Raw genomic sequence first — 115,343 nt, 5'->3', positions numbered from 1 at the left:
GGAAGCAATGGCCAGATACGCTTCCCGCACCAGCTTGCCTTCGGCATCGAGGATGTCGTCGAACCATGGCCGCGGCGGTGTTGCCGGTGCTGCCGGTGCTGCCGGTGCTGCCGGTGCTGGCGGTGCGGGCGGCGGTCGTTCGGCGGGCACCTGCGCGGGCGCCGGCTTGGTCGCTGCCGCCACCGATGCCGTGCCCGACGGCACCGGCGCCGTGGCGCGGCGATCCGCTTCCCGTTCGCAGCCGGCCAGCGCCAGCACGACGGCGCAGGCGGCCAACGTCAGTTTCACGGCACGACGCATGGCAAGGTGAGGCGATGGCAGGCGTTTCCCGGGCATGAGTCTCTATGCGGCGCAAAGGAAAATCTTTGGGGGCGCAAACATCCGCCAGGTGGACTTTGGCAGTTTTCCGGACCCTGCTTAGTACGCCAGCACATATTTCTGGTGCATTTCCTGGCGCGGCTGCGGTCCATGTCTGCATTGTCATCGGTAATCGCCCCAATCGACGTTCCGGCGCGCTTGCATACGGCGCTGGCGGCTCCGGCACGCTGCTTGCTTTTTGCCACAAAACGTCATAGGTTTCCTCATGCATATCGGTTGGGCCCATCCGTTCACCGACTGCATCAGGGGTCGAGAAACCACCCGGCAAAGCGCGGCACCAGAACGCGCGGTCGGAGCGGTTTCGATAAATCGAACTGGGAGGAATCGATTTGTCGTGGCGGCGTCGGCTTTCCCGCCAGCGCCGCTTCGGTGTTGCGTCGGCGGCCTTGCAGTCGGCACGCCTGCCTGAGTACGACCGGCTTCCCTGGGCCCCCGCGATGATCCATCTGCCCCCGCGCGTGCAAAGCATGACGATCCGCATGAAAACGGTCGCCCTGTCGGCGGCCTTCATGCTGGTGGTCTTCCTGTTGGTGACCTGGATGGTTTCGTACCAGATGGTCAGCCATTCCCGCCAGGACCGCAAACAGGTCCAGGCCGTCTACGTGGCCAGCAAGGAAAAGGAGTTGCGCCACTACGTCGAACTCGGTCACGCGACGCTGGCTCGCATCGCGCAGGGCAGCGGCGAGGAAGCCGCGCTGCAGCAACAGGTGCTCGCCGCGCTCTCGCGCATGCATTTCGGCAATGACGGCTACTTCTTTGTCTACGACCGCTTCGGCAACGTGCTGCTGAACCCCGGCAGCATGGGCATCGACGGGGTGGATTTCTGCGACCCGGCCGACAGCGGCAGCGACCAGGCCCGGATGCTGATCAACCAGGCGCACGCCGGCGGCGGCATTGTCCGATACAACTGGATCAAGCCGTCCTCGCGTGCCGAGGCGCCCAAGATGTCGTATGTCAGGACCGCCGACCAATGGGGATGGGTCATCGGCGCCGGCCTCTACATGGACGACATCGAGCGCGAACTGGCCGCGTTCGATGCCAACGCCGCCCGCACGCTGCGCGATACGCAAATCCGGCTCACTGCCTTCGCGATCGGCTCGGTGATGCTGATCAGCCTGGCCGGGCTGGCCTGGAACCTGCGCAACTCGCGCATCTCCGGCGAGAAACTGCGGCGCCTGGCGCGGCGCGTGGTCAGTTCGCAGGAAGAGGAGCGGGCCCGCGTGGCACGCGAGCTGCATGATGGCGTGGTACAGGTGCTGGTGTCGTCCAAGTACCTGCTGGAGACCGCTCAGGTTCATCTGGAACAGGACCCCGCAACAGATGCTGACAAGGACCGCCAGTCATCGCGCCGCCACGTGCCGCAGGCACTGCTGGCGCAGGGCCTGGGCCGCCTGCAGGAAGCCCTGGTCGAGATCCGGCGCGTCTCGCACGGTCTCCATCCGGCCTTGCTGACCGACCTGGGACTGGCCGCCGCGCTGCGCATGCTGGTCGAGCAGATGCGCCCGCAGCGCACCGTCGAACTGCGCTTCACGGAGCAGGGCGTCATCCCGCCGCTGTCGCAGTCCCAGCGCACCGCGCTGTTCCGGGTCGCACAGGAAGCCCTGAACAATGCCCTGACGCACGCGCACGCCGGCTGGGTCCAGGTCACGCTGGCCGGCAGCGGCCATCACGTCGCGCTGACGGTCGAGGACAACGGCCATGGCTTCGACCTGAACAAGGTCCGCGCCGATGGCAAGGGCGGCATCGGCCTGCGCAATATGCGCGAGCGCATCGAAAGCCTGGAAGGCAGCGACTTTGCCGTGCACACCGGGCCCGACGGCACGCGTGTCGAGGCAAGGCTGCGGCTACCGCCTCCAGAGCCCGAAGCACACATCAGGACCCGGCCCAAACGTCGCCTGGGCCATCATTCCCCTGCAAGGAGACCTGCCGCATGACCGCCAACCTTCGTGTGCTGCTGGTCGATGACCATCCGTTTGTGCTGGACGGCGTCCGCCTGCGCCTGGAGGCCACCGGCGAAATGACCGTGGTGGGCCAGGCGGCGAGCGTGGAGGAAGCCATCATGCTGGCCGGGCGGCATGGTCCGGACCTGGTGGTCTCGGACATCCACATGCCCGATGCCAACGGGCTGCAGCTTGCCGCGCGCTTTGCCGAACGCTTCCCCTCGGTGCGCGTGATCGCGCTGTCGATGCACAAGGATCCGGAGTACGTGCGGCGCGCCTTTGCCCTCGGCGTCGCCGCCTATGTCCTCAAGGAAGCGCCCGCACACGAACTGGTGACTGCGATCCGCACCGTCGCGGCCGGCGGCACTTACCTCAACGCCGAACTGCAGGCCTTCCTGCAGACCGACGAGCCGCCGCCGTCGTCGCGCCGCGCGCTGACGCCGAAGGAAGCCACAGTGCTGAAGCTGCTGGCCGAGGGGCGCTCCAACAAGGAGATCGCCGCGCGGCTCGGCACCTCGGTGCGCACCGTCGAAACGCACCGGCTGCACCTGCGCCGCAAGCTCCAGGTTGGCGGCCGCGCCGAGCTGGTCAAGTACGCGGTGCACTTCTCCGACCTGCACGCGATCCAGCTGGCTGACGCGGCACTGGCCGCGGACTGCTGACTGCCCTTTACCTGTGCGATGTGTCCCTGCCTGGTGCGGTTGCACCGCGGCAGGGCGATGGCGCGCACCATCGTTGGCGCGCAGAACGCGCTCTCTGTATTACTGCGTAGGGGAAAGTCGTGCTGCTGTCGCCGCCGTTGTTTGCGTAGACTTTTTTCCAGAACAGGCGCCAGGCATGCAAGCACGCAAACGCACCGCTGCGCCGAACGTGGGACACAACGGGAGAGCACCATGGACGAGCTGAAGCAAAAGCAGAGAGCGGCTGTCACAACGCCACCGCATCCGGAAGAGCTGGCGACGTGGACACCCAAGCGGCGCGAATTCCTGCGCATGCTGGCCTACGGTGCCGGCTCGCTGGCGCTGGCGCCGCTGATCAGCGCCTGCTCGGACGACGCCTCGGCGGCATCGTCTGACCTGCGTTCGCAACTGGCGCAGGACGAAGCCTTCTGGAACGAGGTGCAGGGCATGTTCGTGCTCAAGCCCGAGAAGGTCTACATGAACATCGGCACCGGCGGCTCGATGCCCAAGGTGGTGCTCGATGTCTTCAGCCAGGAAAACCTGGCCAAGGCCGCGGATTCCTCCAGCGGCTACGGCAACCTGGCCGACCTGCGCGCCGCCGTGGCCAAGGGCTTCGGCGTCGATGGCGACGAGGTCGCGTTCTCCGGCAATACCTCGTCGGGCATGTGCCATGCGATCCTCGGCATCAAGTGGGAGCCGGGCGATGTGGTGGTCACCACCAACCACGAACACGGCGGCGGCCTGACCCCGCTCAACATCGCGGTGGACCGCTACGGCATCGAGGTCTCGACCATTGCGCTGCCGGTCGGCAACAACCAGACCGCCAGCACCTATGTCCAGCTGTTCGACGAGCGCATCCGCGCGCTGAAGGGGCAGGGCAAGCGGGTACGCGCGATGATGTGGTCGTCGCCCACGTACAAGACCGGCACCATGCTGCCGATCGCCGACCTGATGCAAGTGGTGAAGACCCACAGCCTGATCAGCATCGTCGACGGTGCCCATCTGCCGGGCATGATGGCGTACGACTACGGCGCGCTGGGCATGGACTTCATGTCCGGCGCCGGCCACAAGTGGCAGTGCGGCCCCGGTTCCACCGGCATCCTGGTGATCCGCAACAAGATGCGCCCGTCCAATCCACTGCCGCTACCGGAGTGGTATCCGATCCATACCAGCTCTTACGTCAGGCAGGCGCGCGGCGCCTATGACATCGCCGCCACCGTGACCTCCTGCGGCAGCCTGCACGTGCCGATGTTCCGCGCACTGGCGCGCGCCTGCGAGATGTGGGACACCATCGGCAGAAAGAAGATCGAGACCTACGACCTGACGCTGTCGTCCTACCTGAAGGAGAAGATCGTCGAGCGCTGGGGCGTCGAGGCGCTGTACTCGCCCAAGGACGATCCGAAGCTGCTGTCCGCGCTGACCTGCTTCAATCCGTTCCGCAATCGCGACGATGTCATGAACCAGCAGAAGGCCACCTTGTTCGTCAACCGCATGCTGAGCGACTTCGCGCCGGGCTTCGTGATCCGCTCGGTGAACTTCGAGGTCATCGGCGCGCCGGCCCAGCACTATGGCATCCGCATTTCCACGCACCTGTGGCACGACGCGAACGACATCGACCGGCTGGTGGATTCGATGTGGACCCTGTCCGGCGCCATGGCCTGACAAGGGCTAAGCGGCCCCGTTTCAACACGACAAGAGTCAAGCCCATGAAACGCTCTATCGCTCTGATTGCCGCGGCGCTGTGCGGCGTGGCATCGCTCTCGGCCTGCGCCCAGCACGGTGGCACGCTGCGCGCCGTCGCTTCGGCCGACGCCCCCAAGGCCATCGGCCCATACTCCCAGGCGGTCCGCGCCGGCAACGTGCTGTACCTCGCCGGCCAGATACCCATCCATCCGAAGACCGGCGAGTTGCTCAAGGATGCGCCGATCGAAGCCCAGACCCGGCTGGTGCTCGACAACCTCAAGGCCGTGCTGGCGGCCGACGGCATGACCATGGCCGACGTCGTATCCACCACCGTCTACATGAAGGACCTGAACGACTTCGCCAAGATGAACGAGGTCTACGGGACCTACTTCACCGGCGTCACGCCGGCGCGGGCAACGGTGCAGGTCGCGCGCCTGCCGCGCGACGTTGCCGTGGAGATCGGGGCGATCGCGGTCAAGCCCTGAGGTTTTCTTGGGGGAAGAGGGCAGCGGGGTACGGTTTCGGCCGTCCCCCGCTGTTGGCATTGGGATTGCATCGCGATGGGAAGGGCGCGCGCGGATCCAGGATGTGCTTCACCTTTACAATGTCGCAAGCCGCATCCATTGCCTTGCGAGAACACCAGCAGGCGTGGATGCGCCCGCACGAATGGCGATGGCGCCAGGAGACCTTCAGATTGGAGTAAGGATGCAGCCGGGTATCGAAACACCAGACCGCGCTGCGGCATCGGCATCGGCTTCGGACAAGCCAGGCCGGAGCGCCGCCTTCACGGCCGGCATAGCGATCGGGATGATCGTTGGCATCGCGACCATCATGGTGATCGCCCTGGGCGAAGTCGACCCGTATCCGTTGGGTGCAAACCAGAGCCTGCGCTGGTGGTTGCTGCGATTTCCGCTGGTTTTTGCCGGGCTGTTCATCTTCGTCGCGGCTCAGATGCTTTTGGCCGCGATGATCCGCCCCATCGGCACACAGATCAGCGAGCTTGGCAGCGGCCTCTTGTACTTCCTGTTTCCCTGTGCCGTGGTCCTGGTGGCATTCGAGGGAGCAACCGTCATGAATCTCTACAACGCCGCGTACGGCACGCCATTGGCAGTGGATGCGCAGCGTTGGACCACCATCATTCAGCCGTCTGCGCATCGGACGCCTGCCAGGACCTACGTTCAATACAAGGTCCTGACGGGGCCGATGAAGGACGAAGTTTTTTCTGTCGGCTGGGATGGAACGGTTGGCCACGGGAGTTATGGGGATAATGGCAAGCCGGCCATCCTCTACCTGAGAAAAAGCTGGATGGGCACGTCCATCGTGAGCGTGAAAGAGTAGGGCGCACTCGTGGCGATTCCTGGACGCCGGCGTCTTCGGTCCGCGACAGTCGCAGAACGACCCAAGGCAGACATCCGGCAAGGGCGCTGCCGACGCTTGAATGCCGAACTGGTGATAGCTCCGTTCTGGAGCTAGTGGCGGCTAGCGACGGCGGCGTTGATTCGCGCTGCCCCGGCGCGCGCGTCGGGCACTCCGATCACCAGGCGGGCCCAGTCATTTCGAGCGAGCTCGATCACGATGGTTTGCAGCTTGCGCGAGGTGTAGACGAACTGCTTGTCGCCGCCTTTGATAAAGGTGCCTGCGGCGATCAGGCCCGGGAAATAGGTGCCTGGGAGGCGCAGACCTAGCGCTCTGCCATCGAAGCCATTGTCTTCGGTAGCGCCGCGAACCTGCGCAAGCGGCACGCGAAAGCTGCGGCGCAGCGACCAGATCGACTCCCACGGTGTCAGGTGGACAACGAGTTCGCGGTCAGTTAATTCGAGTCGAGGCATCGCTACTCCTTGTTGGGGGCGTGAGTAGGCAGGTGATCGAGCAGACGCGCGCCGAGCAGTTCGGCAGCGTCTTCTCCATAGGCCTGCAAGGCGTCGCGGCAACGGGCAGCGATCGGCAGATCTGTGGGCGCGAGTTCGCGCAAGGCGGTGATGAGGAGGTCGAGCACGGCCGCATCCCGGTACCATTCGCCCACAAGGACTCGGTCCAGCACCTTTTCGAACAGACCGCGCTTGGAACCGAATGCCTTGTACAGACTGCCTCGATGCAACGCCGTTGCCTCCACCAGGTCATCGACCGAGCAGGCGTTGTAGCCGATACGACCGAACACCTCCGCCGCGCGGGCAATGACATCGTCTTCGTCGAAGCTCCTCGGCCTAGCCACGCGACACCATTCACCAGTTATGGAACGATTGTTCAATAACACCGAGTGTGCAGGTTTTTGAACGCGTAGTCAACAATGCTCCGAGCGGGTCATGCGCCACGCCAGGGTGCAATACGGGCAAATGCTGGCCTATGAACGAGTCGGCAATCACCGAGGCTCGCGACCCGCGTCCGGCCGAATCAAGCTGACCAACTCCGGCAGCCGCTTGGCAATCGCCCGTTGTGCATCGTTCTCGATTTCTCTGTAGATCTTGAGGACATGCTCGCCCGTTGGCGTTAGCTTTGCGCCCCCGCCAGACGCCCCACCGCGTTGCTTCGTTACCAGTGGTTCCACGAAATCGGCATTCATGTCCGCCACGAGCGACCAGATTTTTTGGTAACTCATGCCCAAGCGTCGCCCGGTCTCGGCGATCGACCCCGTTTCTGCGATGCCCTCCAGGACATCGGCCTTGCCCGGTCCGATCGCTACGGCGTGCTTGATTTCGACGCGGAAACGGGTCTTGTCATCCCGCGACGAGGTGGTGAGTGTCGGTTTCATGAAAGCGATTATCACCCAAGCGCCCACACAACAATACGCCGCAGCCACTGTCAGCCGTCGTTGGCGGCGCCATGGTGGGGACGCTAGCGGGCTGCGTGAACGCGCAGCCACGCCCTGGCGGATTTCACGAATGCCGAAGGTGGCAGCGCTGTTCCCGTCTCGCCATATCGCGCTTCGAGCCAGCCCTGGCCAGGACGAATTCAGCGAAACTGTCCATGTCTGGCACCGCCGTACGCTGCTAGTCTTTTTCAAGACGACAAGGCCTGTTGCGCAAGGAGAATCGGAACATGAAGACCATTGGCCTGATCGGCGGCATGAGCTGGGAATCCTCGGCCGAATACTACCGACTGATCAACCAGGAAATGAAAGCACGGCTGGGTGGCCACAACAACGCCCGCAGCCTGATGGCCACCGTCTGCTTCGAAGAGATCAAGTCCTTGCAGCACGCCGGGCAATGGGACGAGCTTGGGCGGCTGATGCAGCAAGCCGCACGGCAGGTCCAGGCCGGCGGCGCCGATTTTGTGCTGCTCTGTACCAACACCATGCACCGGGTCGCGCCGGCGATCGAAGCGGTGCTTACGGTTCCCTTTCTCCATATCGTCGACCCGACCGCGCACGCGTTGCAACAGGCCGGCATCGGGCGCGTAGGCTTGCTCGGCACCCGCTTCACCATGGAGGAGGACTTCTACCGCGGGCGGATGCGCGACATGCACGGCATCGACGTCGTCGTGCCGGACCTGGCCGGGCGCGAACGGGTTCACGCCATCATCTACGAAGAACTCTGCCACGGCATCGTGCGCGACGCGGCCCGCGCCGACTACCAGCGCATCATTGCCGGGCTCGCGGCGCAAGGCGCCGAAGGCGTGATCCTTGGCTGCACGGAAATCACGCTGCTGATCGGGCAGGGGGATGTAGCGCTACCCGTGTTCGATACCACGGCGCTCCATGCGCAGGCCGGGGTGACGCTGGCGCTCGGTTGAGCGAACCGATCTCCGTCTTCCAACGGGGCATCTTGTCGTACTGAATCGGCCTGCGATGAATTCGGGCATGAAGGCGTTGGCAGCTTCCATCGTGCTGATGCCGCGCGGACCCTTCACAATAACTTAACACGTCTTAATCGCCGTCACCTTTCGTCTCCATCGGGCCTTGCATACAGTCGAGCCCACAAGGAGATTCCCCATGAAAGATGTGCTGGTGATCGGCGGCGGCAATGCCGCGCTGTGCGCCGCCTTGATGGCGCGCGAGGCGGGTGCCTCGGTGCTGCTGCTGGAGGGCTCGCCGCGCGAATGGCGCGGGGGCAATTCGCAGCACACCCGCAATTTGCGCTGCATGCACGAGGCCCCGCAGGATGTGCTGGTCGACGCCTACCCGGAAGAGGAGTACTGGCAGGACCTGCTGAAGGTGACGGGTGGCATCACCAACGAACGGCTGGCGCGCATGACGATCCGCGCGTCGTCGCGCTGCCGCGGCTGGATGCGCCGGCACGGCGTGCATTTCCAGCCGCCGCTGTCGGGCGCGCTGCATGTGGCGCGCACCAATGCCTTTTTCATGGGCGGCGGCAAGGCGCTCGTCAACGCCTATTTCCGCAGCGCCGAGGCCCTCGGTGTCGGGATCCGCTACGACACCCAGGTGGTTGCCATCGAGCGCGACGGCGATCGTTTCGTCGCGGCCGTGACCGCCGCCGGCGAACGCATCGAGGCCAGATCCTGCGTGCTGGCCGCCGGCGGGTTCGAGTCGAACCGTGACTGGCTGCGCGAAGCCTGGGGCCAGAACGAACGCGGCGAATGGCCGTCGGACAACTTCCTGATCCGGGGCACGCGCTTCAACCAAGGCGTGCTGCTGCGCCATATGATCGACGCAGGCGCCGATGCGATCGGCGATCCGACCCAGGCGCATATGGTGGCGATCGACGCACGCGCGCCGCTTTATGACGGGGGCATCTGCACGCGCATCGACTGTGTTTCGCTCGGCGTGGTCGTCAATCGCGACGGCGAGCGCTTCTACGACGAGGGCGAGGACTTCTGGCCCAAGCGCTACGCCATCTGGGGAAGGCTGGTCGCGCAACAGCCAGGCCAGATCGGCTACTCGATCATCGACCAGAAGGCCATCGGCCGCTTCATGCCGCCGGTGTTCCCGGGCACCAGCGCCAATACGCTCGGCGAACTGGCGCGCAAGCTCGGTGTGCCGGAAGCCAGCTTCGTGCGGACCGTCGAAGCCTTCAACGCCGCCTGCCGGCCCGGTACCTTCGACCACACGGTGCTGGACGACTGCGCCACCGGCGGCATCGCCCCGGCCAAGACGCACTGGGCGCGGCCGCTCGACACGCCGCCCTATGTCGGCTACGCGCTGCGTCCCGGCGTGACCTTCACCTACCTGGGCCTCAAGGTCAACGAGAACGCTCAGGTCCACTTCCATGGCAGGCCCAGCCCGAACCTGTTCGTCGCCGGCGAGATGATGGCCGGCAACGTGCTGGGCAAGGGCTATACCGCCGGCGTCGGCATGGCGATCGGCACGGCCTTTGGCCGCATCGCCGGCGTGGGCGCCGCGCGCGCGTGCGGCTTCCGACATCCCGATTTCGAAATGGAGCAGTCCAATGCCATCGCTGGCTGAACTGGTAGACCAGGCTAGTGCCAACGCCCAAGGCCTGGGCGGCACTGACCGGCGCGTGATTCCGATCCACCCCGTCTTGCCGCTGACGGCTGCCGAAGGCGAAGTCGCGCGCATCCTGCAGATCTGCAATGCCTGCCGCTATTGCGAAGGCTTCTGCGCGGTGTTCCCCGCGATGACGCGGCGGCTCGAGTTCGGCCGCGCCGACGTGCACTATATGGCCAACCTGTGCCACAACTGCGGCGCCTGCCTGCATGCCTGCCAGTACGCGCCGCCGCATGAGTTCGGCGTCAACATCCCGGTGGCGATGGCGGAAGTCCGTGGCCAGACCTACCAGGACTATGCCTGGCCGCCAGTGCTGGGAAAGCTGTACCGGCGCAATGGCCTGACCGTTTCGCTGGCCCTGGCGCTGGCGCTGACCCTGTTCCTGCTGCTGGCCGTGGCGCTCAACGGTACGTTGTGGGGCGGTCCTGTCCGCGGCAATTTCTACGCGCTGTTCCCGCACAACCTGGTGGTGTCGATGTTTGCACCGGTGTTCGGCTTCGTCGTGCTTGCGCTGGCGATGGGCGTGCGCAGGTTCTGGCGCGAAGTCACCCCGGCGACGAGCGGCGCGCCTGTGAGCGCGCCAGCGGCGGCCGAGGCGGGGGCCGCCGTGCTGCGGCTGAAATACCTCGACGGCGGCCACGGTGCCGGCTGCAACAATGCCGACGACGCCTTCACGCTGTCGCGCCGGCGTTTCCATCATCTGACATTCTATGGCTTCGCGCTGTGCTTTGCCGCCACCGCCGTGGCGACGATCTATCACTATGCCTTCGGCTGGCACGCGCCATACGAACTGCCGAGCTTGCCCAAGGTGCTCGGCGCCCTCGGCGGCGTCAGTCTCGCGATCGGCACGGCGGGGCTCGGCTGGCTCAACCTGCAACGCCACCGCCTGCATCTCGCTCACGGCCAGCGGCCGATGGACCTGGGCTTCATCGCCTTGCTGTTCCTGACTGCTACCAGCGGCCTGGCGCTGTGGATGGGCCGCGGCTCGCCGGCAATGGCGATCCTCTTATGCCTGCACCTGGGTGCGGTGATGGCGCTGTTCACCACCATGCCCTACGGCAAGTTTGCCCACGGTGTGTTCCGCAGTGCCGCGCTGCTGCGCCATGCAGTGGAAAAGCGCCGGCCGAACCCGGTCGGGCTCGGGTCGGACTGACCAGCCGACGCCCGGCCACCCCCTGGGCCTTTCGCCAACAACTCTTTCCAGAACGACAATACGGAGACCGATTCCATGGACCGTCGACTGATCCTGCGCGCCACCTTGCTGACCGCGCTCTGCTTTTCCTTCTCATCGGGTTCTGCGCAGGCGCAACCCATCGCCGGCGGCAAGCCGGTCACGCTGGTGGTGGGCTTTGCCGCCGGCGGTGCAGCCGATGCGGCCGCGCGGCTGATTGCCAAAAAACTTGCGGACAACCTCGGCCAGCCGGTTGTGGTCGACAACCGTGGTGGTGCCGGCGGCAATATCGCCCACCAGCTGGTGGCGCGCGGTCCGGCGGACGGCAGCATGCTGCTGTTCGGCTCGATCGGGCCGCTGACCATTGCGCCACACCTGATGAAGCTGCCCTACGATCCGTTCAAGGACCTGGCTCCGGTCTCGGGCGGCGTGAACTTTCCCAATATGCTGGTGGTGCACAAGGGCGCCGGCGTGAACAACCTGGCCGAGCTGGTCGCGCTGGCGAAGAAGAAGCCAGGGACTGTGGACTACGCGTCCACCGGCGCCGGCTCCGCCTCGCATCTTGCCGGCGAACTGTTCAACCAGCGCGCCGGCATCGAGATGGTTCATATCCCCTACAAGGGCGGGGCACCGGCACTGCAGGATTTGCTTGGCCAGCGCGTGACCTCATATTTTTCCGCACCGCCGACCGCGATGCCGCAGGTCGAGGCCGGCAAGCTCTTGCCGCTCGCCACCACCGGGCCGGTGCGGCCGGCGTACCTGCCCAATGTGCCCACCGTGGCGGAATCCGGCTACCCCGGCTTCGAGGCGCTGAACTGGTATGCCTTCGTGGCTCCGGGCAAGACGCCGGTTCCGGTCCTCGATCGCTGGAACCAGGAGATCGTCAAGGTGCTGAACGACGCCGGCGTGAAGGATGCCCTGAATAAGCATGGCCTGACCCCGCAGCCGACCACGCGGCCGGAACTGCTCGCCTTCATGAAGAAAGAAAGCGCAAAGTGGGGCGCGATCGTCAGGGAGCGGAAGATCACGGTCGATTGAGGCCGGCAATCGGGTCGGGACGGCAGCGCCGCCGTGCCGGCCTCAATCCTTGTGCAGCGTCGCGCCGAACCAAGCGCCGTCGCGCACCAGGCTGCGCGCGGTATCGGCCAGCACGACCCGCGCCGCCAGTGCCGCCGGCGACAGCTCATCATCGGAAAGGCTGGCCAGCAGGTTGTGCCGCCCGACCTGGGCGTCGGCCACCGGCGCGCGGATCAGCGTCGGATCATTGAGGCGCGCGAGCGCCGCGCCCGGCTGGATGGTGGCGCCAAAGCCCGCGCGCACCGCATCCATCAGCAGCGACAGGCCGTCGATCTCCGCCACCACGTTCGGCGTCACGCGCACCCGCGCAAAGGCCGCATCGAGCAGGGCGCGCAAGCCGTGGCTCGCGCTCGGCAAGATCAGCGGCAGTTCCCCCAACTGCGCGAGCCGGGCGCGCTGGCCCTTCGGCAGGCCTGGCAAGCCCGGAGCCCCAAGCACATAAAGCTTCTCGTCGAGCAGCGGCGTCACGCTCCAGCGGCGCGCGGTCTCGGTGCGGAATACGATGGCCAGGTCCAGCCGCCGCGCATTGAGCATCTCGCTCAGATGCCCGGACAGCGCCTCGACCACGTGGACCCGCACGTCGGGATAGCGCGCCGCCATGGCACGCAGCAGCGGCACGCCCAGCACCGCGGCGGTGGTCGAAGCCAGCCCGATGCTGACATGGCCGGACAGCCGCGCCTGCTGCGCGGCCCGTACCGCATCGTCGGCGTGGCGCAGCGTCAGCTGGGCCTGCCGCAGGAAGGCCAGTCCGGCATCGGTCGGCACCACGCCCGTGGATTGGCGCTGCAGCAGGCGCGTGGACAATTCGCGCTCGAGCCGGCTGATCTGCTGGCTGAGCGCGGAGGTGGCGAGCTCCAGTTCGAGCGCTGCCTTGCCGAAGCTGCCTAGTTCGCAGACCTTGGCGAAATAGCGGAGTTGACGCAGTTCCATGGAGTATTCGGTGGCATCGCACTATGCGAGCGCCGCGGCGACGGAGCATTGGCTGGCACGTCGTTGCGTGCGGCATGCCGCCGAATGGTAGCACCTGGCAGGATAGGGGCGCGCATGGGAGCAGGGCACAGAACTGTCCGGGCGGGTTTTGAAGCAGGGTACCCGCCCGGGCGGGCCTTTGACTGCTTCCTTGCGGAGCAAATCATGACGGACTTGCGGGCGGGGTCGGTGCAGGGGTAGCGCCGGCCGGCTGTGTAATTACTCACAGCCGCCCCCGGCCTATTACTATCTTCATCGTAGGGCCGGAGGCTCGAATCCTCTACCGCGATCGCAACGTTCATCGCGATGCAGCGAGCTTTCGACCCTCTATTTTCATTTCTATCTCCCGCAGCAGAGATTCCAGCACATGCCGAACGGTATCGTCCACGACGCCGGTCATCGTCATCTCCCCCAGGAAGCCCCGCAATAGCGCATGAATCTCGCACCAGCACGCCGTCATGGCATCGTCATTGCCCGGTGGGAGACGATGCTGCGCGGGGTGTGCACGCTGCGCTTCACTGGCGACTTCCACGAGTCTTGACAGCGACTGAACTCCTGCTGCAACAGCGAGGTCGGCCAGCGCCACCCGGAACCGCAGCACGAGGTTGCGATAATGACGATCAATCACCGCCGCGAACAAGGCCTCCTTACACGGATAATATTGGTAGAGCGAGCCTATGCTCACGCCGGCCGCGTCGGCAATATGATTCGTGCTCGCCCTGGCCTGGCCGTCACTGGCCAAAATGCGCGAGGTCGCTTCTATCAAGGCGTCGACCGTCGCGCGCGCCCGCGCCTGCGAGGCGAATTTTCTGGGCCTGGTCGCGACAGGTGTAGTACGGGTCGACCGCATACCGGCACTGCGCTAGATCCGCAGCCCGAGCATGCCTGCACTGATCAAGGTGGCGACTGTTATAGCACCAGCGATCAGGCCCCAGGTGATCCGTGCAAGCCTTGCCTCCGCCATGCCGTGGGCGCGCAATACAATGCGCAGCCCGCAGGCCAGATGGACCAAGAGGGCCAGCACCGCAAGACTATAGTGCGGCACCAGGCGAATGTCCCAGCTATCCATCAGCAATCCCCTGGGGACCGAGGTAGCCCAGGCATAATCTGTCTCGATGCCGAAATGGCGGGCCAGGGTGAACACCGAATTCATATGGGTCAGGATGTACACCGTCAAGTAGAGGCCTGATGCGCGTTGCAGGGAATCGAGCAGCCCGCGCCCTGGGCGCCCGGCAGTGCGCAGCAGCACGAGGCCACTCAGCACTTGGAACAGAAAGCCGGCGACGATAACCGGCTCCACCAGGTCGTGGCGATACGCTGAACGAAGTACAAGCATCACTTCCCTGTGCAGCCCGGCGCCCAGGATGCCCAGGGAATGGTTGAAGAGATGGGGGCCAAGGAACAGGCAGAGAAGCGCGAGCGCGACGATGCCGTGTGCTGTGCGCAGCCGCATGTGCCGCTTGGGCGCCGTCATTCCTGCCCGGTCATCGCGTCTGACGTAGGCCAGCAGAACAGCGAGGCAGGTCGCGGCTGCGCACAGACCCAGCCAGACGACCTGGTCGGATATCGTGATCTTCGCAAGGTAGAGCACTACGCCCACCAAGGTATAGGCAGGAGGGACGACCACCGCCCAGCTCGCGATCCGGGCAAGGCCTTCGTTGCTCCCTTCGTCCGACTGCCGGAGAAAGTACGCGACTCCCAAGCCGGACAGCGGCGCAAGGAATGCAAGCAGCAGCCAGGCGCTGCCGATCGCCAGATCGCCGCCGACGAACGCCGCATGCGCCGCGCTAAGAAGGGACGGATAGATCAGCATGGCACCAAGCGGGAGCAACATGGCGCGTACCGCGACATTTTGCGCCGCATGTGCGAAGGCGGATTTGAACAATAAAGCCACGACAAGCCTCCTGTAGAAAACGTAGGCATAATTGCGCAGCTCAAATTTCTTGAACAGCTGGCGGAAGGGAAACGCCGCGGTGACAGGAAGTTGACGGTTTCGAGGACGAGTTTGATGAATAATCTTTCTGCCATCGTGGCCTTCGTCAAGGTCGCAACTGTGTTGAATTTCGCCACGGCGGCGCGCGAACTCGGCTTGTCACGGGCAGCTGTCAGCAAGAGCATACAAAGGCTCGAGACCTCGCTCGACGTACGCCTGTTTCATCGTGACACCCGCAGTGTCAGTCTGACCGATGAAGGCAAGGTGTATCTGGACAAGATCCGCCCGCTGATGGAAGGGATCAATGCGGCGGCTGACGAACTGGACAAGTACCGCACTGGGCCTTACGGAACGGTCAAAGTGAGCGCCACAGTCGGATTCGGACGGCATGTCATACTTCCCGTGATTTCAGACTTCCTCCATGCCTATCCCGACATCAAGATCGACCTGATCCTGGAAGACAGGCATGCGGACCTGGTCTCCGAACAGATCGATATCGCCATCCGTAACGGCGCGTTGGGCGATCAGGACATCATCTCCAGGAAGCTGGCGAACATGCAGATCCTGGTGTGCGGATCTCCAGCCTATTTCGCGCGCCGTGGCGTGCCGACCTCGCCGGACGATCTTGCCGGACATGATTGCATCGGATTTCGATCCACCACCACGGGTCGCCTATTCGGCTGGGAATTCGAGAAAGCGGGCGAGATGCTCATTCGCCCGATCGAGAGCCGCGTCACCGTGAACGACGTGGCATCCGCAATTGAACTGGCCATCGCAGGGCAAGGCCTGGTGCAGGTAGGGGCCTACCAGCTGAAGGAACACATCCGGGCCGGCCGCTTGCGACCCGTGCTTACCGACTATCTTGCATCGCACCGGGGACACCACGCATGCTACGCAAGCCGTCGGCAACTGCCCGTGCGAGTGAGGACTTTCCTGGATTTCTTGCGCGCCAAGGTAAGCGACGCAGATACCTGCATGGACCGCGAGGAGCTAGCCCAGTTTCGCGCCCTGCCTTAGAACGGTGACGGAATATATGGCTTCTTGAACATGACCGCCATGATTGAGACATACAGGGCAAGGAAGGCGACGCGCCCCAGAAGTGCGCGCTTGTCGCGCGATAGCGCGGCCACTCCCTCGCCAGCCCCTATGGCGCCCTCAAGCGCCAGCATCCAAGGCCTGACCCAGGTACGCGCCACCATGGCCCACAACCCGATGAGGGCGAGCGACAATAGCAGCCAAGGGGTTAGCAGCGGCCATGGCCCGGTAATGACCAATGCCAAGCCGGCAAACAAGCCGACGCCGGCAAGCATGTGGCTGGTCCGATTCGCGACCAGGACTACCCTGGCCAGGGCACTGCGGTCCGTGCGCACGCCTGCGATCAAGACTTCGGCGGCAAGCAGGGCGGCAAGCGAGGCGAACAGAAGCGATGCATGTATCCGCACTAAGGCTGTGTAATCCATGTGGGGTCCTTTCATCAGCAGGGCTAAATGGTTGCGAACATGGTACTGCGCTGAGCTTTTACCTGACTACTCGCATTCCACCGCCTGCACCAGATGACCAAACCATCGACGACGGCGCACTGAACCTGCAACTCACGCGGCCAAACGGAGACGTAGAGTCAGAGCCTTGGAACAAGCACAGCCATGCTTCGGCCGAGGTAGCTACACGGCGCTATAACTAATGCGCCAGCGACTGCCGCCAGCATGCCAGCCTGGGCAAGGGGGTACGACAATTCTATTTGGCTCAAATGCGACATTACTATTTGGGTCTAACAAATCATGTCCAGGCGGTTTTGAAAGGTCGCCCCTTCACGCCATCGGCTTGCCATGGCGCTCGACATAGGCGCACGTGGCGGTGAAATACGCTAGGGTCGATTCCGTTGGCGCGAACAGCAGCTGCATCAGCCGCCCGGTCGCGTCATCGACATAGACCAGCAGCGTGCACGCCGGCGCCCGGTCCTCGAACCAGGCGTGGTCGCTGCCATCGATCTGCACCAGCTCGCCCAGGCAGGCGCGGCGGTTGCGCGGCTGGTGCACCTTGGGTGGGCGCAGCTTCCTCGGGACCCAGAAACCGGCGTCGATCATGATCCGGCGTACGCACGCCGGTGAAATCTCGATGCCATGGCGCTCGCGCAGCTTCTCGGTAGCCAGGGTCGGGCCGAAGTCGGCATAGCTGTCACGGATCAGGCCGCGCACGCGGGATTCCAGCCCTGGCGGCAATTGCCGGTTGCTGGGACGACCGCGCTTGCGCGAAACCAGTCCGCTCGGCCCATCCTCCAAGAGTCGCAAAACAAGCCGTCTAACGTGCCGGGCGCTGATGCCTAGACGCTCGGCGGCGTGCCAGCGCGCCAAGTGCCCATCGGCGACAGCCTGAATCACCTTCATGCGGTCAACTTCGCGCATGCTCATGGTCACCAATCCCTGTTCGTGCATGGCTGCCTCCCGTAGCGCCCGACGAACTTCGGAGCTTACGGAGGGACAGCCCTAGGTGACATCTCTAATGATCCCAAAGGTGACATTACTAATAACGGCTAACAACTACGTTGCGCATAATAAGTGTTATGTCAAATTTATAACGCCATCGACTTCGTGCACTTGAGCCACGTAGCGACGGCCGTCCACTTCGACATCGATTTCCATTTTCCTTACTTTAGGAGCCGCATTCCGGCGACCTTGGCTGCTTTCGTGTCAAACGTCATCGTGTACTCGCACTGCGCATCGTGACACATCCGTTCGATGAGGCAGTCGGCGAAATCCGCCGACGAGCTGCCATACAGGCGCAACGCCTTCCACACTGTCTCTGCCGCTTCGACTACCAGCTCCTTCGTTCGTAGCAGCGTCTCGACCACCTGCGTGATTTCATCGCGGTCGGCACCATACGCCCGCGCTAGCACCCACACGACTTCGACCAGCGCTACTTGGGTGACATAACCCGGCGAGTCTGCGGTCAGCGACTCAATAAGTTCTGTAGCTCGCTTAGCCTGTGCAGGATCATCCTGCGCGAAATACCGGATCAGCACATTTGTGTCGAGACCGATCATCGGGCCGCGGCTCCCTGTTCTGCTATAGCGGCATTCATGTCGTCAATCGAGACCGGCTTAGCGGGCTTGCGGATAATGCCTTTGAGAGCGGTTACCGAGCGAGTGGCAGGGACCACTTCATAGCCTCCCGTTTGTTCATTAAGCACGAACTCGATCCGGTCCCCGGTAGATAGGCCTAAATGGGTCCGCACATCCACAGGAATCGTCACCTGTCCTTTTGATGTCAAGGTTGCAGAAGCCATAGCCCCTCCTTATATCCAAATCCTTACTTTAAGGTAAGGAATAAGGAAGTGCAAGGGGATAGCCCTTCTCGAATTTAGTCAGTAAAAGTGGCCTACGCGGCATACTTGCACCGGTTTTCAGAGGCTGTCCCCGACATCCGCCATGGCCTCCATTCGCTCCTGACCGGTGCCAGCGGCGGCAGCTTGCATAGCGCCTCGATGGCCTAGTCTGCTGCCTGCCCTCCCCGCCCGTTCGGCCGCGGAAATTTCAAACAGCGCAGCGAGGTCCTCGCACTCGCGGCTGAGGAGGCTGCAAGCCGGCGACGAATGCGCCCGAGGATGCGGCGCGACGACCGCCTGCGCCGCGCCATGCGAAAATCGCGCACTGAACAACGCCCGAGCCCTCCGAGACGCTGATCGATGACCTCACCCCCCTACGCCCGCCGACCTCTGCAAGACATTCGCCGCCGGCACTGGTCTGGCGAGCCTCTCTGCCATGCAAGCTGGCTGCTGGCCGGTAGTCCTCACGGCCTGTCGTCATCATCATTTGCCGGTGCCACCGGAATTCTGGATTGCCTCCCTTCATCCCGATGCTGACGAGGCGGCTGCGGCTTAGGGTCGAGTGTGTGCTTGGATTCTGATTCATCCCAACATGGACCAGCCCACGCAGCCCCCACACCCCTTGCTCGACGCGACGCTGCGCGCCGTTCCGCGCCGCTATCGCCTGCCGGACCTCGACCATGCCTGCGAGCCGGCCCTGGATGCCAGTCCGGCGACGACGCTCGCGCTCGTGATCGAACAGGCCCGCGCTACGCTGGCGCGGAGCGAACAGCCGGATGCGGCGTTGAAAGACCGCTTCACCGGCGCGCTCGCGCGCATGGTGCGCGAAGCGATGCGTGCGGATCGCGGGGATCCTGTGTTCCAGGCCATGGTCCTGCGGCATCGGGCCGCGCCTGTGCGCGAGTATGCGTCGCTGGCCGCGCGCGCGGACCAGGACCGTCGACTCATCCGCGCCGCCGTCAATGCGCTTGCCCATCCCGGCAAGCAGCAACGCTTCGGCCCCGGCCCGCAACGCGAGGCGATGGCGCGGCTGCATGCATGCGCCGGCACCGGCGCCTGGAACGAACTCCATGATGCCGCGCAGCAACTGCTGGAGATGTCGCAGACGCCTGCATCGGCGGGCGAACTAGCGGCAGCGCGCGGCCTGGCCCAGCTGCTGGAACACCCGGCGCTGGCACGTCTGGGGCGCCTGGATGCGCTGGCGTCGGACCCGCTCGTGGTGGCATACCGGGCGCTGTGGGAGCGGTACGGTCCGCGTTCGGGCAGCGCCTCCGCCGTCGCGCAGGGACTGTCGTCACGGCAGCGTGGCGAAGCCGCCGAGGCGCTGGCTGCGCGGGCGCTGCAGGCGTTGGCGCAGCGGCTTAACGCGGCGGAGGGCGCATCGGCACCCTACCGCGTGGTGACGTCGATGCACGTACCGGCAGCGATCCCGGCGGCGCATCAACACGCCAAGAGCGAATGGGATGCGGTGCTGCTCAGGCAATCTGCCGCAATGGGCGAAACCGTCGGCGGCACTCCGGCCTGGGACGTGTGCCTGCTGGTCGAGGTCAAGGCCTCCGTCGACGCCGCCGCCACGGACTTTCCGCGGCTGCTGCGCGGCTTGCGCCTGCTCGCGCAGGCGGACGAGGATACCGTCTATCCGTTTGCGACGCGCGAAGGCACGGTGCCGCTGCGGGGCGCCGCGCTGTGCGCCCTGCCCACGGCATCCACGTCTCTGTCCCGCACGGTGCTCTATTGCTGCGACGCGCCTGCCGAGCCGGCGCCGCGCCTGCTCAGCGCCGCCAGCCGGATGCAGTTGCTGTCGGCTGCGCCGACGCTGGACTTCGCCGCCACCCTGATGGCGACACCACCTGCCGACGCGGGCGCGCTCGAGCCGGTCTGGCTTGCGTTGCTGGAAGCGCCCGGCTGGCGTGCCGTGCTCAACCAGTACGAGATGCTGCGGCAGGTCCGTGAACTGATGGTGCACACGGACGACTTGCTGGCCGCGGCGTAGCCAGCGGATGGACGCGTCAAGACGCGCGCCACGCTGGTCGACCTACGATCTGCCACCAGAACGCGGCGCCAGCAGGTCTTCGAAGAAGAATGCCGCCAACTGGTGACGTCCGTTGACCTTGGCTTTGGCATAAAGGTTGGCGGCGTGCTGCCGCACGGTCTTCGCTCCGGTCTCGCGTACGCCGGCGATTTCTTCCAGCGACAGGCCCTTGACCAGTAGCAATGCGACGTCCCTTTCGGCCGGGGTCAGGCCCCAGCGCTCGAACTGCTCCTGCATCGATTGCAGGAAGTCGCGCGTGGACCGTTGTGCGGCAGCGTCGCGTTCCGCCGCCGCGCGCACTGCGGCATCAGCCGAATGCTTGAGCGTTTCGAATGCCTGCAAGGCGCGTCGGCGTTCGCGGATCACGATGCCGAGGATCACCAGGAACGCTAGCGTCGCCGCGGTTTCGGCATAGAAGTGGAACGACGGCCCGCTGCTGACAAGCTGGTACAGGTCCCATGCCTGATAAAGCGGGAAGACGGCAAGCATAAGCAAGAACTTTGGGGGCATAGGCGTTCGGTCCCGGGCCAACCCTGACAAGCGGCTGGGGAAAAACGTGCATCACGGCGGACGCGTAATGTAACTGATTCTCAATAACTGGCCAAGACCCGACGCGGCGAATCAACCCGCAGAAGTGAATCACTTAGCACAATCCGCCATATCGGACATGTGTCCCGGGTCCGTTGATGTGCAGCGAATGGCACCTTCATACGGGACAAAGGGCCCGAGTCGGCGCGGCAAATGCCGCTTACCGCCATTGACCGCTTTGAGCATGCGAATGAGTCGCATTAGCATGATTCGACCGTTTCGTATCCACGCATTGCTCACTGCGCTCCCCCGACATCCATCTGAGGCCCGACTCATGCAAGAGATCTTCGTACTCGCCCACGTACCGACCCCCGCCGTCAACGAAGGATTCCTGCCCGCGGCGCGCGCGCTCGGACGCTCCGTCGTCTTATTGACGGATTGTGCCGATGCCCATCGCGCCCACTTTGCCGGCACCGGCCTGCCCGCCTACCCGGCTGACATCGTCCCGTGCGATGTCTTCAACCCGCTGGCGGTGATCGATGCCATCACGCGCCGCGGTGGCAAGCCCGCGGCAGTCTTCTCGAATAGCGATCACCTGCAGGCGGCCACGGCGATCGCCGCCGCGTACTTTGGCCTGCCGGGCAAGGACTGGCGCACCGCGTACGCCGCCAAGAACAAGGCAGAGATGCGGCGGCGCCTGGCAGCGTCGGGCATCGACACGCTGTGGCACGCGGTCGTTTGCGACAGCGCCGGCCTGGCCGCGCTTGCCGACGTGCCCATGCCGTGCATCGTCAAGCCGCGCGAAGGCGTCGCCAGCCAGCAGGTCAGCCTGGCGCGCAGCCACGCCGAGCTGGCCGAGCATTGCGGCGCGATCTGGGCCCGGCACCCGGGCCAGGCATTGCTGCTGGAGGAATACCTGGAGGGCCCGCTGTACACGCTGGAAACGCTGGGCGATGGCAAGACACTGCGCGCGCTGGGCGGCTTCCGCGTGACGCTGTCGCCGCCGCCGTACTTCGTTGAGCTGGAAGCGGTATGGGGCACCGGCCTGCCCGCCGCGGTCGAAGCCGAAGTGCTGGACACCATCCGCCGCTTCGGCATCGGCTTCGGCGCCTGCCATACCGAATACGTGTTGACTGCGCAAGGCCCGCGGCTTATCGAGATCAACTACCGCAGTATCGGCGACTACCGCGAGTTCCTGCTCTCCGACACCTTGCAGTTCCCACTGTTCGAGCAGGTCTTGCGCCTGCACCTGGGCGAGGCCCTGCCGACGCTCGAGGTGCCGAGGCGGGCGGCCTGGATCCGCTATTTCACCGCGCAGGCGGAAGGCACGCTGCGACACGCACCGGCCCACAGCCAGCATGAGGGCGACGGCGTACGGCTGACCTACCAGCCCCTGCGCAAGATCGGCGACGCCATCCAGCTGACCAACTCCAACAAGGATTACCTGGGCGTGCTGCGCGGCAGCGGCCCCGACAGCGCGGGTCTTGCCGCTGCGGTCGAACTGGCCAGCAGCAAGCTCGCGTGGGAGATCGCGCAATGAGCGCCCGCTTGCCCGATCAACCGTCCCTGCCCGCGGCTGCCGACGCGGCCGATACGCGCTACATCTGTGTTCGCGTCGTCGATACCCTGCTGCGCGAGGACGTGCGCGCCTGTGTCAGCCGTGGCGAGTTGCACGGCGGTGACGCGGTACCCGGCGCCGCGCATGGATTCGATGCCGGCCAGCAGTGGCTGCGCGTCCCGCACCTTGGCGCCGGCAAGCTGTGGATCCCGGTAACGCCCACGCGCTATATGCAGGAATGGCGCCTGACCCGCCTGCCGGTGCTGCACGAAGCGGACGGCGCGTTCTCCGCGCTGCATGAGATCGACACCATCCTGGCCGCGTTCGCGCACGGCCTGCCCGAGGCAGATGCGCGCCTGTTCATCGCCTACGGCGACGAATGCCGGGCCGCGGCCGAGCATCGCACCGTCGCGATGGCCGAGCGCGCACGCTGGTTCGCGCAGGCCGACAGCGCTGACGGCCACGCGCTGCCCGCCTGGGACCAGCGCATGCTGCACTACGATCGCGTCGCGGGCTTCCTTGACCACCCCTACTACCCCACCGCGCGCGCCAAGGTGGGCTTTGCCGCCGCCGACCTGGCCCGCTATGCGCCCGAGTTCCAGCCGGCATTCGCGCTGAACTGGCTGGCGGTCCCGCGCGCGCGCCATCATGCCCGCGGCGACGCGCTGCCACCCAACTGGCCGGATTTCGCCGAGGTCGGCCTCGATCCCGCGCTGGCGCGCTCGCATGCGCTGGTGCCGGTGCATCCGTTCGTGTGGCAGCATCATCTCGATGGCTTCCTGAGCGACGCCGGCTTGGACGGGCAGGTCATCCGCGCACCGCGCGCCTGCCTGCGCGTGTCGCCGACCTTGTCGGTGCGCTCGCTGGTCGTGCTCGACGCCCCGGCCTGGCATATCAAGCTGCCGCTGACGATCCGCACCCTGGGCGCCAAGAACATCCGCACCATCAAGCCCAGCACCATCGGCGACGGCCATCGCATCCAGACCTTGCTGGGCGACATTGTCCGCCGGGAACCCGGCCTGCACGGGCAGGTGCTGCTGACCGACGAAGCCAACGGCGCCCATGTCGACCAGCGCCCGTTCCTGGGCTATATCCTGCGCCGCTATCCCGAGCCGCAACTGGCGGACAAGACGGTGGTCCCGGTGGCGGGCCTGCTGGCTGAAACCGCCAGCGGCCTGTGCGTGGCCGATGAACTTGCCGGCCGCTATCACCGCGGCGATCTCGACGCCTGGTTTGACGCCTACCTGGCGCTGACGCTGCAGTTGCACCTGACGCTGTGGCTGCGCTATGGCGTGGCGCTGGAATCCAACCAGCAGAACTCGATGCTGGTCTACGGCGAAGACGGCCTGCGCCTGATGCTCAAGGACAACGATGCCGCGCGCATCGACCGCGCCCTGCTCGCGCGCCGCTGGCCGGCCTTGGCGGCCCGCCTGGAAGGCTTGGAAGACCCGCGCATCGGCGTCGACGCGGCACTGCCGCTGGCGCAGATGTTCGTCACCATCACGCTGCAGCTGAATATCGCCGCGCTGGTGGAAGGCCTGGCGCAGCGTCGCGGCACCGACCCCGCCGCCGGCTACGCACGCGTGCGGCGCCACGTGGAAGCCGTCCTGGCCGACCTGGCCGCCGCCGGTGAAGACACCGCCTGCGCGCGCCAGGTGCTGCTCGACGACGAACGGCTGCACCTCAAGTACCTGCTGACCGCTGCATCGCTGGCGGAAAAGGCGCAAACCGGCGCGACCGACGTCAACAAGTTCTACGGCAAGCGTGCCCCCAATTTCCTCAGGGTGGCCGCATGAGCGCCGGCACGCGGCAGGTTGTCGCGGTGGTGATGCTGTGCCATTTCATCGCCGCGTTTGCAGCGCTGGGCATGCCGCCGTTCTTCGCCCTGATCCTGCAGCGCTCGCTGCACAACGACGTGCCGTGGCTCGCTGGCGCGTTCTACGTGGTGCCAACGCTGCTGGCGGCGATCTCGGCGCCATGGTGGGGCCGGCTCGCGGACCGCTTCGGCAAGAAGCCGCTGCTGATGCGCGCGCAACTGGGGCTGGCGGCGAGCTTCCTGCTCGCCAGCTACGCGACCAGCTCGCTTGCATTCCTGGCGGCGCTGGTGCTGCAGGGCGTGCTGGGCGGGACGTTCTCGGCCTCCAACGCCTACCTGGCCACGGTCGTCAGCGGCCCCGCCCTCACCCGCAGCCTGACGGCGATGCAGTGGTCGGCACGCGCCGCGCTGGTGGCGGCGCCGGCCTGCCTCGGCCTGTGGATGGGGGCCGAAGCGCCGATCGTGCTGTACCGCTGGCTGGCCCTGCTGCCGCTGGTCGCCGCCGCGCTGATCGCCTGCCTGCCCGCGGCCGACGCCAGCGGCGCGGCGCGGCGACCTGCCACGCGCGCTGGCGGCGCCGGTGACGCCGGCACGGTGGCACCGGCCACGCCGCGCCAGATCTATGTGCTGCAGTTCGCGTTCGTGTTTGCCACCGTGGCGACGTTCCCCTATTTCATCCCGGACCTGCAGCAGCGCCTGCCCGCCATCTCCACGGCCACGGCCGGGCTGCTGTTCGGACTGCCCCACCTGGTGTACCTGGGCGCGGCACCGCTGCTGTCGCGGCGGCTGGGGCTGGCGCCGTCGCTGACGCTGCTTGCTGCCGCCTACGGCACGCTGGCCGTCGCGCTGCTGGCGCAGGCGGCGCCGCTGCAGCTGCCCGCGCTGGTGGCATGGCGGGTGCTGATGGGCGTCGCCATGACGGTCGGCTTTATCGCGCTGCATGCGCTGGTCGCCAGCGTGGTGCATGCCGGCAACGCCGGCCGCACCTTCGGCTGGTTCGAAAGCAGTTCGAAATGGGGTGGCGTCGCGGCCGGGCTTGGCGCCGGCGCCGCCGTCAGCGTGGCCGGCCAGCCCGCCCCCTACCTGCTGGGCGCAGCGCTGCTGGTGCCGGCCGTTGCCTACCTTCTTACCGCCCGACAGCGGATGAGCCCGCTCTGATCCCTCACGAGAACGAGGTCACAAGACAATGCAAACGCAAAGCAAGATGGAACATGCCGGCACGCGCCGCCCCTTGGCTGAAATGGCGGAACTGGCCGGACTGGCCGCCGCGCGGCGCTGCCAGGAAACGCTGCTGAACTGCTACTGCCGCGAAGTCGCGGCCCCCGCCGGCCAGTTGCGCGTCGGTCCGCCCAACGGGCAGAACGACTGGCCCGCGACCATCGCCATGACCCTGCAGCGCGAGCCGGCCCAGGTGCTGGAAGTGCAGCTGCCGCAGATCCACGACCGCTTGCTGGTCGTGGTCGGCGGTGCCTGGCTGACCGGCAACTACCGCTACCTGTCGCCGGTCTTCCACAAGGCCGAGAACAAACCGTGGGCGCTGCTCGACTGGGAAGCGCTGGCCGCGCTGCTGCTGCGCGAAATGGCGCAACAGCACGAGCTGCAGCCCAACACCGAGCTGATGGAGCAAATCCGCAACAGCGTCGCCGTCAGCACAGAAGTACTGTCCGTGCCGGTAGCCGCAACCATCCCGGCCGACCCGGTCGACGCCTATATCGATTCCGAACAATCGCTGACCTTCGGCCACCCCTTCCATCCCACGCCGAAAAGCCGGCAGGGCTTCTCCGACGAGGACCTGCTGCGCTACTCGCCGGAACTGCGCACGCGCTTCGCGCTGGCGTGGTTCGCGGTGCCGCGCGATGACATTGCGCAGCAGTCGCTGCTCGACACCGGTTGCGACCAGCTGATCGCCGCGCACGCCCCGGCCGTATCCGCCGACCGCGTCGCGGTGCCGGTCCATCCGTGGCAGGCCGGCTACCTGCGCGGGCATCCGCTGGTGCGCGATGCGCTGGCAAGCGGACGCCTGCAGGACCTGGGTACGCACGGCGCGGACTTCTTTCCCACGTCGTCGATCCGGACCCTGTACCAGCCTGGCAATCCGTACTTCTACAAGCTGTCGCTGAATATCCGCATTACCAACTGCGTGCGCAAGAATGCATGGTATGAGCTGGAGAGCGCCATGCACGTCAACCGCGTGCTGCGTCCGCTGCTGCCCGAGCTGGCGCGGGCTTTCCCGGGGCTGGCGCTGATGGAGGAGCCGGCGTTCCTGTCGGTCGACCTCAGGCACGCCGACATCGAGCAGAACCGCCAGATCATCGAAGGCTTCGGCCTGATCCTGCGCCAGAGCGTGGATACCCTGCGCGCGCCCGACTGCGTGCCGCTGCTGGCCGGCTCGCTGTTCGGCAACCACTACTACGGCGATGCGCGCATGCAGCGCCTGCTCACGGTGCTTGCCGCGCGGGCCGGGATCACGGTGGATGCGATGACCGAGCGCTGGTTCTCCGCCTATGTGGAGCAGTTGGTTTACCCGGTCTTCCACCTGTTCTTCGCGCATGGCGTCATCTTCGAGCCGCACCTGCAGAACGTGGTGCTGGGCCTGCGCCAGGACATGCCCGCCCAGCTGTTCCTGCGCGATTTCGAGGGGGTCAAGCTGACGCCTTCGCGCCATCCCGCGTCGTCCATGCCCGGCCTCAGCGAGCGCGCCCGGTCGTCGCTGTGGTATGACGAGGAGCAGGGCTGGAACCGCGTCGCCTATTGCCTGTTCGTCAACAACCTGTGCGAAGTGATCGCGCAACTCGGTGCCGGCAGGCAGGCCCTGAGCGCGCGGCTGTGGTCGGTGGTGCGCCATCACCTGCATGCCTACCAGCATCGCCACGGCAATGCGGCGTCGGCGCAGCGCATCAACGGCCTGCTGGCCGGCCGCCCCTTCCCGGCCAAGACCAACTTCAGCAACCGCTTCTTCCAGCGCGCCGACCGCGCTTCCACCTACGTGCCCGTCGCCAATCCGATCCCCTTCGCCGGCCTGGAGGCGGCATCGCAATGACCGCCCCCGCACTGCGCTGGCCGCACGTCGCCAACCACCTGCACCACGCGCTCGCCGACGCCGGCGCTCCGCTCAGCGCCTACGTCTACGACCTCGAGGCGCTGCGCGCGCACGCCGCCACCATCGCGGGCAGCCTGCCGCCGGGTTTCGAGCTGTTCTACGCGATCAAGGCCAACTCCGACCTGCCGATCCTGCAGACCCTGGCACCGCTGGCGCATGGCTTCGAGATTTCCTCTGGCGGCGAGCTGGCCTGGGTGCGCGAGCACTTTGCCGAGGTGCCGCTGATCTTCAGCGGACCCGGCAAGACCGATGCGGAACTGGCCGGCGCGCTGGAACTGGGGGTCGAGGCGCTGCACGTGGAAAGCCTGCATGAACTGGAACGCCTGGCCTGGCTCGCGCGCGAGCGCGGCGTCACCGCGCCGGTTCTGCTGCGGGTCAACCTGGCCGTCGAGGGGCTGCAGGCCACCACGCTGATGATGGGCGGCAAGCCCACGCCGTTCGGCATCGCCGGCGACCAGCTGCCCGCGTGCCTGGCATGGCTGCGTGCCCACCCGGAAATCCGGCTGCGCGGCTTCCATTTCCACCTGATGTCCCACCAGCTCGACGCCGCTGCCCACCTGCGCCTGCTCGATGCCTACCTGCAGCAGGTCAGGCGCTGGCGCGCGCAATACGGGCTCGACACGCTGGACCAGGTCAACGTCGGCGGCGGCATCGGCGTCAATTACCGCGAGCCCGAACGGCAGTTCGACTGGCGCCGCTTTGCCGAAGGCCTGCCGGCGTTGTCGGCGCAGCGCGACGGGCTGACCGTGCGCTTCGAATGCGGACGCTATATCACCGCGTTCTGCGGCTACTACGCCATGGAGGTGATCGACGTCAAGCACGCCTTCGACCGTGCCTTCGCCGTGGCCTGCGGCGGCACGCACCACTTCCGCACGCCCTACGCGCAGGGGCACAGCCACCCGTTCCGGGTGCTGCCGGTGTCGTCATGGCGCTATCCGTTCGCCCGCCCCGGCGTGCGCCAGGCGCGCGTCAGCGTGGTCGGCCAGCTCTGCACGCCCAAGGACATCCTCGCGCAGGATGCGTACGTCGACAGCGTGCGCGCCGGCGACCTGGTGGTGTTCCCGTATGCCGGCGCCTATGCCTGGCATATCTCGCACCACGACTTCCTGCGCCACCCGCACCCGCGGCACTGCTACCTGCCGGTCGAGGACGCCCATGCTGCAGCCTAACCAGCTCAGGGCCGCGCTCGCGGCCGGGCGCGAGGTGTTCGGGCTGATCAACTCGCTGCCGTTGCCGCTGATGACAGAGATGATCGGCTACGCCGGCTTCGACTTCGTGATCCTGGATCTCGAGCATGTCGGCGTGAACCCGCAGACGCTCGAAAACATGATCCGCGCCGCGGAATGCGCTGGTACCACGGCACTGGTTCGGGTGCCGTGGGCAGCGCCGGACGTCATCCTGCGGGTACTGGATGCCGGCGCGCAGGGCATCGTGGTGCCGCACGTATGCAGCCGCGCGAGCGCCGAACTGGCGGTCCACAGCGCGCGCTACCACCCGCTCGGCAAGCGCGGCATCGCCGGCGGCCGCACCACCGGCTTCGGTACCCTGTCGTTGCCCGAGTACATGGAGCGGGCCAACCGCGAACTGATGGTAGTGGCTATGATCGAGGACCGGGAAGGCGTCGACGCGATCGAAGAGATCGTTGCCGTACCAGGCATCGACATGGTGCTGGAGGGCGCGATCGACCTGTCGCAAAGCCTGGGCGTTCCCGCCGACGCCCAGCATCCTGCCGTGCAGGCTGCGATCCGCCGCATCGCCCAGGCCTGCCAGGCGCGGGGCGTGCCGTTCTGCGCCATTCCGCGTGCGGCCGGACAGTGCGAGCAGTGGCGCGAGCAAGGCGTGCACGCCTTCCTGCTGGGAGACGATCGCGCCACGGCCTTCCGCGCCATGAAGCAGCTGGTGGCGGGCTACCGGCGTGAGTGCGCAAGCTGATTCCGCGACCACGCGCGCACGGCGATTGCCGCTACGCGTTACCCCGCCGCCGGGGGTTCTCCCTCTCCCGCTTGCGGGAGAGGGCCGGGGTGAGGGCCGGCGCGTCAACGAAGTGGGTGTGTCGGCATAGCCACGGCCTGCCCTCACCCCCTGCCCCTCTCCCGCACGCGGGAGAGGGGAGCAAACCATCAGTGGCAACCATCGCGTCGCCCCCTTAATACCCCCGCTCTGGCATCATGCAAGCCGGTACAACGCGACAGGAGCCTGCATGAACGATCCGCACGCAGCCGCGCCCGGCACCTCCGGCCCGCCCCCCGCGCGCCCGCGCACCACGCTCAAGCCCCAGGTAGTCGTCCCCGCATTGCTGGTCGTGGGCCTGCTGCTGGTGTTCTGCACGGCGTATCCGCGCCAGGCCGATGCCATGTTCTCGCAGGCGCAGGCCTGGGTCACGAGCCATTTCGACTGGTTCTACACCATTACCGTCACCATCTTCCTGCTGTTCCTGGTGCTGGTGGCGGCCAGCCGTTTCGGCGATATCCGGCTGGGGCCGGACGATGCGCGGCCCGAGTTCAGTTTTGTCTCGTGGACTGCGATGCTGTTCGCCGCGGGCATGGGGATCGGGCTGATGTACTTCGGCGTGGGCGAGCCGATGCAGCACTACCTGAAGCCGCCGACCGTCGCCGGCGGCACGCCCGGGGCCGCGCGCGAGGCCATGCTGATGACGTTCTTCCACTGGGGCTTCCATGCCTGGGCGGTGTATGGCGTGATGGGGCTGGTGCTGGCGTACTTCGGCTTTCGCTATAACCTGCCACTGACCATGCGCTCGGGGCTCTATCCGGTGCTGCATCAGCGCATCAACGGCGTTGCCGGCCATGCCGTCGATGCGTTCGCGCTGGTCGGCACCATCGCCGGCATTGCCACCACGCTCGGCTACGGCGTGCTGCAGCTGAGCGCGGGGCTGGAGCAGGTGGTCGGCTGGGATACCGGCGGCGCGGGTTTCCGCGTGGGGCTGGTGGCGGCCGTGGTGGCGCTGGCCGGCATCTCGGCGGCGACGGGTCTGGACAAGGGCGTGCGCCGCCTGTCCGAGCTGAACCTTACGCTCGCCTTCGTATTGCTGGCTTTCATCATTGTCGAGGGGCCGACCGTGACGCTGTTGCGCGCGCTCAGCGACAACATCGGCAACTACCTGTCCGGCGTGGCGGGCCTGTCGCTGCGGACCTATGCCTATGCCCCCACGCGCGATGCCGGCTGGTTCGGCGACTGGACCATCCTGTACTGGGCCTGGTGGATTTCGTGGTCGCCGTTCGTCGGCATGTTTATCGCGCGCATCTCGCGCGGGCGGACCATTCGCCAGTTCGTGATCGGCGTGCTGCTGGTGCCGACCGCGTTCAACCTGGTGTGGATGACGGCCTTCGGCAATACCGCGATCTGGCTCGACATGCATGCCGCCGCGGGCGCGCTGGGGCAGGCGGCCGGCAATGTCGACGCGCTGCTGTTCCGCTTCTTCGGCTATTTCCCGTTCAGCACGGTGCTGTCGTGGCTCGCGATCGTGCTGATCGCGGTGTTCTTCGTGACCTCGGCGGATTCCGGCGCCTTCGTCATCGACACCATTGCCTCGCAGGGCGCGAGCGGCTCGCCGGTGTGGCAGCGGCTGTTCTGGGCCGCGGTGCTGGGCGCCACTGCCGCCATCCTGATGGTGGCCGGCGGCCTCAAGGCATTGCAGGCCATGACCCTGGTGGCGGCGCTGCCGGTGGCGCTGGTAATGCTGGCGCTGTGCTACGGGCTATGGCAGGGGCTGCAGGCGGATCTCGCGCATTCGTCGCAGGAGCTGGCGCCGGCCACCAGCTTCTGGAGCGGCCAGCACTGGCGCCGCCGGCTGGCGCAGATTGTCCACCAGCCCAGCGAGGCCGATGTGCGGCAGTTCATCGAAGGCGCAGTGGTGCCGGCGATGCGCGACGTATCGGCCGAGCTGGCGCGGCGCGGCGTCGACAGCTCGGTGCGGCTGCACACGGACGATACAGAACCGGGCGAGCCGGGCGGCCCGGGTGCGCGCCTGACCATCCCGGTGGCGGACATGCGCGATTTCGTCTACGGCGTGCATTGCCGGCGCCAGCCGTTGCCTTCGTTCCTGGTGCGCGAGGCGGCCGAGCCGGAGGCGCGGCGCCAGCACGCCTATGCGCCGGTGACGTTCTTCGAGGATGGCCGCGAGGGCTACGACATCCAGTACCTGCGGCAGGAAGAGATCATCGCCGACATCCTGCGCCACTATGAGCGCTACCTGTCGCTGGCCGCCGACCGGCGCACGCAGTTGCTGCGGCGTGCGCCCGGGCATTCGTCGCTGACCGGTGAAGCGGAATGAGGCGGGCAGCGGGGTAGCTTCCCTGCCCTCTTCCTGGCCACTGCAAGGACAGCCGATCCCCGCCACCCCCGCCGTGTGGCGGCATCGGCACGCCGCGGTTCCAACGGTATCCGATGTTCCCGACCTGTTCTTCCAGCCCTGCGCGTAATTTCTGCACCGCTGGCGCCACGCTTGCTGCCGCGGGAGTCGGCGCCGCGCCGGGCCTCTGGAACGGGATTTGCACCGGTTCGCCCGCCTTTTGAAAAAAGGAGGTGCTATGTCAACCATCGAAGAGTCGATTGACGTCCGGGTGCCGGTGCAGGTCGCGTATCAGCAATGGTGCCGGTTCGAGGAATTTCCGCGGTTCATGGAGGGGGTCGAAGAGGTGAGGCAGCTCGATGACCGCCGCCTGCACTGGCGCGCCGAGGTCGGCGGGAAGCACAAGGAGTGGGATGCCGAGATAACGCAGAACGTCGCCGACCAGTGCATCGCGTGGCGCAGCGTCGCCGGCGCGGAGAACTCGGGCCAGGTGAATTTTGAACCGCTGGATGCGGGCGCGACCCGGGTATCGGTGCGGATGAACTATGAAACCGAGGGCGTGGTCGAGGCGGTCGGCGATGCCGCCGGCGTGCTGAAACGCAAGGTCGAGGGCGACCTGAAGCGCTTCAAGGAGTTCATCGAGGCCCGGGCATGACGGCTTCGGTGTGACCAGCGCGGTCGCGGCCTGGCCGGGCAGGCCGCGGCATGACCCGGATTTCCCCCGGCCCTGCCCCATCGGGCCGCGGCGGCCGCCGCGGCCCCCTTCCCGCCTAAATATTCCCGTTCCGCCTTCGTCGAACAGGGTGATGCGCCAGATGGCGCCACACACTTTGCACTGAACGGGAGCCCGCCATGAGTTTCGACCGCGACGACGCCACTTTCCTGGTCCTCGTCAACCACGAAGAACAGTATTCGCTCTGGCCGGACTACAAGGCCGTGCCCGGCGGCTGGCGTGCGGCGGGGTTCAGCGGCAGCCGCCAGGCCTGCCTCGACTATATCGAGCGCACCTGGGTGGACATGCGTCCGCTCAGCCTGCGCCGCTTCATGGAGGCGCAAGCGCAGACGGGCGCCTGATCATGGCGCCATTGCAGCTGTTCTGCCTGCCGTACGCGGGGGCCAGCGCCACGGCGTACCTGCGCTGGCGGCGCCTGTTGCCCGCCGCGATCGGTCTGGTCCCGCTGGAGCCGCCGGGCCGCGGTGCCCGGCTCGACGAGCCGTTGCTGCGCGATTTCGAGGCGCTGGCGGGAGAAATGGCCGACGTCCTGTGCCGCCATCTCGAGCGCCAGGCGGTGCCTTATGCGCTGTTCGGGCACAGCATGGGCGGGCTGCTGGCCTGGCGCCTGTGCCACCTGCTGCGCGAACGCGGCCACGCCCTGCCGCAGCGGCTGCTGGTGTCCGGCTGCGCCGCCCCCACCTGTCGCGATCCGGACCGGCTGGCGGCACTGCGTGGCGATGCCGCGCTGAGCGCCGACCTGCGCCAGCACGGCGGCACGCCCGAGGCGGTGTTTGCCGATGCCGAGCTGCTGCGCCTGACGCTCGATGTGCTCGACGCCGACTATCGCGTCTGCGAGAGCTTCCGCTGCGGCGAGGTGCCGCCGCTGCCCTTGCCCATACACGTGTTTGCCGGCCTTGACGACCCGATTGCAGCGGCCGACCTGCACGCCTGGGCCATCGAGACCCGCGCCGGGCACACCCTCGACTGGTTCGCCGGCGGCCACTTCTTCCTGCACGACAGCCAGGCCGAGGTGGTCGGCCGGCTCATTGCCTGCCTGAACGCAGCGCCGGCCGCCGGCGCCGGGGCGCCCCTGCCCTCGCCCGCGGCATCCGCCTCGCTGCTGCCCGCCTGACCTGCCGCGCCACGCACGACCCAACGCCAACCGTCTTCCCGAAGAGCCGATCCAAGCATGCAGTCCGATCCGAATCTACCGGCCACGCTGGTGGCCCATCTCAGCTTCCTGGCCGCGCAGCGCGGTGCCGACACGGCGCTGGTCATCGTCGATGCCGCCGGCGAAACCCGCTACAGCTACGCCGCACTGGACACGCGCGTGCGGGCGCTGGCGGCGCACCTCGCCGCGCAGGCCGAACCGGGCGCGCGTGCGCTCTTGCTGATGGACAGCGGCATCGACTATGTCACCGCGTTCTTCGCCTGCCTGTACGCCGGGCTGGTCGCGGTGCCGGCGTTCGAGCCGGGCGCCGTGCGCTCCGCGCAGGTGGCGCGGCTGCGCGCGATTGCCGCCGACGCGGAACCGGCGCTGGTGCTGACCACCGGCGCGCAGGCCCGCGACCACGCCGAGGCGCTGGCCGAGATTGCGCCCGGCGCGGCGGTGGTGGCTACGGATGCCGCGCTGCCCGCCGCGGCGCCAGCCTGGCAGCCCTACCCCGCCGGTGCCGAAACGCTGGCGTTCCTGCAGTACACCTCGGGCTCCACGGCCGCGCCGAAGGGCGTCATGGTCAGCCATGGCCATGTCATGGCGAACGAGGTGGCGATTGCCGAAGGCATGCGCGTGGGGCCCGGCGACGTGATGGTCAGCTGGCTGCCGCTCTATCACGACATGGGCCTGATCGGCGGGCTGCTGCAGCCCATCCACAGCGGCATCCCGGTGGTGCTGATGTCGCCGCAGTTCTTCCTGGAGCGCCCGGTGCGCTGGCTGCAGGCGATCAGCCAGCATCGCGGCACCCTGTCCGGCGGGCCGGACTTTGCTTTCCGGCTGTGCGTCGAACGCGTGCGCGACAGCCATCTGGCCGGGCTCGACCTGTCGAGCTGGGCGGTGGCCTACTCCGGTGCCGAACCGGTGCGGGCCGACACGCTGCGCGCCTTTGTCGAGCGCTTTGCCGCGGCCGGCTTCCGCCAGCAGGCGCTGTATCCGTGCTACGGCCTGGCCGAGGCCACGCTGTTCGCCACCGGCTCCGAGCGTGGCGCCGGCATGGTCAGCACGCGCTTCGATGCAGCCGCGCTGGCGCGCGGCCACGCGGAACCGGCGCAGGACGGCATGGAACTGGTCGGATGCGGCTTCCCGCGCGCGGGCCATGCCATCCGCATCGCCGGCGCCGGCGGGCAAGCGCTGCCCGACGGGCAGATCGGCGAGATCGAGATCGCGGGCCCGAGCCTGTGCGGCGGTTACTGGCGCAACGCCGAAGCCAGTGCCGCGGCCTATGGCGACGATGCCGGCGCAGAACGCTGGCTGCGCACCGGCGACCTCGGCCTGCGGCATGGCGGGCAGCTCTATATCGCCGGACGCCGCAAGGACCTGATCATCGTGCGCGGCCAGAACCTCTATCCGCAGGACATCGAGCGCGCGGTCGAAGACCAGGTGCCAGCCGCGCGCCGCGGCCGGGTGGCGGCTTTTGCGGTGGATGGCCCCGACGGCGAGGGCATCGGCATCGCCGTCGAAATTGCGCGTCCGGAGCAGAAGCGCGTGGGCCACGTGGCCCTGGTGCAGGCGCTGGCGCAGGCGGTCGGCAACGCCTGCGGCGAACCGCTCGCCGTCGCGCTGCTGCTCAATCCCGGCGGCCTGCCCAAGACCACCAGCGGCAAGCTGCAGCGCAGCGCGTGCCGCAGCGGCTGGCTGGACGACAGCCTGGACGCGTGCGCAGTCTGGGCGCACGGCAGTTTTACGCGCGGCGCCACGGCAGCCGCGGGCACGGCACCCGCCCAGGCCGATACCCCGCGCGGCGCGACCGAGCACGCGCTGGCCGCGCTGTGGACGCAACTGCTGGGCAGCGCGCCGGCCGGCCGCGACGCGCACTTCTTTGCCAGCGGCGGCAACTCGCTGACCGCGGCGCGGCTGGTGGCGCGGCTGCGCGAGCAATATGGCGCCGCGGTGCCGATGCGCCTGCTGTTCGAGCATCCGACGCTGCAAGCCTGCGCCGCGGCGCTCGACCAGTTGCAGGGCGATGCCGTCGAAGCGCCGCTCGTCCCCGTGCCGCGCCTGCCGCAGATGCCGCAGATGCCGCTGGCGCCGGCGCAGCAGCGGCTCTGGCTGACCGACCGCATCGCCGCCGACGGCGATCGCTGGATCTACAACATGGCCGGCGGGCTGCGCCTCACCGGCGCACTGGACACCACGGCGCTGCACGCCGCGCTGAACGCGCTGGTCGCGCGCCACGAAATCTTGCGCACCAGCTACCCCGCCGATGCGCACGGCACGCCGTATGCGCGGATCGAAGCCGAACTGATGCTCGACCTGCCCGTCAGCGACCTTTCAGCGCTAAGCCCCGCGCAACGCGATGCCGCGCTGCAGGAACTGGCCGAGGGCCAGGCGCGCGACCCGTTCGACCTGGCGCAGGCGCCATTGCTGCGCGCCCGCCTGGTGCGGCTCGCCGCCGATGACCATGCGCTGCTGCTGACGCTGCACCATATCGTCGGCGATGGCTGGTCAGTCGCCATCCTGCTCGATACGCTCGCCGCCGCCTACAACGCGGCACGCGCCGGTGTCCCGCTCGACTGGCAACCGCTGCCGATCCAGTATGCCGACTACGCGGCGCACCAGCGCGCGGCCGAAGCCGGCCCGCAACCCCAGGCCGAGGCCGACGTCGACTACTGGCGCGACGCCCTGCGGGACGCGCCGAAACAGCCGACCTTGCCTACCCCGAACCGGCGCCCGCCCGTGGCGTCCAGCCACGGTGCCGCGTGCCATACCGTGCTGCCGGCCACGCTGCTGGCGCAGGCCGACGCGCTCGCGCAGGCCCATGGCGCCTCGCGCTACATGGTGCTGCTGGCCGCCTTCCACGCCCTGCTGCACCGGCTCAGCGGCGCCGCGGACCAGCTCGTCGGCATCGACGTGGCCGGACGCCCGCGGCGCGAGCTGGAGGACCTGGTGGGCTTCTTCGTCAACGTGCTGCCGCTGCGCGCGCAATGCCACGCCGGCATGCGCTTTGCCGACCTGCTGGCGCAGGTGCGCACGCGCACGCTGGTTGCCTTCGACCACCAGTCGCTGCCGTTCGAGCGCATCGTCGAGGCCGCCGGGGTGCCGCGCGAACGCGCCTGGCATCCGCTGGTGCAGGTGTTGTTCGTGCTGCAGAACACGCCCGGCCAGGCCCGGCAGTTCGACGGCCTGCATGCGGCGCGCTTGCCAACGCCGGTGCACGCGGCCAAGTTCGACCTGGCCGTTTTCCTTGAGCCAGGCGACGACGGCGTGCGCGCCGAATGGGTCTATGCCACCGCGCTGTTCCCGCGCGCCACCATGCAGCGCATTGCCGACGCCTACGGCACCGTGCTGGCGCAGGCCGTGGCCGATCCTGCCCGTCTGCTGGCCGGCCTCGAGGTGCCGGCCGGCCATTGCGAACCCGTTCCAGACCAGCCCGCCATGACTGCCACCGCCGCGCCGCGCCCCAGCAAGCTCGACAAACTCGGCAAGCTCGCCAGCCTGCCCCGCCGCGCCGGCCATGGAACGCCCGCCGCGCCGCTGGTGCGGACGTCGTTCCTGGCGCCGGGCCAGACCTTCCCGATCGTGATGGAGCCCGCCTCGCCCGATCTCGATCCGGTGGCCTGGGCATTGGCGCAGCGCGAGCAGATCGAGGCCACGCTGTGCCGCCACGGCGGCATCCTGCTGCGCGGCTTCGGCCTGCGCACGCCGCAGGAGTTCGAGCAGTTCGCCGAAGCCATCGAGCCGGGCCTGTACGGTGCCTACGGTGACTTGCCGAAAAAAGAAGGCGGCCGCAACACCTACCGCTCGACGCCGTACCCCGAGCGCGAAATGATCCTGTTCCATAACGAAAGCGCGCACCTGCCGCGCTGGCCGCGCAAGCAGTGGTTCTTCTGCGAGCTGCCGTCGCCGGTGGGCGGCGCCACGCCGATCGTCGACTGCCGCGAGCTGTACCGCCGGCTGCCGCGCGCGCTGGCCGACCGCTTCGAGCGCAAGGGGCTGCGCTATGTGCGCACCTTCAACGACAAGCTCGACGTGAGCTGGCGCGACTTCTTCAAGACCGATTCGCGCGAGGAGGTCGAAGCGCGGCTGCGCGCTTCGGGCACCGACTTCGCGTGGCTGGACGCCGACACGCTGCAGACGCGCGAGCATTGCCCGGCCGTGATCGCGCACCCCGTCACCGGCGAGCGCAGCTTCTTCAACCAGGTGCAGCTGCACCACACCGCCTGCCTGGACCCGGAAGTGCGGCGCGACCTGCTGGAAATCGTCGGCCCGCAGCGGATGCCGCGGCAGGTGACGTTCGGCGACGGCAGCCCGATCGGCGACGATGTCATGGCGCTGATCGGCGAGCTGTATGAGGCTTGCGCGGTGCGCTTCGCCTGGCGCCAGGGCGACGTGGTGATGCTCGACAACATGCTGGCCGCCCACGCGCGCGACCCGTACCAGGGCCCGCGCAAGATCGTGGTGGCGATGGGCGACATGTTCGAGCGCAAGGACCTGCCGACGCTGGCGGCGCGCGCCGCGGCGCAGGATGCCGCCGTGGCGGCCGACACCGTGCTGGAGGGCTGAGCCGATGGACGCCATCACCCAGGAGTTTGCGCGGCACGCCCGCGCGCTCGGCCGCGAACAGCGCGCACTGGCGGCGCATGCGGCCACGCCGGTCACGCTGTCGGCAACGATCGAGGGGCCGCTGGACGCGCCGCGCCTGCAGCGGGCGCTGTGCCGGGTCGCCGGGCGCCATCCGGCCACCGGCCTGGCGTTCGGCCAGGTCGACGGGCTGCGCGGCTTGCGCCAGCATTTTGCCGGGGCCTTGCCGGCGTGGTCGCCGGCGGGCGCGGCCAGCGGCATGCCACAAACCGGCTCGCATCCTGCCTTGCATGCCGCGTTGCAGGTCATCGACGGCGGCCGCGCGCAACTGACCCTGGCCAGCCACCCGCTGGCGGCCGACGGCCCCAGCCTGGTCACCCTGCTCCACGAACTGGCACAAGCCTACGCCGACGAAACCGCCCCGGCGGACGAAGCGCCCCTGCCCTATGCGGACTACCTCGACTGGACCGACGGGCTGGCGCAGGAGAACACCGAAGCGGGCGCGGCCTACTGGCAAAGTGTGCGCGAGCGGCTGGCCGCCCTCGATGCACCGCGGCTGCCCTGGCAACGCGCCGCAGACGCAAGCGCACCGCTGGCGCTTCACTGTGCCGAACTTGACGCCGCGGAAGCCACTGCCGTGGCCGAATGGGCCGCCGCGCTGGGCCAGCCGTTGCCGCACGCGCTGCAGGCGGCATGGTGGCTGCTGCTGGCACGCCTCGATCCGGCCGCGGCGTTCTGCGCCGGCTGGCAGCACGATTGCCGCGAGGACTTCGATGTGCTGGCCGGCGCGGTGGGCCGTTATGAAGCGCTGCTGCCGGTCGCGGTGCAGCCCGACATGGCCGCGCCGTTTGCCGACTGGCTTGCCGCATTCGGTGCGCAGTTGCAGCAGCACCTCGACTGGCGCGAGCATTGCCCGGCGGACGCCTGCGCGGGCGCACCCGCGCGCGTCGGCTTCCGCTGCAGCGGCCCTGCCAGCCTGCAGTGGCAGCTTGGCGAGCTGCACTGGCGCGCCCGGGCACCGCAGGCGTTGCTGCCGGGTTTGAACCTGGCGTTGCAGGTACACCTGGAACAAGGCATGCCCGGCCAGCTGGTGTTGCACTATGCCGACCGCGTCCATGCCGACGACGCGATGGCGTGCCTGCTGCACCAGTACCGCACGCTGCTGCAAACGCTGCGCGCGGCCCCGGACACCGCCGTCGGCGCCTTGCCGCTGGCCACCGCCGCCGAGACTGCGCGCGCCGACGCCATGCATGCGCCGGCGCTGCATGTCGGCACACAGATGCTGCCGCAGCGGCTGGCCCACTGGGCAAACGCACGCCCGCACGCGCCGGCGTTGTCGGCGCCGGGCCTGCAACTCAGCTATGCCGCCCTTGCCAGCACCGTGGACGCGGTGGCGCGGCGGCTGCCAGCACTGGGCCTGCGCGCGGGCCAGCCGGTGGGCCTGCTGTTGCCGCGCTCCGGCGAGCTGGTGGTGGCATTGCTTGCCGTGATGCGCGCCGGCGCACCGTACCTGCCGCTCGATCCCGCCTGGCCGCCGCAGCGGCGCGCGCAAATCCTCGCCGACGCCGGCGCCACGCTGGTGCTGACCGACGCGGCCCATGCGTCGCTGGCCGGGCCGCTGCCGCATGCCGAGATCGAGGCGTTGATGGGGGCGTCGGTGGCGGCGTCGGTGGCGGCGGACAGCCTGGCCGACACCGCCCGCGCGCTGCCGGCAACGGATGCCGCGCAGCCTGCCTACGTGCTCTACACCTCCGGCTCGACCGGCGCGCCCAAGGGCGTCGCCATCACCCATGCCCAGTTGCTGAACTACGCGGCAGCATCCGGGCAGGCGCTGCGTCTCGACCGCTGCCAACGCTTCGGGCTGACCTCCACCGTCGCCGCCGACCTCGGCAATACCACCTTGTTCGGCGCGCTGTGGCACGGCGCCTGCCTGTGCGTTGCCAGCGAAGCCGACATGCAGCAAGCCGCCGCCTTCGCCGCGTTCCTGGCGCGCGAGCATGTCGACTGCCTGAAGATCGTGCCCTCGCATCTCGATGCCTTGCTCGACGGCGACACCGCGCCGCTGCCGCTGCCCCCGCATGCCACCATCGTGCTGGGGGGCGAAGCCGCATCGCCGGCGCTGCTGGAGCGGCTGCGCGCGCGCATGCCGCAGGCCCGCCTCTGCAACCACTACGGCCCGACCGAAACCACGGTTGGCATCCTGGTCCATGACGCGGGCCGCGCGGCGCAGGTGAACGCGGCGCCGCTGCCGCTGACGCAGGTGCTGGCCAACTGCGAGGCCTATGTCCGCACCGCTGCCGGCCACCTGGCCGCGGCGGGAGAAACCGGCGAACTGTATCTGGGCGGCGCGCAACTGTGCGCCGGCTACCTGTCGGACGCCGCCGGCACGGCGGCGTTCGTGCCGCACCCGCAGCGCCCGGGCCAGCGCCTGTACCGCAGCGGCGACCTGGCGCGCTACCTGCCGCAGGGCGGGATCGAACTGATCGGGCGTGCCGACCACCAGGTCAAGGTGCGCGGCCTCCGCATCGAATGCGGCGAGGTCGAACAGGCGCTGGCGGCGCTGCCCGGCGTACGGCAAGCCGTGGTGATGCTGGCCGCGCCGGCCGGTGGCGCGGCCCAGCTGGCGGCATGGATCGTTGCCGACGACGCCGCGGCCACCACGGACATGGCAGGCGCCGCCGCCCTGCGCAATGCGCTGCGCCACGCGCTGGCCGAGCGCCTGCCCGAGGCCATGATCCCCGCGCTGTGGTTCGCCGTGCCGGCGCTGCCCAGGCTGCCGAACGGCAAGGTGGACCGCCGTGCGCTGGCGCAGTCCGCCGCCGCGGGTCCGGCACCCGCCGCGTCTGCCGGACCCGCGCGCGAACCCGCAAGCGCGCTGGAAGCGCTGCTGCTGGACCAGCTGCGCGACCTGCTCGGCGCGCCCGGCCTGGCGGTGCATGACGACCTGTTCGAGGCCGGCGGCCACTCGCTGCTGGTGATCAAGCTGGTGGCGCGCATCCGCAAGCTGCTCAAGCTGGAGATCGCACCGGCCGTGGTCTTCGACGCCCCGAATGCCGCCGCCCTGGCAAGGGCACTGTGCATGGCCAGCCCCGATGCCGACGGCCTGGAAACGCTGGCCGGCCTGCAGCGCCAGCTGGCCGCGATGTCGCCCGAAGCGCGCGCCGCCCTGCGGGCCACCGCCACCGCCAACGCCTAACGTCTTCTCCCTGGAACGCATTCATGACGCAATCCTCGACCCCTGCACAGCAGGCGGCGCTGCTGGCGCTGCTGCTGGAGCAGGAGGCGGAGCCGGCCGCCGCGCCAGCCGCGCCCGTCCCCGCCGCTGCCCCGCTGTCGTTCTCGCAGCAGCGCCTGTGGTTCCTGCTGCAATATGAGCCGGGCAGCACGGCTTACAACCAGACCCGCGCGTTCGTGCTGCAGGGCGCGCTCGACCGCCGCGCGCTGCAGGCCGCGCTGCGCGCCGTGGTTGCCCGCCATCCGGCACTGCGCACCCGTTTCGTCGCCGACGACGGCGCGCCCGGCACGCTGCCCCGGCAGGTGGTCGAGCCCGCGCCGGCCTTTGCGCTGGCCGAAGCACCGCTCGCCGCCGGCCCCGAAGCGCTGCAGGCGTGCATCGACGCCGAAGCCGCGCGGCCGTTCGACCTCGGCCAGGCGCCGCTGCTGCGCGCCACGCTGCTCACCCGCACCCACGACGACCACGTGCTGCTGCTGTCGCTGCACCATATCGTCTCCGACGCGGTCTCCAACGCCGTGATCGCGCGCGACCTGGGCACGGCCTATGCGCAGGCGCTCTCGGACGACGGCGGGATCGCGCTGCCCGCACCTGCCACGACCTTCGCCGCCCATGCCAGCCGCCAGCGCGAACGGCTCGCCAACGGTGACCTGGACGCCCAGCGCGCATGGTGGCAGCGCCAGCTGGGCAACCACGTGCCGGCGCTCCAGTTGCCGACCGACCGCCCGCACGGCAACCCGGCCATGCGCGTTGCCCGGCGCATCGATGCGGCACTGGACCTGCCGCTGCTTGGGGCATTGCGCCGCTTCTGCGCGTCGCAGCGCTGCACGCCGTTCGTCGCGCTGCTGGCCGCATGGCAGGCGCTGCTGAGCCGCTATGCGGGCCAGGACGACTTCGCGGTCGGCGTGCCGCACGCGGGCCGCGACGGCGACGGGCTGGACGATGTGGTCGGCTTCTTCGCCAACACCCATGTCTACCGCTCGCGCACCGCACCCGGCATCAGCGGCCGCGCGCTGTGCGAGCAGCTGCGCGCCGACGCGCTGGGCGCGCTGAGCCATGCCGAGCTGCCGTTCGAGGTGCTGCTCGACGGCATGCAGGTGCCGCGCGACGCCGGCCGCAGCCCGCTGTTCCAGGTCATGTTCAACCTGCGCACGGCCACGGCACCGGCCGCACTGGCGCTGCCCGGCCTGCAGGTGCAGGCCGTGGAGGCGCGCCAGACCGGCGCCAAGTTCGACCTGATCCTCGACGCGGAGGACCGCGGCGACAGCCTGGCGCTGAGCCTGGAGTACGATTGCGCGCTGTTCGATGCCGCCACGGCGCAACGCCTGCTGCGCCACTACCTGACCCAGCTGGCGGGGCTGCTGCGCCAGCCCGAACTGCCGCTGGCGGCAACACCGCTGCTCGGCGAAGCCGATGCCGCCACGCTGGCGCGCCAGCACGCGGCCGGCCAGCCGGCGCTGCGGGTTGCCGCCGAGCTTGCCCATCGCCGGATCCAGCGGCATGCCGAACAACAGCCGCAGGCAATCGCCTTGCGCTATGGCGACACCACACTGACCTACGGCGAGCTGGAGCGGCGCGCGAACCGGCTCGCACACCAACTGATCGCACTCGGCGTGGGCCCCGAGGTGCGCGTCGGCATCGCCATGGAGCGCTCGCCCGAGATGATCGTCGGGCTGCTGGCGATCCTGAAGGCCGGCGGGGCCTACGTGCCGTTCGATCCGGCCTATCCCGCCGAGCGCCTGGCCTACCTGTTCCAGGACAGCGGCATTGCCGCCTTGCTGACCCAGCCCGCGCTGCGCGCGCTGCTGCCGCAGCGTGACGGGTTGCCGGTGCTGGTGCTCGATGCACGGGACGACGTCGGCGCCTGGCCCGAGCACGCGCCCGCGGTCGAGGTCCGTCCCGAACACCTCGCCTACGTGATCTATACCTCGGGCTCCACCGGCCGGCCCAAGGGCGCCCAGCTGCAGCACGGCAACCTGTCGCGCCTGCTGGCCGCCACGCAGCACTGGTTCGGCTTCGGTCCCGACGATGTCTGGACGCTGTTCCACTCGTACGCGTTCGACTTCTCGGTCTGGGAGATCTTTGGCGCGTTATGCCATGGCGGGCAACTGGTGATCGTGCCGTTCCACGTCAGCCGCGCGCCGCAGGAGTTCATCGCGCTGCTGCAGCGCGAACGCGTGACGGTGCTGAACCAGACTCCGTCGGCATTCCGCGCGCTACTGGCCCAGCCCGAGCTGTACGGCGCGCCGCTGGCGCTGCGCTATGTGGTCTTCGGCGGCGAGGCGCTCGAGCCGCAGGCGCTGCGCCCCTGGATCGACCACTTCGGCGATGCATCGCCGCAACTGGTCAATATGTACGGCATCACCGAGACCACCGTGCATGTGACCTACCGTCCGATCACACGTATCGACCTCGACCCGGCCAGCCGCGCGCGCAGCCCGATCGGCGAGCGCATTCCGGACCTCGGCGTGCGCGTGCTAGACCCGGGCCTGAATCCGGTCGCACCTGGCGTGGCCGGTGAACTCTACATTGCGGGCGAGGGTCTTGCGCGCGGCTACCTGAATCGTCCGGGCCTGACCGCCGAGCGCTTCGTGCCCGATCCGTTTGCCGGCGACGGCACGCGCCTCTACCGCACCGGCGACCTGGCGCGCTGGCTGCCCGACGGCGAGCTCGAATACCTGGGCCGCATCGACCAGCAACTGAAGATCCGCGGCTTCCGCATCGAGCCGGGCGAGATCGAGGCGCGCATCCTGGCGCAGCCCGGCGTCGCCAACGCCGCGGTAATCGCCGCCGAAGGGCCGTCCGGTGCGCGCCTGGTGGCGTACGTGGTGCCCGCTGCCGGCAAAACCGTCGATGGCGCGACACTGCGCACCGCGCTCGCCACCGAACTGCCCGACTACATGGTGCCGGCCGCCTTCGTCGTGCTCGACACCCTGCCACTGACCCCCAACGGCAAGCTCGACCGCCGCGCGCTGCCGGCGCCGGCCTTCGACAGCGCGCAGGACTTCGTTGCCCCCGAGGGCGACGCCGAAACTGCGCTCGCCGCCATCTGGGCGGAAGTGCTTGGCCTGCCGCGCGTCGGCCGCGCCGACAACTTCTTCGAACTCGGCGGCGACTCGATCCTGAGCCTGCAGATCGTCGCCCGCGCGCGCGCCGCCGGCTGGGTGCTGACGCCACGGCAACTGTTCGAGCGCCAGACGCTGGCCGAGCTGGCGGCGGTTGCCGCACCGGTCGCGCACGACGCGATCGATGGCAACGCCGTGCCGGCAGGCGCGGTGCTGCTGCTGCCGATCCAGGCCGACTTTTTCGACACGCCGATGGCCCGGCGCCAGCACTGGAACCAGTCGGTGCTGCTCGATTGCCGCGAGGCGCCGGATACGACAGCACTGGCCGCGGCGCTTGCCGACCTGGTGGCGCATCACGATGCGCTGCGCCTGCGCTTCGTCCAGCGCGATGGCGTGTGGCAGCAGGCGTATGCCGACAGCGAAGCCTGCCCGGACTTGCTGTGGGTGCGCCATGCCACATCCGAAGCCGAGCGGCTGGCGCACTGCGAAGCCGCCCACCGCAGTCTCGATCTGGCCGAAGGGCCGCTGCTGCGCGCCGTCGCACTGCAAGCAGGCGAGCGCTGGCAGTTGCTGCTGGTGATCCACCACCTGGTGGTCGACGGCGTGTCGTGGCGCGTGCTGGTCGAAGATTTGCGCGACGCGTACGCACAACGCCGACAAGGCCAGCCTGCCGCGCTGCCGGCACGCACCGCGTCGTACCAGCGCTGGTCGCAGGCGCTGCGCGCCCACGCCGAAGCGCGCGGTGTGGAGCTGCCGCACTGGCAGGCGCTGGCGCAAGTCGATGCCAGCCTGCCTTGCGACGATCCGCACGGCGCCATGTCCATCGCCGAACGCGATGCCATCACGCTGACGCTGCCGGCCGAGCTGACCCAGGCGCTGCTGCAGCGCGCCCCGGCGGCGTACCGCACGCGCGTCAACGACCTGCTGCTGACGGCGCTGGCCCGCGCGCTGGCCGCATGGAGCGGCCGCTCGCCGGTGATGGTCGATCTCGAAAGCCATGGCCGTGTCGCCGGCGTCGACGACACGCTGGACCTCAGCCGCACCGTCGGCTGGTTCACCACGCTGTTCCCGGTCACGCTCGATGGCGGCGGCGCGCTCGATGGCGCGATCAAGGCGGTCAAGGAGCAATTGCGCGCGGTGCCTGGCGACGGCATCGGCTTCGGCCTGCTGCGCCGCTTCGGCACGCCCGCGCAACAGGCTGCGCTGGCCGCCGTGCCCAGGCCCGAGGTGGTGTTCAACTATCTGGGCCAACTCGACGCCAGCTTTGCCGACGACAGCCCGTGGCGGCTCTCCGCAGACAGCGCCGGCGTCAACCAGGATCCCGCAGCGCCGCTGTCGCATCCGTTGTCGGTCAACGGACAGGTGCTGGATGGCGAACTGCGGCTGACGCTGGCCTTCAGCCGGGCACGGCATCAGCCGGAGACCGTCCGCCGACTCGCCGAGGCCTTGCGCAAGGAACTGGAAGCGCTGATTGCCCACTGCAATTCGGGCGCCGCAGGCCTGACCCCCAGCGATTTCCCGCTGGCGCGGCTGACGCAAGCCGGACTCGATGCCCTGAAGCTCGACCCGGCGCAGGTGCAGGACCTCTACCCGCTGTCGCCGATGCAGGCCGGCATGCTGTTCCACAGCGTGCTGGCGCCGGAGGGCAGTGCCTATACCAACCAGCTGCGCGTCGATATCGATGGCCTCGACCCGGCGCGCTTTATCGCAGCCTGGCATGCCGCGCTCGCGCGCCACGACAGCCTGCGCAGCGGCTTCCTGCATCGTGGCGAACAGCCGCTGCAGTGGGTGGCCCGCTCGGTGCGGCTGCCCGTGACCATCGAAGACTGGAGCGGCCGCGACGCCGCCGAGCTGGACCGCTTTGCCGCCGCCGAACTGGGCCAGCGTTTCGACCTCGAGCGCCCGCCGCTGATGCGCGTGGCGCTGCTGCGCACCGGCGCCCAGCGCCACCACCTGGTCTGGACCGTGCACCACCTGCTGCTCGACGGCTGGAGCACCGCGCAGCTGCTGGGCGAAGTGCTGCGCCACTATGCCGGCGAGGCACTGCCCGCCAGCGGCGGCCGCTTTGCCGACTATATCGGCTGGCTGCAGTCGCGCGACGCCGCTGCCGGCGAGGCCTTCTGGAAAGCGCAGCTGGTACCGCTCGACGAACCGACCCGCCTACTTGCCGCGCTGCCGGCGCCGCAGGACGGCCAGGGCCAGGGCGAGCATCACCACGAACTCGACCCCGCCGAGACCGCCGCGCTGGCCGGCTTTGCCCGCGCGCAGAAGGTCACGCTGAATACCTTGGTGCAGGCCGCCTGGCTGTTGCTGCTGCAGCGCTGCACCGGCCAGCGGTGCGTGGCCTTCGGCGCCACCGTGGCGGGACGCCCTGCAGAGTTGCCGGCCGCGCAGCAGATGCTGGGGCTCTTCATCAATACGCTGCCGGTGATCGCCGCGCCGCGTCCGCAGCAAGCGGTGGGCGACTGGCTGCGCGAAGTGCAGGCGCTGAACCTGGCACTGCGCGAGCACGAACACACGCCGCTCTACGACATCCAGCGCTGGGCCGGCCAGGGCGGCCAGGCGCTGTTCGATTCGATCGTCGTGTTCGAGAACTACCCGGTCGATGCCGCGCTGCGCCGCGCGCCGGCCGGCCTGGCATTCTCGGGTATCGGCAACCGCGCCGAAACCAACTATCCGCTGGCGCTGGTGTTCGCGCACAACGACACGCTGCGCCTGACCTGCCGTTTCGATCGCGCCGTGCTGGGCGAACCGCAGGCGCGATTGCTGGCACACGGCCTGTTTGCGGTGCTGCGCCAGATGGCCGCAGACGCCGCGCGGGCCCTGGGCGAAATCTCCCTGGCCATGGCTGACGATCCCTGGGCAATCTCCGCCACCGTGGCCCAACTGGCGCACCATCGCTTCGAGGCCCATGCGGCCTCGACGCCGGATGCCGTGGCGCTGGCGGCGGATGGCACGCAACTGAGCTATCGCGAACTCAACCGGCGGGCCAATGCCCTTGCGCATCGACTGATCGCGCAAGGGGCAGGCCCGGATGTGCCGGTCGGCGTGCTGGCCGAGCGCTCGGTCGAGATGGTCGTCGCCCTGCTCGCCATCCTCAAGGCCGGTGGCGCCTACGTGCCGTTCGATCCGGACTATCCCGCCGACCGCCTGGCCTACATGATCGAGGACAGCGGCGTGGCGATGCTGCTGGCGCAGCGGCCCGACGCCATCGCGCCGCTGCCTGCGGCCGTGCCGGTGATCGACCTGAGCGCGCCATCCCTGTATCACGGCGAGCATGCCAATCCGTCACCAACGCTGCATCCGGACCACCTTGCCTACGTGATCTACACCTCCGGCTCCACCGGACGGCCGAAAGGCGTGGGCATCTCGCACCGGGCGCTGGCCCATTATCTTCAGGGCGTGCTGTCGCAACTGGCACTGCCGCCGGCGCCGCGCATGGCCATGGTGTCGACGCCGGCGGCCGATCTCGGCCATACCGTGCTGTTCGGCGCGCTGGCGAGCGGCGGCGCACTGCACCTGCCGGAGCGGCGCTGCGTATTCGATGCCGCGGCCTTTGCGCGCTACATGGCGCAGCACCGCGTCGAAGTGCTCAAGATCGTGCCCGGACACCTGCGTGCCCTGCTGGACGGCGCGCAGGCGGCAGGCGTCGACCCGGCCGAGGTGCTGCCCGGACACACCCTGGTGCTGGGTGGCGAAGCCACCGATGCCGCGCTGCGCGCCCGCCTGCACGCGGCCCGGCCCGCCTGCCGGCTGGTGAATCACTACGGCCCGACCGAGACCACCGTGGGCGTGCTCGTGCATGGGGCCGGCACCACACCACAGCCAGGCGCCGGACTGCCGCTGGGCCGCCCGCTCGACGGCACCGCCGCGCACGTGCTGGACGCGGGCCTGTGCCCGCTGCCCGATGGCATCGCCGGCGAACTCTATCTGGGCGGGCCGGCGCTCGCGCGCGGCTATCTCGGCCGTGCCGCGCTGACGGCGGACCGGTTCGTACCCGACCCGTTCTGCCGCGAGGGCGGCCGCCTCTACCGCACCGGTGACCGCGTGCGGCGCCGCGCCGACGGCGTGTTCGAGTATCTCGGCCGCATCGACGACCAGGTCAAGATCCGCGGCTTCCGCGTCGAGCCCGGTGAAGTGGCGGCGCAGCTGGGCGCGCTGCCGCAGGTGCGCCAGGCCGCGGTGGTCGCGGTGGCTGCCGCCGGCGGCATGCAGCTGGTCGGCTACGCGGTGCCGCATGCGGATGCCCGGCCCGACCCCGCAGCGCTGTGCCGCGCGCTGGCCGCCACGCTGCCGCCGCATATGGTGCCGGCAGCGATCGTGCTGCTCGACGCGCTGCCGCTCACCGCCAACGGCAAGCTCGACCGCCGTGCGCTGCCAGCGCCGGACGCCGCCACGCCAGCCGCGGCCGCGACGCGGGAAGCGCCGCAAGGCGACCTCGAGACGCGCCTCGCCGAGATCTGGCAAGCCCTGCTGCAGGTGCCCGCCGTGGGCCGCCACGACAACTTCTTCGCACTGGGCGGCCATTCGCTGCTGGCCGTTCAGCTCCTGTCCCGGATCCAGGGCGAACTCGGCATCGAGGTGCCGCTGTCGCTGCTGTTCGGCGCCGCCACGCTGGCCGAGCTGGCCGCGGCGCTGCCGGCCCAGCAACGTCATGCCGATGAAGCCGCCCTGCTGGAACTGGAAGCGTTCGCCAATACCCTGGAGTCAGTCTGAATGATCGAAGCCAACACCGCGGCCCGGCTCGCCGCGCGCTTTGCCACGCTGGCGCCGGCCCAGCGCCGCGCCTTCCTCGACAAGATGGCCGAGCAAGGCATCGCCTTCTCGCAACTGCCGATCCCCGCGCTGCCGCGGCCCGATACCGCGGCCGGCTACGATGCGCCGCTGTCCTACGCGCAGCAGCGCCAGTGGTTCCTGCACCGCTTCGAGCCGGACAGCGCCGCCTACCATATCAGCAGCCGCGTGGAACTGCGCGGCGAACTCGACGCCGGCGCGCTGCAGGCGGCCTTTGCCACGCTGGTGCAGCGCCACGAAGCGCTGCGCACGGTATTCGTGGCGGACGCCGACGGCAAGGTGTGCCAGCACGTGCGCCCCGCGGCCAGCATCGATCTGCCGCTGACTGACCTGTCGGCCGAGCCCGGCAGCGCCGATGCGCACGCTGCGGCGATCGCCGAGGCGCCGTTCGACCTCGGCAGCGCGCCGTTGCTGCGCGTGCACCTGCTGCGCCTGGGCGCACGGCACCACCGGTTGGTGCTGGCGATGCACCACATCGTCTCGGACGGCTGGTCGATGCAATTGCTGGTCGACGAACTGGCGGCGGCTTACCGCGCGCAACGGCTCGGCCAGCCCTTGCCTGATGCCGCCCACGCGATCGGCTACACCGACTATGCGGTGTGGCAGCGCAACTGGCTCGAAGCCGGCGAGCAGGCACGGCAACTCGCCTGGTGGCGCCAGGCGCTGGACGGCGCGCCCGGCGTGCTGGCGCTGCCGGCCGACCGTCCGCGCCCCGCGGTGGCGGCCTACCGCGCGCAGCGCTGCGAAATCGACATTCCGGACCCGCTCGTCCGCGCGCTGCGCCAGCGCGCGCAAGCCGGCGGCGGTACGTTGTTCATGGCATTGCTGGCCGGTTTCCAGGCGCTGCTGTACCGCTATACCGGCTGCCGCGATCTGTGCGTCGGGGTGCCGGTAGCCGGCCGCAACCGCGTGGAAACCGAGCGCGTGGTTGGCCTGTTCGTCAACACGCAGGTCGTGCGCGCGCAGCTTGACGGCAGCCAGCCGCTGTCGGTGCTGCTCGGCAAGACCCGGGAGGCCGTGCTGGGCGCGCAGGCGCACCAGGACCTGCCGTTCGAGCAACTGGTGGAAGCGCTGCAGCCCGAGCGCAGCGTCAGCTACCACCCGCTGTTCCAGGTGGTGCACAACCACCGCCGCGGCGACCGCGCCGCGCGCGTTGCGCTGCCTGGCCTGGAACTGGAAAGCGCGCCGGTGGGCGAGCGCACCACGGCGCTGGAGCTGACGCTCGATACGCGCGAGGACAGCGACGGCCATGTCCATGCCTGCTTCCACTATGCCGCGGAACTGTTCGACGCCGGCACGGCGGAGCGGCTCGCGCGCCATTACGTGCGCCTGCTGGGCCGGCTGGCCGACGCGCCGGACCAGGCGCTCGATGCGGTGGACCTGCTCGACGAAGGCGAACACAGCAGCCTGCTGGCGTTGGGCCAGGGCGAGCCGCCCGCGGGCGAGCACCTGCCCGTGCATGCGCACATCGCCCGCCACGCGGCGGCCCGGCCCGACGCCGTCGCCGTGATCTGCGGCGAGCAGGTGCTGCGCTATGGGGAGCTGCTGGCTCGCGCGGACCGCCTCGCCGCCGTGCTGCACGCACGCGGCATCGGCGCCGAGCACCGCGTCGGCATCGCCCTGTCGCGCTCGCCCGACCTCATCGTCGCGCTGCTCGCCGTGATGCGCTGCGGTGCCGCCTACGTGCCGTTCGATCCCGCCTATCCGAAGGACCGCCTGGCCTACCTGTTCGACGACAGCGCGATCCGGCTGCTGGTCACCGAGCCGGCCTTGCTCGATGCGCTGCCCGCACCGGCCACACTGCCGGTGCTGACGCTGGACAAGGTAGGCGCCGATGTCGCCCCGCTGCCTGAACAGCCCGTCCATCCGGACCAGCTCGCCTACGTGATCTACACCTCCGGCTCCACCGGCCGGCCCAAGGGCGTCTGCGTCGCGCACGGACCGCTCGCCATGCATGTGGCCGCGACCATCGACGCCTACGAGATGAGCCCCGCTTCGCGCGAGCTGCACTTCCTCTCGTTCGCCTTTGATGGTGCCCACGAGCGCTGGCTGTGCGCGCTCGCCTGCGGCGGCTCGCTGCTGCTGCGCGACGATGCGCTGTGGACCCCCGAGCAGACCGCAGAAGCCATGACCCGCCACGGCGTCACCAACGCCGGCTTCCCGCCGGCCTACCTGCGCCAGCTGGCCGAGCATTGCGAACAGAGCGGCCAGCGCCCTCCGGTGGCGCTCTACTCCTTCGGCGGCGAGGCCATGCCGCGCGCCGCCTTCGCCCAGGCGCGCCGCGCGCTGGCGCCGCGCACCTTCATCAACGGCTATGGCCCGACCGAAACCGTGGTCACGCCGATGGTCTGGAAGGTGCGCGCCGATGCGCTCGAAGCCGGGTTCGCCGGCACCTATGCGCCGATCGGGCGTCCGGTGGGCGCGCGCCGCTGCTACCTGCTCGATGCCGAACTGAACCTGGTGCCGCCGGGCGTGGCCGGCGAGCTGTATATCGGTGGCGAGGGCCTCGCACGCGGCTACCTGAATCGTCCGGGCCTGACCGCGGAGCGCTTCGTGCCCGATCCGTTTGCCGGCGACGGCGCGCGCCTCTACCGCACCGGCGACCTGGCGCGCTGGCTGCCCGATGGCGAGCTCGAATACCTCGGCCGCATCGACCAGCAACTGAAGATCCGCGGCTTCCGCATCGAACCGGGCGAGATCGAGGCGCGCATCCTGGCGCAGACCGGCGTCGCCAACGCGGCGGTGATCGCCGTCGAAGGACCGTCCGGCGCGCGGCTGGTGGCGTATGTGGTGCCCGCTGCGGACGCGACCGTCGATGGCGCGACACTGCGCTCCGCACTCGGCGCCGAACTGCCCGACTACATGGTGCCGGCCGCCTTCGTCGTGCTCGACACCCTGCCGCTGATGCCCAACGGCAAGCTCGACCGCCGCGCGCTGCCGGCGCCGGGCGCGGAAACCTCCGACCAGCACGTGGCGCCGCGAACCGAAGCGCAGCGCTGGCTCGCGCAGGTGTGGCAGGACGTGCTCGGCGTGCCGCGCGTGGGCCTGGACGACAACTTCTTCGCGCTCGGCGGCGATTCACTGCTGAGCCTGAAGGTGATCTCGCGCGTCCGCGCCAACCGCGCGCTGGGGCTGGACCTGAAGCTGCGCGACCTGATGCGCACGCCCACCATCGGGCAGTTGCTGCCGGACGGCGAACCGGCCGCGCCCATGCCCCACGCCACGCCGGCCGCCGCGCTGCGCGTGCTCGCGCCCGGCCCGGCCAATGCCACGCTGCCGCCGGTGGCCTGCATCCATGCGGCGCTGGGCACGCTGTTCGACTACGACGCCATCGTCGCGCAGCTGGGCGCGCAGCGCACGGTCTACGGCTTCCAGTCGCGTGCGCTGGCCGATCCGGCATGGCGCGACGCCTCGCTGGCGTCGATCGCGGCCGACTATGTGCGCGAATGGCGCGCCGCGCAGCCGCACGGGCCTTACCTGCTGCTGGGCTGGTCGCTCGGCGCCGCGCTGGCCACGCTGATGGCGCGCGAGCTGGAAGCGCAGGGGCAGGCGGTCCAATGGCTGGGCCTGGTCGACCCGTTCGTTCCCGAGCCTCCCTCGCAGGCCAGCACGGCGCCCACCTGGCCCGCCGCCCTGGCGGCCTTTGCCGGGCGCCTGCTGCCCGGTGCGGAACCGCTCGTGCTGCCGCGCGATGCCGCGCCCGAGCCCGACGCCGACACCGTGCGTGCCCTGCTTGCGCCGCGCCTGGCCGCCTGCGCGGCGCCGCAGGCAGCGCTGGGTGCCGACGAGCTGGCGCACATGTTCCTGGCCGCGCATCGGCTCGGCGGGCTGGCCGCGGCCCAGCGCACGCTGCCCGTGGTGCAGGCACCACGCGCGGTCTGGTGGCGCGCGGGCCGTGACGCCGCTGCCGCGCGCCTTGCCGGCTGGCTCGGAGCACCGCGCGAAGAGACCGTGCTGGAGGGCGTGGACCACCACGCCATCGTCCGCGACCCGCGCTTGCTGGCCCAGCTGCATCGCAGCGTCGAGGCACGCCTGGCCTCGGATGCCGAAGCCCGGCACCCGGCGGCCGGCACGGCCACCCTCCCGACGTAGGAGCCCGCGCATGAAATCTTTTAACGCTAATAGAAATGATTTGCATTTACAATACGGCCGAAATCAAGAAAGCCGAAATCCAGGAGGAATATGCACAGGGGTAAAACGGGCGGCTCGAGCCAGGGCCGGCAAAGCCATCAACCATTTGCGCTGACGGCGCTGGCGCTGGCGGTGTCGATGCAGTGCGCGCACGCGCAGGAGGCCGGCACGGCGCGGGCGGGCGCGGCAGCGGAAGTCCAGCTGCCGACCGTGAGCGTGCGCGCCGACAGCGTGGAGAACTATGGTCCGGCGAACAAGAAGTCGGTGTCCGCCACCAAATCCGATGTGCCGATCGCCGACACGCCGCAGTCGATCAGCGTCATCACCGCCGACCAGATGCGCGCGCAGGGCGCGCAGCGGGTCGAAGAGGCGCTGCGCTACAGCGCCGGCGTGCGCACCGAGCCGATCGTCGATACGCGGCGCAGCACCTACATGATCCGCGGCTTCACCGTGTCCCAGAACAGCCAGTACTGGGACGGCCTGAAACTGCCGGCCTCGGGCGGCTACGGCGGCTGGGAGCTGGAGCCCTACAGCCTGGAGCGCGTCGATGTGGTGCGCGGTCCGTCGTCGGTGCTGTATGGCCAGACCTCCCCTGGCGGCCTGATCAACCAGATCAGCAAGCGGCCGCAGGCGGAGACCGCCAACGAGATCAACCTCAGCTTTGGCAACTATGACCGCAAGGAGGTCTCCGGCGACTTCACCGGCGCGCTCGACAAGGACGGCAAGGTGCTGTACCGCCTGACCGCGCTGGCGCGCGACAGCGGCACGCAGACCGACATGGCCGGCGACGACCGCTTCTTCATCGCGCCGCAGATCACGTGGCGGCCCACCGATGCCACCAGCTTCACGGCGTACGCGCAGATCTACCACGACAACGCCGGCAACAGCGCCAACTTCCTGCCGGCGCTGGGCACGGTCAGGCCGCTGGCCAACGGCTCGAAGATCCCGACCGACCTGTTCACCGGCGAGCCGGGCTTCGACCGCTTCAAGCGCGAACAGTACCTGGCCGGCTATGAGTTCTCGCATCGCCTGAACGATACGGTGACGCTGCGCCAGAACCTGCGCTACGGCCATATGTACGTGAGCTACGAGAACATCGGCGGCAACGGCGGGCTGGTGGCGAATCCGCCCAACGGCCCGTACCTGCTGCGGCGCATCGGCTTGCGCTCGAACGAGTCGTTCGACCTGTTCACGGTCGACAACCAGGCGCAGATCAAGGTCAGGCACGGCATCTTCGACCACACCATCCTGACCGGCATCGACTATTCGCGCTCGACCTTCAACCGCCTGCGCGGGCTGACCGGCAATACGCCGGCCGCCCAGCCGCCGCTGAACATCTTCAACCCGGTCTACGGCAATTTCGTCGCGCCCAACTACCAGACCGACGAGGACACCACGCGCAGCCAGATCGGCTTCTACCTGCAGGACATGGTGCGGATCTCGGACCGCTTCATGCTGCAGCTGGCCGGGCGCTATGACAAGGCCAAGGTCAGCACCGACACGCGCACGCTCTCGACCAACGCCTTGGCGCGCACCGGCAGCGACGATGGCAAGTTCACCGGCCGTGCCGGCCTGCTGTGGGAAGGGCCGTACGGCCTCTCGCCCTACGTCAGCTATTCCACCTCGTTCGAGCCGGCCACGGCGGTGCCGCTGTTCGGCGGCGGCACGCCGCAGCCCACCACCGGCAAGCAGTACGAGGCCGGCCTGAAGTGGCAGCCGGCGGGCAGCCGCAGCTTCGCCCAGCTGTCGCTGTTCGACCTGACCCAGGCCAACGTGCTGACCACGTCGCCGGTCAGCGGCTTCTCGTCGCAGCTGGGTGAAGTGCGCTCGCGCGGCGTGGAACTGGAAGGCACGTGGTCGGTCACGCCGAACTTCAACATCCTGGCGTCGTATACGTACACCGACGCCGAGGTCACGAAGGCCGGCCCGAACGCGCCCAACGCCGGCAAGACGCCGCAATACGTGCCGCGCCACATGGCCTCGCTGTGGGCGGATTACCGCCTCTCCAGCGGCTTCCTCGCGGGCGTCTGGGTGGGTGGCGGCGTGCGCTACGTCAGCAAGACCTACGACCAGACCAACGTGACCGAGGTGCCGGGCTTCACGCTGGTGGACCTGGCCGCGAGCTATTCGTTTGCGCGGCACTACACGCTGCGGCTGAACCTCAACAACCTGTTCGACAAGACCTACGTCGCCGCATGCGACAGCGCCACCAACTGCTACTACGGGCGCCGCCGCACCATCATCGGCACGGTGACGTACCGCTGGTAAGCCGGGCATGGCCCGGCATGCCAACCCCTGGTAGCAGGCACGGCCCCGCACCCGCAACATGGGTGCGGGGCCGCGGCCTTGCAGGAGTCCCATTACATGAAAGCCCCCACGCTACGCTTCTGGTACGCGATCCACCGCTGGACCAGCCTGCTCTGCACCGTGAACCTGCTGGTGCTTTGCATCACCGGCCTGCTGCTGATCTTCCACGAGGATATCGACGCGCTGGCCGGCCAGGAACACCACGGCCTGGTGTCGGCCGAGCGCACCCTGCCGGTGCCCGCGCAGCGCCCGCCGCTGCAGGGCATGGTCGACGCGGCGCGCGCCGCGCATCCGGGGCAGGCGCCCAGGTCGATCGCCTTTGCCGAGGATGACGCCGATGCCGTCGGCGTGCGCGTGGGCCCGCCCGGCGAGCCCAGGCTGCGCCACGGCACCACGGTCCAGTTCGATGCCGCCACCGGCGCCACGCGCAAGCCCGGGCCGGCCGGCGAGACCGTCAGCGGTTTTATCCTCAAGCTGCACCTGAACCTGTTCCTGGGCCTGCCCGGGCAGTTCTTCATCGGCTTTATCGGCGTGCTGTTCGCGTTGAGCCTGATCAGCGGCCTGGTGCTGTACGGCCCCTTCATGCGCAAGCTGGCCTTCGGGCTGGTCCGCTTCGGCAAGCCGGTGCGCGTGGTGCAGGCGGACCTGCACAACCTGTTCGGCATCGTGGTGATGGTGTGGGCGCTGGTGGTCGGGCTGACCGGCACCTTCCTGTCGTTTTCGCCGCTGATCATCGGGCTGTGGCAGAAGACCGAGCTCCAGCACCTGATCGCCACGCTGCCGGGCCCGACGCCGCCGGCGCTGGTGCCGGTCGACCGCGCGCTGGATGCGGCCCACCAGGCCATGCCGGGCAAGGATCCGGCCTTCGTGTTCTACCCGGGCACCGAATTCTCCACTGGCCGCCACTACGGCGTGGTGCTGCGCGGCCATACCGAACTGCAGAAGCGCGTCTATGCGATCGTGCTGGTCGATGCCGGCGACGGCAGCGTCGCCGCGGTGCGCGGCATGCCGTGGTACCTGCAGGTGCTGCTGCTGTCGGCCCCGTTCCACTTTGGCGACTACGCCGGCAGGCCGCTGCAGATCCTGTGGGCGCTGCTGACCGTGATCACGGCGGGGGCCACCGTGACCGGGCTGATCTTCTGGCTCAAGCGGCCGCGGCGCAGCCGCGACGAGGCGCGCGCACCGCTGCCGCCGCAACTGTCGGGAGACCAGGCATGAAGCTGATCGATGCTACCTGGCCGATGCCGGTGCTGCTTGGCGCGCTGTCGCTGGGCGGGCTCGCGGCCGGCATTTTTGGCGACGGCGCGTGGGATGCGCTGTGCTGGGTCGGGCTGGGCGTGCCGGTGGCGGTCACCGCGGCCTGGCTATGGCGGCAGTGGCGCGAACGGGGGCAAGCTCCGCAGCGCTGAGCGGCGCGCGTGCCCGCACATCGGCCACAAGCGGGCACGTGCCGCAGTATCCCTCGCCGGGCAGGCGGTGGTTCAGGCAGCAGATGCGCCGCACCGGCGCCACGCCGGGCCGCCCTGGCTCGGCGCCCGGCCGGAAGGCGCCGTGGAACGGATTGCCGAAGCCGTCGGCGGACACGGCGCTGCCGATCCATGCCAGCACTTGCGCCCGCTGCGCCTCGGCAAGCGCGGGATGTGCGGCCAGTTGCCGCGCCACGCCTGCGGCGGCGACACCACCGGTACACCAGAGCAGCCGCGGCGATACGCGCGCGGCGGCGGCAAACGCTGCCACCACCTGCGGCAAGTGCCGCCCCATCAAGGGCGACAGCAAACGCGGCAGCGTCGCCGCGGCCGGCGTGCCGTCGTCTGGCAGCACCAGGCTGGCGAGACGCCCGTCCGCCGCGCCTTGCCATCTGACGTCCGGATGATCGAACGGCAGGCTGCGTCGATGCAGCGTTGCCGCCACCAGCGGGCCGGGCAGCACAGCCAGCGTGTAGTCTCGGAACCATGCCGCCGCCAGCGCGCGCCGGTCGTCACAACCCAGCGCCTGCGCCAACTTGGCAAGGCAGCCATGCGCCCAGCTGCGCTCCAGTGCCGCGGCGCTGACTGAGGGCTGCGCGGCCTGCTCGGCAATGGACAGGCGCTCGCCGAACGGGCGCAGTGGTCCGTCAAAAAATGGCGCAAGGAAGGGGATCATCGGGTTTCTGGTGCGCACGCCCGCGCCATATGCGGGCCTGACTGACGGATGACGGATGGCCCGGCCGGGAAATTACCGGCGCGCCGGGCACGGAGTGCCTCGCTGCGCTCGCACGGGTTGTCGCGGGCCAGCCCAGGGCTTTTCTCTCCCGCTTGTGTGCTCCCCTCTCCCGCTTGCGGGAGAGGGGTTGGGGGTGAGGGCCGGCGCATCCGCGAAGTCAACCGCATCCAGCCGTCCGCACGCACATCATCCCCGGCATTCCGCGCCAATCCTAATTTTCCCGCCCGCCCGCACGTCATCCGCTCAGTAACGACCCTCCCACCAAAGCCCGCATGACGCTATTTGCCTCCCTGCCGCGCTCGCTGCGCCTTACCATCGTCCTGGCCGCCGCGGCCAGCCTGGCCGCCGGCCTGTGCGCGGTCAGCATGGTGGCGCTGATCAACCGCGTGCTGGCCACGCAGGGCGCCGAAGCGCCGCGGCTGGCGCTGCCGTTCGCGGCGCTGGCGATTGCCGTGCTGGCGTGCCGTACGCTGGCGTCGACGCTGTTCGTGCGCGTCAGCCAGAGTGCGCTGGCGCGCATTCGCGCGCAGATCTGCGAACGCTTTATCGGCGCTCCCTATGCGCATATCGAGCAGACCGGCAATGCGCGCGTGCAGGCGGCGCTGGCGGACGACAGCACCCATGTTGCCAACGGCCTGTCGGTGATTCCCGTGGTGCTGACCAACGCCATGGTGGTGCTGGGCTGCCTGGGCTACCTGGCCTGGCTGTCCTTGCCGACGTTCGCCATTGCCTGCGCGATCCTTGGCGTCGGCTCGTGGATCTACCACCTGAACCACCGCCGCGCGCTGGTGCACCTGAAGCAGGCCGGCATCGCCCAGGACGCGCTGCACGGCCAGTTCAAGGCGCTGGTGTCCGGCGCGCGCGAGCTCAAGCTCAACCATGACAAGCAGCGCAGCTTTCTGCGCGACAGCCTGGGCGCCACGCTGGAAGCCGTGCGCGCGGCGCGCACGCGCGGCCTGTCGATTTTTTTCGTGGCGCTGGGCTTCGGCAGCTTCCTGTTTTTCGCGGTCATCGGCGGCGTGCTGTTCGCGCCGCGCGCGACGCCGCTTGACCCCGCGGTGATGACGGGCTTCACCATCATGTTCCTGTACATCATGTCGCCGCTGGAATCGCTGCTGAATGCGCTGCCGGCGCTGAGCATGGGCCGCGTGGCCTACGCGCGCATCGAAGCGCTCGGCGCCGATGCGGACCCCGAAGCGCCGCCGGGCACGGCGCCCGCCGCGCCGTTTTCATCGGTCGCGCTCGACGGGGCCAGCCACCGCTATTTCCATGAGGGCGAGAACAGCCTCTTCGCGCTGGGTCCCGTCGACCTGGTGCTGCGCGCCGGCGAGATCGTGTTCCTGGTGGGCGGCAATGGCAGCGGCAAGACCACGCTGGCCAAGCTGGTCGCGGGCCTGTACCCGCCGCTGTCGGGGCGCCTGCTCCATAACGGCAAGGCGGCGGACCCGGCGCGGCTGGCGGACTACCGGGCGCTGTTCTCCGCGGTGTTCTCGGATTTCCACCTGTTCGACACGCTGCTCGCGCACGATCCGCAGGATGAGGCGCTGGCCAACCGGCTGATCGAGCGCTTCCAGCTCGGCCACAAGGTCAGCGTGCGCGCGGGCCGCTTCACTACCCAGGCGCTGTCGCAAGGCCAGCGCAAGCGGCTGGCGCTGATCGTCGCCTGCCTGGAACGCCGGCCGGTGCTGATCCTCGACGAATGGGCCGCCGACCAGGATCCGCTGTTCAAGGACATCTTTTATCGCGAGGTGCTGCCGGAACTGCGCGCGCAGGGCAAGGCGGTGCTGGTGATCTCGCACGACGACCGCTATTTCGGCCTGGCCGACCGCGTGGTCAGGATCGAGAACGGGCAGATTGCCGGGGACCCCGCGCCGGCCCATGCCACGCCGGTGCCTGAAGCCTCCGCCGCCTGACGCGCCGCCAGCCGCTGCCCTTCCTCTCCTCCGAACCGATCATGGCACTGCATCCCGATCTCGAAGCGCTGCTCGACATGGTGGAAATCGCCACCGCGACCGGCAAGCGCCCGGTCATCCACCAGCTCACGCCGGCCCAGGCGCGGCGCGAATTCGACGCCGCCTCGGCCGCGCTGGACCTGCCGCCCGAGCCGCTGGCGCGCGTGGAAGCGCTGCTGCTCCCCACCCGCGACCGCGCACAACTCGATGCCCGGCTCTATGCGCCGCGCGCGCACGGCGACGGGCCGGCGCAGCCGGTGCTGCTGCATTTCCATAGCGGCGGCTTCACCGTCGGCAGCCTGGACTCGCACGCCGCGCTGTGCAGCGCGCTGGCGCAGCGCACGCCTTGCGCGGTGCTGTCGGTGGCCTACCGGTTGGCGCCGGAGCATCGCTTCCCCACCGCGGCCCACGATGCCATCGACGCGCTGGCGTGGCTGGGCGCGCACGCCGACACGCTGGGACTGGACCCGGCCCGGATTGCGGTGGGCGGCGACAGCGCGGGCGGCACGCTCAGCGCCGTGCTGGCACTGGCCGCACGCGACAACCCTGAATTGCCGCAGCCTTGCCTGCAGGTGCTGTGCTACGCGGGACTGGGCGGGCACACCGACACCGATTCGCACCGGCGCTACGGCCAGGGCTACCTGCTCGATACGGAGACCATCGAATGGTTCTATCGCCAGTACCTGCGCGATGCCGACGACCGTGGCGACTGGCGCTTCGCGCCGCTGCTGGCGCCCGATCATCGCGGCGTGGCGCCGGCCTTGCTGGTGCTGGCCGAGTGCGATCCGCTGCGCGACGAGGGCCACGCCTATGCGCGCAAGCTGGCCGATGCCGGCGTGCCGGTGACGGTGCGCGAGTATGCGGGCATGGTCCACGAGTTCCTGCGCATGGGCAATATCGTTGCCGATGCCGCGCAGGCGCAGGAAGACATCGCCGAGGCACTGGCGCAGGCATTCGGTGCCCTGCCGGGCCGACCGCACGCGCTCGCGGCAAATCTAAATCCGGCGTCCGCTGCCTCGTCTCGATAGGCATGACCGGCAGCACCACGCGCGCCTTCCGCCACCATCGCTTCGCCTGCACAGGACCTCGATGCCGACTACGCTCTCTCCCTTCCCCCGCCACCTTTCCTTCGCCGCGGACCCCGCGCTGCGCTGCGAAAGCCGGTTCGACGGCGCCAGCCTGACCGTCACCCAAGCGGCGGCCGCGCCGGTCCGCTTTGCGCTGGATCGCGATGCCCTGCGGCTGCTAGATACCGAGGCCGATGCCGCCGCGCTGGCGCATGCGGCGATGGCGGCACTGGACGCCGCGTTCGCGCACGGCGCGCCGCGCACCCTGCGCGTGCAGCTGGAGTCGCGCGAGGCCGAGCAACGGCTGCATGCGCTCGGCGTGCTGGTGCGCGACCCGTCCGGCGTGCGCGGCAGCGTGGCCCATGCCGAGCTGCTGTGGCAGCGTCCGGAGCTGTACCTCGCGCCAGCGGCCGGCCCGTATCCGCTGCGCTACACGCTCACCGACGGCAAGCGCCATCCGCAGCGCGCGCCCAAGCCGCACGGCGTGGTCTACGCGCGCCATATCCCGTGGCTGGACCAGACCCTGACGCTGCGCGCCGCCGAGCTCGGGCGCGACCTGCCGCTGCTGCACCGCTGGATGAACGATCCCGACGTGGCGTACTTCTGGAACGAGGAAGGCGACGAGGCCAGACACCGCGCCTACCTGCAGGGGCTGATCGACGACCCGCACATGATCCCGCTGGTCGCCGCGCTTGAGGACGTGCCGTTCGGCTACTTCGAGGTGTACTGGGCCAAGGAGAACCGCATCGCCCCGTTCTACGACGCGCACGACCACGACCGTGGCTGGCATGTGCTGATCGGCGAGCCGGCATTTCGCGGCAAGGCGTTCCTGACCGCGTGGTTCCCGGCGATCCAGCACTACCAGTTTCTCGACGATCCGCGCACCCAGCGCATCGTGGGCGAGCCGCGCGCCGACCATGTGCGCCAGATCGCCAACCTCGACAAGGCCGGCTTTGCCAAGGTCAAGGAATTCGACTTCCCGCACAAGCGCGCCATGCTGGTGATGCTGCTGCGCGAGCGCTTCTTTGGCGAACACCTGCTGCTCCCCTCCCCGGCCACCTCTTCGACTGCCCAGCAAGGACCGAACCCATGACGCTACGCGAGATTTCCCCGGCCACCCATGACCTGATCGGCATCGGCTTCGGCCCGTCCAACCTGGCCCTGGCGATCGCGCTGCAGGAGCAGGCCGCGGCCGGCCGCCCGCTCGACGCGCACTTCATCGAGAAACAACAGGACTACCACTGGCATGGCAATACCCTGGTGGCCCAGAGCGAGATGCAGATCTCGTTCCTGAAGGACCTGGTATCGATGCGCAATCCGACCAGTCCCTACAGCTTCATCAACTACCTGCACCGCCACGGACGCCTGGTCGATTTCATCAACCTGCGCACGTTCTACCCAAGCCGCATGGAGTACAACGACTACCTGCGCTGGGCCGCCAGCCACTTTGCCGCGCAATGCAGCCACGGCGAAGACGTGGCGCGGATCGAGCCGGAAAGCCAGGGCGGACGCATCGGGCGCGTGCGCGTGGTGTCGGTCGATCCGCAGGGCCGCGAGCGCACGCGGCTGGCGCGCGCCATCGTCTTGTCGACCGGCGGCACGCCGCGGATCCCGGAGGCGTTTGCCGGCCTGCGCGGCGATCCGCGCCTGACCCACCACAGCGGCTACCTGAGCTGGATCGGCACGCAGCCTTGCGCCAGCGGCAAGCCGATGCGCATCGCCGTGATCGGCGCCGGCCAGAGCGCCGCCGAGGCCTTTATCGACCTGCACGACAACTATCCTTCGGTGAAGGTGGACTGGATCATCCGCGGCGCGGCGCTGAAGCCGGCCGACGACAGCCCCTTCGTCAACGAGATCTTCGCGCCGGCCTACACCGATGTCGTGTTCGAGCAGGCGCAAGCGGGCCGCGACCGGCTGATCGAGGAGTACCTGAACACCAACTACTCGGTGATCGACGCCAACCTGATCGACCAGATCTACGCCATGCTGTACCGGCAGAAGGTGTGCGGGCAGTTCCGCGTCAACCTGCTGACCTGCAAGGCGGTGCAGGCCGCGCAATGCAGCGCCGGCGGCATCGAGCTGGCCATCGCCGCCACCGCGCCGGGCGCGCCGCCCGACACCGACACGCGCCGCTACGACGCCGTGGTGCTGGCCACCGGCTATGAGCGCGAAAGCCATCGCCGGCTGCTGGCGCCGCTGGCGCGCTACCTGGGCGACTTCAGCGTGGACCGCAACTATCGCGTGCAGGCGGCGCCGGAGCTGGCGGTGCCGGTGTACCTGCAGGGCTTCTGCCAGAGCAGCCACGGCCTCAGCGACACGCTGCTGTCGGTGCTGCCCGCGCGCGCCGAGGAGATCGCCAGCGACCTCCACGACGCGCTCGGCGGCGAGCGCCGCTGGATGGCGCAGCCGGCTCAGGCGGGCGGCACCCAGGCCATCGCCGCCGCGTAGCCGTCCGGAGCGGCCAGCCGGTACAACCGCATCCGCGCCAGCGCCGCCGCATGCCCGGCGAGCTGGCCGGATTCAGGCACCACGGCGAGGCGGCACGCGCCGCCCAACCCATCTCCCGGCCCCTCCGCCACCACCGACACATGCTGCAGGTGGTCGGCGATGCCCAGGCCCAGCGCCTTCAGCAGTGCCTCCTTGGCGGTCCATAGCAGGAAGAACGCACGCGGCCAGGCGTCTGCCGGCAGCGGCGCCAGCCATGCGCGCTCGCGCGGCGTCAGGCAGTGCGCTGCGATCTCGCGCATGGCCGCCAGGCCCAACTCCGGATCCACCCGCTCGATATCGACGCCGACCTCTCCGCCCGCCTCCGCCAGCGCGATCCACGCATGGTCGCCCGCATGCGCCACGTTGAACGCCGGTGCCGCGGGCCCGTCGAGATAAGGCTTGCCATGGCTGCCGGGGCGGAATCGCAGCGCGGACGGCGCGCAACCCAGCCGCTGCGCCAGCACGGTCCGCAACGCCACGCGCGCGCCGGCGAAGCGCCGCCGGTCAGCGGGCTGGCGCAGGCTGGCGCAGTGCGCCTGCTCGGCGGGGCAAAGACAGTCGGCCGCGGCGATTGCTGCCGCGTGCGCCGGATCGAGCAAATCCACCTGCCACAGCGACAGGTGCGGCAGCGGCGCCGGGATGCGGCGCGGAAATGCGGGACGGGAAAGATCTCGACATGCCATTCGACTGCAGACGAATGGCGGCCACGTGGATTTAGGCGATCCGGCGTCCCACGGAAAAACCTGATCCCCCTCCGTGGTTCGCCACCTAGACGAAGTCGCACAAGAGAAATTTAATTTCTCTCACATGCCGAAATGCCAACATTAATTTCAATTTCGGTAACATCTGGGTTATCTTTTCCTTTATTGCGAATCATTCGCATTCGTATTACCGTACACCTCCGCACTGCAGCAATCCAGGAGCCGCCCCCATGATGACCCTGACCGATCCAGGCCTACGCCCCTCCCCCGTCCTGGCAGGCGACTCGCTGCTAGGATTGTTCGTAGCCAACCGGCGCGCGCTGGTCGGTGCCGCGGCGCGCATCGTCGGCACGCGCGACCAGGCCGAGGACGTGGTCCAGGACGCCTTCCTGCGCCTGCGCGGCATGGCCGACGAGCCATCGATCCGCTGCCGGCTCAGCTACCTGTTCCAGGTGGTGCGCAACCTTGCCATCGATACCTACCGCCGGCAGACGCTGGAGCAGAAATGGATGGCGCCCGAAGACGAAGGCATCAACGCACCGTCGCCGACGACCACGCCCGACATCATCGCGATGGACCGCCAGGCGCTGTGCGCGCTGGCCGGCGCGCTGGCGGAGCTGCCCGAGCGCACCCAGCGCGCGTTCGAGATGTGCCGGCTGCAAGGCATGACGCAGAAGGAAATCGCGTCGGAACTGGGGGTCTCGCCGACGCTGGTGAATTTCATGGTGCGCGACGCCTGCATCCATTGCCGCGCGCGGCTGACCCGGCAACAGGCGATCTGAGCGCCCTACGCCGGCGTGCCGGTCGCGGCCAGCGCGAAGCGCTCCGCCAGGAACGCCGCGCATGCCGCCCACGAACGCCGGTCCGCCGCGGCATCATAGGCAATGCCGCGCTCCGGAAAGTCGGCGCCTTCGAACGTGAACGCATGGCGCGCATGGCCATAGGCATGCAGCTGCCAGTCGGCGCCGGCCTGCGTCAGTTCGGTGGCGATGCCGAGCACATCCGCGGGCGGAGCAATCGGATCTTCCCAGCCATGCAGCAACAGGACACTGGCGTCGATCGGCCCCTGCGGGCCGAGCCGCGGTGGCTGCAGCACGCCGTGGAAGCTGACCGCCGCCACCAGGCCGGGCGCGGCCGCGCGTGCCAGATCCAGCGCGCACAGGCCGCCGAAGCAGTACCCCACCGCGGCCATCCGCTGTGGGTCCGCACCGGGCAAACGCTGCGCCGCCTCGAACCCGGCCAGCAGCCGCTGCCGCAGCAAGCGGCGGTCCGCCATCAACGGATCCATCAGGTGCGCATTGTCGCCGCGCTCGTCGCCGCGCACGCCCTTGCCGTACACGTCGGCGGCAAAGCACAGATAGCCCAGCGCCGCGAAGCGGTCGGCGCAGCGGCGCATCGCCGCGTTAAGCCCGCTCCATTCATGGGCCAGCAGCACGCACGGCATGCGCGATGCCGGCCCGGCAGGCCTGGCGACATAGCCTTCGAAGACCGTGGTGCCGTCGGTGTAGTTGACGAAGCCGCGCTCCGGCGGCAGCTGTCCAGCGTTCATGGTTCCCTCCGTTCAGGCCGCCAGCATGCCGCCGCGCGGGCACGCGGTATTGAACGTTTGGGACGTCCTGGTCCGCGCCGCGGGCGCGCCGGTCAGAGGTAGAAGGCAGGCGCGCCGGCCGGACGCTGCGCGAACGACGCAGCCAGCTGCGATTGCCCGTCGCGCGCATAGGCGCCCGGGGTCTGCGCCACGCGCCGGCGCCACGCGCGGATCTGGTGGGCCTGGTCGCTGTAGCCGTCGAGCGCGTCGCCCGCGCCGCGCTGGACCGCCTGGATGCTGTGCTGCAGGCGCTCCAGGTCCATCAGCTGCTTCGGCCCCAGCCCCAGCTGCTGCTCGAACCAGCGGTTCACCTGCCGCCGGCTGACCGCCATCAGGCTGGCGACTTCCTGCACCTGCCGCCCCTGGCGCAACAGCGCGTGGGCCGCGCGCATCGACGACAGCGCCGCCGGCGCCCGCAGCACAGACAGCCGCCGCAGCAACCATGCCTCCAGCCTGGCGACGACCTTCGCCGGCATCCAGGCGGCACTCAGGTCGGCGCTGAGCGCATGGGCGGCCCGGTCTCCCAGGTATCCGGCCAGATCCAGCAACTGGTCCCTGCAGTCAGGCCCGATGCCGGGAAACAGCCGCGCCAGGCCGGCGCCGCTCAGCATCGCCATGACGAAATACGTGTCCTGCCACGAGCGCCAGCGCCGGCTGGCCGACTGGAAGCCAAGCAGCGACACCGTTGGCACGGTGGGCCCGCCCACCATCGCGTTCGGACGGCCGAAGTTGACCGACAGCACCGCGCCCGGATACGGGCAGGTGGTGATATCGCTGCCGGCGTAGGCGCCTGCCAGGTCCTGCACGAACCAGTAGCCGTCGACATAGGGCGACAGCGATGGGCTGGGAGCATGCACCTGGAACATGGCGGGTTCGCGCACGGGGCGGGATGGGTTGGCACAGGCGTACGTTTATCACAGGGCGCCCCGACAAAAAAAGCGGGCTTCCGAAGAAGCCCGCCCGTTCCGTGGCGAGACGCCTGGGTGCCTGGCGTATGCGCCGTGTTTGCTCCACTCAGGCCGGTACTTGCGTGCCAGCTGCCGCGGTCTCCTTGGAGTACAGGCTCCTGGCCGTCGCAACGTGGCTCTTCAGCACCGGACGCAGCACCATGACTGCCAGGAAGGCTGCGGTCAGGTCCATCGCTGCCACGGTGTAGAGCACGGTGGACCAGGTGCCGGTCGCTTCCATCATCAGGTTGCCGATCGGCACGAACAGTGCGCCGATGCCCTTGGCGGTGTAGAGCACGCCGTAGATCTTGCCGATGTGCTTGGTGCCGAAGGCGTCGCCGGCAAGGGCCGAGAACAGCGAGTAGACCTCGCCCCAGGCCAGGAACACCACCCCCGACAGGATCAGGAAGGCGTACGGGTTGCTGCCGAAGTAGCCCAGCGCGATGATGCCCAGCCCTTCCAGCGTGAAGGCGATGACCATGGTCTTTTCGCGGCCGATGTTGTCCGAGATCCAGCCGAACAGCGGGCGCGAGATCCCGTTCATGATCCGGTCCAGCATCAGCGCCAGCGGCAGCGCGGCCATCACGAAGAAGTGCAGGTCGACCTGGAACTCCTTCACGCCGAGGTCCTTGGCGATCACGCCCAGCTGGGCCACCGCCATCATGCCGCCGGTGACGACCAGCACGAACATGACCAGCATCAGCCAGAACAGCTTGGTGCACAGCGCTTCCTTGAGCGTGTAGTCGCGCGTGGCCTGGACCAGCTTCTTCGACGCCTTCACTTCATGCGCCTTGGGCGAACGCAGGAACCACGCCGCCACGAACGCGAGCGAACCCTGCAGCAGGCCGAAGAACAGGAAGGTGTGCTGGAAGCCCTGCGACTCGATCATCGCCGCGATCGGCAGGATGGTCGCCGCCGAGCCCGCGCCATAGCCGCCGGCGGTCAGGCCCACGGCCAGCCCGCGGCGGTCCGGGAACCACTTGAGCGCGTTGTTGATGCAGGTGGCGTAGATCGAGCCCACGCCCAGCCCGCCGACCGCCGCGCCGACGTAGAAACCCATCAGCGTGGTCGCCTGCGAATTGATGCACCAGGCCGCGCCGATGAACACCGCGCCGAACGCCACCATCATGCGTGGCCCGAACTTGTCGATGAAGTAGCCTTCGATCGGTGCCAGCCAGGTCTGCACCAGCACAAAGACGGTAAACGCGACCTGGATGCTGGCGCGCGACCAGCCGTAGGTGTCCTGGATTTCCGGGACGAACAGGGTCCACGCGTACTGGATGTTGGCGGTGGCGATCATGCAGACCACCCCGACGATCAACTGGAACCAGCGTGTGCCTTCCGGGACCTGATTTACGCCAAGCCCCATTGCCGATGGATTACTCATTGCGCGCTCCTTGAAACGATTGGCCATTAACTTGCGACAGGGCAGTGGAATATGCGGTCGCGCTGCGCCTCAGCTTAGGGGTGGCTGCTGGCATTTCATGTCTCCTATGTCATTGGCATTTACTTGCCTCTTATTACGACGCGACCTGAGGTCTCCGCCCTCACCTCTCTCTCGAACTTAGGAGCGGCGATGGGATACACAGTATGTGATATATCAAGTAAGTCAAGACCAAGCCGGGGCAGGGTTTTCACTGAATTAATGCGGGCCCGGGATGGGCGTCCGGCATTCACGACAAAATGGAATCGGAAGCTGTATGCAAAATCGGTCGCGCGGGCCGGCAGCTGGCCGCTATCCCTTTGTGGAAGCCAAACCCCGGGGTGCACGGTGCCATAGATGAGTATTTCTCCTGAATCGATCCCGGCCACAACGGCGCATAATCATTACAATATTGTCATGATGACAAGGCTGTCATGATTACAGAATTGTCATGATAATCACCGCCCTGCTTTACAAGATTTCGGATAAATGCCCATTATTAATCCCGCGCCGGCATAAAAAAATGCCCGCAGGCGAACCTGGCGGGCTGAGGCATGGTGCGTGACATCGGCCGCAACATGTAGTTGCAGTTATAGGCGATGATTGGAGCCGGTCAAATACCGGAAATGGTTTTTACGCCGATTAATGGGCAAACTCAGAGAAAACCCTGAGCAAATCATTCGGGCATGCGCCTCATTATCGGAAAACGCGGCGTGAATATGACAGGACTGTCATTTTAAGCGGCGCTGCCGGCAGGCTGGGCGCGCACGCGGCGCCGGCCACATGTAGACAGAAATGTCATCGCTGGCGCCAGGAATAGATGAATCCGCAAGCCGAGTAGAGCGCCACGTAAAGCCGGTTCGACGGCTGGCCCTGCCGCCGCGCCGCCCGTACGGCGTCATAGATGGAATTGATGAAATTCGAGCTGGAGTAGATGTTTTGGTAAGTCCTGTAGAAGCTATGGTAAGCTCCGCGGGCATCGGCCTCCCCTTCCATCGACGTCCGTATGGCGCATGCACCACTAGGCTACGACGCCCTCATCCGCAAGTTCGGCCTGCGCGTCCCGCCGCTGCGGTGCACCTCCGCGCTGGCCGACAAGACCGGCGTGCTCAGCACGCACACCGGGCCGGACGGCACCACGCGCACGGTCTACCCCCGCAACCGCTACCGCGGCGGCGACACCACCGTGGACCACCTCACCTTTGCGCTGAAGAAAGAACAGCTGGACCTGACCGTGCTGGCGGCGCTGTTCGAGCAGCCGCAGGCGGTGCAGGACGTGCGCGCGTGGCTGGCGGCCACGCCAACCTCGCGCTATGCCCGGCTCAGCGCCTTCTACGCCAAATGGCTGGCGGGGGCGCAGTTCGACTACAAGCTGCCGGCCGGCGCACCCCGGGTGCTGGCGCTGGACGAGGCGGAATACGTGACCGGCCCGTCGACGCCAGACCTGCAGTTTGGCATCCAGAACAATCACCTCGGGCCGGCGGCATTCTGCCCGCTGGTGCGCCGGACCGAGAAGCTGGCGCGCTGGATTGCCGCCGACCTGCCGGGCCGTGTGGGCAGTGCCATCCGGCGCCTGGAGCCGGAGCTGCTGGCACGCGCGGTCGATTATCTCTACCTCGCCGAAACCCGCTCGACGTATTCGATCGAGCATGAGATTCCCGATAACCAGCGCGTCGCCAAGTTCCGGCGGCTGCTGGAATATGCCGGCCAGCCCGGGCCGCTGACCGAAGCCCAGCTGTGCGAATGGCAGAACGAGATCATCTCGGGCCTGCGCGCCGAATACCGTTTCCGCGACCAGCAGAACTGGCTGTCGCGCGGCGGGCGGCTGCGCAATATCGCGGACTATATCCCCCCGCCGCCGGCGCAGCTGGGCGCGATGATGGACGGCATCGCCGCGGTGGCGGGACTGGTCGAGGCCCAGGCGGCAAACCCGATCGTGGTGGCGGCCTGCGTGTCGTTCGGCTTTGTCTTTGCCCACCCGTTCTATGACGGCAACGGCCGTCTGCATCGCTTCCTGATCCACCATCTGCTGCGCCAGGCCGGCGTGACGCCCGCCGGCGTGGTGCTGCCGGTGTCGGCGCGCATGCTCAAGCAGATCGACGTCTACGCCGGCCTGCTCAAGGCCTATTCGGCGCCGCGCACGGCGCTGCTCAATTACGCGCTGGATGCGGACAGCGACACCATCCTGATCAAGTCGCCGCAGCCCTACTGGCTCTATGCCTCGTTCGACGCCACCGCGCTGTGCGAATTCGTGTTCGAGTGCATCGAGCAATGCGTCGAGCAGGACCTGGCGCAGGAAATCCAGTACCTGCGCGCGTACGATGCCAGCGTGACCCGGCTCGAAAGCTGGCTGGACCTGCGCCAGTCACGGCTGTCGAACCTGATCGACCTGATCGTGCAGAACCACGGCGAACTGTCGCGGCGCAAGCGCAAGCTGTTCGAGGACCTCACCGACGCCGAGCTGGCGCGCATCGAAGCGGTGGTGCGCGACGAGTTCGCGGAATACCTGGAGCGCCACGGCAGCCGCTGAAGCCCGCGGCGCTCCAGTTCCCTATCGCGTCACGTCCAGCTCCCAACCGGGTTCCAGGTGATCCGGGTTGTCGGCCAGGCGATAGCGCGGGTTCAGGTTGATCAGCTCGCGCAGCGCGAAGTTGGCCACCTGCTGGTCCGGCGTCATCGCCTGCGCCTGTGCCTCGGCCTTCTGGCCGTCGGACAGCAGCGTGTCGAGATGCGCGCCGGCGATGCCCCATAGCGTGGAACTGGCGACGTTGTCCGGGCTGTAGGGCTGCACGCGTACCGATCCGGATGCGGGGCGCTCCTTCGGGGTCTCCCTGGGTGGTTCGCTGGGGGGCTCCTGCGGCGGCGTGGTTCCCCCTGGATCGGCGGTTGGCGGGGTCGACGGGCCGCCGCTGGGAGTCGGCGCCGGGCGCGGCACGCCCTTGTCCTCGTCCTTGAGCAGCTCCACCAGGATCTTGGCGCCAAAGTTGACGATCACGCCGCCGCCCAGCAGCACCAGCCCCTTGGGCATGGCGCGGCCGAAGAAATCCCACTTCTGCGCCAGCCATGGCGTGACCGGCTTGTCGACGGCATCGGGATCGGCTGCCTTGGCCAGCCGGTTTTTCTCGGCGTTGATCAGCTTCTGCTCGTTGCGCGACTGCAGGTGCGCGCCGATGCCGAACACCGCCAGGCTGCCCGCTTCGATGGCGCCGACCACGCCGCCGGTATGCATCATGTCGGCCGCAGCCAGCGGCACCGCGCCGACCGAATACGCGTTCATCACGAACTTGCGCAGCCGCGCACCCAGCAGCGCGGGCTGGGCCAGCCCGGTGTGATAACCCGCGCGGGCCGCGAAATTGACCGTGCTCAGCACCGAATTGGCGGCCAGGAACACCGCGCTGCTGTAGGTCAGCGGCTCGCCGATCTGGGTCACGCCGTGCTCGCCGAACCACAGCATGGTGTTGCCGTTGTTGATTGCCAGCGTGGTCAGCTGCAGCGCGTCGTTGACCTGCCCGGCGCGCGTATCGGGCGTCAGCAGCGCGGCGCCGACGGTGCCGAGCACCGCCTGCGCCTCGCGGATCTTGTCCGGGGCCTCGGGCAGGTCCTTCTTGTCGGCGTGGTGGGCGTAGGCCTCCAGCTGGTCCAGCGCCCTGGCAAACTTCTGCTGGTTCTTGTCGTTGATGCCCCACACCGCGGTACCGGGCTTCTCGGTCAGCGTGCGGCGCAGCCAGGCGATATCGGCGGGCGTGTGCGTGCCGGCGCGCCGGATCACCTTGTTGGCATGCACCGTGCGCCCCATCGCCACGCTGCCGCGGTAGATGAAGCAGCCGGCGCTGGTCAGCACCAGGTTGGCACCGGTCTGCGCCGAGATGGCCGCGGCGCCGGAGGCGGCGGCGAACGTGCCCGCCGCCGACACGGCCAGCGCGGTGCGCACCTTCCACGGCCGCGGGCCATTGCTGCCGGGTGGTGGTGCGTTGCCGGCCGGGCCATGCGAGATGGTGGCGCGCATCACTCCGCCCTCGCCGCCCCGGGTGCCGTCGTCACTCCGGCCGCGCCCTGCCTGCTGCATCCGGTCCAGCATGCGGTACACCGCGCTCCCTTGCGACGCATCCGAGCCGGTCTCGACATGGGTCAGGTCGGCCACCTTGACCGCGCCGTCCGGGAACAGCGCGAACTCCACGTCGCCCAGGTGCAACTTGCGCGTCGTCATGGTGTCGACCAGTGCGGCGATATCGCGCGCCGACCGGTCATTGAGCAAGGCGGCATGCTCTGGCCGCAACTGGCCGGCGGCGTCGAACAGGTCCTTGGTGCTGGCCGCGTAGCGTTCGTAGCCAATCGCCGGGCGCCCGAACGCCTCGAACGACGCCGGCCCGTAGCTGCGCACGGTATCCAGCCCGTGCGTGCCGGCGGCCTCGGCCATGGCGGCGCGCTCGCCGTGGACCATGTCGCCCAGCCACGCTTCGTTGGCAATGCCGACCGCCAGGTCCTTGCCCAGCGCGAACACGGTCTTGGCGCCGCCGCTGCCCAGCCGCGGGCCCAGGTAGGTCTCGAGCCGCACCCGTTCGCGGGTGCCATCGGGCCGTCGCAGGAATACGTTGCCGTGATGGTCGATCTTGAAGCTGTGGCCGGCGTAGGGATCCGGCTGCGGCGACAGGCGGCGCCAGCGCCCGGGCTGCGCCAGGTCGATCTGGCTCTTGGCCGGATCCTGCGCATAGGCGCCGCGGCGCAGCGCAAATTCGGGCACCAGCACCTCGGTGCGCATCACGTCAGCCACCTGCTGCGCCAGCATGCGGCCTTGCGGCGCATGGGCGCCGTCCAGCGCCAGCACGATGGGCTGTCCGGGCTCCCAGTCATGCGCCAGCTGGAAGGCGAGCTCGTGGGCGCCGATGCCCTCGCCTCCCTCGCCGCGCAGCCCGCCCTCGGGGCGCACGGCGCCGACCACCACCAGGTGGTCCCGGGGCGCGTTGACGCGCACCGCCGGCTCGCCCAGCGCCAGTTCGGCCCAGCGGTCCGGCGTCTGCCGCCAGCTGGCCGGCACCGGATCGCCCGCGGCGCGCGCGCCATGCTGGCGCACCGGCTTGCCGCCGCTGGTGACGGCCACCACCGGCAGCGCCGGCATGGCGCCGTGGAAGCGGCCGCCGTCCTGGACGTGAACCGGCGCGCCCGAGGCGGCCATGGTGGCGGGATCGGCGGCCACGCGCAGGCGCGCGCCATAGGCCAGGTCGCTGCCCGGCGCGCGGAACGCGTCCACGTCCAGCCGGCCGTCGGCGCCGTAGACGCGCGCGTTCAGCCCGGTGGCCAGTTGCTGCACCAGCGACACCGCCCCGTCCTGCCCGTAGCAGCCGTACAGCACCACCGGCATGCCTTGCTGGTAGTCCGGATGCGCGCGGATGCGGTCAATCACCGCCGTGGCATCGATCAACGAGGACGGCCCCTCGTCAGCCCGCATCGCGATGCCGCCGAACAATCCCTCGGCGCGCACGGTGAAATGCCCGGGAATCTGCGGTACCGACACCGCCACCGCCTCATCGCCAAAGGTCTTCTGCCCGGCCTGCTGCGCCAGGTCCAGGTCCGCGCGCCCGCGCGGAAACTGCTCCAGCTGGGCCAGCACGTCGATGCGGCGGCCGTCCTGCTGGCGCACCAGCGGCAGGCCGACGCGGAAGTCGTCGGGCAAGGCGGCGCGGATCTCGCCGTGGTAGTCCGGATTGAGCGCAAAGCCGTCCGCGTGCGGCTTGTGCCCGCGCAGCGACAGCGGCACGGTGCCGATCACGCTGCGCGCGTCGACCGCGCCGTGCCGCGCTGCCTCGCGCTGCGACACGATGGCGATGCGGAAGTTGCTGCCCGCCTGCAGCGCCGGGCCGAGGTCGCGCAGGGCCTGCTGCAGCGAGGTGAACGACGCCTCCGGCAAGCCCGCGCGCAGCGGCACCGACAGCCCATCGCCATGGGTCACCACGTAGTGCACGCCGGCCAGGCGCCCGCCGGACGCATGGATGCCGTCGACGGTGGTCTCGATGGCTTGGCGGCTCGGGGCGCCGTCGCGCACCGACCAGCTGCCGTCGCGGATCGCCGGCCGCGCCGCGGGCATGGCCGCCGGGTCGCCACCGGCGTCGTCGGCACGGCTTGCGGAAGCCGCTTCGCGCGGCAGCTGCCCGCCGTGCGCGACCACCGCTTCGGCGGCCTCGGCCAGCGGCGTGCGCGCCAGCGCCGGCCCGCCCGGCAGCGGCGCGCGCGCCGCCCCGGGGCCACGCGGCTGGCCGCCGGCGGCGGCGCGTCCGTACAGCGTGATCACGGCCTGGTGCACCGCGGTCGAGAAGCCGTCCACCGTCGCCACCCGCTCGCGCGAGACGCCGTCGACCGCGCCGGCGTCGGCCGCGGCCTGCAGCACGCGGCCCAGCTCCTCGGGGCTCTGGAAGCGCTCCGGCATATTGCCCCGGCGCAGCAGCAGCGCCGAGACCGCGTACGCGCCCCAATTCGACACGCTGGCGGTGACCACATGGTCGACCGGCACCACCGCGGCGATATCGCTGCCGTCGAGCGCGCGCGGGATCAGCCCGCCCACGCCGCCCATGCCGGCCTCGTTGCCGCCGTCGCCGACGCCCAGCGTCTCGATGCCGTCGATGGCATTGGCTTCCAGCACGATCTGGTCCAGCGCCGGGTTGAAGCCGTCGATACCGATGCCGCGCATATTGTGCTTGGTGCCGCGCGCGCTGCGCGACGGCAGCTCGATCGCCATCACCCGGTCGGGGCCGACCTCGCGCAACAGCGCACGGGCCGGTTCGGCGGCGCTGTCGATCGGTGCATCGAACACGCGGATATTGTCCAGCGGCTCGCCCATCTCGCGCAGGATGCCTTCCAGGATCGGCCGGTTCGCCGAATCCACCACGTAAGTCACCTGCTTGCCGCGCAGCCGCAGCGCGCGCCCCAGTTCCGCGGTGCCCGGGGGGCCGTCGGTTTCCGGCATGTCCTTGGCCACCGAGAAGCCGGTCACCAGCATCACGTTGCTGGCGTCTTCCAGCGACGCCGCCGCGCGCTCGGCGCCGCCCGGCATGTAGAACTCGCGCAGGCCGCGGCCGATGTAGTTGAAGCTGATGCGGTCGACCGGCGACAGGTGGCGCCCGCCATCGATCAGCGCCAGCGCCGGCGACACGTCGGCGGCCTCGCCGAAGGCGGTCTTGAACACGCGGATATCCGGGCGCCGTCCCATCGCGTGCGCCAGGCCGGACACCCGCGACGGCTGGCCGGTGGTGAAGACGATGGTCGGCAGGGTCTTGTCGTCGGGCACCGCCGACGGGTCCAGCGGCTGCTCCAGCAGCGCGCCGCGGTCGATCAGGCCCTGGTCGACCAGCATCTCCACGCCCTTGCGCGCCTGGTACTGCATCGGGTCGATCAGCCTGACGTCGCTGCGGCCGATGGCATCGAGCTGCTGGCGCACCAGCGTTTCCAGCGCCGGGTAGTGGGTGCAGCAGAACCACAGCGAGGTCGCGTCGGCCGGGATCTGCTCGGCGTTGATGTACTTGGCCACCAGCCCCTTGAGCTGCTCCAGCTGCGGGCCGTCGGCCAGGTGCATCAGGTTGTTGACCGCATCGGCCCACTCGGTCGCGCCGATCTCCTTGACCGTGAGGCTGCCGCCGCTGGCTTCGGCCACCGCCTGCAGGTAGGCATGCAGCTTCACCGTGCCGGGCGTGGCCACCACCACCGGCCGCGCGCCGCCTTCGGTGACGATCTTGGGCGCGGTCTGCATGATCAGGTTGACCACCTTGGCCTGGTGGGTGCCGGCCAGCGCCTCCGGGAACGCGGTGCAGGCGGTGTTGCAGGCGAACAGGTCGACCGCGCCCTTCGCCTTCTGCGCCGCCACCACGCCGGCGTGGACCAGGTTCACCAGGTCGCCGCGCTCGCGCCCGCCGTAGGTGCCGGCGGCATGGTCGGTAAAGGCCACCACCTGCACCGCCTTGCCGGTCATGGCATAGGTGTGGCGCGCGATGTTCTGCGCGGCCAGCAGGCCACCGTTGCTGGAATCGAAGGCGGTGATGACGATGGCATCGTCCTGCACGCGGATGCCGAAGTCGGCAGGGTCGATCCCTTCGGGCAGGAAGCGCCGCTGGATGCCCTCGAACAGCTGCGCCATGTCGAGGCCCGCGGGCAGGCGCTCGGCCGCCTTCTGCAGCAGCTCGTAGACGCCCTTCTGCACGGTCTTGTCGTAGCCGCGCACGCTGGTGGCGCCGACCTCCAGCGTGACGCCGTCGCGCGCCTTGTGACGCGCCATGGTGTCGAGCAGCGCGCCCACCGTTTCCGCGCTCGGCATGCCGCTGTCGCGGCCCAGCGCGCGCTGCACGCCGAAGCCGATCGCCTGCGCCGCGAGGTTGGAGTTCATGCCCGTCACCAGGTGGTCGGCGCCGACGTCGGACCAGCTGTCGGCCAGCTGGTGTTCGACCGCCAGGTCGCGCAGCAAGCGGTCGCGCGCGGCGCGCATGCCGGCCTCGTTGCCGTGGTCGCCCACGGCAATGGTGACCATGTCGGCGATATCGTTGGCGTCGATCAGCAACTGGTCGAGCATGGCATTGCCGCGCACCCGCTCGCCGTTCTGCAGCCGGTATTCGTTGTTGGTGTTGCGACCGGCCACTTCCACCGCCACCACCGCCTGCGGCTTGTGCATCGCCAGCAGCGCGCGCGACTGGCGCCCGGCGCTGGCAAAGTCCCTGGCCGAGAAGGTCTCGACGCGCGCATTGGGCTGGTTCAGGTCCTGGCGCAGCATCTGGCGCAGCGTGCGCGCATGGGCGCGGTCGGTGACATAGACCACGTCCTTGCCCAGTGAGGCCAGGTAGGCGCCGAGCGAGGCCGCCCCGACCGGGCCGTTGGTCTCGGCGCGGCCATGCGCGGTCAGCGGGCCGGTGACGATCATCACCGAGTCCAGGTCCACCAGCGCGCGCGCGGCCATCTCGGCGCCGTAGGGCACGCCGATGTTTTCCATGCTGCCGTCGATCCACAGCACATTGTCGAGCGGCGAGATTGCGTTCTGCCGCAGCGACATGCGCGCGGGCGCATCGGGCGCATCGGCATGCGCCGCCAGCGCGGGGCCGTGGCTCACCGTGCGGCGCTGCACGCCGGCCTCGCCATCCCCCGCCGGGTGGCGCGGCGCGCGCGCCAGTGCCGGCGTGCCGGTGGCGGTGCGGCGGCGCGAGGCCGGCACGGGCGCGTCGGCGCGGCCGCTGCGCTCGCCCGAGGGGTTGCGCGCGGCGGACTCGGTCAGATAGCGCGCCATGGCCCGGCTCATGGCGCGGTCCATCATGCCGTGGATCACCCGTTCCTGCAGGATCGCGCCGCGCGTGACCGCCATGTCGAAGGCCGCGGCGGTGCTGAGCCGGGTCGATTGCCAGGGCGTGAGCCGCTGCGGCGTGCGCAGGTCGCGCGCCGGGGTGGCGACGCCGTCGGGCGCCGGGCGGTTGCCGCCGGCGCGCCCCGGGGTCGCGGGCCGGACTACGCCGGGGGCCGGCTCGCCGTCGGCCTGCTTGCCGGAGCGGCCCGATTGGCCGTCGGCATCGGTGCGCGCGGGCGGCTGTCCGTCGGCATCGCGGCCAGGCACGCCGCGGCGCGCGGTGGGCCGCGTGGCGGCTGGCACAGGCGCGCCATCGCCATCGCGGAAGGCGCCCAGCGCTGCGGGACCAAGGCCCCGACCCGGACTGTTGCTGCCGGCCAGGTCGCCCGCGCCGGTGTGCCCGCGCATGGCCTGGTAGCCGTCGCGCACCGACTCGCCGATGCGCTTCTGGATTGCCATCGGCAGCATCTGCGTGGCGCCCATCAGCAGCATGGCGCCGTTCTGCAGTTTCTCCGCAACGCTCATCTCGCTGCCATGCTCGGCGAACATGGCGGCCTGCTGCAGGGTCTGCACGCCGCCGATGCCGAAGCCGACGCCGTTGAGCACGCGGCTGGCGCTGCCGTAGTGGCCGGCGCTGTGGGTCAGCATGCCGCCCGCCATCTGGCGCAGCGGGTTGGTGCTGCCGGCCAGCCGGGTGCCGGCGTTCATCGCCAGCGCGCCGGTCTTGGCCAGGCCCATGCCGCCCATGCCCGCCAGCGAGCCGGCCACGTTGAGCCACTGCGCCATCGCTTCCTGGCTGGCGAAGGGATTGACCGAGCGGCCATGGTCCGAAATATTGTCCAGCGCGGCCCACGAGGTGCCGACACCGTACCCCATGCTGCCCACCATGCCGACCCACGCCGCGGCCACCAGCGGTGTCAGCGTGCCGCCCGAGGCCACCGCCAGCACCCCGCCCGCGACCGCGCCCACCGCCGCCACGCCGAGGTTGACCCAGCCCCATACCTTCTCGCTGGTGGTGACGATATGGGCGTCCATCGCGGCGTAGTCGACGTGGCCGTCGCGGCCCAGGTCCAGGTTCTCGGCAAAGTACACCGTGCCCTTGTCGGACAGCAGGTTGTTCTCCTGGAAATCGCGCTTTGCGTCCAGCTCTTCCTTGCCATAGACGGCGCCCTGGTCGTCCACCCACAGGGTTTTGCCGTCCTTGCCCTCGAACTCGAACACCGCGGTCTGGTACGGCACCCCGCCGGGACCGGCCACGTACATCGGGATCGCCTTGACCGTGGTGCCGGCCTTGGCGTCGGCGGCGATCTGTTCGCGGATCGCGTTGGCGTCGCCCTGCGGCGCGCCCAGGGCGATGGCCTCGGACAGCCCCTTCTCGTCCGAGGCCTTCGCGCTGAGTTCTTCCTTGCGCATCGCCAGGCTGTCGAAGGTCTGGCGCAGGATCTCGTCCTTGTCGAGCTCGAAGCGCTGGTTGGCTTCCTTGGCCTCGTCGGTGCCGGCGTAGTCCTCGCTGCCGCGCTGCACCGCATTGCGCAGGTAGACGTCGGACATCACCGGCGCGTCCTTGCTCGACTTCAGCGACTGCTCGAACGCGGCCGACAGCCCGATATGGCCCTTGGCAGCCGCGTCCTCGGCGCCGCCGTAGATGCGTCCCTGGCGCGACGACCCGCCCTGGTTCATCATCATCAGCATGCTGACCTCGTTGTCGCGGTCAGTCAGCCAGCTGGCCGTGCTGGTCGCGGCCGGGGCCGTGCCGGGCTTCGCCTGCGGGTTGCGCGCATAGTAGCCGGCGTCGGCCGCATCGACTACCGCCGACAGGCCATGGTAGAAGTCATCCCAGTCGTTGTATCCGGGCGACTGGCTGTTGTTGCGCCCGGTCCAGTCGTTGCTGTACTCGGTCTTCACCGTATCGAGCAGCGTGTTGGCATCTTCCTCGATCAGGTGCGGCGCCACTTCCTGCAGGTAGGCCCCCACCTTGTCGGCGTACATCTTCTCCTGGCCGATGATGGGCCGGCCCTCGTCGTCGTGGGTCTTGTTCTTCAGGTCCTGGTCCATCGACGCTTCGATCTGCGCCTTGAACAGGTCGCCGCTGAAGCGGTCGTTGTGCACGTCGACGTAGAGCTGGCGTTCCTCGGGCGTCTGCGCGGCATCGGCGCCGGCCTTGCGGATCTGCAGCGCGCCGGTGACGTCGCCGCGGTCCAGCTTCTGGTCGATGCCGCGGGTCATGGCGTCCACGCGCAGCGGCACCGAGCCCTCCATGAAGCCGAGCATCCGGTTCAGGCCGTTGGCGGCCTGGTCGCGCTCGGCCTGGCTGAGCTTGGGGTCTTCGCTGCGCGCCTTGAGCTGTTCGACGGTGTAGCCGAGCAGGCCTTTCTCGGCGACGCCCTTGTCGTAGGCGATCCGGGCCGGATCGGTCGCCGGCAGGTCGGGGGCCGGAACCAGGCTGTCCGCACCCAGCGCCTTGACCATGACGTAGCCGGCCGGGTTGTGTTCCATCAGCGCGCGCTCGGCCTGCGGCAGGTCGCGCGGCGTGGTGGCGTTGGGATCGGTCTTGGCCTCGGGATCCAGCGTCAGCCCCTGCGCCTGCGCCATCGCCAGCGTGGTGGGGTCGTTCTGCGCCAGCTTGCGCTCGAAGTCGGTGGACGGCGTCAGGTGCTCCATCTCGCCGGCGATGCGACCGCGCAGGTCGACCCGGTCGATCAGCTGGCCCATGCCGCCTTCGGTGCCGTAGCGCGCCTTCAGGTCCTGCACCGCCTGCTGGCGATAGCTGTCGGGCACCTTGACGCCCTTTCCGGACGCCAGCGCCTGCAGCTGCGCGTCGGCGTCGCTGACCTTGCCGTTGGCCAGGGTCAGGTCGTACGAGCGGTCCGCCATCGAGATGGTGCGGTCGTGCGGACTGTTGCGCAGGTCCTTCAGGGCCTGGTCGGCGTCCTGCTTGTAGGCGTTCGTCGCGACCGTGTCGATCTCTTTCTGCATGGTGGCGAGGAAGGTCTCCTCGGCCTGTACCCGTTCCTGCTGTGCTTTCTCGTGGGCGTCGCGCGCGGCCACCAGTTGGTCGTCGGCCTCGAGCTCGAAGCGCCGGATGCCGCCGGGGATCTTCAGGTAGGCGGCCTGTTCCTGGTCGACCTTCGCGGCGGCCCGCTGCTCTTTTTCCTGCGCCAGCACCACGTTGAAGCGCGCGCCTTGGGTGTCGCGCGCCTGTTGCGTGCTCTCGTTCTTCAGGAATTGCGTCTTGGTCTCGTCGATGTTCAGCGCGACGTTGGGGTCGTCATAGCGCTTGCGGATCTCTTCGGCCTTGGCCTCGACCGCGGCCTTGACATCCTTGCCGGTGGCCGCGGCGTTGTTGGCGGCCACGCGCAGCTCATTCTGCGCGCCGCCCATGACGTTGCCGTACTTCAGGCCCAGCGGCTGCCACTGCTTGTCGGTCATGGCGCGGCCGTCGAGGTCGGCCACCACCTTGTCATAGGCGTCCTGCGCTTCCTGCTGCCAGCCATCGGTCAGCGCCTTCGCGTCGCTTTCCTTCTTCTTGCGGGCTGCCTCGGCCGGGTCAGTCTTTGGTTTCTCGGGCGCCGGCGCATCGACCTGCGTCGCCCGGGGTGCCTGCGCGCCGGTGGTGCTGGTGGTGTAAAGCGCCGGCGTCACCGCGAGCGCCTGCGGCTTGTCCGGCTGGTCAGCGGGCTTCGCCTGCTGGCCTTGCTGCGTCTGCTGGGTTTGCTGGGTTTGCTGCGACGGTTGCGCCTGCTGTGTGCTCTGGGCGTTCTGCGTGTCCTGCTGGCGCTGGGTCTCGCGCGCCTCGGCGGCGCGCTGGGCGCGTTCGGCGGCTTCGCGGGCGGCCCGTTCGGCGGCCTCGCGCGCGGCTTCGGCGGCGGCGCGGGCCGCGGCCTCGGCGGCCGCGCGCGCGGCGGCCCGGATGGCATCCATGAAATCCAGCATGACGCAAGTCTCCTGGCGACGCCGGCGCCTGCCGGCAGGTCAGACGGTTGCCGATGCCCTGCCACGCGGCCGGTTCCCGGGCAAGGCGAGGGCATCATGCGCGCCGATTCTGCGCGCATCGGCGGCGCAGGCCAACTATGGGAATTCGTAGGCCCGCGATCGGGGGTGGCGGTGCCGACCGACTACAGCCGGTTGTTGTCGAGGTCGGTCACCAGCATGCAGCCCGGCGCGTGGGTGATGCAGATCTCCGGCCGCGCCTCGCGGATCACGGCCTGGGGCGTGACGCCGCAGGCCCAGAACACCGGGATTTCATCGGCATCGAGCGGCACCGCGTCGCCGTAGTCGGGCGATTCGATATCCTCGATGCCGATCAGCGCGGGGTCGCCGATATGCACCGGCGCGCCATGCACGTCGGGATAGCGCGCGGTGATCTCGGTGGCCAGGATCGCGTCGGCGGCCTTGAGTGGGCGCATCGACACCACCAGCTTGCCCGACAGCCGGCCGGCCGGGCGGGTCTCGATGGTGGTGCGGTACATGGCGACGTTGCGGCCCAGGTTGATGTGCTTGAGCGGCACATTGGCCGCCAGCAGCGCCTGCTCGAACGAGAACGAGCAGCCGATGGCGAAGGCGACGAAATCGTCGCGCCACAGCTCGGTGATGCGGGTGGTCTCGTGATAGGCGTTGCCGTCGCGGTAGACCCGGTACATCGGCACGTCGGTGCGGATGTCGACGTCGCGCCCGAGGTTGCGGAACACCGGGTCGCCCGGATCGGTCACGTCGATCAGCGGGCAGGCCTTGCGGTTGAGCGCGCAGAACTGCAGGAAGTCATAGGCCCAGTCGCGCGTCAGGATCACGATATTGGCCTGCACGTGGCCGCGCGCCAGGCCGCTGGTGTGGCCGTGGTAGCGGCCCGCGCGGATCAGCTGGCGCAAGGCGGCGGGGTCTTCGGGCAGGAGCGAGGCGGCGTGCTGGAGCGGCTGGTTCATGGTCGGCAGGCAGGCGCCGGGCGGCGCAGAAAGTCCGGTTGACCTGCCGATTCTGGGCGCCCGCCGGCGCCGGCGTCCAACAAATCTTTCGGATCGAGCGCGATAAAGGAATCCGATGACTACGAGCCCGCGTGGGGTGCGGCGGCCGGCGGCTGCACCGGCACCGCCATGTCCTCGCCCACCTCGGCGCAGAACTCCGCCACCACGCCGGTGGCCAGCCCCACGATCGACTCGTTGACCTCCAATCCCGCGCCGATGCGCCACGAGGCGACGATATCGAGCGCGGGCGGATGGTTCTCCACGTCGACCACCGACAGCGTGCCGTCGGCCAGTTCCTTGCGCACCAGCGCCGGCGGCACCGCGCCGATGCCGAAGCCGTCGCCGATCAGCCGCGTCATGGCGGCCACCGAGTTCACGCAGTTGATGCGCGGCGACGCCACGCCGTTCAGGTGGAACAGGCTCAGGATGTCCTGGTGCGGGCGCGAGTTTTTGACGAAGGTGATGACGCGCTCGGCGGCCAGTTCATCGAGCGAGGCATAGGGCCGGTCACAGGCGGAGCCGGTGGCGACGATCCAGCGGATCGGGTAGCGCGCCAGTTCGACATTGCGCACCGTTTCCAGCCGCAGCAGGTCGGTCTGGAAGATCACGTCGAGATAGCCCTTCTGCAGCTGGTCGCACAGGTTCAGCGCGGCATCGGCGGTCAGCTCGATCTCCAGCGCCGGGTAGGCCTGCATGGCGCGCTTGACCACGGTGGAAAGCCAGGTATGGATCACCGAGTCCATCGCGCCGATGCGCACGCGCCCCGCAATCGCGCGCGAACGGTCGAGCGACTGCCGCATATGGTGCATGGTGTTCACCATCTTCTCGGCATATTCCAGCACGCGCTGGCCCTCCGGCGTCAGCGTCACGCCGCGCGAATCGCGCAGGAACAGCTTGACCCCGAGGTCTTCTTCCAGCACGGCGATGCGGCTGGAGATCGAGGCCTGCGTGCTGAACAGCTTCTCCGCGGTCAGCCGGAAGCTGCGCAGGCGGGCTACCCAGACAAAGGTTTCGAGAAAGCGCAGGTTCATGGGCGGTGGGTGCGGGACGGTCGCTGCGGCGGCGCATCGGGACAGGCGCCGAGCCACCGAATCTACGCGATGACACGGTGGCAAACAAGCGTTTGACGGCGGCGCCCGGTAGCGTGCCATGCTGCCGCGCAGCATGGCCGGAGCGCCGCGCTCACGCCCCCAGCGGCGACGGCTGCGACGGCGTCGGGGGCTGGCGCGGCGGGGTCAATGCAGGGCCGCGCGCGGCCTCCTCTTCGGCCTCGTGCTGCGCCGCTTCGGCCTGCGCCTTCATGCGCTGCAGCGCGGCCAGCATGTCGTCGCCAAGCGCGGCCGGGTACTCCGCGCGCGCGCCGTCGGGCACGGCCGACGGGTCCAGCCACATCTGCCAGGTCACGCGCGTGGTGCCCACGCCCTGTCCCGGCGTAGCCTGCAGCCGCCCGCGCGTATGGCTGGAGAGCTTGCGGTAGCTGTACGAATACGGCCCCTTGTCGGTCAGCACGTCGACCGCCGGCAGGCCGCCGGCCTTGTGGGCCATGCGGCGTACCGTGCCGGGGCTGCCGCTGCCCAGCACCACGCGGCAGTCCTTGTAGACCGTGTCCCACTCCGGCACCGCGCAGTAGCTGCCGGCCAGCTCCCAGACCCGCGCCGGATCGGCCAGCACCTCGACCGAGCGCTCGACGGGGATCAGCTGGGCCTGTGCCGGCGCCTGCCACGCGAGCAGCAGCGCAGGCACGGCGAGCCGGAACGTGGACAGGGTCAGGCGGGCAAGGATGGGCATCGGCAAGGCGGCACGCGCACAGTCGGGGCAATGGGTGCAAGCCTAGCCGAGCGCGGCGGTGTGTGCCATTACCGAAGGCTCGTAGCCGCCGTGGCGCGCGGCCCTGGCCTACGGGTTTCCGTAGGGCCGTGGCCCACCCGTGTGCGCTGGCGCGCCGTATGCTTATGCCCTCGCGGGTCCGGGCCCGCGGGCGCTGTGGCGGGATCGGGGAAAACCCGCGGGCCGTGGCCTGCGCGCCACGGGCCAGACCGGCGCCAGCCGCGCATTCACGGGCATTCAGCACAGGAATCAATTTTTCTTATCGGCCGTCGCCCGAAAAACTAGTTGGACGCGGGCCGCCGTGCCTTTCAAGAATGCAGTCAGCGGCGGCACCGCAGGACGCGCTGCAACCGCACACCGCCGCGCCACCGATGCGCGGCCGCGGCAAGCCGGCACGGCGTGCCGCCACCACAAGGCAAGCGCGCCGCGCAGCGCGCCTTGCCGGCCGAGCCAGACATCGCACGAGAGGAATGCATGGAAACGCAGATCGGCAGTATCCAGAGCCCCCAGCCACCATCGAGCCCCGCCAGCGCCGAGACCGCGCCGTCGCGCGGCTTTTTCTCCTGGTATCGCGACATCACCGCCAATGAGCGGCGCACCTTCTGGAGCTGCAAGGTCGGCTATGCGCTCGACGCCATGGACACGCAGTTCCTGAGTTTCGTGATTCCCACGCTGATCGCCACCTGGGGCATCAGCCGCGCCGACGCGGGCTTCATCGGCACCGCCACGCTGCTGACCTCGGCTGCGGGCGGCTGGGTCGCCGGCATCCTGTCCGACCGCATCGGCCGGGTGCGCACGCTGCAGCTGACCATCCTGTGGTTCGCCTTCTTCACCTTCCTGTGCGGGCTGGCGCAGAACTATGAACAGCTGCTGGTGGCGCGCGCGCTGATGGGCTTCGGCTTCGGCGGCGAGTGGACCGCCGGCGCGGTGCTGATCGGCGAAGCCATCCGCGCGCAGGACCGCGGCAAGGCGGTGGGCATGGTGCAGGCCGGCTGGGCCGTGGGCTGGGGGATGGCAGCGCTGCTCTACGCGCTGGTGTTCTCGCTGCTGCCTGCCGAAACCGCATGGCGCGCGCTGTTCCTGATCGGCCTGCTGCCGGCGGTGTTCGTGATCGTGCTGCGCCGCCTGGTCAAGGAGCCCGAGGTCTATACCGAGCACAAGGCACGCGAGGCGCAGGCCAGCGAGAAAACTTCGTTCGCAGCGATCTTCTCGCCGCGCCTGATCAGCATCACGCTGCGCGCGGCGCTGCTGACCACCGGCGCGCAGGGGGGCTACTACGCCATCACCACCTGGCTGCCCACCTTCCTGAAGACCGAGCGCGGCCTGACCGTGCTCGGCACCGGCGGCTACCTGGCGATGGTCATCGTCGGCTCCTACATCGGCTATGTCACCAGCGCCTACCTGACCGACCGCATCGGCCGCAAGCGGAACTTCATCCTGTTCGCGCTGGGCTCGATGACGATCGCGCTGGCCTACACGCACATCCCGGTCAACGATACCGTGATGCTGCTGCTGGGCTTCCCGCTGGGCTTCTTTGCCTCGGGCATCTTCGCCGGCATGGGCGCGTTCCTGACCGAGCTGTTCCCGACCAGCGTGCGCGGCTCGGGCCAGGGCTTCTGCTACAACGTGGGCCGTGCCATCGGCGCGTTCTTCCCGTTCCTGATCGGCCATGTCAGCCAGCAGATGTCGCTGGGCCATGCGATCGGGATCTTCGCCGCGGCCGCGTATGGCGTGCTGATCCTGGCCGCGCTGACGTTGCCGGAAACGCGCGGCAAGGCGCTGGAAGCGTAGGGCGCAAAATCACACCACAATAACAATCACGGCAGCCCCACGCGGGCCTGCCCAGTTGTCTTCCGACGGGAATCGGGTCAGCAGTAAGTCGGGCATGCCAGCTCGACGGCAATGCAGCGCAGAGCGCGATACGCGCTGGCGATGGCCGCCCTCCTTGCAGCACCCGGAGCGCTGGCCACGACCGGCACGACGCACCGCGCCACGCAGCGCCGCCGCGCAGGCCTGCCCCATTTGCACGCGTGGACCGGCTCACAAGGCCGTGGTCGCACGCCAAGACTCGTTGTCGGAGGCCTACATGATCAAAGATGTGGAAGTCGTGCCGTACCGTGACGCGGGGGCGTCCGGGCATGGCGCCGCAACAACCACCGCCCGCCCCACGGCCCGCCCGGCCCCTGCGCCCGGCACTGCGCCGGCGCTGGTGGCCAACAACGGCATCAAGGTATTCGGCGAGCGGCACCTGGTGCCGGTCAGGCAGCGCGTGCGCCACGGCGCAACTCCGGGCCTGGTGACGGCGCTGCAGGCCGAGCCCACCCACGAAGGCCGCAGCGCCGTGATGCAGTCCGCCATCCGCGCCATCGGCTTCGACTGGCTGGGCTATGCCACCGCCGCCCAGGTCGGCGGCCAGCTGCAGCCGCGCACCTTCTTTGAAAGCTATTCCCCGCCCGGCTGGCGCGAGCGCTACTTCCGCGAACGCTACTATGAGATCGATCCACGCACGCCGCAGCCGGGCACCTTCTGCCTGCCCACCGTGTGGGACGCCGACGACCTGGCGCAGACGCCGCTGGGCAACGTACCGCCGCTGCGCCGCCGCCGCTTCCTGGAGGACCTGCGCGACGCCGGCGTGCGCAGCGGCATCTTCCTCAACCTGCCGATGCCGGGCAACAGCGAGTTCGTGCTGATCAGCTTTATGTCGGGCATCGAGAGCCGGCGCTGGATCGGCGACTCGGTGGTGGGCCAGGCCCTGGCCATGGGGCTGGCGCTGCATGAGTTCCTGACCTGCCACGTGGAAATCCCCGCATTTGCCGGGCGCCATCGCGAAGGCCTGTCGGACGTGCAGCGCGATATCCTCGCCTGCCTGGCGCAGGGGCTGTCAGACAAGGAGATCGCGCGGCGCATGGACATGTCCATCTTCAATGTCGACTACCACATGCGCCGCCTGCGCAGCCACTTCGGCGTGCGCAACCGGGTGCAGCTGGCCAGCGCGGCCACGCTGCTGCGGCCGCCGGGGGCACCATTGTCGGTGGATAGGGAAAAGGATGCGGCGGGGGTGATTGCGGCTTAGTTTGGCTCGGCCGACTGTGTACTCCCTCTCCCGCTTGCGGGAGAGGGTTGGGGTGAGGGCCAGCATGTCGGCGAAGTGAAGCGCGTCGATATTGCCAGCGCCCGCCCTCTCCCCCAAGCCCCTCTCCCGCACGCGGGAGAGGGGACAAAACCCGCAGCCTGGACATCCCAACCCACCTCACTCCCCCTTCGCCCACCGCATCAACTCCGCCACCCGCTCAAACAGCGTCCGGTCGATATACCGGTCCAGCGGCACGTTCAGGTACAAGCGCTGCGCCAGGTCCGAATCAAAGGCCGACGGCACCAGGTAGTCCGCCGCGGCCTGGCGGATGCGTGCCGCCACCTGGCCGCTGCCCTTGGCCACCACGCGCGGCAGCGTCCCGGGCCCGTCATAGCGCAGCGCCACCGCGTACTGGGTGGAATACACCACCGCGGTCGAGACCCGCACGCGCTCGCTGACGCCGAAGAACGCGGCCTCGAAGAAGGCCGCGCGGCGGCGCCCCGCCATGACCGGATCGCCCTGGCTCTCCTTGTATTCGCGGCGGTATTCTTCGACGCTCATGCGCTGGCGCTTCATGAACTGGTGGCGCTCGTGCACGTAGTCGACCACGGCCATCACCAGGTAGATCACCGCGGCCCAGCAGCACATGCGCAGGATGATGTAGGCGACCAGCAGCAGGATTTCCGCGGGGCGGGCATAGCCGGTGCGCACGCCATCCTCGATCGCGCCCAGCGCCAGCACGTAGACCAGCCCCGCCAGCAGCAGGATCTTGAGCAGGATCTTGGCCAGGTTCACCAGGTTGCGCACGGCGAACATGCGCTTCAGGCCCTCGGCCGGGTTCAGCCGCGCCAGGTCGGGCTTGATCTGCTCGAACGCCACCAGCGGCCCCACCTGCAGGAACGCGCCGACGATGCCGCACAGCAGTGCCAGCGCCACGATCGGCAGCACGCCCATCAGCAGGAAACGCGCGGCGGCCTCGCCCAGCACCAGCATCTGCTGGTCCACCAGGTGTTGCGGCACGCTGCCCATGGCGCTGTGCCACAGCGCCTGGAACAGCCGCACGAAATAGCGGCCCAGCAGCCACAGCCCGGCCAGCACGCCGAGAAACACCACCGCCGAGGTAACGTCGCTGCTGCGCGGCACCTCGCCGCGCTTGCGCGCCTCATCCAGCTTGCGCCGGGTTGCCTCGAGGTTCTTTTCGCTGTCGCTCATGGCCGCCGCTTGACGCTACCGTACCGCGCTACGGCGCAGCATCTCGATCAGGATATTGTCCGGACGCAGGAAGCCCTGCAGCGTATCCACCATCACCGCCAGCATCAGCACCAGCATCAGGAACGCCACCGAGATCTTGACCGGCTGCGCGAACTGGAACACGTCGAACTGCGGCACGAAGCGCGCGATCAGCGCGAAGCCCAGTTCGACGATCACCAGCAGCAGCAGGATCGGCGCGGCCAGCTTGACCACCCACGAGAACAGCGTGCCGGCGTAGAGGTTGGCAAAGCCCATCGACGCCAGCGACATCTCGGGCCCGAACGACATCACCGGCCAGAACGCGAAGGATTCGACGATCACCCCGGCCATGGCGATAAAGCCGCCCAGCGCCGCGAACAGCGCGATGCCGAAGTGCGACAGCAGGTTCTCCATGGGCCCGTCCTCCTGCTGCGTGACCGGATCGAAGAAGGTGGCATTGCCCGAGCCGGTCTGGAAATCGATCAGCTCGCCGATCATCTGCAGCGCGACGAAGAACAACCCGAACGCCATGCCCAGCAGCAGCCCGATGAAGGCCTCCTTGAAGATCAGCACCAGCCACAGGCCCCCGGCCATGGCGTCGAGGTCGATGCGCGCGCCCGGCGACACGAACAGCGCGATCGCCAGCACGATACCGTTGCGCGCCACCCCGGGAATGGCCTGCTGCGACAGGAACGGCAGCACCGTGAACGCGGTCAGCAGCCGCGGCATCACCATCACGATCGGCATGATGACCTCGCGTCCCCACTGGAACAGCAAGGCCGGGTCGAGCAGGTCGCCCGGCATCTCAGGCCTGCCGCGCCGCGTGCCGGGCAGCGTGCCAGGCGCGCGCGGCGGCTTCATCGATGGCCTCGTCGTCGCGGCGTCCGGCGCCTTCGCGCAGCGCGCGGCGTTCGCGCGCGGCGAGTTCGCGCGCGCCGTCCAGCCGCGCCTGCGCGCGCAGCAGCGTGCGGCGCGCGTCGTCGAAGGCGGCACGCCGCTGGGCCACCTCGTCGAGCACCGTGGCCAGGTTGGCATTGGCCCGGGCGATGCGGGCATCGAAGGCGCTCTGCCAGCCCTGGGCATCGAGCAGCCCCGACACCGACACCCCGCCCTGCGCGGCGCCCTGCCGCAAGCGTTCGATGAACGCCGCGCGCTCGGCCAGCGCGGCCTGGACCGCCTGCTGCGCGGCCTCGGCTTGCCGCAGCCCCGCCAGCACCTGCGCGCGGCGCTGCTGCAGCGCGCGCATCGCCTCTTCCTGGCGGCGCTGGCGTACCGCCTCGAGCTGGCCCAGGCGCGGATCGGCGCCGGCGGGCGTCATCGCGCTTCTCCTGCCAGCGGTGCGGGCTCCGGCACGCGGATTGCCTGCGCCAGCTTGTCCACGGCGCCGGCAAAGGTGTCGAGCCGTGCCGCCGGCTGCGCCAGGTAGGCGCGGATATTCTGGATCGCGGCCACGGCGGCGTCGGCGAGCGGGTCGGCACCGGGCCGGTATTCGCCGATCTGCAGCAGCAGCTCCATCTCCTGGAACTTCGCCAGCAGCTGGCGCAGCCGCGCCGCGGCGCGCGCGTGCGCGCCCGCCGCCACCTGCGGCATCACGCGGCTGACCGACTGCAGGACGTCCACCGGCGGATACTGGCCGGCGCTGGCCAGCTTGCGCGACAGCACGATATGGCCATCGAGGATCGAGCGCACCTCTTCGGCGATGGGGTCGCTGTCGTCCTCGCCTTCGGTCAGCACGGTATAGGCCGCGGTGATCGAGCCCTGCACACCGGTGCCGGCACGCTCCAGCAGCTGCGGCAGCATCGAGAACACCGACGGCGGATAGCTGCGCCGGGTCGGCGGCTCGCCGCTGGCCAGGCCGATCTCGCGCTGCGCGCGCGCCAGCCGCGTCAGCGAATCGACCAGCAGCAGCACGCGCTTGCCCTGGTCGCGGAAATGCTCGGCAATCGCGGTGGCGGTATAGGCGCAGCGCACGCGCTCCATCGGCGAGCGATCCGAGGTCGATACCACCAGCACCGTGCGCGCCATGCCCTCGGGGCCGAGGTTGTATTCGATGAACTCGCGCACCTCGCGGCCGCGCTCGCCCACCAGCGCGACCACGTTGACATCGCTGGACGCGCCCCGCGCCAGCATCCCCAGCAAGGTGCTCTTGCCCACGCCGGGCGGCGCGAAGATGCCGACGCGCTGGCCCTCGCCCAGCGTCAGCAGTCCGTCGATGGCGCGCACCCCGGTGGCGAGCGGCTCGCGGATCAGGCGGCGCGTGAGCGGATCGGGCGGCTCGTTGTCCACCGGCACGCGCGCCACGCCGTCGAGCGCGCCCTTGCCGTCGATGGGCTCGCCCAGCGCGTCGAGCACGCGGCCCAGCAGCGCCGCGCCGGCCGGGCACTGGTGGCCGTGGGCCGACGGGATGACCTCGGTCAGCGCCGACACGCCGGTGGTGCGCCCCAGCGGCGTGAGCAGCGCGGTCTGCTGCACGAAGCCGACCACCTCGGCCAGCAGCGGCGGCTCGCCGGGCGTGACCAGCTGGCACAGCTCGCCCACATGGGCCTGGATGCCGGTGGCGTTGATCAGCATGCCCACCGCCTTGCTGACGCGCCCGCGCATCGCCACCGGCGTGAAATGCTCGAACGCGCGTTCCAGGTCGGCGGCGGCATGCTGCAGCGCGGCTTCGATATCGGTGGCAGGGAGTTCGGTCGACATGGCTATGAGCCGCAGGAATCAGCCCGCCCGCAGGCGGCGCGCAAAGGCCTCGAGCTGGGCCTGCAGGCCCACCTCCATGGTGCCCGAGGGGGTCTGGATACGGCACGCGTCGGGTTCCAGCCCCGGCTCGACCACCACGTTGGCGCGGCGCGGCCACTCCTGGGTCTCGGCGAGCCGGTCGAGCAGGCTGCGCACAGCCTGCTCGCGGCCCAGCGGGATCTGGATGGTGATGAAGGGCTCGGCCCGCACCAGCGCCTCGACGCGCTGCAGCGCCACCTCCAGGATGATGTCGGGGTCGAGTTCGCCGGCAATCTGCTGCACCGCCTTCATCACGATCTCGGCCATGGTGCGGCGCATTGCGCCCAGCTGGCGCTCGGCCTCGGCGGCGGTGCTGACCTGCGCCGCGGCGTGGTCGGCGTGGGCACGGGCCCAGCCCTCGCGGTAGCCGTGCTGGCGCCGCTCCTCGGCCTCGCGCTGGGCTTCGGTGCGGATCTGCATGGCCTCCTGGCGCGCGGCCTCGATTACCGCGGCGGCGTCGAGCAAGGCGGCATACTCGGCCTCCTTGAGCACCTTGCGCTCGGACAGCAGCTGCAGGTTTTCGCTGGTGATCAGAAAAGCCAGTGCCATGCGGGGAACCGTTCGGGGATCAGGTTGAGCAGCAGCAGTTCGCGCAACTGCGCGGCCTGCGCCGGCGTCAGCGGGGCCGGCGACAACGCCGCCAGCCGCCGGGGAAACTTGCGCTGCAGCGCCTGCAGCAGCGGCGCGGTGTGCCCCGCCTGCTCCGCCTTCTCCGCATGCGCCGCATCGGCGGCCAAGAGCCCGCACAGCAGCCGATAGCCGCGCTCGGCCATCAGCCGGCCGGTGCCGGCAGGATGCGCCCGCAGCGGCGCCAGGTTCATCGGCAGCGCCGGTAGCGCCGGCACGCGCTTCAGGATAAAGGCCACCGCGTGGCGGTCGAGCCGGCGCGCGGCACGGCGCATCGCGCGCGGCGCGCTGCCGAGCAGCGGCGCCGCCAGGGCTCCGGGCAGCGGCGCGATGCTGTCGGCCAGCTGCGCCGGCAGCATGCGGCGCTCGCTGGCAAAGCCCGCCTGGTGCACCGCCAGGCCGAGCCACCAGGCCAGCAGGCGCAGGTCGCTGCGTGGCAGCAGCACCAGCCGCGCCAGCGAGGGCGGCGCCTCCAGCAGGCGGTGGAGCATGGCATCACGGGCGGCATCGCCGGCCAGGCCCAGCGGCTGCGCCAGCACCTCCGCGGCGGCCGGCCCGAAACGGTCCGCGCGGCGCCACGCCAGCGGCCAGTCGGCCGGCAGCCAGCTGGGATGCAGATGCGCCAGCGGCCGCTGCGCCAGGTCCGCCATCGCGCGCGCCAGCGCCGGGTCCGGCAATGCCGGCGGCGCCGGTGCGAGTGCGGCGGCCAGCGCGCCGGGCAGGTAGGCGCCAGGCACGGCCTCGGCGGCGGCAACGGTGGCTAGCGGCGTCAATTCGCGCTCCGCGGCGCGCCGCGCCGCTGCGGCCAGCGCAGCATGCCGCGCTGCCATGCCACCACGGCCGCCACGGCCAGTGCAATCGCCACCGCCGCGCCGACCGCGATCGCGGCGAAGCGTCCGACTGCAAAGCCTGCCGCCGGCCCCGGTACGCCCGCCTGCGGCGCGAACGGGCGCGCCTCGACCAGCGACAGCGAGACGTTGTCGTGGGTCACGCCTTCGATGCTGTGCGCCACCATGTCCTTGACGGTCGGCACCAGCAGGCGCAGGTCGGTATCGGCGCGGTGCTTGATGAACACCGCCGCCGACGACGGCCGGATCTTGTCCGAGAGCGGATCGGTGGCGGGGATCACCACATGCACGCGCGCAGTGACCACGCCGTCGATATTGCGCAGCGTCTCCGACAGCTCCTGCGACAGCGCAAAGATGTAGCGCATGCGCTCTTCGGTCGGGGTGGCAACCAGCCCCTGCTTCTGGAACACCTGCCCCAGCGACGCAAAGCGTTCGCCCGGCAGGCCTTCGCTGCGCAGGATTTCCAGCGCGGCGGGCAGTTGCGATTCTTCCACGCGCATGCGCCACTGGCCCGCGCCCGTGCCGCCGCTGGTGTCGGCGCGCGCCTTCTCCGCGTCGATGCCCTCGGCGGTCAGCGCGGCCAGCACCTGGTTGGCCTCGGGTTCGTTCAGCGATGCGTACAGGTCGACCTTGCACGCGGCCAGCGCCAGCGCCATCAGTGCCGGCGCCAGCCGGGCCGCGCGCGCAAGGCGCCGGCACAGCGATGGGTTGGACATCATTGCTGGTTCTTCAGCAGGCTGTTGAACAGGTTGGTGCCGGCGCTGCCGATGCTGGAGGTCACGTGGATCGACGAGAACAGTTCCAGCGACTGCGTCTGCAGCAGCATGGCCTGGTAGACCACCTCGCTGGTGCTGCCCTCGTAGATCGACGCGAACATGCCGTCGCGCAGTTCCTGCAGGCGCGCCGCCTGGCGCGCCGATTCCTCGCCGGCCGAGACATAGCTGGCACGGATGGCGTTGCCCAGCGTGGTCGAAGTCGGGTCTGCCGCCTGGGTCACGTGCGCGGTGCGCGAGCCGTCCGCGGCGCGGCCCTGCTGGACCATCTGCGCGAACTGCCGGGCATCGGCCGGGTCCGGCTGCGCGGCGGGAGCCGCGGCCGGCGACTGGTGCGCGGCGACGGTGGCGCTGTCGGGGGCGGCGCCGGTAGCGGTGGCGGCAGCAATGGCGGCGGTCGGGTCCATCATGGCTCTCCTTGCAAAGCGTTGGGCGCCCCGGCATGCCGGGGCGCGTGGCGGCGTGCCGTCAGTTGGTGCGCGAGGTCTGCTTCACGTCCTGCATCGCACCCTGCACCAGGTTGGCCTTTTGCGTGTTGTGGGCCATTTCGCTGCTGACCACCGCGTTCTGGCGCGTCAGCGTGTCCTGCAGGCCCAGGATGTTCACCGAGAACTCCTGCGCTTTCTGCTGGATTTCCTGCATCTTGGCATTGAGGTCGACTTCAGCCATGACAATCTCCTTCAGGTAGGTTGGCGTCAAACACCTGCCCTCCGGGGGCAAGCGGCATCTGCGCCCGCGGGCGCAAATTCATCGGCACGGCGCGCGCGGCCGCGGTCATCGCCGTGCCTGCGGCGGCGCCGGGCTGTCCTTCAGCACCACGCCGTCCGCATCGATCCGTTCGATCTCGGCGCCGTTCTTCAGCACCGCCCCTTCGAAATAGCGCGCGCCGTTGGCGAGCTGCACCGAGCGCGTGCCGTTGCCGTCCTCGGTAATGCTGACCACGCGCGCGGGAAACACGCCCTGCCAGTTCTCCATGTGGCCGTCGCGCACCTGCCGGCGCCGGCTCTCGGCGGTCTCGCGGTAATCGATCTTGTCGGACACCAGCACGCCCGGATGCAGGTCCTCGATCACGCGCCGCACCTTGTCGCGCCCGTGCACCGGATCGGCGGTGCCGCTCAGCAGCACGCGGCCTTGGCCCTGGTAGGCGATGCCGACGCCGGGCTCGTCCAGATAGCGCTGGATATGCTCGATCAGGTCATCGGCCGAGCGCACCTGCTGCTGCACGCCGCGGCCGAACGGCGCCAGCGCCTGCACGATGCGCTGGCGGTCGACGCGCGAATTGACAAAGCCCTTGACCGTGACCGTGCCGTTGGGCAGCGACACCACCTCCAGTTCCGGATACGCCGCCACGGTCTTGCGCACCGCGGCGGGGTCCACCTGCTGCGTGCGCGGCGCGAGCCCGCCGTTGGCATAGGTAGCGGCGAGCCAGCCGGCGCCGACCAGCCCCACCACGCCGGCCACGCCCAGCGCCGCCAGCAGCGCGCGCCCGGGCCTGCGCCCGCCTTGCTGCTGCGCGTCGGCATCGCGCGCGGCGCGCCGGCCGGATTCCGCCCAGGCAAAGAGCGTGTCGGTGGCCTCCGACATGCCCGGCTGCGCGCGCAGCAACTCCACGTCGAGCGCGCCGATGGTGAGGATGTCTCCGGCCGCCAGCGCGAAGGCGCGCTGCGTGGTGGCGCGCCCGTTGACGTTGACCGCGGCCTCGCCGACACGCTCGGCCGCGACCGCCAGCTCGCCCACGTTCAGCACCAGGTGGCGCGGCTGCACCTCGGCGCCCGGCACGCTGATGTCCACGTCGGCGGCGGTGCCGAGCACGTTGGCGCCGCGCCGCAGCGTGACCTGGCGGCCATAGACGTCGCCGCCGAGAAAGCGCAGGGTCCAGCCCGAAGCGTGAGAATCGCGCAGGTCGGCCATCAGCTCATCCCCGGGATCACCAGGCGCGGCGTCAGCAGGTAGAAGCGCTCCATGTTGTTCTGGCGCTTCTCCTGGAACTTGAACAGGTTGCCGATGATCGGCACATCCTGCAGCAGCGGCACGCCGGACGAGGCGTTGGTCTTTTCTTCGGTGGTGTAGCCGGCGATCAGCAGGCTCTTGCCCTCTTCGACCATCGCCTGCGTGGTGATGGAGCGGCGCCGCACCACCGGAATGCGGTCGACGGTCTCGCCGGAGAGATTGCCGTCGGCGATGTCGATGGTCAGCATCACCGCGCGGTTCTGCTGCTCGTCGACGACGAGCGGGGTCACGCGCACCGCCGTGCCGGCGGTGACGTTGAACAGGCCCGCATCCTGGAAGCCGTCGACGCGCACATAGAATTCCTGCAGGTTTTCCAGCGCGGCCTCGGTGTTGTCCAGCGTCAGCACCTTGGGCCGCGCGACGAAATTGGCCTGCCCGCGCTCGGCCAGCGCCTTGACGCGCGTGAGCAGGTAGCGGGTCACGTCGCTGCCGATGGCGCCGGTGAACTGCAGGCCGCTGCCGATGGTCGCCGCGGTGGTGCCGGCCTCGTTGGCGAGATTGCCAAAGCTGAGGCCGGCGTTGCCGTTGCCCCCGCCCAGCTGCAGGTCGACATGGCGCGTATGCAGGCGCCAGTCGACGCCCAGGCTGTCGAGGTCGGCCTGGCTGATATCCATGATGGTGACCTCGATCTCCACCAGGCGGGGCTTGACGTCGAGCGATTCGATCAGGCGCCGGTACTGCGCCATCTTGTCCGGGGTGTCGCGCACGATCACCGCATTGAGGCGGGTATCGGCCTGGAATTGCGGCAACTGGCCGCTGCCCCAGTTGTTCTGCATGCCCAGCCCCAGGCCCGCGCCGCCGCCCATGGCATCGAGCATCTGCGACGGATCGGCGCTGGGGATACCCATGCCGCCCCCGCCGCCCTCGCCCATGCGCAGCTTGGCCTGGCGCGTCGCGCCGCGGCTGGTGCCCAGGCTGGGACCGGTGCCGGTGGCCAGTGTCCGGTTGCGGCCGTACAGGTTGCGCAGCACCGTGACCACGCCGGGAACGGTCATCTCCTTGCCGGCCCGGTTGATGCGGAAGTCCGAGGCCCACGAGTACTTGAGCGGGAACAGCTGGATCTCGGCGCGCTCGTCGGCGATGGAGCGGTCGTCCACCGCGCGCACCGCGGCGCGCACGGTCTCGACGTAGCGCTTCGGGCCGGACACCATCAGCGTGCCTTCCGCGTCGTTGATGGTGATCGGGTAGCGCGAGTCCGGCACTTGCATGCGCTCGAGCGAATCGCGCAGGCGTGCGCCGGAGCCGCGCGCGATCGACAGCACCTCGCTGCGCGCCTCGCTGGCCACGTCGATATAGAGCAGCGAGCCGTCGTAGTAGTAGGTCAGCCCGAACATCGAGCACACGCTCTTGAGCACGTGCTGCGCCGATTCATTGAACTTGCCGCTGATGGTGCCCTCGACCTTGGGATCGATCACCGCCGTGGTGCCCTGCGAGGCCGTCAGCTCGCGCAGGAAGTCCGCCAGCCGCTTGTCGCTGGCCGAGGCCTGGAACGGCTTGTTGGGCCAGCGCAGGTCCGCCGCGCGGGCGGCCTGGGCGCCGCACAGCAGCGCCCCCGCCAGGCACAGCAACGCCGCCGTGCGCCATGCCAGCAGGCGCCTGGCGCGGCGGTTCGATCCGAGTTCCCCGTGGTGCCCCAGCATCATGTCAGTTTGCTTGTCCGTTGGTCCTGCGTGATTGCCTGCGCATCGATTTCTCCTTACAGGAAGGTCAGCATGGTCTGCAGCGCCCGCTGCGCAAAGCGCATCACCTCGCCGCCGAGCCAGCCCCCCAGCAGCACCAGCGACACCAGCACCGCGATCAGCCGCGCCGAGGTGCCGATGCTCTGGTCCTGGATCTGCGTCACCGCCTGCAGCACCGCCACCACCAGCGCCACCAGCGTGCCGATCAGCACCACCGGCAGCGTGACCCACAGCACCACCAGCAGCGCCTGGCGCGTGATGTCGAGGATGGTGTCGGCGCCCATCTCACTCTCCGGCCGGGTTCTGGATCCAGCCCACCGGCACCAGCGTCACGTCTTCATCGACTTCCTGGTACGACAGCACCGGGATGCGCGGCGCGACCGGCTCGATCAGCCGCTTGATATAGCGGCGCACATCGACGCTGACCACCACCACCACGCGCGCGGCCCCGGCATTGCCCGCCGCGCCCGCCTTCTCGGCAGCCTTCTCCAGCAGCACGCGCAGCTGTTCGCGGATATCGCGCGTGACATCGTGGCTGAGCAGCAGCAGGTTGCCGCGCGCCGCCTTCTCGATCGCGCCCTGCACGCGGGCCTCCAGCGCGGGCTCGAACAGCACCGCGTCCAGCGAGCGGCTGGCGCCGACGTGGCGGCTGGTGATCAGCCGGCCCAGGTCCACCCGCACCAGCTCGGTCAGCGCGATCGCATCGGTTTCCTTGGGCGCCCAGGTGACCAGGCTTTCGAAGATGGTGCGCAGGTTGCGGATCGGCACGCCCTCCTGCAGCAGCCGGCGCAGCACGTCGGTGATGCGCTGCAGCGGCACCACGCGCGCCAGTTCCATCACCAGGTCCGGCGCCTCGGCCTGGATCACGTGGATCATCGACTGCACGTCCTGGATGCCCAAGAGCGGCGCCGCATGCTGCTTGATCACGGCGCCCACGTGCACCGCCAGCACTTCCTCGCACGACAGCGTGCGCACGCCGTCGGCGGCGTCGCCGCCAGGCTCGGCGGGCACCCACACCACTTCCGGGAACGGCCCGAACGGCGCCCCCGCCTCGGCCATGCCCTGGTCGACACGCGCCCGCGCACCCGGCTCCAGCAGCCGCTTGCCGGGGCGCAGCACGCCCCCGGAAGCCACCACGTCCTGCACCCGGATCGCATACGCATCGCGCTCGGCCAGCGCGCGGTGCTGGATGCGCAGCCGCGGGAACACCATGCCGAGTTCGGCCTCGACCTCGCTCTTGGCGGTCGTCATGCGCTGCTCGAACAGCCGCAGGTCGATGCGCCCGCGCAGCGCTTCGTCCAGCTCCAGCGCCAGCGCCGGCGCCACCGCGGCCTGCGTGCCGGCCGCCGCCGCGCCTGCGTCCGCGTCGGCCATCTCGATCCAGGTCACGGTGCCGGTGCTGCGCTGCGCGCGGCGCAGCAGCAGGTAGCCGCCGCCGGCCACCACCAGCGCCATCAGCCCGAAGGTCCACTTCGGAAAGCCCGGCACCACCAGGAACACGGCAATGGCGAGGCCCGATACCACCAGCGCCTTGGGCTGCGCCAGCACCTGCCTGCCGATCACGTTGCCCAGGTTGAGCGAGCGGGTGCGGTCTTCATCGGACGAGACCCGCGTAATCACCACCCCGGCCGCGATCGAGACCAGCAGCGACGGGATCTGCGACACCATGCCGTCGCCGATGGTCAGGATGGCATAGCGCTGCAGCGCCTCGCCGATGCTCATGTCCTTCATCAGCGTGCCGATGGTGATGCCCGCCAGGATATTGACCAGTGCGATCACCACGCCGGCGATGGCATCGCCCTTGACAAACTTCATCGCGCCGTCCATGGCGCCGTGCAGCTGGCACTCCTGTTCCAGCGCGCGGCGGCGCTCCTGCGCCTGGGCAGCGGTGATGGTGCCGGCGCGCACATCGGCGTCGATGCTCATCTGCTTGCCCGGCATCGCATCCAGCGCAAAGCGCGCCCCCACCTCGGCCACGCGTTCCGAGCCCTTGGCGATCACGATGAACTGCACGATGGCGATGATCAGGAACACCACGCCGCCGACCACCACGTTGTTGCCGACGATCAGCTTGCCGAAGGTATCGATGATGTGGCCCGCGTCGGCGTGCAGCAGGATCAGCTTGGTCGAGGCGATGTTCAGCGACAGCCGGAACAGCGTGGTAAAGAGCAACAGCGACGGGAAGGTCGACAGCGACAGCGCCGACGGGATATAGGTGGCGACGATCAGCAGGGTCAGGCTCATGCCCAGGTTGATCGTCAGCAGCAGGTCCAGCAGGAAGGTCGGCAGCGGCAGCACGAACAGCGCGATCACGGCAAACAGCAGCAGCGTCAGCGCCAGGTCTGACTGGCGCGACGCCGCCGCCGCCATCTGCTGCAGCCCCGGCGCCCCCGGGCCGAGGCCGCGCGGGAACGCTGGGAGGTTTGCCGGGAGTTTCGCCATCGTCCTTGCCGGTGGGATCAGTGGGCGCAGTGTATGGCCGCCCCCGCACAGCGACCAGTACCGAGGATTCGTAGCGTGCGCCGCACATCCGGCCCGCGCGGCCGGCGTCCGGCGGTTTTGGGCGCGGGCCTACAAGGCCTCGTAGTGGACGTGGCTGCACCCCGCTGCTTATCGTTGCGTCTCGAGCAACCGAGCCGCCCAACATGCCCTCCGTCCTGCATCGCCCCGGCCGCGATCCGTCCGCCCAGGCGCCCGCCGCGGCCCTGCCCGGCGGCGCCGCGCGCGTGCTGGTGCACAGCGCCGACGCGGCAGCCCGGCTGGCCACCTCGGCGCTGGATGCCATGCCGGCGCTGCCGCATATGGAGCCCGAGACCGCGCGGCTGTGCAACTGGCTGGCGTGCCGAGCGGCCGCCGTGCCGGTGCGCGCCGGCGGCCACGACTGGCAACTGCGCTTCGTGCCCGCCGACCCGGAAATCGCGGCGCGGCCCGGCACTGGCTATGCCTTCAGCTTCGGTAACGCCCACGGCGTGCTGCGCTGGGACCTGGCCAGTGAACGCCTGCTGCTGGCGGCGCCCGGCGCGGCCGAAACGCTGCCTGCGCTGCTGCGCCACGCGCTGATGGCCGACGCGCTGGGCGAAGCCGTGACGGCGCTGGGCCAGGCCCTGCCCGACGCCTTCAGCTGGCAGCCCGATGCCGGCCGTGCACCGGCACTGGGCTCGGCCCATGCCTTTGGTTTCGAGTTGCGGCGCGACGCGCCGCCGGCGAAGCTGCGCGGCACGCTGCAGCTGGACCAGCCCGAACGCCTCGCGGCGATGCCCGCGGGGCCGGGCCCGGCCGCGCCGGCGTGGATGGAGCGTCTGCCGGTGCCGATCGCCGTGCGCATCGGCACCACGCGGCTGGCGCTGGGCGAGATGCACGGCATCGAGCCCGGCGACATCGTCGGCATCGACGACTGGCATTCGCAGGGCAGCGCGCTGGTGGTGCGCTGTCTCACCGGGCGCCACGGCCCCGCCTGGACCGCGCTGGCCGAAGGCCGGCGCCTGCTGGTGCAGGCCGGCGCCGACAGCCCCAATCGCACAGACGTTTCAAACGGAGCGCATATGGATGAGCAAGACCCCGCACGGCAAGCCCAGCCGCTTCCCCATCCGGACGCGGCGCAGCCGCCGCTGTCGCGGCTGGACCGCCTGGAAGTGACGCTGCGCTTTGAGGTGGGCGATGTCGCGGTGCCGCTGGCCGAGCTGCGCGCGGTCGCGCCGGGCTATGTGTTCGAGCTGCCGCAGCCGCTCAAGCAAAGCGAGGTGCGCATCGTCGCCAACGGCAACCGCATCGGCACCGGCACCCTGATCGCCGTCGGCAACCGGCTGGGCGTGCGCATCAGCACCTTCGCCGGCGGCGACGCATGAACCGCGGCAGGCCGCCCTCTCCCGTTCCGCCCGGGTGGATGCGATGAACAGCGGACTCTACAATCCGGTCCTGATCCTGACCATCATCCTGACGTTCGGCATTGCGCCCTTCGTCGCGCTGATGGTCACCAGCTACACCAAGCTGGTGATCGTTTTCGGGCTGCTGCGCGCCGCGCTGGGCCTGCAGCAGGTGCCGCCGAACATGGTCCTGAACGGGATTGCCATCATCCTGACCGCCTACATCATGGCGCCGATCGGCTCCGACGCCTTCGACGCCATCAAGCGCCGCGCCGACGCCAATGCCGCCTTCAACGTCAACGACGTGGTCACCGTCTACGACGCCGTCAGCGGTCCGCTCAAGGCCTTCCTGGTCAAGCACACCGAGGAGCGCAACCGCACCTTCTTCGTCCAGTCCGCCAAGCGCATCTGGCCCGAGGGCCGCGCCGACGACCTCAAGTCCGACGACATGATGGTGCTGATCCCCAGCTTCACGCTGTCCGAACTGACGCGCGCCTTCCAGATCGGCTTCGTGGTCTACCTGGTGTTCGTGGTGGTGGACCTGATCGTCGCCGCCATCCTGCTGGCGCTGGGCATGTCGATGGTGGCACCGACCACGATCTCGGTGCCGTTCAAGCTGCTGCTGTTCGTGATGCTGGAGGGGTGGACGCAGCTGATCCAGGGGCTGGTGCTGTCGTATCGGTAAGCGTCGGTGCCTTCGCGCCTATGCCGGCACGTCGCGCTGCGGCGTGCCGTCATAGGTCCACAGGAACTGGCGCGGGATCGGTCCCTTGTTGCGCCCGCCCTGGTTGGTCTGCTCCCACGCATGCGCGAGAATGCCGACCGAGCGGGACAAGCAGAACAGCCCGCGCGCCAGCGGCGCGGGAAAGCCCAGCTCGGCATAGATGACGGCGGTGGCGCCGTCGATATTCATCGGGATCGGCTTGCTGCGGCCCGCCCCCAGGGCTTGCTCCACCGCGCGGGCGATGGCGGCGTAGCGGCCGTTGACCACGCCGTTCTGCGACGCCTGGTCCACCAGTGCCAGCAGGCGCGGCGCGCGCGGATCCTGTGGATGAAAGCGGTGGCCAAAACCTGAGACAAACTTGCCGTGCAGGTCGCGGTAGCGCGCCAGGCCGGCACCGACGGCCTCGTCCAGGCCGGCGCCGGCGTCGATGCGTTGTGCGATGTCCTGGTACAGCTCGACGGCCTGCTCGCCGGCACCGCCATGGACGTCGCCCAGCACGTTGACAGCCGAGGCCATCGCGTTGTTCAGCCCCACGCCGCAGGTGGCCGCCATGCGCGCGATCGCAATGCTGGGCGCCTGAGGGCCGTGGTCGACGCCCGCCATCAGCGCGGCATCGAGCAGTTCGCCCTGGCCCGGCCCGGGCAGTTCGCCGCGCAGCATCAGCCAGATCATCTGCGCGAACGACACGCGGCCGATCAGCTGCTCGATGGGATAGCCCCGGTAGCGAATTTCGCCGGGGCGCATGTCGATGATCTCGGTGCGCCACCAGTCCTGAGACAAGCGTTGGCCCGCGTCCATGGTGCTATCAGGTGTGTCGGGGGCTTGTTCGATGCGACTCATATTGCGCGCTCCTGGCTGAGTTGGTCGATGTCGGCGTCGCTGTAGCCCAGGCTGCCCAGGATCGCGCGCGTATGCTGGCCGAGTTCGGGCGGCGGCGTGTCGACCGCCGGGGCCTCGCGATTGAGCTTGAAGCCGGTGCGCACCACGCGGATGTCGCGGCCAACGCCCGGCACATCGGCAAATTCGCCAATCATGCCGCGGTCGCGCACCTGCGGATGGGCGAGCGTGTCCGGCACGCTCAGCACCGGTCCCGCCGGTACACCGGCCTGGTTCAGCAGCGGCCACCATTCGGTGGCCGGCTTTTTCGCCAGTTCGGCTTCCAGCGCTTCAGTCAACGCAGCCCGGTTGGCGAGCCGCGCCTGGCGCTGGGCGAAGCGTGCATCGCTGGCCAGTTCGGGCTTGCCCACCACGCGGCACACCGCCTCGAACTGTTCCTGCTTGTTGGCGGCGATATTGAGCAGGCCGTCGCCGGTGCGGAACGTCCCCGACGGGCTCGCGGTCATGTTCTCGTTGCCCATCGGCACCGGCGCCCTGCCCGCGATCAGGTGGTTGGACACCACCCAGCCCATGGTGGCGAGCGTGGCTTCCAGCATCGAGACATCGATGAAGTAGCCCTCGGTGCGCTGGTGGTCGGCGAGCGATGCCGCCACCGCAAAGGCCGCGGTCAGGCCGCCGATGGTGTCCGACACCGGATAGCCGACCCGGTACGGCGCCGTCTGCGGATCGCCGGTAATGCTCATCACCCCGGACATGCCCTGGATGATCTGGTCGTACGCCGGCAGCTCCGCCAGCGGGCCGTCCTGGCCGAAGCCGGAGATAGCGCAATAGATCAGGCGCGGGTTGTCCTGCCTGAGCGTCTCGTACCCCAGGCCGAGGCGGTCCATCACGCCGGGACGAAAGTTCTCGACCACCACGTCGGCGCTGCGCACCAGCTTGCGGAAAATTTCCTTGCCGTGTGCGTGCTTCAGGTTGATGGTGATCGACTGTTTGCCGGGATTCTGCGCGAGGAACGACACCCCCATCAGGCGCTGGTTCAGCTCGGCATCGGCGCCGAGCTGGCGCGCCAGGTCGCCGGTTCCCGGGGTTTCCACCTTGATGACCTCGGCGCCCATATGGGCAAGCTGGTGGCAGCAGAAAGGCCCGGCCAGCACGTTGGTGAGGTCGAGCACGCGAATATTGCGCAAGGGCTTTTGCATGACTGGCTTCTGGTTGGCATGGGTCACGGCGCTACGGCCGGCGCGGCACCACTGAACGGGTTATTCGACGCGGGCGCGCCCGGACTGGCCCACGAGGATGGTAGTTGTTCACGGTTTTGTTCTTTCTGGTAGAACGTCATTCTATGGAAAAGAACTTTAGGCGCGGTACAGCGGGTTAGAAAAGAGGGTATACCCGAATCTTCCTGTTTTTTCAGAAGCGTGTTCTACTGGACAGAACTACACGGAAGCACCCATATGGATAACGTCACTCCCCCGTCGAGCGGGCCCGAACTGCCGCCGGCAGACAGTTCCAGCGGCGTGGCGGTGCTGGACCGCGCCTTTGCGATTCTTGGCGCGTTTGGACCCGGCGATGACCGCCTGACGCTGACGGAGCTCGCCCGCCGCACGGACCTGTACAAGAGCACGGTGTTGCGCCTGCTCGGCGCGCTCGAGCACGGTGGCTTCATTCGCAAGCTTGACGACGGCCAGTATGCGATTGGCCCGCAGCCGCTGCGGCTGGCCGCGATTTATCAGCGGTCGTTTCGCGTCGGTCCTGTCATCGAGCCGTTGCTCGAGCAACTCAGCCGCGAACTCGGCGAGACTGCGTCGTTCTACGTCCGTCAGGGGGACCGGCGGCTGGTGCTGTATCGGGTGGAGCCGGCGCGCGCGGTGCGCGTCGCGATCGGTGTCGGCGATGAATTCCCCATTGATCGCGGTGCCTCGGGCAAGGTGCTGCTGGCGTTCAGCGATACCGGCGATGAACGCTGGCGCGAGGTGCGCGAGCGCTTGTGGGCGGTGTCATATGGCGAGCGCGAGTCCGAGACCGCGGCCGCCTCGGTGCCGGTTTTCAGCGCCATGGGGCAAATCGTGGGCGCCCTGACCTTGTCCGGGCCAAAGCAGAGGCTCGCCGCTGCGCCGACCATGTTCGCGGCGGTCGCAACGCTGCTGAAGACTGCCCGGCACGCCACCGAGATCCTCGGCGGCAATGGCGGGCGATTCGATGGCAGTATGGCGCAGCTGCACATGCATCAAATCATCGCCAGCGGTGCCATCGGCGCACATGAAGGACCGTAGGCAGCGCAGATTCTCTGTCCGCTTGGGGGTCGGCAAGCGCCCGAGCCAACGCCGGCGACTCCCTCACGGCACCACCGCCCTCACCTCCGCCACCTCCCCCTCATGCGTATGGTCCACCACCGCAACCTTGGCCAGCTGCAGCGCCCGCACGCGCTGCCCGGGCAGGCCGAAGCTGCGCGCCAGCTCGTCGATGCGCAGTGCGGGCAGCGGCCGGCGGCGATCCAGACCGGCAAAGCGGTACTGGTTGTACAACGCCCATGACAGCAGCACGATGCCGTTGAACAGCCCCACCAGCACATAGACCGTCAGCGTGCCCACGGTGGGCAGCAGCGCCGCCCAGAACGGCACGCCGGGGCCGGCGGACGCTTCGTGCAGGATGGCGCGGATGCCGCTCGCGCCCAGGTAGAAGAAGCCGGCCCAGGCCAGCGCGGTGAGCAGCGCATCGAGCAGCCAGCGCAGGCGCGAGCCCCGGGTACGGATAATCATGCTTTCGGGTTTCATCACGACCTCATGGTGTGGATGCCCCGGTCGGGGCTGGTCCAGCGCGCACGCTTGCGCCGGGTCTTGAGCATGACCTTGGGAAAGGCCAGCAGCGTGGTCAGCATGCCCACCATCCAGTACGCCAGCGGATACCAGATGATCCAGTACAGCGTGCGCGCCAGGCGCGGCTCGTAGCGGCGGTCGATCAGCACGCTCAGGGCAAACTGCAGCAGGCACACCGCGGCCAGCACCATGCCGGTAAAGCCCGGCGGCATCAGCTTCTGGATGCGGATATTGGCGGGCAACTCGATGAAATGGCCCAGCGCCCACAGCAGGATCGACATGGCGAAGGCGAAGGCCCAGCCCGCCGACAGGCAGTACTCCGCCATCAGCGGCCACAGCCGGCGATGCCGCCAGATCCAGATCGAACGCACGTTCTTCATGAACACCTCGGCGCCGCCCTGGGCCCAGCGCAGGCGCTGCTTGAGCAGGCCGCGCACGGTCTCGGGCATCAGGATCCAGCACAGCGCGCGCGGCTCGTAGAAGATCGACCAGTGGTCGCGCTGCAGCTTCCAGCTGATGTCGATGTCCTCGGTGATCATGTCCAGGCTCCAGTAGCCCACGCGGTCGAGCGCGCGGCGCCGGAACGCCGCGACCACGCCCGAGACCGTGAACACCTGGCCGTAGACACGCTGGGTGCGCTTGATCAGGCCGATGATCGACGAGAACTCGCCCACCTGGATCCGCCCCACCAGCGTCGAGCGGGTGCGGATGCGCGGATTGCCGGTGACCGCGCCCACGCGCGGGTTGGCCACCATCGGCGCGACCAGGTAGGCGGCCGCGTCGGGGTCCAGCGCGGCGTCGCCGTCGATGCAGACCAGGTATTCGCCGCGCGCGGCCAGCGCGCCCATGCGCAGCGCCATGGCCTTGCCCTGGTTGTGCGCCAGGTGCACCACGCGCAGCCGGGGATGGCGCGCCGCCAGCGCGTCCAGCAAGGCGCCGGTGCCGTCGCGCGAGCCGTCGTTGATGGCGATCACCTCGAAGCTGGGATAGCGCTGCGCCAGCGCCGCCAGCAGGGTTTCCTCGCCGTTCTTTTCCTCGTTGTAGCACGGCACCAGGATCGAGATGAATGGCTGGCCGGGCACCTCGGGCGCCTCGCGTTCGGCGCCCCAGCGCCACTTGCGCTCCCAGTGCCACCAGAAGTACAGGCCGCCGGCAATCCACAGGCCGGACATGAACAGCGGATAGAAGAACACAAAGGCCAGCAGCAGGTCACCGGTGGCAAGGGCGGCCAGCGCGAACGGCAGCGCCAGCGCAAGGCACAGGATGACCAGGGCAAACAGTCGTTCGATCATGGTGCGGGGTACCAGGCGTTGGACAGCGCCGGCCGGATCACCTCGAGCCGGGGCTGGTTGTTGTGGAAGTCGTCCGGGTAGTAGCCGAAATTGCGCGCGCCGCGGCGCTGCAGCCGCTGCATCCAGCCGGCCAGCACCGCGCTGTCGACCGGCCGGGCGGCGGGAGCGCGCCAGTCGCGCGCCTGCAGCTCGAACACGGTGCGCCGCAGCGCGCCCGGGCGCTGGGCGATGGCGTCGACCATGCGGTCGAGCCAGGCGTTTTCCTGGCCGGCCGGCACCTGTTCCATGTACGGCATGGCCATCGGCGCGGTCCAGTCGTAGGCGGCGAGGAAGTCGTCCAGGTTCTGCGCGAACCACGCCTCGCTCTGCGGCTGCAGCACCGGCAGCGCAAAGATGTTGCGCGCGGTCTTGATGGCGGGCCCGCGCACCTCGCGCACGCGCGCCGCCAGCTCGTGGGTAAGGTCCACCAGCGCCCGGCTCTTCATGCGGGTCCAGCGCTGCATCAGTTCGGGGCTGGCGCGCAGTTCGGCGATCGAACCGGGCAGGCCGGCGGCGCGATACGCGGCCAGCGCCGGCGCGCTGGCGTCCTCGAAATCGCCCAGCAAGGCGTCGTCGTGGAACAGGATGCCGTCGAAGAAGGCGTGGCGCGCCAGGTCTTCATACAGGTCGCCGATGCGGGACCGGGCCACCGGATCGAACGGCGACAGGCGCCGATACTGCTTCGGGTCGACCGCCGCGGTGGCGGTGGCCGGGTCCCAGCGCGCCACGCGCGCCAGCGACGGATCGAGGTCGAAGCTCAGCACCGGCATCCATGCATACACCTTGACGTTGGCGCGGTTGTCCAGCTGCCAGGCGACCCGGTTGAACAGGTCGGCGCGCACCGGCAGCCAGCGGTTGGGGAAGTACACCGACTTGACCAGCCCGTCGCCGTCATCGTCGGAAAACGCCTGCAGGAACACGGTGTCGATCTTCAGGTCGGCGATGCGCTGCACCAGCAGGCCCAGGTTGCGTTCGACCTGGGCGGGATCGGGGTCATAGACGTAATCCAGGTCCACGTGCGCCACGCGCATGCCGTTGGGCTCTTCCATGGCCACCACCGAGCGCGCGAAGCTGCGCAGGCCGGGGTCGTCGCTGAGCAGCAGGCGCGCGCCCGACATCAGCCGGTCCACCGTGGCCAGTCCGTCTTCCAGCGTCAGCGCCATCTGGTAGCCGTTCTCGGCGACGATGCGCAGCGCCGCGCCGCCCTCGGCGCCGTACGGCCAGATCCACACACGCACCGGCTTGCCGGTGACGGCGCGGACCTTGGCGGTGATGCGCGCCACATCGGCGCGCAACCTCTCTTGCTGCGCGGCATCGCTTTCATAGCGCCCGGTGCCGGCATCGAAGGCGCGCACCGCCGCGGCCGGTTCGGTGTTGCCCTGCGGGTTGGCGCGCACGCCAAAGTGCAAGGCATCGGTATGCGCGCCGATTTCCACCAGCCCCGACGCGGCAATCTCGCGCAGCTGCTGCCAGTCGAGCAGGCGCTCGCGCGCCGTCGGCGTGCCGCCGAAATCCACCGGCTGCCCCGCGGGGGTATCGAGCCAGCTGCCCACCGGGGCCAGCACGGCCGGCCAGCGGTAGGCCTTCAGGATCGGCAGCACGCGGGTGTAGAAGCTGCGGTAGCCGTCGTCGAAGGTCAGCAGCACGGCGCGCTCGGGCAGCGGCGGCCCGCCGCGGCGCGCCGCCAGCACCTGGTCGACCGAGACCGCGCGGTAGCCGTTCTCGCGCAGCCACGCCAGCTGGCCCACCAGGTGGTCGGTGCGCACGCTCAGGTAGGCCTGGTCGGGGTCCTTGTCTTCGACATCGTGATAGGCCAGCACCACCACATGGTTGTGCGGCCAGGGCTGCTCGGCGGCCGCGGCGGGGCGCTGGGCCGGTGGCGTGAACACCGGGATGTCCTTGGCACAGGCGGCCAGCAGGCATGCGGCCAGCACCAGCCAGAGCAGGCGGCAGGCGCGCCGCAGGGTTGCGTTCATGGCTTGGATTCCTGTTCAGAAGCGATAGGTCAGGTCAAAGACGATGCGCAGTTCGCGCTCGCGCTGGCCGTCATAGGGGCGGCTGGTGCCGGTCACGGTGGCGCCGACCTCGAACACGTCGTTGGTGCGGAAGCGCTGGCCGTAGCCCAGCAGCAGGATCGCCCCGGTGCCGAAGCCGCGCTGGCTGTAGGCGCCGGTGCCGGCCAGGAACTGCTGTTCCCATACGGTCTCGTAGCGCCGGTACAGCATGTGCGTCAGGCGCACCGACGGCAGCACGGTCAGGTCCGAGCGCGGGTTGTAGTACGGCGTGTCGGCACGGCTATTGCGCGTCGCCCACAGGTCGACCAGCAGGTCGGCCTTTAAATGCGGCGCGGTATAGAAGCGCTGCACGCCGGACACGCCGGCCTCCAGCCGGTCATTGCCGTCGCTGAAGCGCGACGGCGCGACGGTCAGCATCCATTCGCTGGCTTCGCTGCGGCGCCAGCGCGCATAGGCCTGCACGGTGTCGGCATAGATGCCGTGCTTGAGCGCCTGCAGCGGCGTGCCGGTTGAGCGCAGCGCCGCCGAGGCGCCCACGCGCCAGCGGTCGTCGATGTCATAGTCCGCGGCGATGCGCCCGCCCTGGCGCGCGCCCTGGCCATAGCCATGCAGCGACAGTTCGCCCTCGACGGTCAGGTCGCGCACGCGCCATTGGGCGCCGGCGCGCGCCCAGCGGTAATCGACGCGGCCTTCGTCGAAGCGGCCGGTGGCATAGCCGATGCCGCCGAAGGCGCGCCAGTCATAGTTGATCGGCGGCGTGTACAGCACCGCTTCGATGCCGAAGTTGCCGTTGCCGACCACGGCGCTGTCGTTGGCCAGCCCGCGATAGCCCTCGATGCGCAGCTCGGCCTTGTTGTGGACTTGCCATTCGCGGTCCAGGCGCCGCGCCGTCAGGTCTTCGGGAAAGCGTGCCAGGGTATCGTCGCGCAGCATCTCGGCCTGGCGCCATTCCTGCAAGTCGAGCGCGGCATGCCCCTGTTGCACCTCCACCGCCAGGCTGCGCGGGGTCAGGGTCTCGGCCAGCTTCAGCTCGCCCTCGGCCGCGCGCGGCCAGCCGCGGGCGCGGTACACGTCCGCCAGCGCCGCGCGCAGGCCCGAATGGCCCGGCGCCTTGCGCACCAGGTCTTCCAGCTTCTGCTGCGCGGACGCGGTGGCGTCGGCCTGCAGGTCGGCGCGCGTGGCGGTCTGCTCGGCCTGCAGCCACAGGTCGTTGGGTTGCCGCATGGGCTGGCCGCGCACCCAGCGCCAGCGCGGCTGCTCGGCGCTGGCCTGCTCCACTGCCTGCGCGGCGGGATCGAAAGCTTCGGCCTCGGCGTTGGCGTAGTAGAGGCCGGTCTGCGCCTTGAGCCGGGTTTCGGGATCGAGGCCCTGCGGATAGGCGTCGCGCACCTGCGTGAACAGCGGCGCGGCCTGCTCCGGCTGGCGCAGGTACAGGTAGGCGGCGGCGACATCGCCCAATGCATACGCCGGCACTTCGACGCCGTCGGCGCGCAGCGCCTCGTATGCGTTCACCACGTCCTGCATCCGGACCCGCGCATGCAGCGCGGCCAGGCGATCGATGCGCGCGCGGCGCAGCTGCGGCGCCGCCTCCGGCCCCAGCGACTGCAGCACGGGCAGCAATGCGTCATAGCGCGCCAGCGCGCGGTCGGCAATGGCAAAGCGCTCGGCTTCGGTGCGGGACGGCAGGTCAGCCAGGCGCACCAGCTCGGCCACGGCATCGAGTTCCAGCGCCAGCCGCGCGCGCTGGTCGAACAAGGCCGGATGCTCTCCCGCGACGCGCAACGCCGCCTCCGGCAGCCCCGCGCGCCGCAGCGCGCCGACATACTCACGCACGACCTCGGCGCGCTGCGGCGCGCGCAGGTACGCCTGGTCGGCCTCGAACAAGGCCGCGTACGGCTCGCCGGCGCGCGCCTGCGCATAGGCCAGCGCCAGGCGGCTGTCGACCGCGGCGGGATCGCGCTGCACCAGCGCCTGGCCCAACGCCACCGCCTCGGCGGCCTGGCCGCTGTCGGCCAGCACCATCACTTCGCCGACCGCGAACACCGCCCGCGCCGGAAAGCGTTGCCGGCCCTCGCGATAGCGCGCCAGCGCCTGCTCCCAGCGGCGCTCGTCGCGCAAGGCGCCGGCCACCGCCGACAGCACCTCCGGCGGCAGCGCACGGGTGTCGCCGAGGCTGCCATAGGCCTCCAGCACTTCCGCCGGGCGCCCCGCCCAGCTGGCGATGACGATCCGGTCCCAGGCGGCCCGCCGGTCCGACGGCGCGCGCGCCACGCGCTCGCGCAGCATATCCAGCGCCGGCGCATAGTCGCCGGCGCGGGCCTGCCGGATCAGTGCGTCATAGTTGGAATCGGCATGCGCGCATGCCGGCAGCCAGCACATCGCCGCCAGCCCTGCAGCAAGTCCGGAAGCGAGCCCGGTAACCCGCCCGGCCGTTGCGCGCCGGGGCCCTCCCTGCCGCCGCGGCGCCCTGTTGCGGGCGCGCTCAGGGCGCTTCATCAGTGAATCCATGGGATCCGCAGCCTGTCTCTGTGTTGCCCAAGCTTGCGCCACGCGCCGATGGCGCAGGCGCGCGTGTGCTTGAGGTCCGTTATCGGCTTATCGCAGTGCGGCACGAGGACACGGAACCCGACCGGACCTGGCCGGAAGCGAAAACCGGCAGAACAGGCCTACGGGATCCGGCGCGGCACCGAGGAACTGCGCCGGATGGCCATTCGCAGCGGGAATGGCGTCGTGCAACCGCAGGGGCCGATCAATCGGGCTGCGTTGCCGCAATGCGTAAGCGATTGTAAGGAGGGGGCGGCGAAGAGATTGTTAATTTTCGCAAACGAATTGGTGACTGGATAAATTAATCCAATCACTTATTCGTCTGTGTATCGCTCGAAATAGCTTATGCAAATTTCGGGATACGGTGGTGTGCTGCGTGGCATTATTCGCTTGCATACCAGCACTGGCAAGGCTTCCAGCCGAATCTCCGCATTCAACATCGGCCAGGTAAACTCAAGCCACGTCTCCCGATTTCTTTCACGAAATCGCCTCGTCCATTCGTATTGTTCTAGTGCTAATTGATTATGATGTTCATGACATAACCCGAATAGGCCAAATGGCATTTTATCCCCCGATCAGGGGATGCAGCGGGATTTGTGCTTAACGGATTTGGGGGATATGCAGGATATGCGCCATGGGGAGGGGGCATGGATTTTGTGCGCACTGACTTCGTCGAGGCGCCGGCCCTCTCCCCCGCCCCTCTCCCGCAAGCGGGAGAGGGGAGAAAGGACATCGTCAGGCGGGCAGGCGCAGCGTTGCCTGCAGCCCGCCGCCTTCGCGATTGGCCAGCTGCAGCGTGCCGCCCAGCGCCTGTGTCAGTTGCTGCGCGATCGCCAGCCCCAGGCCGGTGCCGCCGGTGCCGCGGTTGCGCGAGGTTTCGACCCGGTAGTACGGCTGCATCACGCGCTCCAGTTCCGCCTCCGGAATGCCCGGCCCGCGGTCCTGCACGGCGATCTGCAGCCAGCCATCGTCCTGCCGCGCCACCGCCAGCGTGACCTCGGCGCCGAACTTCAGCGCGTTGTCGATCAGGTTGGTCAGGATGCGCCGCAGCGCCTGCGGCCGCGTCAGCAGCGGCGCGCCGGCCTGGCCTTCGATGGCGATGGTATGGCCGGCATCGAGGTAGTCGCCCGCGAGGCTGTCGAGCAGCGCATCGGGATCGATGCGGGCCGGGGTTTCAGTGCCGCCCTGCAAGGTGCGCGCATAGGCCACGCCTTCGCGCACCAGGTGCTCCATCTCGCGCAGGTCGTGGTAGAGCTTCTGCTGGGTCGGCGACGCCTCCATCAGGTCCACGCGCAGGCGCATGCGCGTGATCGGCGTCTGCAGGTCGTGCGAGATCGCGGCCAGGATCTGCACGCGCTCATCCAGGTAGCCGGCAATGCGCGCCTGCATGGCGTTGAAGGCGGCGGCGGCATGGGCCACCTCGGCCGGCCCGGTTTCGGGCACGCGCTGCGCCTTCAGGTCCGGGCCCAGGTTCTCGGCGGCGCTGGCCAGCTGGCTGAGCGGGCGCGTGACCACGCGCACCGCCAGCCAGGCACAGGCCACCAGCAGCGCCAGCTGCGCCGCCAGCATCGCCAGCAGCCACGGCGATACCAGCGAACGCCTGGGCTGCACGTCGATGGTCAGCGGGCTGCCGTCATGCAGCCGCAGGTGGACCTGGAAGCCGCCGCCCGGCTGGGAACTGGCAGAGACCGGATAGCGGCCTTGCAGCGCCTCGGCAATGGTGTCGACGGCCCGGCGCGCCAGCGGAGCCTGCGGCGGCTCGCCCGGGGTGCCGGCATCGAGCCGGTAGCTGTAGTTGTCGCGCCGCACCCGCTCGAGCCAGGCTGCGCGCTGGTCCGCCGGCAGCATGTCGAGCATCGCCACCGAGCTGGCCACGTCGCGCTCCAGGTTGCCCAGCATCAGCCGGTCGGCGGCGCTCTTGCGTTCCATCATCACCAGGCTGTACGACAGGCTCTGCGCCAGCACCAGCCCGACCAGCAGGATCACCATCAGCCGCGCGAACAGCGTGCGCGGCCATGCCAGCCCCTTGCGCGCGCGCCCGTTCATGCGCGCTCCTCGCGGATTTCGACGGTGGCGCTGAAGACATAGCCGCCGTTGCGCACGGTCTTGATGTAGCGCGGCTCGCGCGCATCGTCGCGCAGGCGCTGGCGCAGGCGGCTCACCAGCAGGTCGATCGAGCGCTCGAACAGTTCGGCGTCGCGGCCCTGGGTCAGGTTCAGCAACTGGTCGCGCGTCAGCACGCGCTGCGGGTGGTCGACGAAGACGCGCAGCAGGCGGTATTCCGCCCCGCTGAGCGCGACGATCACGTCCTGCTCGTCGAGCAGGTGGCGGGCATTGGTGTCGAGCCGCCACGGGCCGAACGCCAGCATGCTGGCCGCCTCGGTGACCTGCAGGTTGGGCGGCAGCATGCGCGTGCGCCGCAGCACCGAGCGGATCCGCGCCAGCAGCTCGCGCGCGGCGAACGGCTTGACCAGGTAGTCGTCGGCGCCCATCTCCAGCCCCAGGATGCGGTCGGCTTCCTCGTTGCGCGCGGTCAGCATCAGCACCGGCAGGTTGCGCCGCTCGCCCGCGCGCAGGTCGCGACACAGCGCCAGGCCGTCTTCGCCGGGCAGCATCAGGTCCAGCACCACCAGGTCGACCGAGCCCTTGTCCAGCGCGGCGCGCATCTCGCGCCCGTTGGCGGCCAGGGACACGCGCATGCCGCTGCGCTCGAGGTAGGCGGCAACCAGTTCGCGGATTTCGCGGTCGTCGTCGACGATAAGGATATGGTCCTGCGGGGTCATGGCGGGTCCCGGAAGCGAAGAAATAGAAGAAGGAAAAGGGCGCGGCCGGCGCTTGCAAAGGTAGCCGCGGCCTGGCCCGGTGCCGCCATTATGCGGCGCCGGCGGCGCGCTTTGTATCGCTGTGTATCCGGGCCGGCGCCGGACAAGAAACATTGCACAGCGGGCCGGATGCGGAAACAACGCCGATACGCCGGGACGGTGCAATGCACCCATCGCCAATCCCGGAGTCCACCGCCATGATCGATGCCTACCTTGCCTTTGCCGCCGGCGTGCTGACGATTGCGTCGCCATGCGTGCTGCCCGTGCTGCCCATGCTGCTGGGCGCTTCGCTGGGCGAAACCAGCCGCCTGCGGCCGCTGGCGATCGCACTGGGTTTCGTCTCCGCCTTTTCCGCGCTGGGCATTGTCTTCGGCGCGCTCACCAGCGCCTTCAGCGACGCCCCGGGCGTGATCCGCAACGTGGCCATCGCCATCCTGTTCGCCGCCGGGCTGGCGCGGCTGTGGCCGTCCGGCTTCGCCCGCCTTACGGCTCCGTTCGCCGCGCCCTTCGCCGCGCCCTTCGCCGCGCTCACCGACCGCGCCGCCGGCGCCGGCAGCCGCGCCGGCAACGGCCTGGCCGGCGGCTTTGTGCTGGGCATGACCCTGGGCGCGGTATGGACGCCCTGCGCCGGCCCGGTGCTGGCCTCGATCCTGGCGCTGGTGGCCAAGGCGCAGGACCTGCACCGCGCCGCCGGCCTGCTCGCCCTGTTTGCCGCCGGCGCGGCGGTGCCAATGCTGGGCATCGCCTACGGCGGCCAGTTCGCCACCACCCACGTGCGCCGGCTGGCACGCCATACGCCCCGGCTGCAGCAGGCCTTCGGCGTGCTGGTGGTAGCCACCGCCATCGCCATGTACTTCCAGTACGACACCGTCGCCGTCGCCTGGCTGACCTCGCTTTTCCCCGCAACCCAACCTGGAGCCTGAACCATGCCCCGCATCCTTCGCACCCTGTTCGCCGCGGCCGCCTTTGCCGCCGCCCCGCTCGCCATCCAGTCCGCCGCCGCCGCGCCCGCTGATTACGGCAAGGCGCCCGAATTC

The 115,343-nt window shown here is 69.3% G+C and carries 82 protein-coding genes and 1 pseudogene (2 of these 83 cut by a window edge); 41 read left to right on the top strand and 42 right to left on the bottom strand.

The window, feature by feature from the left end; translation table 11 throughout:
• Window positions 1-288 carry the start of a hypothetical protein gene (locus tag LIN44_RS18060; RefSeq protein ID WP_227315644.1) on the bottom strand. Its footprint begins 1,740 nt before the window's first position, so the window shows 288 of its 2,028 coding nt (coding positions 1-288); it begins with the start codon at window positions 286-288; the stop codon falls past the left edge of the window.
• A gap of 569 nt (window positions 289-857) precedes the next feature.
• On the opposite strand from LIN44_RS18060, the gene LIN44_RS18055 reads away from it, so the two are divergent.
• The 5 genes from LIN44_RS18055 (at window position 858) to LIN44_RS18035 (ending at window position 6,019) form a co-directional block, all read left to right on the top strand.
• Window positions 858-2,312: a cache domain-containing protein gene (locus tag LIN44_RS18055; RefSeq protein WP_227315643.1), complete on the top strand. Its 1,455-nt coding sequence runs from the start codon at window positions 858-860 to the stop codon at window positions 2,310-2,312.
• On the top strand, window positions 2,309-2,980 hold the full coding sequence (locus tag LIN44_RS18050) for a response regulator transcription factor (protein WP_227315642.1): 672 nt from the start codon (window positions 2,309-2,311) through the stop codon (window positions 2,978-2,980). Before LIN44_RS18055 ends, LIN44_RS18050 begins: the two co-directional genes overlap by 4 nt.
• A gap of 231 nt (window positions 2,981-3,211) precedes the next feature.
• Window positions 3,212-4,660: an aminotransferase class V-fold PLP-dependent enzyme gene (locus LIN44_RS18045; protein WP_227315641.1), complete on the top strand. Its 1,449-nt coding sequence runs from the start codon at window positions 3,212-3,214 to the stop codon at window positions 4,658-4,660.
• Between the two features lie 44 nt (window positions 4,661-4,704).
• Window positions 4,705-5,166, top strand: a complete 462-nt coding sequence (locus tag LIN44_RS18040; protein WP_227315640.1) for a RidA family protein — start codon at window positions 4,705-4,707, stop codon at window positions 5,164-5,166.
• A gap of 220 nt (window positions 5,167-5,386) precedes the next feature.
• Window positions 5,387-6,019 carry a hypothetical protein gene (locus LIN44_RS18035; RefSeq protein WP_227315639.1) on the top strand — a complete coding sequence of 211 codons (633 nt, stop codon included), beginning with the start codon at window positions 5,387-5,389 and terminating at the stop codon, window positions 6,017-6,019.
• 131 nt (window positions 6,020-6,150) lie between these two features.
• Here LIN44_RS18035 and LIN44_RS18030 read toward each other — a convergent pair whose 3' ends face one another.
• The 3 genes from LIN44_RS18030 to LIN44_RS18020 all read right to left on the bottom strand — a co-directional run bounded on the left by LIN44_RS18030 (window position 6,151) and on the right by LIN44_RS18020 (window position 7,430).
• Window positions 6,151-6,510, bottom strand: a complete 360-nt coding sequence (locus LIN44_RS18030; protein WP_227315638.1) for a hypothetical protein — start codon at window positions 6,508-6,510, stop codon at window positions 6,151-6,153.
• Between the two features lie 2 nt (window positions 6,511-6,512).
• Complete coding sequence (locus LIN44_RS18025; protein WP_227315637.1) at window positions 6,513-6,929, bottom strand: helix-turn-helix domain-containing protein; 417 nt, start codon at window positions 6,927-6,929, stop codon at window positions 6,513-6,515.
• Between the two features lie 111 nt (window positions 6,930-7,040).
• Window positions 7,041-7,430 carry a winged helix-turn-helix domain-containing protein gene (locus LIN44_RS18020; protein WP_227315636.1) on the bottom strand — a complete coding sequence of 130 codons (390 nt, stop codon included), beginning with the start codon at window positions 7,428-7,430 and terminating at the stop codon, window positions 7,041-7,043.
• A gap of 287 nt (window positions 7,431-7,717) precedes the next feature.
• Here LIN44_RS18020 and LIN44_RS18015 point away from each other — a divergent pair, with 287 nt between their 5' ends.
• The 4 genes from LIN44_RS18015 to LIN44_RS18000 all read left to right on the top strand — a co-directional run bounded on the left by LIN44_RS18015 (window position 7,718) and on the right by LIN44_RS18000 (window position 12,291).
• On the top strand, window positions 7,718-8,410 hold the full coding sequence (locus tag LIN44_RS18015; RefSeq protein ID WP_227315635.1) for an aspartate/glutamate racemase family protein: 693 nt from the start codon (window positions 7,718-7,720) through the stop codon (window positions 8,408-8,410).
• A 199-nt stretch (window positions 8,411-8,609) separates the two neighbouring features.
• On the top strand, window positions 8,610-10,040 hold the full coding sequence (gene tcuA / locus LIN44_RS18010) for an FAD-dependent tricarballylate dehydrogenase TcuA (protein WP_227315634.1): 1,431 nt from the start codon (window positions 8,610-8,612) through the stop codon (window positions 10,038-10,040).
• A complete protein-coding gene (gene tcuB / locus LIN44_RS18005; protein ID WP_227315633.1) occupies window positions 10,024-11,235 on the top strand; it encodes a tricarballylate utilization 4Fe-4S protein TcuB in 1,212 nt (403 codons plus the stop codon). Before tcuA ends, tcuB begins: the two co-directional genes overlap by 17 nt.
• A 75-nt stretch (window positions 11,236-11,310) precedes the next feature.
• A complete protein-coding gene (locus tag LIN44_RS18000; protein WP_227315632.1) occupies window positions 11,311-12,291 on the top strand; it encodes a tripartite tricarboxylate transporter substrate binding protein in 981 nt (326 codons plus the stop codon).
• 42 nt (window positions 12,292-12,333) lie between these two features.
• On the opposite strand, the gene LIN44_RS17995 is transcribed toward LIN44_RS18000, so the two are convergent.
• From LIN44_RS17995 to LIN44_RS17985, 3 genes are all read right to left on the bottom strand, one after another.
• Window positions 12,334-13,260 (bottom strand): LysR substrate-binding domain-containing protein, encoded by a 927-nt coding sequence (locus tag LIN44_RS17995; protein ID WP_227315631.1) that lies wholly within the window; start codon window positions 13,258-13,260, stop codon window positions 12,334-12,336.
• A gap of 337 nt (window positions 13,261-13,597) precedes the next feature.
• Window positions 13,598-14,149 carry a TetR/AcrR family transcriptional regulator gene (locus tag LIN44_RS17990; RefSeq protein ID WP_227315630.1) on the bottom strand — a complete coding sequence of 184 codons (552 nt, stop codon included), beginning with the start codon at window positions 14,147-14,149 and terminating at the stop codon, window positions 13,598-13,600.
• Between the two features lie 12 nt (window positions 14,150-14,161).
• Window positions 14,162-15,193, bottom strand: coding sequence for a hypothetical protein (locus LIN44_RS17985; RefSeq protein ID WP_227315629.1), 1,032 nt, complete (start codon window positions 15,191-15,193; stop codon window positions 14,162-14,164).
• Between the two features lie 114 nt (window positions 15,194-15,307).
• Between LIN44_RS17985 and LIN44_RS17980 the strand changes: the two genes are divergently transcribed.
• The gene (locus tag LIN44_RS17980) at window positions 15,308-16,249 is read left to right on the top strand and encodes a LysR family transcriptional regulator (RefSeq protein WP_227315628.1); all 942 of its coding nucleotides are present in this window, start codon (window positions 15,308-15,310) and stop codon (window positions 16,247-16,249) included.
• Here LIN44_RS17980 and LIN44_RS17975 read toward each other — a convergent pair.
• The 4 genes and pseudogenes from LIN44_RS17975 to LIN44_RS17960 all read right to left on the bottom strand — a co-directional run bounded on the left by LIN44_RS17975 (window position 16,246) and on the right by LIN44_RS17960 (window position 18,514).
• Complete coding sequence (locus tag LIN44_RS17975; protein ID WP_227315627.1) at window positions 16,246-16,692, bottom strand: hypothetical protein; 447 nt, start codon at window positions 16,690-16,692, stop codon at window positions 16,246-16,248. The genes LIN44_RS17980 and LIN44_RS17975 overlap by 4 nt on opposite strands.
• 351 nt (window positions 16,693-17,043) lie before the next feature.
• A pseudogene (locus LIN44_RS17970) lies at window positions 17,044-17,664 on the bottom strand (ISNCY family transposase); the annotation flags it as partial.
• A gap of 212 nt (window positions 17,665-17,876) precedes the next feature.
• The gene (locus LIN44_RS17965; protein WP_227315626.1) at window positions 17,877-18,272 is read right to left on the bottom strand and encodes a PIN domain-containing protein; all 396 of its coding nucleotides are present in this window, start codon (window positions 18,270-18,272) and stop codon (window positions 17,877-17,879) included.
• Window positions 18,269-18,514 carry an AbrB/MazE/SpoVT family DNA-binding domain-containing protein gene (locus tag LIN44_RS17960; RefSeq protein ID WP_227315625.1) on the bottom strand — a complete coding sequence of 82 codons (246 nt, stop codon included), beginning with the start codon at window positions 18,512-18,514 and terminating at the stop codon, window positions 18,269-18,271. Before LIN44_RS17960 ends, LIN44_RS17965 begins: the two co-directional genes overlap by 4 nt.
• Before the next feature lie 631 nt (window positions 18,515-19,145).
• Between LIN44_RS17960 and LIN44_RS17955 the strand changes: the two genes are divergently transcribed.
• On the top strand, window positions 19,146-20,546 hold the full coding sequence (locus LIN44_RS17955; protein ID WP_227315624.1) for a 3-deoxy-D-arabino-heptulosonate 7-phosphate synthase: 1,401 nt from the start codon (window positions 19,146-19,148) through the stop codon (window positions 20,544-20,546).
• A gap of 42 nt (window positions 20,547-20,588) precedes the next feature.
• Here the strand turns inward: LIN44_RS17955 and LIN44_RS17950 are convergent, their stop codons facing one another.
• Window positions 20,589-21,074, bottom strand: a complete 486-nt coding sequence (locus LIN44_RS17950) for a helix-turn-helix transcriptional regulator (protein ID WP_227315623.1) — start codon at window positions 21,072-21,074, stop codon at window positions 20,589-20,591.
• Window positions 21,075-21,447: 373 nt separating this feature from the next.
• On the opposite strand from LIN44_RS17950, the gene LIN44_RS17945 reads away from it, so the two are divergent.
• From LIN44_RS17945 to LIN44_RS17865, 17 genes are all read left to right on the top strand, one after another.
• The gene (locus LIN44_RS17945) at window positions 21,448-22,653 is read left to right on the top strand and encodes a siderophore biosynthesis protein (RefSeq protein WP_227315622.1); all 1,206 of its coding nucleotides are present in this window, start codon (window positions 21,448-21,450) and stop codon (window positions 22,651-22,653) included.
• Window positions 22,650-24,467: an IucA/IucC family siderophore biosynthesis protein gene (locus LIN44_RS17940; RefSeq protein ID WP_227315621.1), complete on the top strand. Its 1,818-nt coding sequence runs from the start codon at window positions 22,650-22,652 to the stop codon at window positions 24,465-24,467. The genes LIN44_RS17945 and LIN44_RS17940 overlap by 4 nt, the downstream gene beginning before the upstream one ends.
• Entirely contained in the window at window positions 24,464-25,645 is a 1,182-nt protein-coding gene (locus LIN44_RS17935; RefSeq protein WP_227315620.1) for an MFS transporter, read from the top strand. The genes LIN44_RS17940 and LIN44_RS17935 overlap by 4 nt, the downstream gene beginning before the upstream one ends.
• Before the next feature lie 28 nt (window positions 25,646-25,673).
• Window positions 25,674-27,527 carry an IucA/IucC family siderophore biosynthesis protein gene (locus LIN44_RS17930; protein ID WP_227315619.1) on the top strand — a complete coding sequence of 618 codons (1,854 nt, stop codon included), beginning with the start codon at window positions 25,674-25,676 and terminating at the stop codon, window positions 27,525-27,527.
• Complete coding sequence (locus LIN44_RS17925; RefSeq protein ID WP_227315618.1) at window positions 27,524-28,756, top strand: type III PLP-dependent enzyme; 1,233 nt, start codon at window positions 27,524-27,526, stop codon at window positions 28,754-28,756. The genes LIN44_RS17930 and LIN44_RS17925 overlap by 4 nt, the downstream gene beginning before the upstream one ends.
• On the top strand, window positions 28,743-29,519 hold the full coding sequence (locus LIN44_RS17920; RefSeq protein ID WP_227315617.1) for an HpcH/HpaI aldolase/citrate lyase family protein: 777 nt from the start codon (window positions 28,743-28,745) through the stop codon (window positions 29,517-29,519). Before LIN44_RS17925 ends, LIN44_RS17920 begins: the two co-directional genes overlap by 14 nt.
• Window positions 29,520-29,787: 268 nt before the next feature.
• Entirely contained in the window at window positions 29,788-31,878 is a 2,091-nt protein-coding gene (locus tag LIN44_RS17915; protein WP_227315616.1) for a BCCT family transporter, read from the top strand.
• Window positions 31,879-32,134: 256 nt separating this feature from the next.
• Window positions 32,135-32,551, top strand: coding sequence for an SRPBCC family protein (locus LIN44_RS17910; RefSeq protein ID WP_227315615.1), 417 nt, complete (start codon window positions 32,135-32,137; stop codon window positions 32,549-32,551).
• Window positions 32,552-32,748: 197 nt separating this feature from the next.
• Entirely contained in the window at window positions 32,749-32,970 is a 222-nt protein-coding gene (locus LIN44_RS17905) for an MbtH family protein (RefSeq protein WP_227315614.1), read from the top strand.
• Window positions 32,971-32,972: 2 nt separating this feature from the next.
• Window positions 32,973-33,743 (top strand): thioesterase II family protein, encoded by a 771-nt coding sequence (locus LIN44_RS17900; RefSeq protein ID WP_227315613.1) that lies wholly within the window; start codon window positions 32,973-32,975, stop codon window positions 33,741-33,743.
• Window positions 33,744-33,800: 57 nt separating this feature from the next.
• Complete coding sequence (locus LIN44_RS17895) at window positions 33,801-38,330, top strand: condensation domain-containing protein (RefSeq protein ID WP_227315612.1); 4,530 nt, start codon at window positions 33,801-33,803, stop codon at window positions 38,328-38,330.
• 4 nt (window positions 38,331-38,334) lie between these two features.
• Window positions 38,335-41,544: a non-ribosomal peptide synthetase gene (locus tag LIN44_RS17890; protein WP_227315611.1), complete on the top strand. Its 3,210-nt coding sequence runs from the start codon at window positions 38,335-38,337 to the stop codon at window positions 41,542-41,544.
• Between the two features lie 23 nt (window positions 41,545-41,567).
• Entirely contained in the window at window positions 41,568-49,361 is a 7,794-nt protein-coding gene (locus LIN44_RS17885) for a non-ribosomal peptide synthetase (RefSeq protein WP_227315610.1), read from the top strand.
• Entirely contained in the window at window positions 49,362-53,531 is a 4,170-nt protein-coding gene (locus tag LIN44_RS17880) for a non-ribosomal peptide synthetase (RefSeq protein WP_227315609.1), read from the top strand.
• Between the two features lie 90 nt (window positions 53,532-53,621).
• Complete coding sequence (locus LIN44_RS17875) at window positions 53,622-55,838, top strand: TonB-dependent siderophore receptor (protein ID WP_227315608.1); 2,217 nt, start codon at window positions 53,622-53,624, stop codon at window positions 55,836-55,838.
• 96 nt (window positions 55,839-55,934) lie between these two features.
• On the top strand, window positions 55,935-57,095 hold the full coding sequence (locus tag LIN44_RS17870) for a PepSY domain-containing protein (protein WP_227315607.1): 1,161 nt from the start codon (window positions 55,935-55,937) through the stop codon (window positions 57,093-57,095).
• A complete protein-coding gene (locus LIN44_RS17865; RefSeq protein ID WP_227315606.1) occupies window positions 57,092-57,286 on the top strand; it encodes a hypothetical protein in 195 nt (64 codons plus the stop codon). The genes LIN44_RS17870 and LIN44_RS17865 overlap by 4 nt, the downstream gene beginning before the upstream one ends.
• Here LIN44_RS17865 and fhuF read toward each other — a convergent pair.
• Complete coding sequence (gene fhuF / locus LIN44_RS17860; RefSeq protein ID WP_227315605.1) at window positions 57,228-58,019, bottom strand: siderophore-iron reductase FhuF; 792 nt, start codon at window positions 58,017-58,019, stop codon at window positions 57,228-57,230. The genes LIN44_RS17865 and fhuF overlap by 59 nt on opposite strands.
• Window positions 58,020-58,351: 332 nt before the next feature.
• Between fhuF and LIN44_RS17855 the strand changes: the two genes are divergently transcribed.
• The 4 genes from LIN44_RS17855 to LIN44_RS17840 all read left to right on the top strand — a co-directional run bounded on the left by LIN44_RS17855 (window position 58,352) and on the right by LIN44_RS17840 (window position 63,546).
• Window positions 58,352-59,992: a cyclic peptide export ABC transporter gene (locus LIN44_RS17855; protein WP_227315604.1), complete on the top strand. Its 1,641-nt coding sequence runs from the start codon at window positions 58,352-58,354 to the stop codon at window positions 59,990-59,992.
• A gap of 41 nt (window positions 59,993-60,033) precedes the next feature.
• The gene (locus tag LIN44_RS17850; protein ID WP_227315603.1) at window positions 60,034-61,059 is read left to right on the top strand and encodes an alpha/beta hydrolase; all 1,026 of its coding nucleotides are present in this window, start codon (window positions 60,034-60,036) and stop codon (window positions 61,057-61,059) included.
• A 61-nt stretch (window positions 61,060-61,120) separates the two neighbouring features.
• A complete protein-coding gene (locus LIN44_RS17845; protein ID WP_227315602.1) occupies window positions 61,121-62,191 on the top strand; it encodes a GNAT family N-acetyltransferase in 1,071 nt (356 codons plus the stop codon).
• Window positions 62,188-63,546 (top strand): lysine N(6)-hydroxylase/L-ornithine N(5)-oxygenase family protein, encoded by a 1,359-nt coding sequence (locus tag LIN44_RS17840; RefSeq protein WP_227315601.1) that lies wholly within the window; start codon window positions 62,188-62,190, stop codon window positions 63,544-63,546. The genes LIN44_RS17845 and LIN44_RS17840 overlap by 4 nt, the downstream gene beginning before the upstream one ends.
• Here LIN44_RS17840 and LIN44_RS17835 read toward each other — a convergent pair.
• Complete coding sequence (locus LIN44_RS17835) at window positions 63,510-64,268, bottom strand: 4'-phosphopantetheinyl transferase superfamily protein (protein WP_227315600.1); 759 nt, start codon at window positions 64,266-64,268, stop codon at window positions 63,510-63,512. The genes LIN44_RS17840 and LIN44_RS17835 overlap by 37 nt on opposite strands.
• A 248-nt stretch (window positions 64,269-64,516) precedes the next feature.
• Between LIN44_RS17835 and LIN44_RS17830 the strand changes: the two genes are divergently transcribed.
• A complete protein-coding gene (locus tag LIN44_RS17830) occupies window positions 64,517-65,068 on the top strand; it encodes an RNA polymerase factor sigma-70 (protein ID WP_227315599.1) in 552 nt (183 codons plus the stop codon).
• Between the two features lie 5 nt (window positions 65,069-65,073).
• Here LIN44_RS17830 and LIN44_RS17825 read toward each other — a convergent pair whose 3' ends face one another.
• The 3 genes from LIN44_RS17825 to oxlT form a co-directional block, all read right to left on the bottom strand.
• A complete protein-coding gene (locus LIN44_RS17825) occupies window positions 65,074-65,835 on the bottom strand; it encodes a dienelactone hydrolase family protein (RefSeq protein WP_227315598.1) in 762 nt (253 codons plus the stop codon).
• A 92-nt stretch (window positions 65,836-65,927) separates the two neighbouring features.
• Window positions 65,928-66,740: an AraC family transcriptional regulator gene (locus tag LIN44_RS17820; RefSeq protein ID WP_227315597.1), complete on the bottom strand. Its 813-nt coding sequence runs from the start codon at window positions 66,738-66,740 to the stop codon at window positions 65,928-65,930.
• 148 nt (window positions 66,741-66,888) lie between these two features.
• Window positions 66,889-68,208: an oxalate/formate MFS antiporter gene (gene oxlT, locus LIN44_RS17815; protein WP_227315596.1), complete on the bottom strand. Its 1,320-nt coding sequence runs from the start codon at window positions 68,206-68,208 to the stop codon at window positions 66,889-66,891.
• Window positions 68,209-69,250: 1,042 nt separating this feature from the next.
• Here oxlT and LIN44_RS17810 point away from each other — a divergent pair.
• A complete protein-coding gene (locus tag LIN44_RS17810; protein WP_227315595.1) occupies window positions 69,251-70,774 on the top strand; it encodes a Fic family protein in 1,524 nt (507 codons plus the stop codon).
• Window positions 70,775-70,795: 21 nt separating this feature from the next.
• Here LIN44_RS17810 and LIN44_RS17805 read toward each other — a convergent pair whose 3' ends face one another.
• From LIN44_RS17805 to LIN44_RS17790, 4 genes are all read right to left on the bottom strand, one after another.
• On the bottom strand, window positions 70,796-81,487 hold the full coding sequence (locus tag LIN44_RS17805; protein WP_227315594.1) for an LWXIA domain-containing protein: 10,692 nt from the start codon (window positions 81,485-81,487) through the stop codon (window positions 70,796-70,798).
• Between the two features lie 182 nt (window positions 81,488-81,669).
• On the bottom strand, window positions 81,670-82,473 hold the full coding sequence (locus LIN44_RS17800; protein ID WP_227315593.1) for a putative hydro-lyase: 804 nt from the start codon (window positions 82,471-82,473) through the stop codon (window positions 81,670-81,672).
• Between the two features lie 119 nt (window positions 82,474-82,592).
• Window positions 82,593-83,543, bottom strand: a complete 951-nt coding sequence (locus tag LIN44_RS17795; RefSeq protein WP_116385074.1) for a LysR family transcriptional regulator — start codon at window positions 83,541-83,543, stop codon at window positions 82,593-82,595.
• Window positions 83,544-83,694: 151 nt separating this feature from the next.
• Window positions 83,695-84,300 carry an SRPBCC family protein gene (locus tag LIN44_RS17790; RefSeq protein WP_227315592.1) on the bottom strand — a complete coding sequence of 202 codons (606 nt, stop codon included), beginning with the start codon at window positions 84,298-84,300 and terminating at the stop codon, window positions 83,695-83,697.
• 513 nt (window positions 84,301-84,813) lie between these two features.
• On the opposite strand from LIN44_RS17790, the gene LIN44_RS17785 reads away from it, so the two are divergent.
• On the top strand, window positions 84,814-86,130 hold the full coding sequence (locus tag LIN44_RS17785; RefSeq protein WP_227315591.1) for an MFS transporter: 1,317 nt from the start codon (window positions 84,814-84,816) through the stop codon (window positions 86,128-86,130).
• A 295-nt stretch (window positions 86,131-86,425) separates the two neighbouring features.
• Window positions 86,426-87,412 carry a LuxR family transcriptional regulator gene (locus LIN44_RS17780; RefSeq protein ID WP_227315590.1) on the top strand — a complete coding sequence of 329 codons (987 nt, stop codon included), beginning with the start codon at window positions 86,426-86,428 and terminating at the stop codon, window positions 87,410-87,412.
• A gap of 177 nt (window positions 87,413-87,589) precedes the next feature.
• Here LIN44_RS17780 and LIN44_RS17775 read toward each other — a convergent pair whose 3' ends face one another.
• From LIN44_RS17775 to sctV, 13 genes are all read right to left on the bottom strand, one after another.
• Window positions 87,590-88,624: an EscU/YscU/HrcU family type III secretion system export apparatus switch protein gene (locus LIN44_RS17775; protein WP_227315589.1), complete on the bottom strand. Its 1,035-nt coding sequence runs from the start codon at window positions 88,622-88,624 to the stop codon at window positions 87,590-87,592.
• 15 nt (window positions 88,625-88,639) lie between these two features.
• Complete coding sequence (sctT, locus tag LIN44_RS17770; RefSeq protein ID WP_227315588.1) at window positions 88,640-89,503, bottom strand: type III secretion system export apparatus subunit SctT; 864 nt, start codon at window positions 89,501-89,503, stop codon at window positions 88,640-88,642.
• Complete coding sequence (locus LIN44_RS17765; protein WP_227315587.1) at window positions 89,448-89,960, bottom strand: type III secretion protein HrpD; 513 nt, start codon at window positions 89,958-89,960, stop codon at window positions 89,448-89,450. Before LIN44_RS17765 ends, sctT begins: the two co-directional genes overlap by 56 nt.
• Window positions 89,957-91,339, bottom strand: a complete 1,383-nt coding sequence (locus LIN44_RS17760) for a FliI/YscN family ATPase (protein WP_227315586.1) — start codon at window positions 91,337-91,339, stop codon at window positions 89,957-89,959. Before LIN44_RS17760 ends, LIN44_RS17765 begins: the two co-directional genes overlap by 4 nt.
• Before the next feature lie 18 nt (window positions 91,340-91,357).
• The gene (gene sctL / locus LIN44_RS17755; RefSeq protein ID WP_227315585.1) at window positions 91,358-91,966 is read right to left on the bottom strand and encodes a type III secretion system stator protein SctL; all 609 of its coding nucleotides are present in this window, start codon (window positions 91,964-91,966) and stop codon (window positions 91,358-91,360) included.
• Window positions 91,948-92,817 carry a type III secretion system protein SctK gene (locus tag LIN44_RS17750; RefSeq protein WP_227315584.1) on the bottom strand — a complete coding sequence of 290 codons (870 nt, stop codon included), beginning with the start codon at window positions 92,815-92,817 and terminating at the stop codon, window positions 91,948-91,950. Before LIN44_RS17750 ends, sctL begins: the two co-directional genes overlap by 19 nt.
• Window positions 92,814-93,611 carry a type III secretion system inner membrane ring lipoprotein SctJ gene (gene sctJ / locus LIN44_RS17745; protein WP_227315583.1) on the bottom strand — a complete coding sequence of 266 codons (798 nt, stop codon included), beginning with the start codon at window positions 93,609-93,611 and terminating at the stop codon, window positions 92,814-92,816. The genes LIN44_RS17750 and sctJ overlap by 4 nt, the downstream gene beginning before the upstream one ends.
• Window positions 93,608-94,075 carry a hypothetical protein gene (locus LIN44_RS17740; RefSeq protein WP_227315582.1) on the bottom strand — a complete coding sequence of 156 codons (468 nt, stop codon included), beginning with the start codon at window positions 94,073-94,075 and terminating at the stop codon, window positions 93,608-93,610. Before LIN44_RS17740 ends, sctJ begins: the two co-directional genes overlap by 4 nt.
• A gap of 58 nt (window positions 94,076-94,133) precedes the next feature.
• Window positions 94,134-94,334, bottom strand: coding sequence for a hypothetical protein (locus LIN44_RS17735; protein ID WP_018007336.1), 201 nt, complete (start codon window positions 94,332-94,334; stop codon window positions 94,134-94,136).
• Between the two features lie 105 nt (window positions 94,335-94,439).
• Entirely contained in the window at window positions 94,440-95,576 is a 1,137-nt protein-coding gene (locus LIN44_RS17730; RefSeq protein WP_227315581.1) for an FHA domain-containing protein, read from the bottom strand.
• The gene (gene sctC / locus LIN44_RS17725; protein WP_227315580.1) at window positions 95,576-97,318 is read right to left on the bottom strand and encodes a type III secretion system outer membrane ring subunit SctC; all 1,743 of its coding nucleotides are present in this window, start codon (window positions 97,316-97,318) and stop codon (window positions 95,576-95,578) included. The genes LIN44_RS17730 and sctC overlap by 1 nt, the downstream gene beginning before the upstream one ends.
• A gap of 53 nt (window positions 97,319-97,371) precedes the next feature.
• Complete coding sequence (locus LIN44_RS17720) at window positions 97,372-97,638, bottom strand: EscS/YscS/HrcS family type III secretion system export apparatus protein (protein WP_018007333.1); 267 nt, start codon at window positions 97,636-97,638, stop codon at window positions 97,372-97,374.
• A 1-nt stretch (window position 97,639) separates the two neighbouring features.
• Window positions 97,640-99,796 carry a type III secretion system export apparatus subunit SctV gene (gene sctV, locus LIN44_RS17715; RefSeq protein ID WP_227315579.1) on the bottom strand — a complete coding sequence of 719 codons (2,157 nt, stop codon included), beginning with the start codon at window positions 99,794-99,796 and terminating at the stop codon, window positions 97,640-97,642.
• 203 nt (window positions 99,797-99,999) lie between these two features.
• On the opposite strand from sctV, the gene sctQ reads away from it, so the two are divergent.
• Both sctQ and sctR read left to right on the top strand, forming a co-directional pair.
• A complete protein-coding gene (gene sctQ / locus LIN44_RS17710; RefSeq protein WP_227315578.1) occupies window positions 100,000-101,199 on the top strand; it encodes a type III secretion system cytoplasmic ring protein SctQ in 1,200 nt (399 codons plus the stop codon).
• A gap of 43 nt (window positions 101,200-101,242) precedes the next feature.
• Window positions 101,243-101,902 carry a type III secretion system export apparatus subunit SctR gene (gene sctR, locus LIN44_RS17705; RefSeq protein ID WP_227315577.1) on the top strand — a complete coding sequence of 220 codons (660 nt, stop codon included), beginning with the start codon at window positions 101,243-101,245 and terminating at the stop codon, window positions 101,900-101,902.
• Between the two features lie 18 nt (window positions 101,903-101,920).
• Here the strand turns inward: sctR and LIN44_RS17700 are convergent, their stop codons facing one another.
• Both LIN44_RS17700 and LIN44_RS17695 read right to left on the bottom strand, forming a co-directional pair.
• Window positions 101,921-102,781 (bottom strand): citryl-CoA lyase, encoded by an 861-nt coding sequence (locus tag LIN44_RS17700; RefSeq protein WP_370641716.1) that lies wholly within the window; start codon window positions 102,779-102,781, stop codon window positions 101,921-101,923.
• A complete protein-coding gene (locus tag LIN44_RS17695) occupies window positions 102,778-103,977 on the bottom strand; it encodes a CaiB/BaiF CoA-transferase family protein (RefSeq protein ID WP_227315575.1) in 1,200 nt (399 codons plus the stop codon). The genes LIN44_RS17700 and LIN44_RS17695 overlap by 4 nt, the downstream gene beginning before the upstream one ends.
• A gap of 255 nt (window positions 103,978-104,232) precedes the next feature.
• Between LIN44_RS17695 and LIN44_RS17690 the strand changes: the two genes are divergently transcribed.
• Entirely contained in the window at window positions 104,233-105,051 is an 819-nt protein-coding gene (locus LIN44_RS17690) for an IclR family transcriptional regulator (protein ID WP_227315574.1), read from the top strand.
• Between the two features lie 63 nt (window positions 105,052-105,114).
• Here LIN44_RS17690 and pgaD read toward each other — a convergent pair whose 3' ends face one another.
• From pgaD to LIN44_RS17660, 6 genes are all read right to left on the bottom strand, one after another.
• Window positions 105,115-105,537, bottom strand: a complete 423-nt coding sequence (pgaD, locus tag LIN44_RS17685; protein WP_227315573.1) for a poly-beta-1,6-N-acetyl-D-glucosamine biosynthesis protein PgaD — start codon at window positions 105,535-105,537, stop codon at window positions 105,115-105,117.
• A gap of 14 nt (window positions 105,538-105,551) precedes the next feature.
• Window positions 105,552-106,886, bottom strand: a complete 1,335-nt coding sequence (gene pgaC / locus LIN44_RS17680) for a poly-beta-1,6-N-acetyl-D-glucosamine synthase (RefSeq protein WP_227315572.1) — start codon at window positions 106,884-106,886, stop codon at window positions 105,552-105,554.
• A complete protein-coding gene (gene pgaB, locus LIN44_RS17675) occupies window positions 106,883-108,901 on the bottom strand; it encodes a poly-beta-1,6-N-acetyl-D-glucosamine N-deacetylase PgaB (RefSeq protein ID WP_227315571.1) in 2,019 nt (672 codons plus the stop codon). Before pgaB ends, pgaC begins: the two co-directional genes overlap by 4 nt.
• Window positions 108,902-108,916: 15 nt before the next feature.
• Window positions 108,917-111,319 carry a poly-beta-1,6 N-acetyl-D-glucosamine export porin PgaA gene (gene pgaA / locus LIN44_RS17670; protein ID WP_227315570.1) on the bottom strand — a complete coding sequence of 801 codons (2,403 nt, stop codon included), beginning with the start codon at window positions 111,317-111,319 and terminating at the stop codon, window positions 108,917-108,919.
• A 900-nt stretch (window positions 111,320-112,219) separates the two neighbouring features.
• Entirely contained in the window at window positions 112,220-113,530 is a 1,311-nt protein-coding gene (locus LIN44_RS17665) for a HAMP domain-containing sensor histidine kinase (protein ID WP_227315569.1), read from the bottom strand.
• The gene (locus tag LIN44_RS17660) at window positions 113,527-114,267 is read right to left on the bottom strand and encodes a response regulator (RefSeq protein ID WP_227315568.1); all 741 of its coding nucleotides are present in this window, start codon (window positions 114,265-114,267) and stop codon (window positions 113,527-113,529) included. The genes LIN44_RS17665 and LIN44_RS17660 overlap by 4 nt, the downstream gene beginning before the upstream one ends.
• 236 nt (window positions 114,268-114,503) lie before the next feature.
• Here LIN44_RS17660 and LIN44_RS17655 point away from each other — a divergent pair, with 236 nt between their 5' ends.
• The gene (locus LIN44_RS17655; RefSeq protein ID WP_227316452.1) at window positions 114,504-115,229 is read left to right on the top strand and encodes a cytochrome c biogenesis CcdA family protein; all 726 of its coding nucleotides are present in this window, start codon (window positions 114,504-114,506) and stop codon (window positions 115,227-115,229) included.
• A gap of 3 nt (window positions 115,230-115,232) precedes the next feature.
• Window positions 115,233-115,343 carry the beginning of a thioredoxin family protein gene (locus LIN44_RS17650; RefSeq protein WP_227315567.1) on the top strand. The gene runs 420 nt beyond the window's last position, so the window shows 111 of its 531 coding nt (coding positions 1-111); its start codon is at window positions 115,233-115,235; its stop codon lies off the right edge, out of view.

Origin of the sequence: Cupriavidus sp. MP-37 (assembly GCF_020618415.1) — a bacterium.
Lineage (GTDB): Bacteria > Pseudomonadota > Gammaproteobacteria > Burkholderiales > Burkholderiaceae > Cupriavidus.
This window is presented reverse-complemented; position numbering and strand designations above follow the sequence as displayed.

Excerpts from the sequence above, each read along its gene's own strand:
- LIN44_RS17955 (WP_227315624.1), top strand. The coding sequence starts at position 19,146 with ATGGACCAGCCCACGCAGCCCCCACACCCCTTGCTCGACGCGACGCTG.
- LIN44_RS18040 (WP_227315640.1), top strand. The coding sequence starts at position 4,705 with ATGAAACGCTCTATCGCTCTGATTGCCGCGGCGCTGTGCGGCGTGGCA.
- LIN44_RS17790 (WP_227315592.1), bottom strand. The coding sequence starts at position 84,300 with ATGCCCATCCTTGCCCGCCTGACCCTGTCCACGTTCCGGCTCGCCGTG.
- LIN44_RS18015 (WP_227315635.1), top strand. The coding sequence starts at position 7,718 with ATGAAGACCATTGGCCTGATCGGCGGCATGAGCTGGGAATCCTCGGCC.
- LIN44_RS18000 (WP_227315632.1), top strand. The coding sequence starts at position 11,311 with ATGGACCGTCGACTGATCCTGCGCGCCACCTTGCTGACCGCGCTCTGC.
- LIN44_RS17915 (WP_227315616.1), top strand. The coding sequence starts at position 29,788 with ATGAACGATCCGCACGCAGCCGCGCCCGGCACCTCCGGCCCGCCCCCC.
- LIN44_RS17880 (WP_227315609.1), top strand. The coding sequence starts at position 49,362 with ATGATCGAAGCCAACACCGCGGCCCGGCTCGCCGCGCGCTTTGCCACG.
- sctV (WP_227315579.1), bottom strand. The coding sequence starts at position 99,796 with ATGGCGAAACTCCCGGCAAACCTCCCAGCGTTCCCGCGCGGCCTCGGC.
- LIN44_RS17655 (WP_227316452.1), top strand. The coding sequence starts at position 114,504 with ATGATCGATGCCTACCTTGCCTTTGCCGCCGGCGTGCTGACGATTGCG.
- LIN44_RS18050 (WP_227315642.1), top strand. The coding sequence starts at position 2,309 with ATGACCGCCAACCTTCGTGTGCTGCTGGTCGATGACCATCCGTTTGTG.
- LIN44_RS17660 (WP_227315568.1), bottom strand. The coding sequence starts at position 114,267 with ATGACCCCGCAGGACCATATCCTTATCGTCGACGACGACCGCGAAATC.
- LIN44_RS17835 (WP_227315600.1), bottom strand. The coding sequence starts at position 64,268 with ATGGCATGTCGAGATCTTTCCCGTCCCGCATTTCCGCGCCGCATCCCG.
- LIN44_RS17810 (WP_227315595.1), top strand. The coding sequence starts at position 69,251 with ATGGCGCATGCACCACTAGGCTACGACGCCCTCATCCGCAAGTTCGGC.
- LIN44_RS17740 (WP_227315582.1), bottom strand. The coding sequence starts at position 94,075 with ATGATGGACCCGACCGCCGCCATTGCTGCCGCCACCGCTACCGGCGCC.
- LIN44_RS17700 (WP_370641716.1), bottom strand. The coding sequence starts at position 102,781 with ATGAGTCGCATCGAACAAGCCCCCGACACACCTGATAGCACCATGGAC.
- LIN44_RS17765 (WP_227315587.1), bottom strand. The coding sequence starts at position 89,960 with ATGACGCCCGCCGGCGCCGATCCGCGCCTGGGCCAGCTCGAGGCGGTA.
- LIN44_RS17925 (WP_227315618.1), top strand. The coding sequence starts at position 27,524 with ATGACCGCCCCCGCACTGCGCTGGCCGCACGTCGCCAACCACCTGCAC.
- LIN44_RS17980 (WP_227315628.1), top strand. The coding sequence starts at position 15,308 with ATGAATAATCTTTCTGCCATCGTGGCCTTCGTCAAGGTCGCAACTGTG.
- LIN44_RS17975 (WP_227315627.1), bottom strand. The coding sequence starts at position 16,692 with ATGGATTACACAGCCTTAGTGCGGATACATGCATCGCTTCTGTTCGCC.
- pgaD (WP_227315573.1), bottom strand. The coding sequence starts at position 105,537 with ATGATTATCCGTACCCGGGGCTCGCGCCTGCGCTGGCTGCTCGATGCG.
- LIN44_RS17935 (WP_227315620.1), top strand. The coding sequence starts at position 24,464 with ATGAGCGCCGGCACGCGGCAGGTTGTCGCGGTGGTGATGCTGTGCCAT.
- LIN44_RS17895 (WP_227315612.1), top strand. The coding sequence starts at position 33,801 with ATGCAGTCCGATCCGAATCTACCGGCCACGCTGGTGGCCCATCTCAGC.
- LIN44_RS17885 (WP_227315610.1), top strand. The coding sequence starts at position 41,568 with ATGACGCAATCCTCGACCCCTGCACAGCAGGCGGCGCTGCTGGCGCTG.
- LIN44_RS17760 (WP_227315586.1), bottom strand. The coding sequence starts at position 91,339 with ATGTCGACCGAACTCCCTGCCACCGATATCGAAGCCGCGCTGCAGCAT.
- LIN44_RS17875 (WP_227315608.1), top strand. The coding sequence starts at position 53,622 with ATGCACAGGGGTAAAACGGGCGGCTCGAGCCAGGGCCGGCAAAGCCAT.
- LIN44_RS17840 (WP_227315601.1), top strand. The coding sequence starts at position 62,188 with ATGACGCTACGCGAGATTTCCCCGGCCACCCATGACCTGATCGGCATC.
- LIN44_RS17695 (WP_227315575.1), bottom strand. The coding sequence starts at position 103,977 with ATGCAAAAGCCCTTGCGCAATATTCGCGTGCTCGACCTCACCAACGTG.
- LIN44_RS17775 (WP_227315589.1), bottom strand. The coding sequence starts at position 88,624 with ATGAGCGACAGCGAAAAGAACCTCGAGGCAACCCGGCGCAAGCTGGAT.
- LIN44_RS17990 (WP_227315630.1), bottom strand. The coding sequence starts at position 14,149 with ATGCGGTCGACCCGTACTACACCTGTCGCGACCAGGCCCAGAAAATTC.
- LIN44_RS17960 (WP_227315625.1), bottom strand. The coding sequence starts at position 18,514 with ATGGCTTCTGCAACCTTGACATCAAAAGGACAGGTGACGATTCCTGTG.
- LIN44_RS17845 (WP_227315602.1), top strand. The coding sequence starts at position 61,121 with ATGCCGACTACGCTCTCTCCCTTCCCCCGCCACCTTTCCTTCGCCGCG.
- fhuF (WP_227315605.1), bottom strand. The coding sequence starts at position 58,019 with ATGATCCCCTTCCTTGCGCCATTTTTTGACGGACCACTGCGCCCGTTC.
- pgaC (WP_227315572.1), bottom strand. The coding sequence starts at position 106,886 with ATGATCGAACGACTGTTTGCCCTGGTCATCCTGTGCCTTGCGCTGGCG.
- LIN44_RS17730 (WP_227315581.1), bottom strand. The coding sequence starts at position 95,576 with ATGGCCGACCTGCGCGATTCTCACGCTTCGGGCTGGACCCTGCGCTTT.
- sctJ (WP_227315583.1), bottom strand. The coding sequence starts at position 93,611 with ATGATGTCCAACCCATCGCTGTGCCGGCGCCTTGCGCGCGCGGCCCGG.
- LIN44_RS17900 (WP_227315613.1), top strand. The coding sequence starts at position 32,973 with ATGGCGCCATTGCAGCTGTTCTGCCTGCCGTACGCGGGGGCCAGCGCC.
- LIN44_RS17945 (WP_227315622.1), top strand. The coding sequence starts at position 21,448 with ATGCAAGAGATCTTCGTACTCGCCCACGTACCGACCCCCGCCGTCAAC.
- LIN44_RS17890 (WP_227315611.1), top strand. The coding sequence starts at position 38,335 with ATGGACGCCATCACCCAGGAGTTTGCGCGGCACGCCCGCGCGCTCGGC.
- LIN44_RS17995 (WP_227315631.1), bottom strand. The coding sequence starts at position 13,260 with ATGGAACTGCGTCAACTCCGCTATTTCGCCAAGGTCTGCGAACTAGGC.
- LIN44_RS18055 (WP_227315643.1), top strand. The coding sequence starts at position 858 with ATGAAAACGGTCGCCCTGTCGGCGGCCTTCATGCTGGTGGTCTTCCTG.
- LIN44_RS17735 (WP_018007336.1), bottom strand. The coding sequence starts at position 94,334 with ATGGCTGAAGTCGACCTCAATGCCAAGATGCAGGAAATCCAGCAGAAA.
- LIN44_RS17665 (WP_227315569.1), bottom strand. The coding sequence starts at position 113,530 with ATGAACGGGCGCGCGCGCAAGGGGCTGGCATGGCCGCGCACGCTGTTC.
- LIN44_RS17965 (WP_227315626.1), bottom strand. The coding sequence starts at position 18,272 with ATGATCGGTCTCGACACAAATGTGCTGATCCGGTATTTCGCGCAGGAT.
- LIN44_RS17805 (WP_227315594.1), bottom strand. The coding sequence starts at position 81,487 with ATGCTGGATTTCATGGATGCCATCCGGGCCGCCGCGCGCGCGGCCGCC.
- tcuA (WP_227315634.1), top strand. The coding sequence starts at position 8,610 with ATGAAAGATGTGCTGGTGATCGGCGGCGGCAATGCCGCGCTGTGCGCC.
- pgaB (WP_227315571.1), bottom strand. The coding sequence starts at position 108,901 with ATGAACGCAACCCTGCGGCGCGCCTGCCGCCTGCTCTGGCTGGTGCTG.
- LIN44_RS18045 (WP_227315641.1), top strand. The coding sequence starts at position 3,212 with ATGGACGAGCTGAAGCAAAAGCAGAGAGCGGCTGTCACAACGCCACCG.
- pgaA (WP_227315570.1), bottom strand. The coding sequence starts at position 111,319 with ATGTGCTGGCTGCCGGCATGCGCGCATGCCGATTCCAACTATGACGCA.
- oxlT (WP_227315596.1), bottom strand. The coding sequence starts at position 68,208 with ATGAGTAATCCATCGGCAATGGGGCTTGGCGTAAATCAGGTCCCGGAA.
- LIN44_RS17870 (WP_227315607.1), top strand. The coding sequence starts at position 55,935 with ATGAAAGCCCCCACGCTACGCTTCTGGTACGCGATCCACCGCTGGACC.
- LIN44_RS17940 (WP_227315621.1), top strand. The coding sequence starts at position 22,650 with ATGAGCGCCCGCTTGCCCGATCAACCGTCCCTGCCCGCGGCTGCCGAC.
- LIN44_RS17720 (WP_018007333.1), bottom strand. The coding sequence starts at position 97,638 with ATGGGCGCCGACACCATCCTCGACATCACGCGCCAGGCGCTGCTGGTG.
- LIN44_RS17855 (WP_227315604.1), top strand. The coding sequence starts at position 58,352 with ATGACGCTATTTGCCTCCCTGCCGCGCTCGCTGCGCCTTACCATCGTC.
- LIN44_RS17920 (WP_227315617.1), top strand. The coding sequence starts at position 28,743 with ATGCTGCAGCCTAACCAGCTCAGGGCCGCGCTCGCGGCCGGGCGCGAG.
- LIN44_RS17690 (WP_227315574.1), top strand. The coding sequence starts at position 104,233 with ATGGATAACGTCACTCCCCCGTCGAGCGGGCCCGAACTGCCGCCGGCA.
- LIN44_RS17930 (WP_227315619.1), top strand. The coding sequence starts at position 25,674 with ATGCAAACGCAAAGCAAGATGGAACATGCCGGCACGCGCCGCCCCTTG.
- LIN44_RS17850 (WP_227315603.1), top strand. The coding sequence starts at position 60,034 with ATGGCACTGCATCCCGATCTCGAAGCGCTGCTCGACATGGTGGAAATC.
- LIN44_RS17950 (WP_227315623.1), bottom strand. The coding sequence starts at position 21,074 with ATGCTTGCCGTCTTCCCGCTTTATCAGGCATGGGACCTGTACCAGCTT.
- LIN44_RS17780 (WP_227315590.1), top strand. The coding sequence starts at position 86,426 with ATGATCAAAGATGTGGAAGTCGTGCCGTACCGTGACGCGGGGGCGTCC.
- sctT (WP_227315588.1), bottom strand. The coding sequence starts at position 89,503 with ATGAAGCCGCCGCGCGCGCCTGGCACGCTGCCCGGCACGCGGCGCGGC.
- LIN44_RS18020 (WP_227315636.1), bottom strand. The coding sequence starts at position 7,430 with ATGAAACCGACACTCACCACCTCGTCGCGGGATGACAAGACCCGTTTC.
- LIN44_RS17785 (WP_227315591.1), top strand. The coding sequence starts at position 84,814 with ATGGAAACGCAGATCGGCAGTATCCAGAGCCCCCAGCCACCATCGAGC.
- tcuB (WP_227315633.1), top strand. The coding sequence starts at position 10,024 with ATGCCATCGCTGGCTGAACTGGTAGACCAGGCTAGTGCCAACGCCCAA.
- LIN44_RS17905 (WP_227315614.1), top strand. The coding sequence starts at position 32,749 with ATGAGTTTCGACCGCGACGACGCCACTTTCCTGGTCCTCGTCAACCAC.
- LIN44_RS17825 (WP_227315598.1), bottom strand. The coding sequence starts at position 65,835 with ATGAACGCTGGACAGCTGCCGCCGGAGCGCGGCTTCGTCAACTACACC.
- sctC (WP_227315580.1), bottom strand. The coding sequence starts at position 97,318 with ATGATGCTGGGGCACCACGGGGAACTCGGATCGAACCGCCGCGCCAGG.
- LIN44_RS17800 (WP_227315593.1), bottom strand. The coding sequence starts at position 82,473 with ATGAACCAGCCGCTCCAGCACGCCGCCTCGCTCCTGCCCGAAGACCCC.
- LIN44_RS17820 (WP_227315597.1), bottom strand. The coding sequence starts at position 66,740 with ATGTTCCAGGTGCATGCTCCCAGCCCATCGCTGTCGCCCTATGTCGAC.
- LIN44_RS17865 (WP_227315606.1), top strand. The coding sequence starts at position 57,092 with ATGAAGCTGATCGATGCTACCTGGCCGATGCCGGTGCTGCTTGGCGCG.
- LIN44_RS17830 (WP_227315599.1), top strand. The coding sequence starts at position 64,517 with ATGATGACCCTGACCGATCCAGGCCTACGCCCCTCCCCCGTCCTGGCA.
- sctL (WP_227315585.1), bottom strand. The coding sequence starts at position 91,966 with ATGGCACTGGCTTTTCTGATCACCAGCGAAAACCTGCAGCTGCTGTCC.
- LIN44_RS18035 (WP_227315639.1), top strand. The coding sequence starts at position 5,387 with ATGCAGCCGGGTATCGAAACACCAGACCGCGCTGCGGCATCGGCATCG.
- sctR (WP_227315577.1), top strand. The coding sequence starts at position 101,243 with ATGAACAGCGGACTCTACAATCCGGTCCTGATCCTGACCATCATCCTG.
- LIN44_RS17795 (WP_116385074.1), bottom strand. The coding sequence starts at position 83,543 with ATGAACCTGCGCTTTCTCGAAACCTTTGTCTGGGTAGCCCGCCTGCGC.
- LIN44_RS17910 (WP_227315615.1), top strand. The coding sequence starts at position 32,135 with ATGTCAACCATCGAAGAGTCGATTGACGTCCGGGTGCCGGTGCAGGTC.
- LIN44_RS18030 (WP_227315638.1), bottom strand. The coding sequence starts at position 6,510 with ATGCCTCGACTCGAATTAACTGACCGCGAACTCGTTGTCCACCTGACA.
- sctQ (WP_227315578.1), top strand. The coding sequence starts at position 100,000 with ATGCCCTCCGTCCTGCATCGCCCCGGCCGCGATCCGTCCGCCCAGGCG.